Source organism: Polaribacter sp. BAL334, from assembly GCF_015767435.1.
Taxonomy (GTDB): Bacteria; Bacteroidota; Bacteroidia; order Flavobacteriales; family Flavobacteriaceae; genus Polaribacter.
On record NZ_JADWOV010000317.1, the window covers coordinates 57,672 to 173,014 of the forward strand.

A 115,343-nucleotide genomic window follows, 5' to 3' on the forward strand; every position below is an offset into this window, starting at 1 on the left:
ACAATCCAGCAAAATACTAACTAAATGCAGTTTAAAAACCCTGAAATTTTATACCTGTTATGGTTGCTAATTATCCCCATTTTAGTACACTTATTTCAGTTGCAAAAATTCGTAAAAGTACCTTTTACAAATGTTGCTTTTTTACAAAAAATAATTCAGGATTCTAGGAAGAGTTCAAGACTAAAAAAATGGTTGATTTTAGCCACAAGAACACTGTTACTTTTAGCGATACTTTTTGCATTTTCACAACCTTATTTTAATGATCATAAAAACACGAAAAGTGAAAATATCATACTGTATTTAGATAATTCTCTAAGCTCACAAGCAAAAGGAGAGAAGGGTTTTTTACTACAAGTTGCCGCTAAAGAAATCATAGAAAACGCTCCTCAATCAAATAACTATTCCTTGTTGACAAATGATGAATTTTATGATGATATTTCCTTTTCTGAACTAAAAAAAATAGTGTTAGAAGTGAATTATTCTTCAAAAAAGCCCTCTTTACAAAGTACTTTTTTAAAAATAAATTCATTTTCAAAAAATAAAACAAAAACTTCAAATGAAATTATATTAATATCTGATTTTCAGAATATTTACAATAATCAGTTTACAAATGTAACACCTCCTTTTTCAATTATTAAACTGACAGAATCTCAAAAAAATAATATCTCTATTGATAGTGTTTTTACAAGTAATTCTTTGGAAGAAACTGTTTTACATGTGGTCGTAAAAAATCAAGGAGAAACTAAAAAAAACGTTCCAATTGCATTGTATAACGAAAAAGAATTAGCAAGCAAACAATCTTTTTCTATTGAAGAAAACTCAACCAAAACTATCTTGTTTCCTATTCAAAAAAAGGAAGCTTTTATCGGAAAAATAATTATATCTTTTAGCGATACTTTTTCATTTGATAACACTTTTTATTTCCATCTAAAATCACCCAAAAAAATAAACGTTTTAGCTATTGGAAATGAGGTGGATTTTTTATCAAAAATATATACAGAAGACGAGTTTGCTTTTACTCAAAATGCGCCTGAAAATATCAACTATAATTTGTTGCCAAAACAAGAGGTTTTGATACTTTATGAACTCGAAAAAATTTCGGAAATTTTATCCAAAAGTATCCAAGATTTTATTTCAAAAAGTGGCAGTGTTGTCATCGTTCCAAACCCAAATTCAGACATCAATTCTTACAATCAATTTTTGCAAAAATTTTCATCATCAACTTTTTCAAGCAAAAATATTGATTCTCTAAAAATTACAAATATCAACGAAAGTCATCCTTTTTTTAAAAATGTATTTTCAAAAAAAGTAGAAAATTTTCAATATCCAGTTGTCAATCATTTTTATGAAATCAACTCAAAAAATGATTCCAAAATGGTCACTTTTGAAAATACGATTTCATTTTTAAGTGAAATAAATACTCCAAGTGGAGCTTTGTATGTTTTTGCAAGTGCCATCAATAAAAAGAATAGTTCTTTTCAGAATTCTCCTTTAATCGTTCCGATTTTCTACAATTTCGGGAAATTCAGTTTTCAACAATCCCAATTGTATAATTATTTAAACGAGGAAAACAATATTGATGTTGAAGTTCAATTGCAAAAAGATGAAATTTTAGAGATTTCAAATGCAACAAGTACTTTTATTCCGATTCAGCAAACCTTTCAAAACAAAGTAACCATAACAACCCAAGAAAATCCGTCTGAAGCAGGTTTTTTTGATATCAAAAAAAAGGATGAAATCATTGAAAAAATTGCTTTTAACACACCAAAAGAAGAGAGTTTACTCCAATTTTTAGATGTTACTCAACTTAAAAAAACGAATCCAAACATCACAGTTTCTGATGCTGTTTCGAGTGTTTTTAAAAACATCAAGAAAAAAAACGAAGTTCAATCACTTTGGAAATGGTTTTTAGCCTTGGCAATTGTATCTTTGTTTTTAGAAATTTTAATTCTGAAATTCTACAAACCATGAAAACACTTCTTAAAAACGCAACCATTATAGATGTTGAAAGTCAGTTTCACTCTCAAAAAAAAGATGTTTTAATTGCAAATGGTATTATAGAAAAAATTGACACTACTATTGAAGTTTCTTCAGATACAACCATAGTTTCACTGGAAAATTTACATATTTCTTGTGGTTGGTTTGATACAAGTGTTTGTTTTGGAGAACCAGGTTTTGAAGAACGAGAAACCATCAAAAATGGTTTGCAAGTTGCTGCAAAAAGTGGATTTACAGCTGTTGCCGTAAACCCAAATACACATCCTGTAATTGACTCAAAATCGGATGTTGAATTTCTGATCAATAAGGCAGCAAAAAGCGCTACAAAATTAGTTCCAATTGGAGCTTTGACTAAAAATTGTGAAGGAAAAGATTTGGCTGAATTATTTGATATGCAACAATCTGGAGCCATTGCATTTGGAGATTATGCAAAACCAATTTCGAATGACAACTTGATGAAAATTGCATTGTTATACGCTCAAAATTTTGATGGTTTAGTGCTAAGTTTTCCAAAAAACAATTCCATTGCAGCTGAGGGAATTGCGAATGAAGGCATCAATAGTACACAATTGGGTATGAAGGGAATTCCTGCATTGGCAGAGCACCTTCAGATTTCTAGAGATTTATTTTTATTGGAGCATACAGGTGGAAAATTACACATTCCAACAATTTCGACTGCAACCTCTGTTGAATTGATTAAAGAAGCCAAAAAGAAAGGTTTGAAAGTAACTTGTAGTGTAGCTGTTCATCATTTAGTTTTGACAGATGATAAATTGCATGGTTTTGATAGCAATTTTAAAACAACACCACCATTACGAACTTCTGAGGACGTAAAAGCATTGCAAAAAGCGGTAAAATCTGGAATTATTGACATCATTACTTCTGATCACAATCCAATTGATATAGAACATAAAAAAGTTGAATTCAGTGAAGCAAAAAATGGCGTCATTGGTTTAGAAAGTGCTTTTGGAGCGTTAAATAGCGTTTTAGAATTGACAGATTTCATTCCATTATTAACCCATAAACCAAGAGAAATTTTTGGTTTGGAAAAAGTTTCTATCAAAGAAGGAGCTGTCGCTGATTTATCATTATTTAATCCAACAGAAAAAGTTGTTTTTACATCTAAAAATATTTTGTCAGCTTCAAAAAACAGTCCATTTATTGATAAAAATCTTCAAGGAAAAGTATATGGGATATTTGCCAATAACCAACTTGTACTATCATAAAAACAGCTGAAAATCAAATTAATACATTTTACAACTATTTTCTTCTTTCATAAAAAATCATGAGTTTACAATATTTAGTTAGAGCTCCCAAAAAAGCTATTGAAAATCCACCTTTGTTAATTTTATTGCATGGTTATGGAAGCAATAAAGAAGATTTATTTTCATTTGCAAATGAATTACAAGACGAATTTTTAATCGTCAGTGCAGAAGCTCCTCATGAAATGGGTTTTGGTGGATATGCCTGGTATGCCATCAATTTTGATGCAATGAATGGAAAGTTTTCTGATTTGGAACAAGCGTCAAAGTCTATTGATGTGATTGCCAAATTCATTGATGAAATTCAGTTAAAATACAAAACGAATCCTTCAAAAACATTTTTATTGGGTTTTAGTCAAGGGGCCATTTTGAGTTATTCATTGAGCTTTTTTTATCCAAATAAAGTACAGTATGTAATTGCTTTAAGCGGTTATATCAACCAAGAATTGCTGCCAAAAGAAATTTCTAATAAAATTAAAAACAGCATATTATTGTTCACATGGTACTGTTGACCAAGTATTACCTATTGATTGGGCAAGAAAAAGCAGTCCTTTTTTATCAAACTTAGGGTTACAAAATGTGTATTATGAATATCCTGTTGGTCACGGAGTTGCTCCACAAAATTTTTACAGCTTCAAATCTTGGATTCAAGAACGATTGTAATTATTACAATGCGCTAAACTTGAATTTTTAATCCATCAAAAGCTAAAAAAACATTTTTGGGTAAAATTTTAGAAACCTCAGAGTGAAAACCTAAATTATGACTAATGTGAGTGAAATAGGTTTTTTTAGGATTTACTTGTTTCACAAAATCCAACGCTTCTTGCAAATTAAAATGAGTAGGATGAGGATCTATTCGCAATGCATTCACCACCAAAACATCCAAATTTTTTAGTTTATTGATTTCATTTTTTGAGATACTTTTCACATCCGTTAAGTAAGCAAAATCTTGAAACCTAAATCCTGAAACCGTCAAGTTTCCATGTAAAAAATTGATTGGACACACTTCTAATCCTTTCACAACAAAAGGCTGATCATCAAAAATAATTGGGGTAACACTTGGAGCGCCTGGATATCTATTCACTTTCGTGAAAATATATTCAAATCTTTTTTCTAGATTTTTGAGTGTTTGATGATTCAAATAAATAGGCATTTCACCAATTTGATAACAAAAAGGACGTAAATCATCCATTCCAGCAGTGTGATCTGCATGTTCGTGTGTAAAAAAAACACCTTGCAGATTTTGTACATTTTCACGCAACATTTGCTGTCTAAAATCAGGACCACAATCAATCACAAAGTTTGAACCTTCCCAAGATATCAAAATTGAAGAACGTAAACGCATATCTTTAGAATCTTTAGACAAACAAACAGGGTCATTGCTTGCAATCATAGGAATTCCTTGGGAAGTTCCAGTCCCCAGAAAGGTAATGTTTAACAGTTTTTTAGTACTATTCATCAAAACAAAAATAAGATAAATTTGCTGAAAACTCCTTAAAAATAGTATTTTTGTAGGAATCAAAAAGCGTTTTAAAATGGCAATTTCTTTAAAGGGAGATCAAGAAATTAGTAATGTGCTTGATACCAAAAGTAAGGCACTGAGAATCAATTTAAATAAAGACATTTACGGGACTTTTGCAGAAATTGGTGCAGGACAAGAAACTGTTCGTAATTTTTTTAGATCTGGTGGAGCTTCAGGAACAATAGCGAAAGCCATGAGTGCTTATGATAAAGATTTTTCTGATTCCATTTATGGCATGGAAGAAGATGGACGTTACGTTTCTCAATCTCGTTTGCAAAGAATGTTGCGCCATGAAATGGATTTGATTGAAGATAGATTGAGTAGAGAAAAACATCCCAATAAACTATTTTTCAGTTACGCAAATACAGTAACAACGATAGATTTTGCTAGAACATTTAAAGGTCATGGTTGGGTTGGAATTCGTTTTCAATTAGACCCTTTAGAAGGTTATAATGAAATAGTTTTACATCTTCGATTTAAAGAGACTGACGCTCGTTTGCAACAAGAAACGTTGGGTGTTTTAGGCGTAAATTTAATTTATGGCGCTTTTTATTTGAATGATAATCCAAAAGAATTGGTGAAATCTTTTTATGACAATTTAGGAAGTCATCAATTGGAAATTGATATGGTTAATTTTTCAGGACCTCGTTTTATGTATGTTGACAATCGTTTAATGAGTTTGCAATTGCTGAAAAACGGAATGACAAATGCTGTAATGTTTGGTCCTGATGGCAATAATTTATTACCAGCTCAAGTGCTTTATAAGAAAAATATTTTGGCTTTACGTGGAAGTTTCAGACCTGTTACGAAAGTAAATATGGACATGTTTGAAAATTCAAAAAAATTATTTCTTGCAGAGAAAAAAGTAGATAAAGACAAAACGCAAATCATTTTTGAAATCACCTTGAGCAACCTTACAGCTGAAGGAAAAATAAATGAACGGGACTTTTTAGACAGAGCAGAATTATTGTGTTCACTAGGTCAAAATGTAATGATTACCAACTTCCAACAATACTTTAAATTGGTTGAATATTTCAGCGAATTTACCAAAGAAAGAATGGCTTTGGCAATGGGTGTTTACAATCTAATTCAAATTTTTGACGAAAAATATTACCGCGATTTGAGTGGTGGAATTTTGGAAGCTTTTGGAAAACTATTCTTTAGAGATTTGAAAGTATATATGTATCCTTATCACGATCAAGAAACTGACGAATATATCAACAGTGAAAATCTAAAAGTGCACCCAAGAATGAAAGAATTGTATAAATTTTTCAAAAATAATGGACGCCTTGTGGATATCAAAGATTTTGATAAAAACAGTTTAGATATTTTCTCAAGAACCGTTTTAAAAATGATTATGAATGGAGAAAAAGGCTGGGAAGAAATGCTTCCTGAAGGAATTGCAGAAACTATAAAACAAAAACGTTTATTTGGATATTCAAGAGCAAGAAGTAAAAAGTAAAATATTACCACATTTCCGTTAAACCTTTTACTTACCTTTCAGTCTTATAGAAAAATATTTTTTTTGATAAGCGAAATTACTTTAATCGAACAACTAAAAAATGCCTCCTCAAAAAATGAGGCATTTCGAGAATTGGTAAAACAATACAAAGAACGCTTGTATTGGCATATCAGAAAGATTGTAATTTCGCATGATGATGCTGATGATGTACTTCAAAATACTTTCATAAAAATTTTTAAAAACATTGAATCTTTCAACCAAGAAAGCAAATTGTATTCTTGGATGTATCGAATTGCAACGAACGAATCCATTACTTTTATCAACAAAAGAGCCAAAGAAAAAAATATTGATATTGCAGATGTGTATAAAGAATTAGCAGGTTCTTTAGAAAGTGATGATTATTTTTCTGGGGAAGAAATTCAATTGATTTTACAAAAAGCCATTGCAACTTTACCTCAAAAACAACAATTGGTTTTCAATATGAAATATTTTGACGAAATGAAGTATGAAGAAATGTCTGAAATTTTAGAAACCTCAGTTGGTGCCTTAAAAGCGTCTTATTTTCATGCAGTTAAAAAAATTGAACACTTTATAAAATCAAAAACAGATTAAACCTTTTTAGAATTTAATCGTCTAAACAAGTATGAAAAAAGAGTTAAAAAATAGTATTGATTATTTGGACACAAAAACCGCTAAAAATTCAGGTTTTTCAGTTCCAACTAATTATTTTACTGAACTTGAAGAAGCTGTTTTTACTGAAATTTCAACTACTTCTTTTCCCAAAGAAACTGGCTTTGCAACTCCTGATGATTATTTCATTTCACTAGAAAATAGAATTTTAGATAGTATTTCAGTAACAAAAAAAGAAACCACTGTCATTCAATTTAAAAATAGAATTTTTAAATTTATTCCTTATGTAGCTGCAGCATCTATAGCTTTATTCATCACTTTAAATTCATTCTTTTTTAAAGAAACCACTACATTTTCATTAGATTCTGTTTCGCAAAATGATATTGAAAATTGGCTAGATTCAAAAACTTTTACAAATACTGAAATTGCTAATGTATTAGGTGATGAATTTTTAAACCTGAATGATTTTTCATTTGCTGAATTGAAAACCGAAACTTTAGAAGATTATATAACAACTATTGACACTCAAGAATTACTGAACGAAATAGACAATTAAAACCAGATGAAAACAATTATAACATGTCTTTTTTTATGCATCACTATAGGATTTTCCTCCTTTGCACAAGAAAAAAACGAAAGTAGAGAAAAAATAAAAGCTTTAAAAATTGCTTATTTAACAGAGAAACTTGCACTTACAACAAGCGAAGCTGAAAAGTTTTGGCCTATCTATAACTCTTTTGACAAAGAACAACATGAGCTAAGATATAAACAACGCTATGAAATCATGAAAGCAATTAAAGAAAAAGGAGATGTTGATGCCATGGATGAAAAAGAAGCTGAAAAATTAATCAACTTAAAATTAGCTACAGACAAGCAATTGTATGAATCTCAAAAAGAATTCGTTCAGAAAATCAAAAATATAATCTCCTATAAAAAAGTCATGAAACTTCAAATTGCCGAAATGGAATTTAGCAGAAAACTTCTCAGAAAATACCATCAAGGAGATAAAAAAGATTAAAAAAAGGAGCAAATTGCTCCTTTTTTTTATTTGACTAATGTCATACAAATAAATAATTCTGGTTTGTTTGCTGTAAATTGTTTCAGCCAAATTGTCAACTCTTTGATTTCATAAGGCAACAATCTTTGTAGGGCTTTTTCTAATTCCTTGCAAAACAATTCCGAATTAAAACTTACTTTTTGTAAAACCGTTTTTGTGTACTCAAACATTGCTCTAGCCATATTCATATTTAGTTTTAAGTTAATTTCGCAATACTTTCGAAATCGATTTCGATGATACAAATCTAACTAAAAAGACCAACATTTTATAAAATGTTGGTCTTAAATTTCTGTTGAATAAATGTTAATATTACAAACTGTTGATTTTTTCAACCAACCCTTTTGCTTTTGTTTCCAATTCTTGGTTTAACATTTTAAAATGTGCTTTTTTATCTTGAACTTTCTTAGTGTTGATTTTTGCAATTAAATCATCAAAAGTAACGATTGCCTCGTCAATAATTTCATTTCCTTTTTTTGGTTGATTTTTCAAAGCAGCAACATCCAGTGCATATTCAATTACGTCACCTAAAACATAATTGATATCTTTTTTTAAATTTTTAATACTTGCCATAATTTGGTTTTTAACGGATGCAAAGATACTTTATTTCTTTAAAAGAAAGGCAATACTTCTTTGATATTTAATACAGTGTGAAAATTTTTATCAGAAGTATCATTTTCAGAAACTTCTTCGTGAATCCAAGTGGTGTGAAAAGGAATGTGAATGGCTGCTGAACCTATTTCAAGCACAGGTAAAACGTCTGATTTCAATGAGTTTCCAATCATCAAAAATTCGGAAGGTTGAATGTCTAAATGCTTGATTAATTTTTGATAATCTTTCGCTTTTTTATCAGTCATCACTTCAATATGATGAAAATATTGGGATAGATTTGATTTTTCCAACTTACGTTCCTGATCTAATAAATCACCTTTTGTGGCTAAAATGATTTTATATTTTGGATATAAATGTTGCAAAACCTCTTCTACTCCATCTATTAATTCTAAAGGTTTATTGAGCATATCTTTTCCAATATCCAAAATTTTATGAATCACATTTTGATTGATTTTATAATTGGATAATTCCAACGCAGATTCAATCATTGATAACATAAAACCTTTGATTCCATAACCATACAACTCCAAATTTCTGATTTCTGTTTTGAACAATTCTTGATCAATGGTATTTGCAGTTTCATAGGGTGCTAATAATTTCGCAAATTCAAGCTCAGCTTCTCTAAAATAAGTTTCGTTGACCCAAAGCGTGTCATCAGCATCAAAAGCGATTACTTTGATATTTTTATGCATTTTTAAGAAATTCAATTGCTTTTTTCAAATCCTCTTCTGTATCAATTCCAATTGATTCCACATCAGTTTCAATCATTTTAATTTTCTTTCCAACTTCCAAATATCTGATTGCTTCAATTTTTTCAGCAGCTTCCAAGGGTGTCATTTCTCTGTGATAAAAATCGATTAACGCATGTTTTCTAAACGCATAAACACCTTTGTGTTTGTAATATTTCACTTCAATTTCTTGATCTCTATGAAATGGAATCACACTTCTTGAAAAATACATGGCAAATCCAAAATTATCTGTAATTACCTTTACATTATTCGGATTTTCAATATCTTCTTTATTGGAAATTTGAACTTTTAAAGAAGCCAAATCAATTTGATTATGAATATCGATTGTAAACGCATCAATCAATTTTGATAAAGAAACTGCATCAATAAAAGGTTCATCTCCTTGCACATTTACAACGATATCTGCGTCCATAAATTCAACTGCTTCCGCAATTCTGTCAGAACCACATTCGTGTTCTTTTTTACTCATAATTACATTTCCTCCAACGTTTTGAATGGCATTGGCAATGACTTCAGAATCAGTTACTACATACACATTTTTGAACAATTTGGTTTGTAAAGCAGCTTCATAAGTCCATACAATAACAGGCTTTCCTCCCAAATCTTTCATCAATTTTCCCGGAAAACGAGTAGCACTATAACGTGCTGGAATCATTGCAATTACGTTCATTTTATTCAATTATTTTATATAAACCTCTAATAATTCTGACTGGTTTTCAGCAGCAATTTCAATATTTTTGATACTTGCAGGAACCAAAAGCGTTTCTCCCATTTCAAGCGTTTCTGTTTGGTTCCCGTATGTAAAAGTTGTGGCACCTTCCACACACATATAAATCACAAAACTATCTTTATCACTGTGATTTACAGCAATTTTTCCATGTAAAGGAAGCACATTTGTGGTAAAATAGGGACAAGAAACAATTTCTGAAGACTCGTTTTCAACTTTTGAATAACTCGTTTTATAGGATTCTTTTGCAGAATAATCAATGGCATCAATGGCTTCTTCTGTGTGTAAATCTCTAAAAGTTCCATCAGGATTTGCACGATCCCAATCATAAATTCGGTAGGTTATATCTGAAGTTTGCTGAATTTCCGCAAGCATTACTCCTGCTCCAATTGCGTGGACTCTTCCTGTTGGAATAAAATAAACATCGCCTTTTTGAACTTCATCAATATTTAAAATAGCTGTCAACGTTTTGTTTTCAAGATGATGCAAATATTCTTGAGAAGTGACTTCTTTTTGAAAACCCACAATCAAATTGGCTTTTTCATCTGCCTGCATCACATACCACATTTCTGTTTTTCCAAATGAGTTGTGACGTTTTTTTGCCAAATCATCATGAGGATGCAATTGAATACTCAAGGCTTCTTTTGCATCAATATATTTGATTAACAATGGGAATTTTTCTCCAAAATGAGTGTAAATTTTTGTTCCAACCAAATCACTTTTATATTCAGCAATCAATTCTTTTAAGTTTTTTCCTTTTAAAAAACCATTCGCAACTATTGAAGTATCTCCCTTAACATCAGAGATTTCCCAACTTTCGCCAATATCTTTTCTGTCAGAATTTTTGTGTAAAAGTGTTGCTAATTTTTCTCCTCCCCAAATTTTATCTTTTAAAATGGGTGTAAATTTCAGAATGTGTAAATCTTTCATAATTGTATTTTTTCGATGCAAATTTACGGTTATTAAAAGATTTATCAATTAGTAAAAAAAATAATTAACTTTGGAAAACTAACAATTTGAAAATCAGGTATTCACTAAAACTAATTTACTATGGGCATTTTTTGGGATTTAATTCAGCAAAACGAAATTCAAGAACAAGGAGAAAAAGCTAAAAACTTAGAAGAAAAAGTAGCTCTTCTAGAAAAAAAACTAGAAAAAACAAACGAAACTCTTCAAAAAACATTGATAGCACTTGAAAACTATTTAGGAAAAGACATTGATGGTGATGGAAAAATGGGTTCTTTATGATTAAATTCTTCAGGAAAATCAGAAAAAAATTGCTTGAACAATCTAAAATACGAAGTTATTTTGTGTATGCATTTGGTGAAATTGTATTGGTGGTTATTGGAATTTTAATTGCATTGCAAATTAATAATTGGAATGAGGTTAGAAAAGATCAAAAACAGGAAATTAAACTATTAAAACAACTACAAACAGATTTAACTGCAAACGAAGTAGAAATTAATGGATTAATTAAAAGAATCAACATCAATAAGGCTGCTATGGATAGTCTATTGACAAATCTTAAAAACGAAGAATATGTAGCTAAATTCCCAATTTATGTTGCATTAATTCATCGTAAAAGTTTTTTCAATAATTCTAATTCTGGCTATAAACTTATCGGAAATGGCATGGCTAAATTAATAGCGAATGATAGCCTTCTTAATGGTATTCTTCAACTTTACGAAAAAGACTTTGTAAATATTTTGACAAGACAAGATTTGATGAATGATAAGATTGAAAATAAAATGTATCCTCTAACCAATGAACTTTTCAAAATTAACACGAACATATCTTTACAATTAAATGAATTTGATGTTGTTGCATCTGAAATCTATATTCCATTAGACTTTGTGTCGCTTACAAAAAATCAGAACTATATTAACAACCTTATTCAACTCAATAAGACTTTTGAAATACGCCTTTCATACTTAAAATTAACAAAAGAAAAATTAGCTTTAGTACTTCAACTTATTGATAGAGAATTAAAAAAATAAAACATTCAGAAAAATATTAAGATGATTAAATTCTTTAGAAAAATAAGACTAAACCTTATGGAAACAGGAAAAACCGCCAAATATTTTAAATACGCCATTGGTGAAATTATATTAGTTGTTATTGGTATTTTGATTGCATTGCAAATTAACAATTGGAATGAGATCAGAAAAAACAATAAAAAGCATATTGATTATCAGCGCAGTTTAATCAACGACATAAATAAAGATATTGAAAGTATTGATAACATATTAATTTCTTTTGAAGAATCTATAGAACAGCACAATAATTTTACCAAAAGATTAAGCCAACCAAATGCTTCTTATGATACCTTAGTAAAAATAGCCAAATACGAATTTTTAGGCTATTTCAACAATATTGACGCCTTTCATACCGCTACTTTTCAAACGTTACTTTCTACAGGTGATATTGGTTTATTTAATGAAAATATAAGAACACAACTCATAGAGTTAAACAATCAACAACAAATTACACTTGTAGTAACAAAAGAAGCAGTTGATCAATATTTAGACGCACTTGTTTCTTACAAATACCTTAGTAATATTTCTATAAGCACTATAAAATCTGGTAATCTTTATGATGAGTTTTGGAATAATGTTGATAAAAACGAATTGGTAAAAGACTTTTATTTAGTAACCTTAAGGCACAATAATATTAATCGGACTTCAAAAACTGCTTATATAAAATTGCGAAAAGATTTAATTAAAATACTCAATAATTTTAAAGAAAAAGAATGATAAAGTTATTTAGAAATATCCGTCAAAACCTGTTTATGGAAAACCTGTCTGCCGAACAGGCAGGAAAAACATCTAAATATTTTAAATATGCCATTGGCGAAATTGTATTGGTGGTTATTGGGATTTTAATTGCTTTACAGATAAATAATTGGAATGAGCATCAAAAAATTAGGGCTTACGAAATAACAATGTTAAAAGAAGTAAGTGTTGCTTTAGAGACAGATTTGGCACTCTTGGACAGAAATATTCCCTATCTTGAAAATGCTTTGAAAAGTTTTTGTAAGCTAGGAATTATGAAAAATGATGTTACAATTTCACAAGATTCGTTACATTTTCACATAGAAATTATTCACGAATACGGATTTCTCTTAAACCTCAATACAAGTCCTTACGAAGCCATAAAATCGGGTGGAATAGATAAAATAAGCAATCTTAGCATAAGAAATCAGTTGTCTAAATTGTATGGAGATAAAATTCCTTTTGCTCAAACCTGGATTAATGAAATATTTAGAGCTGAACTTTTTAATAAAATGGAACTAATTTCAACCCTATTTTATGTAAAAGCAGTTACGCTAAATGGAAGAATTACCAATGAAACTATCATTGAAAATCCAAATATTATCTATAATAACAAAGATTTTGATAAACTTTTACTCACAAGTTGGCCATTGTCGCAAACTATTATGAGACTAAAATCAATTCGTGATGAAATGTTAGATTTAAAAGAAAATATTGTTCAAGAAATAAAACGTTAAGTATCAATGATAAAATTCTTCAGAAAAATCAGACAAAAACTGTTGGAACAATCTAAAATACGAAGTTATTTTGTGTATGCATTTGGCGAAATTGTATTGGTGGTTATTGGGATTTTGATTGCATTGCAGATAAATAACTGGAATGACAATAGAATTACAAAAACAAATGCGTTGAAAGTTTCAAAAAGACTTTTAAATGAAACAAAAAATAATCAAAAAGAATTAGCTTTATTTATTTTAAGAGTTGATAAATCTAAAGAATGTGCTGTTCAATTATTAAAAAGAATAGGGAAAGACTATCAAAAACAAGATGAGCATTTCATTGACAGTTTGCTTTTAGGAACTTATTCTGTGTATAATTATGATTTTAATACTGCCGTTTTGGATAAGGTTTTATCATCTGGCGAATTATCGAGCATTAAAAATGATAGTATTGAGGTTTTTATGTATCAAATTAAAACCCTACAAAAGGGTTATGAATTATCTGAAAATTTATTAATCCAGCATATAAATGAAAACATTGCTACTTTTTGGAATGATAAAATATCTATGAGAAAAATAGATTTTCAATTTTCAAAAACCGGAAAAGATATTGGAGATAGTCAATTAGAAAAAATTGATAATCGAGCCATTTTAGGCAATCTTATTTTTGAGAACATTATAAATGACAGTTATTATCTATTAACAGGATTACAAAGAAGGTATAATGAATTGAATAATAAGCTATCAAAATTAATACATGCAATAGAACAACAAACAAAAAATCAATGATGATTAAATTCTTCCGGAAAATCAGACAAAAATTAATTGAACAATCTAAAATACGAAGTTATTTTGTGTATGCTTTTGGCGAAATAGTTTTAGTGGTAATTGGTATTTTGATTGCATTGCAGATTAACAATTGGAATCAAGAAAGAATAAGCAAGCAAGAAAATCAAATCATTTTAAATAATTTGAACAAAGAGTTTAAAGAAAATTTAATTGAACTTAATAGTAGCCTTCTTAAAATGACTACTCTAGTAGAAAGTTTGGAAAAACTTTTATTACAACTTAGAATTCAAGAAAACCCAATTACAGAAACTGAATTTGACCAAATGTTAGCAAATACTTTTACAACTCCTTTTTGGGCACCAAGTTCGTTTGTTTTAGTTGAGTTAAAAAATTCTGGAGCACTTACAAAACTTACAGATAACAACTTAAAAACGTTGCTTTTTAAATGGGAAAGAGAATTTGATAAAATGAACACTGCACAAAAAGGTTATAATGAGTATGCGTCTCTTTATATCGAATATTTAACTCTTTTTGGTTCTGTTAGAAATTTAGATGCTTTAGACCCATCTGTGAAAGATTTAAAAAAATCAACCATCGCTAAAAACGATTTAACAATGTTAAAAGATCCTTTATTTGAAAATAGAGTTGATAACTTTTATTTTTTAAGCAAAGCTTTAATAAACAGATACTTAGAACTAAAAATACTAATGACTGAAATTATAAACTCCTCTAAAATGGAAAACCAATGAACAAATTCTTCCGAAAAATAAGACTAAAATCATTAAAAGAAGCCAAAAACATTTCGTATTTAAAATATGCTTTTGGTGAAATTTTATTGGTAGTTATTGGAATTTTACTAGCACTTCAAATCAATAATTGGAATGAAAACCGAAAACAAGAAAATGAACTTAAAAACATTTTAAGAACCATACATGAAGATTTAAAAACCGATACATTGAGTGCTACAATAATTATTGATTATTATATTGAAGTTGAAAATAATAGCGAAAAAATTATCAATAATGAGATTACAAAAGACAATTATGCTGAGTATCCATTTGTAAAATCTTTAGCAAGCAGGTACAGACCTTTTGTGATACAAACGAAAGGTTTTGAAATGGTCAAAGATTTTAGTTCTAAAAACGAAATACAAAACGATTCAGTTTTTATTAGTATTTCACAATTTTATACACCATTTTTGCAACTTTTTGAGGACAGTAATGAGTTTATAAAGAATGAAGTTATAAGAAATATTGAAACTTATAAAAAATACGATTGGTTTATTGATTGGAGCCAAGGAAAATCGAATGATGAAATGATGTTGTATTTTACTGAAAATAAAGAATATAAAATTCAAGTTGCTGCGCATAATTTGTTGGCCGTCAAAAATCATTTAAGATTTGTAACTGGCTATAAAGAAGGCGCCATAGAAATCATGAAACAGATAGAAAACTCAATCTCTAAGAAATAAATAATGGACGGATTTGGAATAGTTTTAACGATAACTATAATTCTATTTGCTAGATTAGGAATTAGATTATTAAAGCAATATTTTAAAAATAAAGAAAAATAATATTTAATAAGTTGCTATTGATTTTAAGTAAATTTTTTAAGAATTATTTAGGCTTGTTAAAATAATACTAATTGAGGTAGTATATTTGCATTTTTAGCTATCTTTCAGCCAATTTTTTTGAATTTTCAGTGGGGAAAAAATTCATACTTTTTGTATTCATAATTGTTTCAAACTTTACTTTTAGTTTGGAAAGGACTTTATATGTAGATAATTTTAATGATATTTTGGGAAGTCCTACCAAAGAAGATAAATTACTTTTATTTGCTCAAAAAAATAATATTAAAATATTGATTTTGTACGATTTAAATAAAGTCAATAAACGAATCACACTTTCTGACCCAAGAAACAATAATATTCTTGCGGAATTTATTCAAAAAGCCAAACAAAAATATCAAATCAAAAAAATTGGAGCATCAGGAGAATCTGCTGATTTTTTTGTGAAAATTATCAATGTTTACAACAATTCACGTCAAAAATCGACTGAAAAATTTGATATTTATAATCTAGAATATGAATATTGGTCAAGCAAAGCATCAGGAATTGATGGTTATTATTGCGTGAATTATTTGGAAGAAAATGGCATTCCTTGTGGCAGAGAAGGTTCGTTTAAATTTTTTATTGACAATCTAAAACAACTGAAAAATCTTTCAAAAGGAAAACCTCACAAAGTTGAAGTTGATGCTTTTGTTGGATATTATACACAAAATGAAATTGTAGAAATTTCTAAAAATTGTGATCGATTAATTATTCAAGCTAATGGAAAAGATCCTAAATTTTGCTTTGCCTCTACTCAAACAAATTTAGAATCTATTCTCAACTCAAACATCAAAACAAAAGCTAGCATTATGTTTTCAACTACGATGAATGATTTGGGCTATTGGCTTAAATTTGAAAGTTTAGACAGAGGTGAATTTTTATTTTTCTTAGAAATGAATGCGAAAAATAATCAGTTAAAAAAGAAATTAAACATTGAAGGATTTACTTATCACACGTATTCTTATCTTGAAAAATCTGTGAGTTATTATTACTATAATAGAAATTAATCAAACTTTTTTTTATGAGCTATATTGAATATATCTCGCAATAAAAAATATTAAATATCTGATATTTAACATTTTACATCAAGTAATAATAAAATTAAAAATCAAAATAATATATTTATATTTGATTCAAATTTTTTCAAAATGAAACTAAAAACTGATTTCTTACTTTTCGTTTTTCTGTTGATGTTTTTCAAGATTTCTGCATCAAGAATCATGTATGTTGATAACTTTATGAATATATTAGGTTCATATACTAATGAAACTAAGTTACTTGACTTTTGTAAGGAGAACAAAATCAATAGTATCATTCTTTATGATTTGAATAAAGTTAATAAGGTTTATAAATTGTCTGATAAAAAGCAAAATGGAATTTTAGCTAAATTCATTTCCAGAGCAAAAACAGAATATGGAATTTATCAAATAGCGGCTTCTGGAGAAACATCTCAATTTTTTATTGATGCAATTGTTCCTTATAATAATTCAAGAAAATCATCCAATGAAAAATTTGATATTTTTAATATTGAGTATGAATATTGGAATATAGAGTCAAACAAAGAAGATGGTTATTATTGTCAAACTTATCTAAAACAAAATAAAATTCCTTGTACTAGAGAGGGAACTTTTTCTTATTTCATTAAATCATTAAAAGAAATGAAATCTCTTGCAAACAAAAGTAAACATAAAGTAAAAGTTGGAGTTTATGTAGCTAATTATAATGAAAAAGAAATTAATGAAATTGAAAAATATGCAGATAGAATTTCAGTTTATGATTACACAACCTATCCTGATAATTTATTTCATTATATAAAAGAAAGGCTAGACATTCTAGTGAACTATAAATCAAAAGCAGATATTTATATTCTTTTTTCATCAGAGATGAATTTTATTGGAAAATATTTATCTCAACACACTTTGGACGATATAGAAAATTTATTTAGAAAAGAATTATTAGCAGAAGAACCTGGATTAAGAGATAAAATAAATTTGAAAGGATTTACATATTATAATTATGGTTATTTAGAAAACAGTTTTAAGCAGCAATTCAATAAAAAATAATGGAACTGATTTTTAAAATCTATCCTTCAAAACTCACAAAATTTCTTGGAGTTTCATAAAGCGTAATTTTCAAATCTAAGTTTGAAGGCAAGTGTTTGCGAAGTTTTTCATACGTTACAACGCAAATATTTTCAGCTGTTGGATTCAATTCCTTGAATTCAGGAACTTCAATATTTAGGTTTTTATGATCAAAACAATCTTCAATTTCTGATTTAATCAAGTCTTTCAAAATCCCTAAATCATACACGTAACCAGTTTCAGGATTGATTTCTCCTTTTAAAGAAACAATCAATTCATAATTATGTCCATGAAAATTAGGATTGCTGCATTTGCTAAAAACTTCGAAGTTTTTTTCATCAGACCAATCTTTTCTATACAATCTATGAGCTGCATTAAAATGCGCTTTTCTATGAACGGTTACTTTTGGCATTTGCTAATTTTTCGTATGATTTATTAAAAATAATTTGAAACCAAGCCGTATAAATGTCAGGATTGTTTTCAATATCTGATTTTACATCTTCTAAAGACATCCATTTATAGCTTTCCACTTCTTCTTTATTGATGTTAGGTTCTCCATCAAAACTGCCAATTAAAACATAATCTAGCTCGTGCTCAGTCAAACCATTATCAAAAGGCGCTTTATAAATAAAAGAGAAAACTTCTTGTAAATTGGTTGAAAAACCCATTTCTTCGAACAATCTTCTTTGCCCCGCTTCAATATTACTCTCTCCTGCTCTTTGATGAGAACAACAGGTATTTGTCCATAAAAGTGGAGAATGATATTTGGTTGCAGCTCTTTGCTGAATCATCAAATCACCATTTTTATTAAAAATAAAAACAGAAAAAGCTCTATGCAAAAGTGCTTTTTCATGCGCTTCCATTTTCGGCATTAACCCAATTTGATTGTCATTTTCGTCTACTAGGATTACTAATTCTTCCATATTTGGCAAAGATAAACCAAACTAATTGCATAAAAAACTTAAAATATCGCTAAAACAATTAGATTTTTCTATTGTTTTATGTTGATGTCTTATCTTTGAAAAACAAATTGATATTTTAGCAAAGGTGAAGGTATTTTATAAATTTTCTGTTTTCATTTTAATTTCTTTTTCAATTCAATGTACTTCTACAACCTCAAAAAATGAATCGAAAAAAACAACTATTGAAAAAGATACAATCCAGCGAAAAACTGAAAAAAAAGTCACAATTGATGCAGATAGTTTGAATAACAAAAACACGGAAACTTTTTTAGAAGCCTATGGGAAAGAGCATCATGAAACAAAAGTGATGATTAAAACAAAATTTGGGAATATCAAAATTCAACTTTTTGATGACGTTCCTGTTCATAAAGCAAATTTTATATTCCTAACAAAAAATAAGTATTTTAACAATACTGTGATTTACAGAGTTGCCAAAAACTTTGTCATTCAAGGAGGAAATTCTGATAATTTATTAACCCAAAAACAGCGAAGTAAATACGGAAATTACTTATTAAAACCCGAATTCAAAAAACACAGAACTCACAAATATGGTGCACTTGCTGCAGCTAGAGAATGGGAAAATAACCCTGAAAAATTATCAAGTCCATTTGAATTTTATATTGTTCAAAAAAAAACTGGCGCACATCATTTGGATGGAGAACACACGGTTTTTGGAGAGGTAATTTCAGGATTTGAAACTATGGAAAAAATCTCAAAAGTGAAAGTTGGCGTTGATGAATGGCCTATAGAAGATATCAAAATTACCATTGAAATTTTAGATTGATAATTGCAAATCTAAACTGTATCTTTGCACCTCAAATTTTGTAAATGAGTTTTTTAGAAGAAATACAACGTAGAAGAACCTTTGGAATTATTTCACATCCAGATGCAGGAAAAACGACTCTAACAGAAAAATTATTACTTTTTGGAGGCGCTATTCAGGAAGCAGGAGCTGTTAAAAATAATAAAATAAAAAAAACAGCCACTTCCGATTTCATGGAAATTGAGCGCCAAAGAGGAATTTCTGTAGCAACTTCTGTATTAGCATTTATTTATAAAGATAAGAAAATCAATATTTTAGACACTCCAGGTCACAAAGATTTTGCGGAAGATACATTCCGAACTTTAACAGCTGTTGATAGTGTCATTGTGGTTATTGATGTTGCAAAAGGAGTAGAACCACAAACAGAAAAATTGGTAGAAGTTTGTAGAATGAGAAGTATTCCAATGCTCGTTTTTATCAACAAATTGGACAGGGAAGGAAAAGATGCGTTTGATTTAATGGATGAAGTTGAGAAAAAATTAGGATTACATGTGACTCCTATGAGTTTTCCAATTGGAATGGGATATGATTTTCAGGGGATTTACAATATTTGGGAAAAAAAATTAAATCTTTTTTCAGAAAAATCAAAGACTTCTATTACTGAAAGCATTGAGTTTACGGATGTTTCCAATCCAGCATTGGAAAAAGAAATTGGCGAAAAAGCAGCAAATACGTTAAGAGAAGAATTGCATTTGATTGAAGAAGTATATCCTCCTTTTTCTCGTGAAGAATATTTGAAAGGCAATTTACAACCTGTGTTTTTTGGTTCTGCTTTGAATAATTTTGGTGTAAAAGAATTGTTGGACGCTTTCATAGAAATTGCTCCTTCACCTCAACCTAAAAAATCAGAAGAGCGTTTGGTAGATTCCAAGGAAGAAAAAATGACAGGATTTGTGTTTAAAATTCATGCAAATATGGATCCAAAACACAGAGATAGATTGGCTTTTGTAAAAATAGTTTCAGGCGTTTTTAGAAGAAATTCTCCATATTTACATGTAAGACATGGAAAAAATCTAAAATTTTCGAGTCCAAATGCCTTTTTTGCGGAAAAGAAAGAAATCGTAGAAGAATCGTATGCAGGAGATATTGTTGGTTTGCACGATACAGGAAATTTCAAAATTGGAGATACGTTAACAGAAGGTGAAATTTTGAATTTTAAAGGAATTCCAAGTTTTTCTCCAGAACATTTTAGATATGTAAACAATGCTGACCCTATGAAATCCAAGCAATTATTCAAAGGTTTGGATCAGTTAATGGATGAGGGAGTTGCGCAATTATTTACGATTGAAATGAATGGTCGAAAAGTAGTTGGTACAGTTGGGGCACTTCAATATGAAGTAATTCAGTATCGTTTAGAGCATGAATATGGTGCAAAATGTACCTATGAAAACTTGCAAGTTCACAAAGCTTGCTGGGTGGAAGCTACCAATCCAAAAAATGAAGAATTCAAAGAATTTTTGAGAGTAAAACAACGTTATCTAGCCAAAGATAAGCAAGGACAATTGGTTTTCTTGGCAGATTCTGAGTTTACGATTCAAATGACTTTAAGCAAATATCCAACTGTAAAATTGCATTTTACAAGTGAATTTAAATAAACTGATTATGAGAAAAGTTATTACTCTATTTTTATTTTTTTTTATTATAAAAAATAGCATTGGCCAAAATTTAGGAATAGACAACATTCAAACAAAAACATTAAAAAATAGCATAAGACTAAACCATATTTTTATCAGTCAACCTGATTATACTTTTAATTATTCTGATGGATCTCAATATACATTAAAACCAAAAATGGGATTAATGGGTTTGAATTATAATATTGGTTTAACAGATTGGTTATACACTGGTGCTGGTTTTCATGCTGCAACTTTTGGAGATCAGGGAGGATTGTTTACTTTAGGTGTAAATTTGGGATTGAATTTACCAATTTATAAAAACTTATTTTTTGATGCAAACGCTCATTTTGGTGGAGGTGGTGGATTCAGGACTCTAGTTGGAGGTGGTGCTATTTTATATACAAATGTTGGACTTCAATATAAATTTAACAATATTTCATTTGGTGTACAATATGGTAACTTAGACTTTTTTACAGGAATTCAAACAGGGGATAATGTTTCGTTTTTTATAGAAATCCCTACAAATATAAGAGCTGGTTCTTATGCGAACGCTCACAAACAATTTACTGTTAACGATAATTTTTTAAATGATTTTTGGAAAAAACCTGCAGTAAAAAGTGTCCAACAACTAAAATTTGATTTTTTCTTTCCCATTGGAAATACCAGAACAGATGGTAACGGTAACTTTAACCAAGCTGAACAAATTAACCACATTTTATATATTGTAGGATTCGAATATCAACGTTACTTAACACATAACTCTTTCTTATACACACATTTAGATACAATGTATAGTGGTTTACGTTCTGGATTTATGGATCTGTTTTTTGGTTATGGAAGAAATTTTATAGAAACTGAATATGTTAATTTTTTTGCCAAATTTGGTTTGGGAGCTGCAGGAGGTAGAATTTATCCTGAAAATGGATTGACCATGTACCCAAGTTTGGGGGTAGATCTTCGTTTTTCTAAAAACTTAGGATTAAGTTTACATGGAGGTTATCACAGATCTATTGGTGCTTCTTTTGAAGCTCTTACAACTGGTGTTAGTTTAAAATATTATAGTCTAAGTGGCGGAACTAAAGACCCTTTTACAAATGAAAAAGGTGATAAAATTATTACTCAAGGTATACAACTTAGTGTTCAAAATCAAACCTATTTTAATGTAGCTAAAACAGATAGTCCTGCAATAGATTTAAATCATATAGCATTAAATGTTAAATATGATTTAAACAAAAGATTTTATTTATTTGGTGAAGCTTCATTTGCCTACGAAGGTAAATCTGGTGGTTATGCCCATGGAATTTTTGGTATTGGAACAATAACAAACAAACTTTTTAAAGATAAAATATCTCTATTCTTAGAGACAGCAGCCGGTGTTGCAGGAGGTGCTGGTGTTGATACTGGTGAAGGCGTAATAATTAGACCAACCGCAGGTATCAATTATCATTTCAATAATAACTTTGCATTTAATATCTCAGCAGGAAAATTAATTGCGCCTCTAGGTAATGTAAATTCATCAAATCTAAACATTGGAATAAATTATGGTTTTTCAATGTTAAATTTAAAAAAATAATATATTAAAATTAAAATATGAACAACGGAATCTACGCAAAATTCACTACTCCAAAAGGTGAAATTTTAGTACAATTAGAACACGAAAAAACACCAGGAACAGTTGGTAATTTTGTAGCTTTAGCTGAAGGAAATCTAGAAAATAAGTCAAAACCTCAAGGAACTCCTTATTATGATGGATTGAAATTTCACAGAGTTATTCCTGATTTTATGATTCAAGGTGGTTGTCCTCTTGGAACTGGAACAGGAAATCCTGGTTATAAATTTGATGATGAATTTCATGCTGAATTGAAACATAATGCCCCAGGAAAATTAGCAATGGCGAATTCTGGACCTGCTACAAATGGAAGTCAATTTTATATTACTCATGTTCCAACTCCTTGGCTTGACGGAAAACATACTGTTTTTGGTTCAGTAATCGAAGGTCAAAATGTGGTTGATGCTGTTGCACAAGGTGACACTATGTCCATTGAAATTATAAGAGTTGGCGCTGAAGCAGAAAACTTTAATGCAGTTGAAGCTTTTAGAAATTTTGAAGGCTCAAGAGCAAAACGTGAAGCTGAAGCTAAAAGAAAACAAAAAGAATTATTAGACTCTGTAGCTGCAGGTTTTGATGAAACTCCAAGTGGATTGCGTTTTCAAATATTACAAAAAGGAAATGGAAAAAAAGCTGAAAAAGGCTCAAAAGTTTCTGTGCATTATAAAGGACAATTATTAGACGGAACTGTTTTTGACTCCTCATACAAACGAAAAGAACCCATAGATTTTACTCTTGGAGTTGGACAAGTAATATCAGGATGGGATGAAGGAATTCAATTATTACAAGTTGGCGACAAAGCACGTTTAGTAATTCCATCAGATTTAGCTTATGGAGAACGTGGTGCTGGTGGCGTAATTCCACCAAACGCAACATTGATTTTTGATGTTGAATTGATGAATGTAAAATAAATTTCAAACATCAAAAAAAAATAAAAACCATCTTTGTAAATCAAGATGGTTTTTTTTGTCAACTGTATTGATAGATTTTGTATTTTTAGAAATGTTTTATAAACATGTAAGATGTCAGATTTTTTACCAAAACGAATTCAACTTGTTTACACACTATCTTTAGTGACAGCATTTTTTGCTTTGGTATATTTTTTTATAGGATTATCATTTAACTTCACAACGCTAGGATATTATCACTTAGCATCTGCTTTCATTTTTATTTTCTGTGCTTATATTGTTAAGAAACGTAAATTAAATACTTCAAGAATTACTTATTTCATTACGTTCAATCTTAGTGTAACTTTAACTGCTTCGTATATAGGAAAACAAGGAAGTATTGAATTTCTATTACTATTTGCTTTTGCACTTCCTTTTTTTATTTTCTCTTTCAGAAGAGAAAAAAACTTTATTGCTATTTTCTCAACATTTGCTTTACTATTATGGTTTTTACTTTATATAACAAAATTCAATTTGTTTACTACTGAAAAATTAGATATTGAAATTGCTTCTAAATTCTTTTATCCTCTTTCTTTAGCTACTACTCTATTTTTAATCACTTTTCAATTGGCATATTTTTCTTACTTAAACAGTGCACATTATAAAAGGATTTATTCAAAAAAACAACGAGCTTTAGAAGCATCATCTGCAAAATCAAAATTTTTAAGCATGATGAGCCATGAAATTAGAACTCCTTTAAATGCAATTGTAGGACTTTCACATATTTTAGCAGATACAAATCCTAGAGAAGATCAAAGAGAAAATATTGAAGGATTAAATTATTCAGGTAAAATTTTATTGAATCTATTGAATAATGTTCTCGATTTCAGTAAAATGCAATCAACAGAAATTAACTTAGAAAACATTCCAACAAATTTATATGATGGTGTAAAACAAATTCAAAAAATACACGAAGCAAATTGTATTAATAAAGGAATCAAATTAAACGTTGAAATTGAAGACAACTTACCAATAGTGTTATTAGACATTGTAAGATTTAATCAAATAATCAATAACTTATTGACAAATTCTATAAAATTTACAGATAAAGGTGGTGTCACTTTAAGAATTCGTAGAGGAAGCCAAACCAATACAACTGTTACTGTAATTACTGAAATTATTGATACAGGAATTGGAATTCCAAAAGAAAAATTGAAGGAAATTTGGGAAGCTTTTTCACAAGCTTCTTCAACAACAAATCGACTTTATGGAGGAACTGGTTTGGGGTTACCAATCGTAAAAAGTATTATTGAAGCAATGGGTTCTGAAGTAAAAATAGACAGTGTTGTAGGCAGAGGAAGTAGGTTTTATTTTAAATTAGTACTAAATAAAGCATTGGATTCTGAATTGAAAAAAGAATCTGTTAAAAATATTTACAATTTTGAAGGTAAAAGAGTGCTTTTGGTAGAGGACAATCTTATCAATGTTATGGTTGGAAAACAAATTCTGGAAAAAGAAAAACTGATTGTAGAAGTTGCAAATAATGGTGAAATTGCTGTGGAAAAAGTGAAAGAAAATACTTACGATGTAATTTTGATGGATATCCAAATGCCAGTTATGGATGGTTATGAGGCTTCCATTGAAATCAGAAAATTCAATAAAGAAATTCCGATTTTAGCTCTTTCAGCATCAATTTTTATGGAAGTTAAAGATAAAATAAATGAATCTGGTATGGATGGCTTTATATTTAAACCATTTGACCCTAAAGAATTATTAAAAGAAATTGATTTTTTTGTCAACAAAAAAACAACCTCTCAATAAAATTTATCATTCAATGAAAGAATTTTCAAAAAGAAGAATCCAATTGGTATTTGCTTTAGCCATTGTAAGCATAGGGCTATCCATTTTTTGTTCTTTCATTGCACATAAATTCAATTTTTATTGGCTAAGAAATTATATAGCTTTTAATATCATTCTTTATGGAACGGTTGCCTATTTGGCAAAAAAAGGAATGCTAACCATTGCAAGACCTTTTTATTTGGTAACCATCAATTTAGGCTTAACAATAATTGCTTCTTATGTTGGAAAACCTGGTGGAGTTGAATTTGTTTTTATATTCACAATTGGATTGCCCTATTTTATATTTTCATTTACTAGAGAGCGATTATTTGTTTTCATTTTTGCCCTTTTTCCAATTTTATTATGGTTTTTGCTATTTATAACAGATTTCAATTTATTTACCAATCAAAAATTTGATGTAAAAGTAGCCGACGAATTTATTTATCCTATAGCAATGATGTGCACAGTTTTATTAGTGCTTTTTCAATTGATTTATTTCTCAGTACTAAATTCACGCTATGCATCAAACGTAAATTCACAACATGATGATGCTTTTGAAGCTTCCAATGCTAAATCAAAATTTTTAAGTACAATGAGTCATGAAATTAGAACTCCCTTAAATGCGGTAATAGGACTCTCTCATATTTTAGCAGACAATAATCCCAGAAAAGACCAACTTGAAAACATAAAAGCATTGAATTATTCTGGGAAAATTTTGATGAATCTACTAAATAACGTGCTAGATTTCAGCAAAATGCAATCAAGTAAAATTGTGTTAGATGAAATTCCAACAGATTTTTATGCAGCCATAAAACAGATAAAAAAAATTCATGAAGCAGCCTGTTTTCGAAAAGGAATTGTCATGAATTTAGAAATAGAAGAAGGCATTCCATTGGTCCTTTTAGATGTTGTTAGATTCAATCAAGTAATTAATAATTTGGTAAGCAATGCCATTAAGTTTACAGAAAAAGGAAGTGTTACATTACGAATAAAAAAAAGCAAAGAAAATGCCAAAACTGTTACGATTTCTACAGAAGTTATTGATACTGGCTTAGGAATCCCTAAAGATAAGCTTTCTGAAATATGGGAAGATTTTACACAAGCATCAACAGCAACAAACAGATTATATGGTGGAACAGGTCTGGGTTTACCTATTGTAAAAAGTATCATAAAAGCAATGGATTCTGATGTGTTTGTTGAAAGTAACATCAATCAGGGAAGTCGTTTTTATTTTAATATAAATTTAAAAAAGGCAACAGAAATTGACTTAAAAAAAGAAGCTGAGCATAGAGAATATGATTTTGATGGAAAGAAAATATTACTTGTTGAAGACAATCAATACAATATTTTAGTTGCAAAACAAATTTTAGAGAAGGAAAAGCTAATTGTAGACGTTGCTGAAAATGGTTTGATTGCCTTAGAAAAAATTAAATATAACCAATATGATGTTATTTTGATGGATATTCAAATGCCAGTGATGGATGGCTATGAAGCAACCAAAGAAATACGAAAGTTTGATAAAAAAATTCCCATTTTAGCTTTATCCGCCTCCGTTTTTACTGAAATTAAAGAGAGTGTTACGAAAAGTGGCATGAATGGATTTATTGTAAAACCATTCAATCCTGATGAATTGCTTTTTGAAATTAATAAAGCAATTGTTAGAATTTAGCAAAAAAAAATGCTCCCAAAATATGAGAGCATTTATTATTGATTTTAGATTATTTAAACATTTGCTGCTAACCAATCACCTACTTCTTTTGTTCCAAATGATTTTCCTCCATCAGATAAATCTTCGGTCACAATGCCATTGGATAATGCTTTTTCAACAACTTCTCTGATTGCTTTTCCTTCTGCCATCAAACCAAAATTTTCAAACATCATTGCTGCAGACAACACTGTAGCCATTGGATTTGCAATATTTTTTCCAGTTGCTTGAGGATAAGAACCGTGAATTGGTTCAAACAAACCAATATCAGACCCTATTGAAGCACTTGGCATTAAACCCATAGAACCTGAAATTACGGATGCTTCATCTGTCAAAATATCTCCAAATAAATTTTCAGTAATCAAAACATCATAACTGTTAGGCCATTGCACCAAACGCATGGCAACTGCGTCTACAAATTCATACGAAACTGTCACTTCTGGATAGTCTTTTTCCATGGCTTGCACAGTTTCTCTCCACAATCTTGAAGTTTCTAACACATTTGCTTTGTCAACACAACATAATTTTTTACTTCTAGTCATCGCCAATTCAAAACCTTTTTTTGCCAAACGTTGCACTTCATGTCTTGAATATACACAATTGTCAAAAGCAGTTTCGCCATTGTCTCTTCTTCCTTTTTCGCCAAAATAAATTCCTCCTGTCAATTCTCTTAAAAAAACCAAATCAGTTCCTTCAATTCGCTCTCTTTTCAAGGGTGATTTATCCAATAATGATGGAAATGTAAATGTTGGGCGCACATTTGCGAACAAACCCAATTTTTTTCTCATTTTAAGCAATCCTTGTTCAGGACGCACTTTTGCAGACGGATCATTGTCATATTTTGGATGTCCAATGGCACCAAATAATACAGCATCAGAAGTGATACAAATCTCATGTGTTTCATCAGGATAAGGTTCTCCAACTGCATCAATGGCTGCAGCTCCAGTCAAAGCTGGTCTCCAAGTTATTTCATGTCCAAATTTTTGTGCAATTGCATCCGAAACTTTTACTGCTTGGTCAATCACTTCAGGACCAATTCCATCTCCTGCTAATAAGGCTATTTTTAATTTCATTTTTTTTAATTTGGCTTTTGGCTCTTTGCTTTTGGCATTTAGCTAATTGCTAAAAGCAAAAAGCTTTTAAATAATATTCAACATTTTTTCAGTGGCTTTGATTGCAGAAACTGTTTGATCCGAATCTAATCCTCTTGTAATAAACTCTTTGGTTTCACTTTTCCAAGTGATAATCGTTTCGCACAACGCATCAGAATTACTTCCTGGCGGAATTCGAACTGCATAATCAATCAAATTTGGAATGACTTTTTTACTATGAGTTTTGTATAATTTTTTCAACGCATTCATAAAAGCGTCAAATTGTCCATCACCTTGCGCATGCGCTTCATACAAAACGCCTTCTACTTTTAACATCAATGTTGTAGAGGGTTTCAATCCTTTTGCATGACCCAACACGTAATTTTCAACAACTACCCTTCTTTCAATTTCTTCACTATCCAACACATCAGAAATAATGTAAGGCAAATCTTCTTGAGAAACGACTTCCTTTTTATCACCCAATTCTATGATTCGTTGGGTCACTTTTTTCAGTTCGTCATCATTCAAACTAATTCCTAAATCTTGTAAATTTTTTTGAATATTTGCTTTTCCCGAAGTTTTTCCAAGCGCATATTTTCGTTTTCTTCCAAAACGTTCAGGCATTAAATCATTAAAATACAAATTGTTTTTATTATCTCCATCTGCATGAATTCCAGCAGTTTGTGTAAAAACATTGGCACCAACAATGGGTTTATTTACAGGAATCCTGAATCCAGAAAAATTCTCAACCAATTTACTTACTTTGTGAAGTGCTGTTTCTTTGACTGTAATTTTTACCTCTTTCAAAAAATCATTGATGACTGCAATTGTACTCGCCATAGGAGCATTTCCTGCACGTTCACCCATTCCATTTACTGTGAGATGTAAACCATTTACACCCGCTTTTACTGCTTCCATAACATTGGCAACTCCCAAATCATAGTCATTATGACCATGAAAATCAAAGTGAATTTTAGGAAATCGTTCACGAACTTCTGATATAAATTGAAAAGTTTCTGATGGAGTTAAAATCCCCAAAGTATCTGGCAATAAAATACGTTCAATAGGTTGTGAAGCTAAAAACGTCAAATATTCAAAAACATATTCCTTTGAATTTCGCATGCCATTTGACCAATCTTCCAAATAAACATTGGTTTTGATGTTGTTTTTTTGAGCTAATTCAATCGTTTTTTTGATGTCTGAAAAATGTTGTTCAGGTGTTTTTTTTAACTGATGTGTCAAGTGATTTAAAGAACCTTTTGTCAATAAATTTTGAACTTTTGCACCAGAAGAAAGCATCCAATCTATTGATTTTCCTTCATCAACAAAGGTTAATACTTCTATTTTTTCAATCAAATTTTGCTGAGTTGCCCATTCAGTGATTTTCTTCACAGCCTGCATTTCGCCATCAGAAACTCTCGCAGAAGCAATTTCAATTCGGTCAACTTTTAATTCTTCTAATAATAATTTGGCAATCGTCAATTTTTCGGATACAGAAAAAGACACTCCAGAGGTTTGTTCTCCATCTCTGAGTGTGGTGTCCATGATTTCAATTTTTCTGGGCTCCATATTCTAAAAAAAATTAAAAAGGTCTTGTTGATGCAAAAGCAGTGATTTCGGTTTCGATGTTTTTTAGATAATCAATATCGTCAAAACCATTCAACATATTTTCTTTTTTATAAGAATTGATTTCAAATTTTTCTGATTCACCTGTTGTTAAAAGTGTTACAGTTTGCGAAGGTAAATCTACTTCAATCTCTGTTTTAGAATCTGCAAAAATGGCGTCAAACAATTTCTCTGCAAATTCAGGAGAAACTTGTACTGGCAAAACACCAATATTCAAACAATTATTTTTGAAAATATCTGCAAAAGCTGATGAAATTACACATCGCAATCCAAAATCATAAATAGCCCAAGCAGCATGTTCTCTAGAAGATCCTGAACCAAAATTTCTTCCTCCCACTAAAATTTTACCTCCGGAATATATTTCTTTATTCAAAGGAAAATCAGATTTTGGAGTTCCATCTGCATTGTATCTCCAATCTCTAAAAAGATTATCACCAAATCCTTCACGCTCAGTCGCTTTTAAAAAACGAGCAGGAATGATTTGGTCTGTATCAACATTTTCAATGGGTAATGGATATGCTGTACTTTTTAATGTTACAAATTTATCGTAAGCCATATTATTTTGAGTATTCAGTTGCCAGTTACAGTTGGCAGTTGTTATATTTTAAATTTTTTATTAAACAGTCTACTGAAAACTGAGACTGTAAACTTTTTTTACCCCACCAACAATGTTCTAGGATCTGTTACAACACCTTCAATTGCTGAAGCTGCTGCTACTAATGGAGAAGCTAACAATGTTCTTGAACCTGGTCCTTGACGTCCTTCAAAATTTCTGTTAGAGGTTGAAACAGCCAATTTTCCTGCAGGAACTTTATCATCATTCATTGCCAAACAAGCTGAACAACCTGGTTCTCTTAACTCAAAACCTGCATCAGTAATTATGGTATCTAAACCCTCTGCTTTGATTTGGTCAACCACTTTATGTGAACCTGGCACCAACCAAGCTATCACATGTTCCGCTTTTCTTCTTCCTTTTACAATCGAACAAAATGCTCTAAAATCTTCAATTCTTCCATTGGTACAAGAACCTAAAAAGACATAATCAATTTTTTTACCCAACATACTTTCACCTTCATTAAAGTGCATGTAACCCAACGATTTTTTATAGGTTTCAACGCCACCTTCCACTTCAGAAGCATTAGGAATTGATTTAGTTACTCCCATTCCCATTCCAGGATTGGTTCCGTACGTAATCATGGGTTCTATTTCGGAAGCATCATAATTGAATTCGATATCAAAAGTGGCATTTTCTTCAGTAAAAAGTGTTTTCCAATACGCCATTGCTTTATTCCAATCATCTCCTTTTGGCGCCAAAGCACGACCTTTGATATACTCAAATGTTTTTTCATCAGGAGCAATCATTCCTCCTCTTGCGCCCATTTCTATGGATAAATTACACACTGTCATTCGTCCTTCCATAGACATATCTCTAAAAACTTGTCCTGCATATTCTACAAAATAACCTGTTGCACCTGAGGTGGTTTGTTTAGAAATAATGAATAAAGCCACATCTTTTGGAGTTACGCCCAAACCTAATTTGCCATTAATATTAATGCGCATTTTTTTAGGTTTTGGTTGCATAATACACTGAGTTGACAAGACCATTTCCACTTCTGATGTTCCAATTCCGAAAGCAATTGCCCCAAAAGCACCATGCGTTGATGTGTGAGAATCTCCACAAACAATAGTCGCTCCAGGCAATGTAATTCCATTTTCAGGACCTACCACATGCACAATTCCGTTATTTTTATCGCCTAAACCCCAATGTGAAATTCCGTGTTTTGCTGCGTTTCTTTCTAAAGCATCCAATTGATTCGCAGAAAGCGGATCTTCAACAGGTAAATGCTGATTGATAGTTGGTGTATTGTGGTCTGCTGTTGCAAAAGTTCTTTCAGGGTATAAAACGCTATTTCCTCTACTTTCCAATCCTAAAAAAGCTACAGGACTTGTCACTTCGTGAATGAAATGACGGTCTATAAAAAATACATCAGGACCTCCTTCAATACTTCTCACTACATGTGAATCCCACACTTTATCAAACAATGTTTTTGCCATATTTTTATAATTTTCTGTTGTAATTGCTACTAGCTTTCAAAAGTAAGGTTAAAAATACTTGAAACAAGTTTACAATGAAATATATCATTATATCCAACGCTTATTCACAATAGTATGTTTTTGATATACAGCTACTTAATTAATTTTCAAATACGATGTCTAATCCTGAAAGCAGCTGGAATATTTTTTCAGAAAAACTCTTTTGGTAGAATAAATAAAAAAGCATCCAAAAAATGGATGCTTTTCAAATATGATACATCGAAATTTATTTACTCAAATACATTTTTCTTCGAGAGTATAAATTGTAAAAATCGTCGTCTTTTAAATTATCAATAAACAAAATACTTTCTCCTGTTGATTTCATTTCTGGCCCTAATTTTTTATTTACATTCGGAAATTTATCAAACGAAAACACAGGTTGTTTAATCGCATATCCTTCTAGTTGAGGATTGAATTTAAAATCGGTAACTTTATTGTGACCCAACATCACTTTTGTGGCATAATTTACATACGGTTCTTTGTATGCTTTTGCGATAAAAGGCACTGTTCTTGAAGCTCTTGGATTGGCTTCAATAATATAAACAACATCATCTTTGATGGCAAATTGAATGTTAATCAATCCCACTGTTTTCAAAGCTCTTGCGATTGTATGAGTGTGATCTATGATTTGTTGCATCACCAAATCACCCAAATTAAAGGCTGGCAACGTAGCATTTGAATCGCCTGAATGAATTCCACAAGGCTCAATATGTTCCATAATTCCAATGATATACACATTTCCATCAGCATCACAAATAGAGTCTGATTCTGCTTCAATGGCTCCGTCTAAATAATGATCTAGCAACAATTTATTATTTGGAATTTTTCGCAATAAATCAACCACATGTTCTACTAATTCCTCTTTATTGATGACAATTTTCATGCCTTGACCACCCAACACATAACTTGGTCTTACTAAAATTGGAAAATCCAATTCGTCAGCCAAAGCCAATGCTTCATCTGCAGTTTCTGCTACACCAAAGTCAGGATAAGGAATATTATTATTCTTTAATAATTCTGAAAAACTTCCTCTATCTTCAGCCAAATCAAGGGCTTCAAAAGAAGTTCCAATGATTTTAATTCCGTATTTAGTTAACTTTTCAGCTAATTTCAACGCTGTTTGTCCACCCAATTGCACAATGACTCCTTCTGGTTTTTCATGACGAATGATGTCATAAATATGTTCCCAAAAAACAGGTTCAAAATACAATTTATCAGCCGTATCAAAATCCGTAGAAACTGTTTCAGGATTACAGTTGATCATGATGGTTTCATAACCACATTCTGCTGCTGCTAAAACTCCGTGAACACAACAATAATCAAACTCAATTCCTTGACCAATTCTGTTAGGCCCTGAACCTAAAACAACGATTTTCTTTTTATCTGTAACAATACTTTCGTTGGCAATGACGATTTCACCATCAGCAGTTTCAATTTCATTTTCAAACGTTGAATAATAATAAGGTGTTTTTGCAGTAAATTCAGCAGCACACGTATCTACTAATTTATAAACACGTTGCACTTTTAGTTCGTCTCTTTTTTTGTAAACTTCACTTTCATAACAATCCAACATGTGTGCAATTTGCCTATCACCATACCCTTTTTGCTTTGCTTCGAGTAATAAATCTCTTGTAATTGTATCAATATTGTATGTTGAAATTTCCTTTTGCAATTGAAATAATTCCTCATATTGCTTTAAATACCACATGTCAATTTTTGTGATATCATAAATTTTGCTCAATGGAATTCCGATAGCAATGGCATCATAAATGGCAAAAACACGATCCCAACTTGCATTGGTCAATTTATCGATAATTTGGTTGTAATCTGTATATCCTTTGCCATCTGCACCTAAGCCATTTCGTTTGATTTCAAGAGATTGCGTTGCTTTGTGCAAGGCTTCTTGAAACGAACGTCCAATTCCCATTACCTCTCCAACTGCTTTCATTTGCAATCCTAAAGTTCTATCTGAACCTTCGAATTTATCAAAATTCCAACGTGGTATTTTTACGATTACATAATCTAATGTGGGTTCAAATAACGCTGAAGTTGATTTGGTAATTCCGTTTTCCAATTCATCTAACGTATAACCAATCGCTAATTTTGTAGCCACTTTTGCAATAGGATAACCTGTTGCTTTGGATGCCAAAGCTGATGAACGAGAAACACGAGGATTGATTTCAATCGCAATAATATCCTCTTTTTCATCAGGAGAAACTGCAAATTGCACATTACAACCTCCTTCAAAATCGCCAATAGAACGCATCATATGGATCGCCATATCACGCATTTTTTGGTAGGTTTTGTCGGACAATGTCATTGCAGGTGCCACAGTAATTGAATCTCCAGTATGAATTCCCATAGGATCCATATTTTCGATAGAACAAATAATCACCACATTGTCATTATGATCTCTCAACAATTCCAATTCATATTCTTTCCAACCCATCATGGCTTTGTCAATCATTACTTCATGAATGGGTGATGCTTCTAAACCTCTTCGTAATAATTCATCAAAATCTTCCGCTTTATATACTATGGAAGCTCCTGCTCCACCCAAAGTATAAGAAGAACGAATTACCAAAGGAAAACCAAATTCTTGAGCAATTTCTTTTCCTTTTAAGAAAGATGTTGCTGTGGCTTGAGGAGCCATTGGAATACCAATTTTCAACATCAAATTTCTAAATTGTTCTCTATCTTCAGTGATATTGATAGCATTGATATCCACACCAATTAATTTCACATTGAAATCTTTCCAAATTCCTTTTGTATCAGCTTCAATACACAAGTTCAATGCTGTTTGACCACCCATTGTTGGCAAAACTGCATCAATTTGAGGATGCTCTTTTAAAATTTTGATGATTGATTTTGTTGTTAAAGGCAACAAATACACATGATCTGCCATAGAAGGATCAGTCATGATGGTTGCAGGATTGGAATTGATTAAAATAGTTTCGATTCCGTCTTCTCTTAAAGAGCGTAAAGATTGTGAGCCAGAATAATCAAATTCGCAAGCTTGTCCAATAACAATAGGTCCAGATCCGATAATTAAAACTGATTTTAGGTCTTCTCTTTTTGGCATGATAAGTAATTGAAATTTATAAGTTTGTAAAAATAAGTAGTGTTTGGATATAAAAAAAGGTGTTACTAAAAAAGTAACACCTTATATATTAACAAATTGTTAATCATTTATTTTTTTGGTCTTGATTCAGATGAAACAGTTAATTTTTTTCTTCCTTTTGCTCTTCTACGTGCCAACACTTTTCTTCCATTAGCAGAAGCCATTCTTTCTCTGAAACCGTGTTTGTTTCTTCTCTTTCTTTTCGATGGCTGGTATGTTCTTTTGCTCATTTCTTTTTATCTTAAATGTCTTCTAAACTAATTTTATTTGCCATAAACGTACCTTGTTTAAAGCGTGGGCAAATATACAACTGTTTTTATTTTTGACAAATAGTATTTGAAAAAAAAATAAAAATATTTTTTTTTAACTAATATCTTCATTTTTTTGAATGTTTTTCAACATTTTTATTTGTGATAAAATCTTTAAATCTTACTTTTGCCCAAACCTAACAAGACCATGCACAATACCAAATACGTTTTTGTCACAGGAGGCGTAACTTCATCACTTGGAAAAGGAATTATAGCTGCTTCATTAGCAAAATTACTGCAAGAAAGAGGCTTTTCTGTAACCATTCAAAAATTAGATCCATATATCAATATTGATCCAGGAACCCTAAATCCTTATGAACATGGGGAATGTTATGTGACAGATGATGGTGCAGAAACTGATCTAGATTTAGGTCATTATGAGCGTTTTTTAAACATTCCAACAAGTCAAGCAAACAACGTAACTACTGGAAGAATTTATCAATCTGTTATCAATAAAGAGCGAAAAGGTGAATTCCTTGGAAAAACGGTACAAGTAATTCCTCATATTACAGATGAAATCAAACATCGAATTCAAATTTTGGGTGAAACTGGTGATTATGATATCGTCATTACTGAAATTGGAGGAACTGTTGGCGATATTGAATCCTTACCTTATGTAGAATCTGTGCGTCAATTGTTGTGGGAAAAAGGCGAAGAAAATGCGATTGTAATTCACTTAACTTTGGTTCCTTATTTGGCTGCAGCTGGTGAATTGAAAACCAAACCAACACAACATTCTGTAAAAATGTTGATGCAAAGTGGAGTAAGTCCTGATATTTTAGTTTGCAGAACTGAACATCATATTTCAGATGATATCAGACGTAAATTGGCACTTTTTTGCAATGTTAAAAAAGAGGATGTCATTCAATCTATTGATGCAAAAACCATTTATGATGTTCCAAATTTGATGTTGGAAGAAGGTTTGGATGAAGTGGTGTTGAGAAAATTGCATTTATCAACTGAAAAAAAACCAGCACTAATTGAGTGGAACGAGTTTTTAAGAAAACACAAAAATCCAACTTCTCATGTAGAAATTGCGTTGATTGGAAAATATATTGAATTGCAAGATTCTTACAAATCCATTTCAGAAGCTTTTATTCATGCAGGTTCTTCTAATGAGACAAAAGTGAACATAAGATGGGTGCATTCTGAAAGTTTAGAAATCGATAATTTTGAAGAAAAATTAAAAGGTGTCAACGGAATTTTAGTAGCTCCAGGTTTTGGAGATCGTGGAATTGAAGGAAAAATCAGCGCTGTAAAATATGCCAGAGAACATAATATTCCTTTTTTCGGAATTTGTTTAGGAATGCAAATGGCTGTGATTGAATTTGCCAGAAATGTCTTGAATTTGCAGGATGCTTTTTCAACAGAAATGAAAAGTGACTGTAAAAATCCTGTGATCAATTTGATGGAAAGTCAGGAAAAAGTTACAGAAAAAGGCGGAACCATGCGTTTGGGAGCTTGGGATTGTCAAATTTCTAAAAACTCAAAAGCGTTTGAAGCATATCAATCTGAAATGATTAAAGAACGTCACAGACACAGATATGAGTTTAATAATGAGTATGTTACAAAATATAAAGACGCAGGAATGATTGCCACAGGAACCAATCCAAAAACAGGTTTGGTTGAAATTATTGAAATTCCAACTCATCCTTGGTTTGTGGGTGTACAATATCATCCAGAATATAAAAGTACCGTTTTAAAACCTCATCCTTTGTTTGTCGATTTTATCAAAGCTGCCTTGAAACAGTCTAAAAAATAATTTCGGAATAGTGTTTGAAAAACTAACAAAATTAAAATATAACAACATAAAACCCTACTAAAACTAGGTTTTTAATTACATTTGTGGCGTTTTTATCAAGAAAATTCTTGATTTGCTGACAAATTGACATTTATACATACACATGGAAGAAAAAAAATTCGACTACAATTCGCTGATTGGAATGATACTTTTAGGAGCGATTATGCTTTGGTATTTCAATACAAATGCACCAGAAATTACTCCAGAATCTACCACAACAAGTGTTGAAAAAGTTTCTAAAAAAAATGCTCCAAAAAAAGAGGTTTTTCCAACAAATACTGCTTCTTTTTCAAACGATTCCATCAAAGAAATTGAATTTAAAAATAAATTGGGCGCATTTGCTATGAGTGCAATGCAAGCGCAAGAAGGTACTACAATCCTAGAAAATGAGTTGGTCAAATTAACGATTGACAATAAAGGTGGACAAATAAAAGAAGTTTTATTAAAAAAATTTAGGCGGTATGATTCATTGCCTTTGTATTTGATTAAAGATAATAATGCTAGTTTCAATATCAATTTTGGAACTACAGACAACAGAATTTTAAATACCAAAGATTTATTTTTTAAACCAAATTTCTCTAAAAACGGTAAAAATCAAGTGTTGACATTGCGTTCAAAAGTATCTGAAACTCAGTTTTTAGAGTACAGATATGAAATGAAATCGAACGAATATATGATTGATTTTTCTATTCGTTCAACTGGTTTGAGTGGCGTTTTTAATACCTCAAATCCAATCAATTTAAGTTGGAATTTGAATGCTTACCGAAATGAAAAAAGTATAAAGACCGAGAATACAATGTATACAGAATTCTACTATAAGGCTGAAGGTGATGTAGATTATTTTAAGGTTGATACAGAAGACAATGTAAATGATGTAGACTGGGTTGCGTATAAACAACAGTTTTTTACGAGTAATTTACTTACGGATACTCCTTTTAATAAAGCAAAACTGTCTACTACTGATTTAGTAAAAGATGAAAAAATTGATACTGTTTTTACAAAAAGATTTCAATTAGTAACACCATTAAGTTTAACTTCTGGTGAATTGAATTATCATATGAAATGGTTTTATGGTCCAAGTGATTATAACCTTTTGAAAGAGTATGAAAATACGGATTTAGCTGAAATTTCTGATTTAGGCTGGGGAATTTTTGGATTTTTAAACCGAGTTGTTTTTTATCCAGTTTTCAACTTTTTGAAAGGATTTTTATCAAACTTCGGATTGATTATCATTTTAATGACGATTGTTGTGCGAATTATCATGTCGCCTTTGGTGTATAAATCGTATTTATCAAGTGCGAAAATGAAAGTAATTCGCCCAGAATTGAATGCGCTTTTAGAAAAATATCCAGGAAAAGAAAACGCCATGAAACGTCAACAAGAAACCATGGCAATTCAGCGAAAAGCGGGCGTTAGCATGTTGTCAGGTTGTATTCCTGCATTGCTACAAATGCCAGTTTTCTTTGCATTATTTAAGTTTTTCCCAACCAATATTTCTTTGAGACAAGAAGGGTTTTTATGGGCTCCAGATTTGTCTTCTTATGATACGATTTTCACCTTACCATTTTCCATTCCTTTTTATGGAGATCACGTAAGTTTGTTTCCTATTTTGGCTTCTGTAGCCATTTTCTTTTACATGCAAATGAACCAAAGTCAGCAAGCAAATATGCAAATGCCACCTCAAGAAGGCATGCCTGATATGGCAAAAATGATGAAAATCATGATTTATTTGTCGCCAATTATGATGCTATTTTTCTTTAATAACTATGCAAGTAGTTTGAGTTTGTATTATTTTGTTTCAAATTTATTGACCATTTTCATCATGTTATTTATCAAACATTTTGTGATTGATGAAGCAAAAATTCACGCTCAAATAGAAGAAAATAAAAAGAAACCTGTAAAAGTCAGCAAGTTTAGACAACGAATTGACGAGGCAATGAAACAAGCGCAAGAACAACAAGCCAAACAACAGAAGAAGAAATAGGTTGTTGGCTTTTAGCTTTTAGGAAATATCAAAAACCCAAAACAAAATTGTTTTGGGTTTTTTGTTTTATAATTTTTCCTTTTGATTTATACGTTTTAAAAAACTAGATTTGTTTAACTCTAAAAGACAATTTAACGTTTGAAAAAATAACAATAATGTTTAAATCAATTGATGATATTTTACCAAGAACACAAAATGATGTAAAATCAGAATTAGAAAAGCTTTCGGCTACTATTGACAATGCTGTTGATTTTGGAACACACTTATTAAAATGGCAAGCAGATAAAATGCAAAGTGGAGATCATCATTTAGTTCCAATCCTATTCTTTAGAAATATTTTAGAGTTAACTGACGCAATTTCAATTCTAATAAAAAACTCTTCAATAGATCCTACTAAAATACTTCTTCGTTCATTACTAGAAAATTCATTTGGATTGGAATACCTTTTAGAAAAAGACCAAGAGAACAGATCTTTGTCTAATAATGTTTGGATAGCTCACAAAGATTTGAAATTCATTGAAAAACTTAATTTAAAAAGTCAAATTGGGAAACAGTTTTCTAATGAAATTAAAAAAGATAAATTCGTTAAAGAAATTATTAGCGATGAGACTTTAATTGAGCTTGACAAAAAAAACTCTATAGAACTACTAGAATTACCTATTTATAAAAAAATTGAGGAAGAATATCAAAGAACAAAAAAAATCATAAAAAACCCCAAATGGTATAGCCTTTTTAATGGTCCAACTGACATAGAGCAACTCGCAAAACGATTAAATCATTATACTCTTTATGAAATTGTTTATAGAAAACTTTCTGATAACGTTCATGCAACTGATTTAATAAAAAATAAGTTAGTTCAAGGAAAAAATGGACAAACTGATATTATACAGATTAGATTCCCAAAAGATGCTCAAGATTTCACAGTATATACTTTAAATATTTTAATTATGACATATTTAAATTTTTACGAAAAAGTATTACCAGAACGAAATGATGAATTTTTAATATGGTATTCACAATTTCAAACAAATTATAAAGAATTAATAGAGAAAAAATTATTCAATATAAATTTATAAAGTTTAGTAGAAAAATCAGTTATTATTAAATAGTTACTCAGAATAACATTTTGATAAAATGTTTTCAAAAAAATATTCTAAATCAGTTTAACTTTACCCCTCCCAAAAAATAAAATATACCCATAACACCCAATTGTCAATACAAATGCGGTTTTAAATCCAAAATGATCTATCAAACTTCCAAAGGCAAAAGGAATAATGGCACCACCCACAATTGCCATACACAACAAACCTGAGGCTTGTGCTTTTAAATCTCCTAAACCTTCTAAACTCAGCGTAAAAATCGTCGGAAACATGATGGAATTGAACAATCCAACAGCTAACATTGACCACATAGACAATAATCCATCCGTATTTATGGAGATTAAAATCATGAAAATTGCAAAAAATGAAAAGATACTCAACACTTTTCCTGGAAGCATGATTTTTGTTAAATACGAACCTACAAATCTTCCAATCATAGCTCCTCCCCAATAAAAAATCACAAAAATTCCCAGCAATGATTTTGGGTCTGCATCTGTAAATGTTTTATTAAACGTGTTTGCAATGGTGTTTGCAATTTGCATCATGAGTTGATTTTCTGAAATGATGGTTGCCAAATTCATCTCAAAAAAATAATTCACTAAAAAACTTCCAATAGCCACTTCTGCGCCAACATACACAAAAATCCCAAAAGCACCCATCAACAATGATTTCTTTTTAAGCAACGTCATATATCCTCCTTTTGGACTTACTTGCATCACTTTTGGTAAGTTGATAAATGCAAAAATAATCGCTAATAAGAAAATAGAAAGCGCAATCAACAAAAACGGAGTTTGAACAGTTGCTGCTTCTGAAATGTAATACTTTTTCCGCTCAACTTCATTGAGTAACGCAATTTCAGAAGATGATTTTACGGAATCACTCAACAAAAATAAGGCTCCAACTATGGGCGCAATTGTGGTTCCTAAAGAGTTAAAAGCTTGTGACAAATTCAAACGGCTTGAAGCGCCATTTTCACTTCCCAACAACGCAACATAAGGATTTGCAGCCACTTGCAACACCGTAATTCCTCCTGCCAAGGTGAAATATCCTATCAGAAAAAAGGAAAAATTTCGATATTCAGCAGCTGGAAAAAATAACAAACAACCCAAAGCCATGGTTAACAATCCAAAAACGATTCCTTTTTTGTACCCAATTTTTGACAAAATAAATCCTGCTGGTAAAGAAAAAACAAAAAAAGCAGTGAAAAATGCAAACTGAACCAACACTGTTTTTGCATACGACATTTCAAAAATATCTTTCAATCTTGGTATTAAACTATCCACTAAAACAGTGATAAATCCCCAAAGAAAAAATAAGGTTGTTAAAAATAGAAAAGCACTTTTGTAGGAATTTTTAGTTGATGAACTCATAATTTATCCTTTATTAAAAAAATCAGATTTGATATTTTTATTCACACCTTCTTTATACAAATTATAGCTAAACCATTCGTGAATGGAATATGCACCAAATTCACCTTGCTTATTTACAGCAATATAGCCCACTTGAAAATTTCTAAAATCACTATTTGGTTTTTTCACAATTCTTGAAATGGCTTCTTCACAAGCTTCTTGTGGTGATTTTCCTTGTCGCATCAATTCCACAATTAAAAAACTTCCTACAGTTTTCAAAACTTCTTCGCCCAAACCAGTTGCTGCTGCGCCTCCAATTTCGTTATCAACAAACAATCCACCTCCAATTATGGGTGAATCTCCTACTCTACCTGCCATTTTATAAGCCAAACCACTTGTAGTGCACGCTCCAGAAATGTTGCCATTGTTATCAATTGCCAACATTCCAATCGTATCATGATTTTCAATATTGATAATTGGTTTGTATTTGGACGTTTCTTTCCATTTTTCCCACGCTTTTTTGGATGCTTCTGTCAATAAATTTTCACGTTCAAATCCTTTAGCAACTGCAAAATCTTCTGCTCCTTGCCCAACCAACATTACATGTGGCGTTTCTTCCATTACTTTTCGAGCCACAGAAGTAACGTGTTTGATATTTTTTACTGCCAAAACCGCTCCATAATTTCCCTTTTCATCCATAATACAGGCATCCAAAGTGACATTTCCATCTCTGTCTGGCAAGCCTCCTTTTCCAACAGTTTGCCCATTTTCATTGGCTTCTTCAATCCTACAACCTTGCTCAACAGCATCCAAAGCAGAACCTCCTTTTTCCAACACTTTTGCAGCAGTTTCAACTGCCAAAGGTGTATCCCAAGTGGCAATGACTAAAGGTTTTATCGGTTTTGAAGGAGAAATCATTGATTTCTTTTCAGATTTTTCTTTAAAACTGAAAAGAGTTGATGAAACAGCAACCAACCCTAAACCTGTTACTGATGCCTTTTTTAAAAAATTTCTACGTTTCATTGTGTACTGAATTTAGTTCAGAATTTTATTTTATTTGAATTTCGTCAACAAACAACCAACTTCTTCCATCATCTTGAAAGCCTAAATGCCATTCTGGAAGTTTGCCAATTTTTTTTGCAATAATTTTTAAAAATCGAGCTTTGCCTAATTTTGAAATTGCTACTTTTTCAATAGCAACTTTTTCTTCATTTTTTGGGTTTGGAAATTGCCAAGTTGTATGTTTAGCATATTTTATCCCATCAATTGAAGTATAAATTTGCATTTCTTTGGGCAAAAATATCCAACTTCGTTGATCTTTCAAGAAAGAAATCTGTAAATTATCAATCATTTTTATTTTTCCAAGGTCAACAATTGCCTCCAAATCCGTATCAAAATATCCTTGCCAAGTGCCTGTTCTAAAATCTTCAGTTCCTAAAATGCCATCAATCAAGGCATTATTTCCTCCTGCATTGTATTGATTAGCGTATTCGGATTTTAATTCGATTTTGATATTTGGGTCTATTTTATAAAAATCGGTTTTTATTATAGCACTTTTTTGAGTTCCTTTTTTACCATAAACACTCAAAGATATTGCTTCTGAAATTGAAAAAGGGTTGCTATATTTTTTAAATTCTCTTCCTAAAGAATAATAAATATCCGCATTTTTATCCACGGATTTTAATGAAATTGTAGTCGAGTTTTTAAAAGCGATTTCTCCCTTTTCAATAAATGGAACAGGAATTATTTGATGTTCTTTAATTTCTGTTGACGGAATAAATGCATCTTTTGTACCCCAATTTGTAGGTTGATGTGTCATTTCAAAAACCAAATTTCCACCATTGATGATGTCTTGATGGTTGATATATGAAAATTCATAATTTTTACCATTCAATTTGATTGATTTGATGTATTTATTTTCTGGAGAATTATTTTTTGCTTGAATCGTAAATGACTTTCCGTTTTCTAAATTGATGGTTGCTTTTTCAAACAACGGACTTCCAATAACATATTGATTTGAACCTGGAGTCACAGGATAAAATCCCAAAGAAGAAAAAATATACCAAGCACTCATTTGTCCACAATCTTCATTTCCTGAGATGCCATCTGGAGTATTTTGATACAATTCTGTCGAAATCTGACGCACTTTTTCCTGCGTTTTGTGAGGTTTATTCACAAAATTATACAAATATGCCATGTGATGACTGGGCTCATTTCCATGCGCATATTGCCCAATCAAACCTGTAATATCTGCTTGGTCTCTTCCTGATGTTTCATTTTTTGCGGTAAATAAGTTGTCTAATTGATTTTCCAATGCTTGTTTTCCACCCAACAAGTTCATAAAACCAGTAATATCTTGAGGAACATAAAAACTGTATTGCCACGAATTTGCCTCAGTATAATTGAAATTCACTTCATAAGGATCAAAAGGTGAAAACCAAGAATTTTTAAAACGACCTCGCATAAATTTCGTTTCTGGATCAAAAACGTTTTTATAATGCTGTGCTCTTTCCATAAAAATTTTGTAGTCATTTTCCTTTTCCAAAGCTTTTGCCATTTGCGCAATTGTCCAATCATCATAAGCATATTCCAAGGTTTTTGACACAGATTCTGATTCTTTTTCCACAGGAATAAAACCGAATTTTTTATAGGATTCTAAGCCTAATTTATCCTGAATAGCAGAATGTTTCATGGCTTGAAATGCTTTTTCGGAATCATAATTTTTGATGCCTTTCAGAAAAGCATCTGCAATTACAGGAACTGCATGATAACCAATCATACAACCTGTGTAATTTGCTGACAAATCCCAAATGGGCATAATACCTCCTTCATCATATTTTGCTAAAAAAGTATTGATAAAATCATTGGTTCTTTTTTGCTCAATAATCGTGTACAAAGGATGTGCAGCTCTATAAGTATCCCACAAAGAAAAAACAGTATAGTACTCAAAATCAGTTGTTTTATGAATTTCTAAATCCATTCCTCTATATCTTCCATCCACATCTTGATATACATTTGGTGCAATCATAGCATGATACATTGCTGTGTAAAAATTCACTTTGTTTTGGTGATTTGCATCTTCAATCACAATTTTTTGAAGCTGATTTTCCCAAGTTTCTTGTGCAATTTTTTTAACTTCTTCAAACGATTTATTCCCAATTTCTTGTTCTAAATTTCGCTTTGCACCTTCAATATCCACAGCTGAAATTCCAATTTTCACAATAATTGGATCATTTTTTGGATTGATGAATTCAATTGCCATTTTTTTCGGGTTGATAGTATCATCTTTTATCAATTCTTTTATAGGATGAGAAAATTTGATTTGATAAAACAATCGTTGATCTGTAGCCCAAGCTTTTGAAAATCGATAACCGCTAATTTCCTTTTCGCCCAAGCTAATTTCATGAGCTATAAGTTCATCTCTATGTGTTAAATCCAAAATAACCACTTGATTTTCTGATGTTGGAAATTGGTATTTTTGAATGCCACTTCTTTTAGAAACTGTCAATTCAACATCAATATTGGTATTTTCTAGAAGCACTTTGTAAAAACCAGGTTCCGCAATTTCATTTTCATGAGAAAACTTCGATTTATAGCCTTCTTTTCCATCTGAACCATTGTTCAAAATTGCTTTATTTGTGGGCATTAACAAAATATCACCATAATCAGAAACACCTGTTCCACTCAAATGAGTGTGTGAAAATCCATAAATTTCATTGTCAGAATAATGATATCCTGAGCAGCCATCCCAACCATCCAAACGTGTATCTGGTGAAAGTTGCATCATCCCAAAAGGCAAAGTTGCTCCTGGAAACGTATGTCCATGACCTCCTGTTCCAATAAATGGATTTACGAACGAAATAAGACGTTTATCTTGAGAATCTTTTTGTAATTTAGTGGATTGTTGGCAACTTAAAATTAAAGATAGTGCAATAAAAAAAGCAGCATTTTTAAGTTTCATTAAAATAGATTGTTAAATTCGTATCAAATATAACAGAAAATGAAAATTCAATCCTATTTTATTCTTTTTTTTCTACTAGGAATGGTAAATTGTCAAAAAAAAGAAGCAAACATCATTCAACCAAACATCATTCCTAAACCTCTTTTTCAGCAACTAAATAATGGCGTTTTTGAATTGAATGAAGCTACTTCTTTGGAGACAATACAGGAATTTGGAAATGTTGCACAGTTTTTAAAATCGTATGTTAAAGAACAATTTCATTTGAAAATTTCATCTAAAAAAAGTGACACTAAAATTCTTTTTATCAAAGATCATTCCATTAAAAATGAGGAAGGATATTTGTTGAAAATCGATAAAAACAAGATAGAAATACGTGCAAATAGCTCAAAAGGAGCGTTTTATGCTGTGCAAAGTTTGATACAATTATTACCCATTGAAAATAAATCAACATCAATTTCGATTCAATGTTTAGAAATTCAAGATGCTCCACAATTTGCATACAGAGGGATGCATTTGGATGTAGCGCGTCATTTTTTCTCAGTAGATTTTATCAAAAAACAATTGGATTTGATGGCACTGTTGAAAATGAATACGTTTCATTGGCATTTAACAGAAGATCAAGGTTGGCGAATTGAAATTAAAAAATATCCCAAATTGCAAGAAATTGCCGCTTTTAGAAATGAAACTTTGATAGGTCATTATTCTGATGAACCACATCAATTTGATGGAAAAAAATATGGCGGATTTTACACGCAAAAAGAAATTAAAGAGATTGTAAAATATGCCTCTGAAAGACAAATTACAGTGATTCCTGAGATAGAAATGCCTGGACATTCTCAAGCTGCCATTGCTGCGTATCCTGAATTGGGTTGCACTGGAAACCAACTAGAAGTTGCTACAAAATGGGGTGTTTTTGAAGATATTTATTGCACAAAAGAAACCACTTTTCAATTTTTAGAAGACGTAATTGATGAAGTTGTTCCATTATTTCCAGGAAAATATATTCATATTGGAGGTGATGAAGCCCCAAAATCTCGTTGGAAAAATTGTGCTCATTGTCAGAAAGTAATCAAAAAAGAAGGTTTGAAAGATGAGCATGAATTGCAAAGTTATTTCATCAAACGAATGGAAAAATACATCAATTCGAAAGGAAAACAAATCATTGGTTGGGACGAAATTTTAGAAGGTGGTTTGGCACCCAATGCAACTGTTATGTCTTGGAGAGGAAATGTGGGCGCAATTGAAGCTGCAAAACAACAACATGATGTGATTTTAACACCAAATTCTCATTGCTATTTTGATTATTATCAGTCTGATAATGAGAACGAACCTTTGGCAATTGGCGGATTTTTACCTTTAGAAAAAGTGTATGATTTCAATCCAATTCCTGAAGAATTGACCAAAGAAGAAGCCAAATTTGTGTTGGGCGCTCAAGGAAATGTTTGGACAGAATATATGTCAACTCCAGAAAAAGTGGAATATATGGTTTTTCCGAGAATCATTGCTTTAGCTGAAGTTGTTTGGAGTGCAAAAGAACATAAAAATTATGATGATTTTATTCGTCGTTTGGAATTTTTCAACAAAAGATTGGACGCAAAAAATGTACAATATGCCAATCATTTGTATGAAGTGAAAGGAGAATTCATTAATAAAAATGAAAAAGTTTTCTATGAATTTGAAACCATCACAAAAGGAAAAGACATTCGTTTTACAACTGATAATTCTGAACCCAATAGCAATTCAAAAATGTATGAAAAACCAATTTTTATTGAAAAATCACAAACCTTAAAAGCGGCTGTTTTTAATAAAGAAGGTACAAAATTGGGAAGTATTTTTGAACAAAAAATCAATTTACACAAAGCTGTTGGCGCAAAAATCACTTTAAATGTTGCTCCTCATAAAGCGTATAATGCTGGAGGAACACAAGCATTGATCAATGGAATTTCAGGAAATAACAAACGTTTTGGAGATAAAGAATGGTTGGGTTTTTCGGGTGATGATGTTGAAATTACAATTGAATTTGATAAACCAACAGAAATAAACTCAATTTTTACAAGATTTCACAATGGAAATGGACAATGGATTTATGCGCCTAAAAAAGTTTTGTTATATCGTGATGATAGCAAATATCCATTTGAAATAAAATTAGAAAAAAATAAAGATTTATTAGTAAGTGTAATAATCATTGGACAACATATGAAAGCCAAAAAAATAAAAATATTTATTCCAAATTACGGAATAATTCCTGAAGGAAAACAAGGTGCAGGAAACAAAGCTTGGACGTTTATTGATGAAATAATTATTGAATAATGCTGTTAGAAATCTGCGCAAACTCTTATGAATCAGCCATAAACGCTCAAAAAGCTGGAGCAGACAGAATAGAAATCTGTTCAGAATTGGCTGTTGGCGGAATTACACCAAGTTATGGAGTATTGCAAAAAATTGCTGAAAACATCTCAATTCCTGTACATGTGTTAATCAGACCAAGAAGTGGTGATTTTTGCTATACTGACTCAGAATTTGAGCAAATGAAAACAGACATTTTGATGTGTAAAAAAATGGGGTTTCAAGGAATTGTTTCCGGAATTTTGAATTCGGACAACACTATAAATATGGAGAGAACAAAAGAATTAATTTCCATTTCAAAACCCTTATCTTTCACATTTCATAGAGCTTTTGATGTGGTTGAAAATCCAAAAAAAACTTTGGAAGAATTAATTCAACTGAAAGTAGATAGAATTTTAACTTCAGGATTGAAAGAAAAAGCGATTGACGGAATGGATCTTTTAATCGAACTGCAAAATATGGCAAAAAACAAGGTGATTCTAATGCCTGGAAGTGGCATCAATAAAGAGAATTGTATACAATTTAAAAATGCTGGATTTACAGAAATTCACACATCTGCTTCAAAAAAAATAAGAGAAAATACCGTTTTTTTTGATAAAACTACACAAACTGTTTCAGACATGAATACCATTCAGGAAATTTTAAAAATCATTAAATGACGCGAAAAATCCTATTTCTTGCAATAATCAGCTTCGTTTTTAGTTGCAAAACAAAAAATAACCTTCCTACAAAAATTACAATTCATGAAAATTGGGAATTTAAAGGAACTGACACTTTAAATTGGAAAAAAGCTACAATTCCCGGAAATATTTTTTCAGATTTGATGGAAAACGAAATTATCGTCAATCCATTCATCAAAACCAATGAAGATAGTGTTCAATGGGTTTCGAAAAAAGATTGGGAATACAAAACCACTTTTTCACTTTCTAAAAAAGAATTAAAGAAAAAGAATATTGAACTTCATTTTGAGGGTTTAGACACGTATGCAACCATTTTTTTGAATGATTCTATCATTCTCAAAGCAGATAACGCTTTTAAAAAATATACCATTGACTTTAAAAAAAGTGCTCAAGAAACAAATAGTCTAAGAGTTGTTTTTAAAAATTTCACTGAAATTGAGTTGGAAAAAGAAGCTGAAATTTGGTATCAATTGCCTGTAAAGGAGAGAGTTTTCACTCGAAAAGCACAATTTCAATATGGCTGGGATTGGGGACCAATATTAAATTCTTATGGAATTTGGAAAGAAGTTTATGTAAAAACTTGGGATGACGTAATCATTACAGATGTGTATATCAAACAAGATACTTTAACATCTAAAAAAGCTTTTTTGTCTGCAGATATCAGTATTGAAAGTGAGGTTGAAAAATTTGTTGAATTAGAAACAATGATTGATTCCGAAAAAATAATTACTGGAATTCATCTCAAAAAAGGCGAAAATAAATTGACAATTCCCATTAAAATTGACAACCCAACACTTTGGTGGACTCACAATTTAGGAAATCCATATCTATATACATTTGATTTTAAATTGTATCGAAAAAACAAATTATTAGATCAAAAAATCATCAAAAAAGGAATTCGAACTATCAAATTAATTGCTCAAAAAGATTCCATTGGACAATCATTTTATTTTGAATTGAATGGAAAACCAGTGTATGCAAAAGGCTCAAATTTAATTCCATTGCATAGTTTTCAAGATAAAGTGACCAATCAACATTATGAAAAATTGCTTTCAGATGTTGTAAAATCTAATATGAATATGTTGCGAGTTTGGGGTGGAGGCATTTATGAAAAAGATATTTTTTATGATTTGTGTGATGAAAAAGGCATTTGGGTTTGGCAAGATTTTATGTTTGCTTGTGCCATGTATCCAGGAGATAATGCATTTTTTAAAAATGTTTCTGAAGAAGCGGAATATCAAGTAAAAAGATTGCGAAATCATACATCAATTGCTTTATGGTGTGGAAATAATGAAAATTCTGAAGCTTGGAAACGTTGGGGATGGCAAGAAAACAGAGGAGAAAAAGAAAAAAAAGAAATTTGGGACAATTACTTGATGCTTTTTGATTCCATTTTACCTTCTATTGTTGCAAAATATAGCAACACAGATTATTGGGAAACTTCCCCAAAATATGGCAGAGGAAATCCAAAATACATTTCAGAAGGTGATGCTCATGATTGGTGGATTTGGCATGATGAATATCCTTTTGAACATTTATTACAAAAAGTTCCAAGATTTATGAGTGAGTTTGGTTTTCAATCGTTTCCAAGTTTTGAAACCATCAAATACATCAATCAAAATGATGATATTGATTTAAAAACGGAAGCTATTACATCACATCAAAAACATGTAAAAGGTTTTGAATTGATGGAAAAATATATGAAACGTGATTACAAAATTCCGACTTCAGAGGAAGATTATGTGTATGTAAGTCAGTTGTTGCAAGCCAAAGGAATTGTGATGGGAATTGAAGCGCAAAGAAGAGCAAAACCTTATAATATGGGCACTTTATACTGGCAACTAAATGATGTTTGGCCAGCAATTTCTTGGTCAGGAATTGATTATTTTGGCAATTGGAAAGCGTTGCAATATAAAGTGAAAAATGCTTTTGAAAATGTGTTGATCTCCTCAATTATTGAAAAAAATAAGGTGAAAACCTTTATTACCAATGATACTTTTCTACCCATTAAAGGAACAATACAACTAAAAATTATTGATTTTTATGGAAATGAAATTTGGTCAGATGCTAAAGAAATTGAGGTATTAGAAAATAGTAGTCAGGAATTTTATCATTTTCCTTTGGATAAAATTGATAAAAAATCGACTGTTTTAATCACTAAATTCGACAATAAAACTTCTTATTTCTATTTTTCAAAACCCAAAGAATTAAAATTACCCAAAAGTGACATTCAGCAAGAAATTGTCAAAACAGATAAGGGTTTTTCAATCACCGTAAAAAGCAATGTTTTATTGAAAGATGTTTTTCTATTCACAGAAGAAAAAGGGCATTTTTCTGATAACTTTTTTGATTTGCTACCAAATCAAACAAAAACAGTTTTCTTTGAGACCAAAACAACCAAGCTAAAAGATTTGAAAATTAAAACGTTGAATGAAATCAATGGTTCTTATTAAAAAAATACGATTCTAAAAACCCCAAACCATAGCCTAAAAATTGTGTAAACGTCGTAATAATACTTAAAAAAGCTACTTTCAAATTTTGATTTTGAATCAAGGAATCCAGGAAAATAAGTGTAAAATAAAGTGCGTAAAATGCAGTTAAATGGGAAATTTCAAAAAATAACAGAATAATTCCAATGCCAAATCCAATTAAAAAAACACTTGGAAACCAATACGTTATTTTTGCGGACTTAGGATATTTTTGATTTAAAAGTGGTCTTGCTTTTCCGAATTTATAAGTTTGAAAGAAAAAATCACGCAATGAACTTCTTCTTTTATGATACACAAAAGCATTGGAAATCAATTGTGTTTTAAAACCATTTTCCCACAAACGAAAAGTCAAATCAATGTCTTCAGCTATTTTCATTTTGGAAAATCCATTGGTTTTTTCAAACGCACTTTTAGAAATTCCCATGTTGAAACTTCTTGGCTGAAACTTACCAACGGCTTGTTTTTTTCCACGAATTCCTCCAGTTGTCAATATAGATGTCATGGAATAATTGATGGCTTTTTGTAAAGAAGTAAAACTTTTATGAGCAGCATCAGGACCACCAAAAGCATCTGTAAAATTACTTTCTAAAGATTTTTTAATAGCTGATAAATAATGACTTGGAAGAATCACATCTGAATCTAAAATGATGAAATAGTTTCCTGAGGCTTGTTTCATTCCAAAATTTCGACTGTCTCCAGCCCCAGAATTCTCTTTCAAAAAATAGGAAAGATTGAATTTTTCTTGGTATTTTCTTATAACCAAATCACTTTTCTCTGTGGAGCCATCTTCAATAATCAAAACTTCAAAATCTTCCTGAAAATCTTGCAGTGTAAGACTTTCTAACAATTCGTCAATTTCATTGGGACGATTAAAAACGGGAATTATTATAGAGAAATTGAGTTGCAAAAGATATTTTTTTTTGAAAATAAAAAAGTTGAAAACCTATTTCTAAACTTTCAACTTTTTAAAATGATAATGATTTATTTTAAATTATTCTCCATCAACAAATCTACTCATCACAGCATCACTCACTCCCATATTTGAGAATCCTCCATCATGAAATAAATTTTGTAAAGTAACTTTCTTCGTTAAATCTGAAAACAACGAAATTGTATAATCTGCACATTCTAAAGCTGTTGCATTTCCAAGTGGACTCATTTGATCAGCATATGCCAAAAATCCGTCAAAACCTTTTACACCACTTCCAGCAGTTGTTGGTGTTGGAGATTGTGAAATTGTGTTGACACGAACTTTGTGATCACGTCCAAAAAAGTAGCCAAAACTACGTGCAATACTCTCTAAAAACGCCTTATTGTCAGCCATATCATTGTAATCAGGAAACACTCTTTGAGCAGCCATATAGGTCAATGCAACAATACTTCCCCAATCATTCATGGCTTTTTTATTGTACAAAACGTTCATGGTTTTGTGGAAAGAAACTGCTGAAACATCCCAACCTTTCGTAGTAAAATCGTAATTTGAATCAGTATAATGTTTGCCTTTACGAACGTTTACAGACATTCCAATAGAATGCAACACAAAATCAATTTTTCCACCTAAAATTTCCATAGATTTTTCAACCAAATTGTTTAAATCTTCCATAGAAGTAGCATCTGCAGGAATAATTTGCGAACCTGTTTTTTCTGCTAAACCATTCAATTCTCCCATTCGCATTGCGATTGGAGCATTTGTCAATACAAATTCTGCGCCTTCTTCATGCGCTCTTTCTGCTACTTTCCATGCGATTGAATGCTCATTTAATGCACCAAATATGATTCCTTTTTTTCCTTTTAATAAATTATACATATTTTTTGTATTTAGTTGTTGATTTTTAGTTTTTGGTTTTTTGAAATTGGATGCTTTATATCACAATTAATAAAAACTTATTTTCTAGATTTTCATAAAATTTCAAAAAACAAAGATAGACATTTTCAATAATCAAAAAGTCCCCTTTGGGGATTTAGGGACTTAATAATTCTTTTGCATGAATAATGGCAGATTCTGAAAGTGCTTTTCCACTTAACATTTCAGCAATTTCAGAAACTCTCTCTTTTACTGTCAATTTCTTTAATTGTGTGGCTGTTTCACCATTGATTTCCTCTTTAAAAACCTTGAAATGATGACTTCCTTTTGCGGCAATTTGAGGCAAATGTGTAATGGTAATCACTTGCATATTTTGACTCATTTGTTGCATGATTGCTGCAATTTTATTAGAAACTTCACCAGAAACCCCTGTATCAATTTCATCAAAAATAATGGTTGGCAGTTGTGTATTTTCTGATAATATTTTTTTGATTGAAAGCATTATTCTCGATAATTCACCTCCAGAAGCTACTTTTTTTAATTCGCCAAAATTGCCTCCTTTGTTTGCAGAAAAAAGGAATTCTAGTTCGTCTTTTCCGTTTGAAAAATAGTTTTTTGTGGGTGTAATTTGAATCGAAAATCGCGCATTTGCCATTCCTAAATCGGACAATAAAACTTCTAATTCGTGTTGCAAACTTGGAATTATTTTCTTTCGAGCATCCGAAATTTTCGAAGCTATTGCATCCAATTCTGAGGCAACTTTTTCAATTTCTTTCTTTTTTTGCTTGATATTTTCATCAGCATTTTCAACTTGACTTACTTTTTCTGATAAATCTTCGAGAACAATTAGCAAATCTCCAATAGAATTTACAGCATGTTTTTTCTGTAAATTATAAATCAATTGCAATCTATCATTGATTTGTGTAGCCTCTAAAGGATCAAATTCTACATGTTCATTCGCTTCTTCCAATTCAGTAATAATATCATCCAACTCAATTTTAAGACTGGTAATTCTGGTTGATAATTCTTGATATTCTTTAGAAAAAGGTGCAATTTTCGACAAGCGATTCTCTAAAATAAATACTAAATTTTGAATTCCAATTTCTTCATTGATAGAAACTGCTAAAGCTTCTGACAAATTGAGTTTGATATCTTCAATATTGTTCAACTTTTCCAATTTTTCTTCCAAATCTTGCTGTTCATCAATTTGCAATTTCGCCTTTTCTAATTCATTGAATAAGAATAAATTATACTCATATTGTTTGATTGCTTCTTGTTGATTTTTTTCTAATTTCTCTAACTCCCTTTTAAGTTTTGAAAGGGATTGCAAGCCTTGTTTATACGATGCAATAATTGTCCCATTTTTAGCCAAAGCATCAATCACCGAAAATTGGAAATCTGCATCCGATAATTGCATGGTTTGGTGCTGTGAATGCACATCAATCAACAAAGATTTCAGGTCATTCAAGGCAGACAAATTCACAGGAGTGTCATTTACAAAAGCCCTAGATTTTCCTGAGGGTAAAATTTCTCTTCTGATGATGGTAAAATCATCATAATCCAATTCTAATTCCTCAAAAACATTTTTTAAATCGTAGTTTGCAATAGACAATTTGGCTTCAACAACACATTTTTTTGAAGTTTCTTTTAGAAAAGATAAATCTGCTCTATTTCCCAAGACCAATCCTAAAGCACCTAATAAAATAGATTTTCCTGCTCCAGTTTCGCCAGTAATAATGGACAATCCTGAGGAAAAATCAATCGTTAATTCGTTGATTAAAGCGTAGTTATTGATGGATAATTGTGTAAGCAAGTTCGCTAATTTTTAGAGTTTAAAATTAAAGAATTCTTTTAATAAAAAGTACGAAAACTTTACTCTAATTTACGCCACTTTGAACTATTATTTGGAGAGATTTTTTTCAAAGATGTTATCAAACGTGCAGCATTTCTTGTTTTTGGTCCATCTGCATAAATATTGACAATTTCGTCAGCTTTTGCATCAAAAAACACTCTGATTAAATAATTTCCAACCGTTTTATTAAATAAATTTTCAATTTTCAAAACACTATCTTCTACAGTTTGCTTTGCAAAATCTTTATTTGTTGCAAAATTATCCAAACCTTTGATATGATACTCATACAAAACGTCTCTAAACGTTGTCAAGTTTGGAGATAATATATCGTCAATCAATAAAAAACGATTTTGTTGACCAACCACATTTTGCCAAGCTGCAATGCCACTTTGTTGAGCTTGTAACATCGCATTTTGAGCTTCTTTCAATTCAAATTCACCTCCATATTTTGAAAAAGAATCTGCATCTACACCAATTATCGTATATACATAAAAAACTATAGTAGAGATTAAATTACTATCAAAAGAATTACGATTATAAATTAAAGGATCAAATTCGTTGTATCTAAAAGTGAAATCATTGTCTTTGATATTCAACAAAGGAGTTGCATAGGTTGACCCAAAAACGGGTCTTGAAGATTGAATTTGCAAAGTGCCTGTAAATGTATTATCTTCTCTTGAGGTGATAATGATATTGAGTGCACAATCAATTCTTTCTTCAGGTTTTACAATTCTATTCGTCCATTTTGTTTGATTGATAAACTCCGTCAAAGCTGTCTTTAAAGTCTGAAAAACTTGTCTGTTAGAACCTCCAATTTGTTCATAATTGATGTTCACCAAACAATTCACTTCTTGCGCTCTACTATGGAATGTAAAGACCAATAAGCCTATAAAGAAAATAAGTTTACGCATCTAATTTTAGTATAATTTCGTTAAGAATATCTATAGAAACAGCTTCTTTTGATTTTAATTCAAATATTTTTTCATTCAAATCTTTATCAATAATAGTAATTTTATTTGTGTTAGTGGCAAAACCAGCACCTTTATCTTGCAAAGAATTTAAAACAATCATATCTAAATTTTTCCGTTGCAATTTACTTTTAGCATTTTCAATTTCATTTTCTGTTTCCAATGCAAAGCCAACTAAAAATTGATTTTCCTTATTTGCTCCTAATGATGCTAAAATATCTTTGGTTGGTTCCAACTCAATAGATAACGTTGCATCTTTCTTTTTTATTTTTTGATTTGAAACATTTTTTGCTTTATAATCTGCAACTGCAGCAGCTAAAATAGCCATTTGAACTTCAGGAAAAAATTGATGTGCAGCTTTATACATTTCATCTGCAGAAACTACATCAATTCTATGAATCAAAGAATGTTTGATTTGTTCCTGTGAAGGTCCAGAAATCAAAAAAACTTCAGCACCTAAATTGGCAGCTGTTTTTGCAATTTCAAAACCCATTTTTCCAGAGGAATGATTTCCTATAAAACGCACAGGATCAATAGCTTCATAAGTTGGACCTGCAGTAATCAATACTTTTTTTCCACGCAAAGGTAGCTTTGATAAAATATCATTTTCAATAAAAGAAACAATATCTTCTGGTTCCGCCATTCTTCCTTCACCAAACAAACCACTTGCCAATTCACCCGAAGTTGCAGGAATTATAATATTTCCAAAATGCTGTAATTTCTCTAAATTTTCTTTAGTTGATGGATGCTTATACATATCTAAATCCATTGCTGGTGCAAAATAAACTGGACATTTTGCAGATAAATAGGTTGCTAAAACCAAATTATCGCAAGTGCCATTTGACATTTTGGACAAGGTATTTGCAGTTGCTGGGGCAATTAAAAAATAATCAGCCCACAACCCCAATTCAACATGATTGTTCCACAATTCATTCTCATTTTCTGTATCATAAAATTGGGAATGTACAGGATTTTTAGAGAGTGTAGAAAGTGTGAGAGGTGTTATAAAATCTTTAGACGCAGGAGTCATGATTACTTTGACTTCTGCGCCTAATTTTATAAATAATCGAACTAAATTTGCTGATTTGTAAGCGGCAATTCCTGCAGTAATGCCTAAAAGAATTTTTTTTCCGCTTAAAACAGACATTATTCCGAATCTGGAGTTCTAAAATATACTTTTCCTTTTAACCATTCTTCAACAGCTAATGCAGTTGGTTTTGGCAAACGCTCATAAAATTTAGAAACTTCAATTTGTTCTTTATTTTCAAAAACTTCTTCTAAACTGTCATTGTAAGTTGCAAATTCATCCAATTTGTCAACCAATTCAATTTTTAAATCAGAATTGATTTGCTCTGCTCTTTTTGCAATGATTGAAATCGCTTGGTAAATATTTTTTGTAGGCGCTTCAATTTCGTTTTTATCATAAGTAATTGTACTTATAGCAGCTTTTGTGTCTTTATAATCCATTTTTTATTTTTATTTTGAATCTTCTAATTCTTTTGATTTTGAAATAAGGTCGTCTATTCTTTCTTTCTCTTTTTGCAATTTTGCAACCATTTTATCCACTTCTACTTTAAACTTCGTTTCAGGATAATTTCTGATTAATTTATCATACGCTTCCATTGCATCTTTGATACGCTCTGGTTTTCTTCTGTCATAACTTTTCAACGTAAAATCATGAGCCGCTTTCAATCGATAATACAATGCCTCTTCTTTGAATTCTGAACCCAAATAATCTTCCAATAAATTATCAAAAGCCTGAATAGCAGCTTTGTAATTTCTCATATCATAGTCAGCAGTTGTGTAATACGTCTTTGCAATTTCGAAATATTTTTTCTGCAACTTATAACGCAATTCTTTGTAATGCTTATTTGCTTCCTCTAATTTATCTGAGGTTGGAAATGCATTGATGAAACTTTGAAAAGCTTCCAACGCTTTGTTGGTATCTGTTGGATCTTTACTAAATTCAGGAGACGCTAATTTATAACTCAACGCAGAGGCAAATGATGCTTCTTCTAATTTAGAACTGCTTGGATAATTTTTTGCAAATCGATCAAAATAATAACCCGCAGTTTGATAATTTTTCTCGTTAAAATTAGACTGAGCCACCATAAACTGGATTCTTTCCATTTGTGGTTTTCCTCTGTATGCAGGCGTTACTTTTTCGAACAAACGAATGGCTTTCCCATACTTTTGAGATTCGTACATTTTCACAGCCATTTTGTATTGGTCTTCAACTGTACCTTTATTCAATACTTTTTGATACTCTCCACAGGAGAATAACAACATACTGACAACCAATAAAAACGCTAAAGTTTTAAATTTTTGCATTCGGCAAAATTAGGAATTAAATATGGATTAGTAAAATGATATTTTGAAGATAAAATTCTCTTACAAAAAGGCTTCTATCTTCAATAATAACGTTAAAAATTACGCTTTATTGGCAGCAGTAATTAATAGTTTGATATCGTTATCAAACAAGTAAAAACCACCTTTATCATCGCCAATTAATTTTATTTTATCTAAAATATTTCTTGCTAATGCTTCTTCTTCAATCTGTTCTGAAACATACCATTGCAAGAAATTGTGAGTCGCATAATCTTTTTCTGTCAAGCAAATGTCAACCAAATCATTAATACTTGCAGAAACTTTCACTTCGTGGTTAAACAATTCTTGAAACATTTCTTTGAAAGAACCAAATTGTGTTGGTGGTGCCTGTAAAGCTGATATTTTAGCATGTCCTCCTCTTTCATTGATGAATTTTACCAATTTTAACATGTGCATTCTTTCTTCATCTGAATGCGCATACATAAATTGTGCAACTCCTTCAAAACCAAGAACTTCTGCCCACGAAGCCATGGCTAAATATATTTGTGATGATTGCGCTTCAACGGTAATTTGACCATTTAAAGCTTCTTCAATAATTGGTGATAACATAATTTGAATTTTGTGATAATTTAAAAAAACAAAAATACAACTTTTCAAAAAGGAAACCTCTTAAAAAAGCTGTAAAATTGAGTTGAATTTGAGTTAAAATGACTCTTTTTTCTTATAAAATACTAAGAAAAAATGTCTTTAAAGAATCAAGAATTTTTAAATTGTGTATCGATTTAAAAATTCGAAATGAAATTCTTGATTTTATGATGTAAATTTTCACTTGCTGATACTAAAGGCAAACGAACTTTGTTTGAACAAATATTGAGTTGCGATAACACTTCTTTGATTCCTGCAGGATTATTTTCTTCAAAAATGTAATTGATAATATCCATCAATTTATAATGAATTTCATAAGCTTCTTTATTTTTGCCTTCCAAACCTAATTGAATCATGTCCGAAAATTCTTTTGGAAACGCTTGCCCAATCACGGAAATCACTCCTGAACCACCAGCTAAAGTCACACCCAAAGCCAAATCATCATCTCCCGAAATAATTAAAAAATCGGCTGGTTTGTCTTTTAAAAGCGTGTAATATTGTTGTTGATTGTTACCTGCTTCTTTCACAGCAACAATGTTTTTAAGATCTTTCGCCAAACGCAAAGTGGTACTTGGCTCCATATTTCTGGCTGTTCTTCCTGGAACGTTGTATAAAATGATTGGTTTTTCAGTGGCTTCTGCAATGGCTTTGTAATGTTGATAAAAACCTTCTTGCGTTGGTTTGCTGTAGTAAGGTGCAACAGATAAAATTCCTTCAAAATGTGATAAATCTCTCGTTTTCAATTCTTTTACCACCTCTAAAGTATTGTTTCCTCCAACACCTAAAATCAATGGCAAACGATTGTTATTTACTTTGACAATTGTATCAATAATTAACTCTTTTTCCTCTTTAGAAATGGTAGCACTTTCTCCAGTTGTACCATTGATAACCAAATAATTAGTACCATTTTCGATATTGAAATTTACCAATCTAGTAAGTGCTTCAACATCCACTGTAAAATCGTTTTTGAAAGGTGTTACCAATGCCACACCCATTCCAATAAATTGTTGCATTATTTTAAAATTTGATAGACAAAATTACGATTTTAAAATGAATGAATTCTTCAAAAAAGAAGTTCCTAAAAAGAATACACAACTTTTACGATGTCGTTTAATTTTTCATTTTCTTTAAAATGACAAGGTACTTTTTTAATTCATTTAAAAAATTGTCAATTTTGCTCGGAATTTCTGCAATTTCCATATCATACAATCGTTGATTTACATCTGAAAAGCCTACTTTAAAAGTTGCTTTTGATTTTAAAACAGCCAATTCCAAAAAAATATTTTTTGTGTCAAAGTAGCCAATCAATAAATCAAATGGTTCATCCAAGAAATCTCTGAAATCTGTTTTTTGGATTTCGCCATTCCAATCAATATCTTTTTCCGTGAAATAGGAATTTATAGTGTGATTTTTTTTATCGTAATCTAAAAAACTAAACACTTTTATATCTTGAAGTTCGAATATCTTTTTTATTTCTGCTTCTATATCTATAAAATTAGATATTTTTTGAGAAGCAATCACACCAACACTAACAATTTCTTTATCAGAAACGATTCGTGAATTTTCTTTGTCAGTGAGAAGTTTATCAAACTTCTTTTTTAAAAAGGCTTTTTTAATGGCTAAAATAACGTTGAATTTTTAAAATTGAGTTTGTAAAAATACTATTTATTTGTTTTCATTTCCAACAAAATCAATTGATTTAATTGTCTTCCAAATGTTTGAAAATTATCATCTGCCACCAAAAGCAATGTTTGATTTCCATTTTTCGATTTTGGTCCAAGTGTAATACCCTCAATGTTATCAATAATTTCGTCTGTTAAAAATTGCTTAACTGTATCAAAATCAAATAATAATCTTTTTTTCATTGGTATAAACGAAGTGCTTTTTAAAGCTGTCATTGACAAAATATCAGTCGTATTTTTTTCTATAAACGCTTCAAAAATACGAATCGTATTTCCATCACTTCCATAATTATTTTGATACGCTCTTTCCACTACTAAAAAATGATTTTTTGCGATTTCTAAAATGGCAGTAACACCATTGATATTTTGATTTCCTTTGTAAGGTTTTGGAATTTTTTCCAATGGATATGCAAACTGTTTCGTTGCAATTTTTGATTTTTTATCAAAATACGTAATTCTGATTGGTGAAGAATTTTTTTCAAAAGTGGGTTCGTCACCATCTACAGAAATTGGCAATTCTACTCCAACCCAAAAACCCTGATTATCAACACTTTTAGAGGAAGCTTCAAAAACGCCATTGTGTTTAAAATTGTCTATTTTCGTTAATGAATTTGGCAATTGGAATTGAGCTAAAAAATTCCCATTGGCATCAATTTTAAAAATCGTAGGAGGCTTATTTTTTCTGATAGAACCTTCACTTACTAAATGAATTTCATTGGTTTTTTCATCCACAAAAATGGATTCTAAATCGAGTTCATTTTCTTTATAAAAAGCAGTATTTGAATCGTTTAAAAGAATGGTATTCGTAAAATCAACGCTTTGAATGCTGTCATTTTTAATGTTGATTGCAGCAGTTACAATTCTGGGATTTTTAGCATCATCAATCACAAAAAAGTATTCATTATTCGCAAAATCTATTCCTGATAAACCTCCAATTGTTTGATGTTGAAATTGTAAAGAATCTGGAATTACGTATTCGTTTAAATAAGAAATTGAAATATCCTTTTTTGAAATACAAGAATTCATCAACAGTAAAATCCCTAAAAAAATTGATTTATTCATCAGTAATAATATTTCTACAAAGGTATTTTTTCTGATTTTAAAAACTAAAATTAAATCAACAAAAAAAGACCTCACAAGTTTTCAAATCCTGTGAGGTCTTTCAATAAATCTCTAAAATCTAAATCTTTATTCGATTATCTTCAGATTGTGTATCAATCAATTTATTGTAAGGATCTACGCCAACTTCTGTTGGTTTTTTATCTACAATGATCCTGATTTTATTGAAAATTTTTGTGATTTTATGTTTCTTCAAATAGAGTTCTTTTGTGGTCTTTTTGCCATTTATAGTTTCTTCCATAAAAATTCCGATATCAATGTAATCTTTCAATGGAACAGATAAAATGGGTTTTTTCATTTTGTCATTTTTATATGTCAACGTATCTCCCACATTTTCTCCATAATAGATTTTACCCTGATCATCATTTCTATATTTTGACACTTCAAACTCAATATCTACTTGGTATTTTCCATTGTCTAATTTTTTTGAAGTAGCTTTTTTAACACTGTTTCTATACAAAGTAATCGTTTCAAACATGTCATGAATTACGTATTGCAAAGAATCTGGAGTGACTTCTTTGATATGATTTACCATGTCAATAGAGGTTGTGTAAGGTGGATTTTGAAACTGTACTTTTTCAACATATTTTTTCAAAGCATTGTTTAGATTTTTCTCTCCAATATAATCGCTCAAAGCATACAAAACCATGGAACCTTTTTGATAATGAATGTATCCTTGACCATCATTATACATCAATGGATTTTCGCGTTTTGTTTCAAATGTTCTTGACAATAAATAATCATCCAAGGCTTTCTTTAAAAATGTGCGCATCTTTTCTTTTCCTTGTTGATGTTCCAACACTTTTAAAGAAACATATTCTGACATACTTTCGGACATCATTGTTGCACCCAAAACATCTGCACCAATGACTTGATGTGCCCACCATTGATGAGCTACTTCATGCACTGTTACTGCAAAAGGATAATCAACTCCTTCATCGTTTTTATCATCAACTGCTGCAATAAATCCAATTCCTTCCGAAAATGGAATGGTGTTTGGAAATGACTGAGCAAAAGTTCCTGCTGTTTTTGGAAACTCAATAATTCTGGCTTGTTTGTGTTGATATGGACTGAAATTTTTCGAATTATAATCCAAAGAAGCTTTCATTCCTTTCATCATTCTATCCAAATTAAAGGTATGTGGTTTGTGATAATAAATTTCCAAACTGATGCCTTTATACATCTCTTTTTTCACTTCATATCTCGCTGAATTGAATGCATAAAAATTCAAGATTTTTGAATCCATTTTATAATGAAAAAATCGTCTGTCACCTTCTATCCATTCATTTTGTAAATATCCTGGAGCAATGGCAATTTGGTCTTTGGATGTTGAAACTGTAGCTTCAAAATCAATCCAATCAGCATCTTTTGAAATATAGGTATTTCCTAAAGCAGTGGAATCTGAGGGATGAGGACGCAAATCATTTTTGGGCAAACCGTATTTTTTTCGAGTTTGATTGTCCGTTAATTCGCCATTTGAAGAATATCCTAAAGAAGGAAAAATCGAAAAATTATTGATAAAAGTTCCGTTTTCTATTACTGGAGATTTTCGTCTATAAGTGGTATTTCTATCACTTTTTACGGTAACTATCAAATTCAAACTATCTCCAGGCATGATTTTATTTTCGAACAAATAAATATCAAAATTATGAATGGTGTCTTCAGAAACTAGGGTATTTGGCTTGTTAAAAACGAAGGTACTTTTTAATGAATTGTGATTTAAAAATACACTATCAATAGGTTTATCAGTTTTATTGACCATCGTAAAAATGGCTGTTGCATCAAAAAATCGTTCTTTGGGATAGATATTCATTTTTGTTTTTACACTAACAATTCTTGGTTGTGCGTAATTTTCATATTTCTTATATTTTTTCTCCCATTCAACGCTTCTCATTTCAAATTCTTTGGAAGAAGTTCTCTTGTTTTTTGTTCCTGTTTCTTGATAAATGGAATAACCTAAGCCTAAAAAAGCACTGAAAAAAATGACAAAACCTACTACATAAACTCCTTTAAATCTGTAGTTTGCAATTTGAATTCTTTCTTTGAATGAATTTGGAATTCCTCTAACCCAGAACAATGCTGAAAGAATTAACAAGGTCAATCCACATAAAACCCAATACAATTTATAGACTAAAAATGGTGTTAAAAATCCGTATTTATTCATATCAGAATAATCATATCCTGGACCTTCATTGTATTTAAAAATTTCTTGTTCAATGCCTGCCAATGATAAAAACGGAATTCCAATAGAAAGTACCAATAATAAAAACAAGCCCAAATAAGGATTTCCAATCAACGTTTGAATGAAAATTGCGAGCATAGCCCAAATAAAATAATTGAGAAATTCTAACAAAAATAATTCTACAATATAGTGTCCAAATTCAAAATTATAATAACCATGATACACTTGAAAGAGAATTCCAGAAATCATAATTACTGCCAACAAAACCAATTGCATTTTTACCAAAGCAATCACTTTTGAGAATAATAAAGTCCAATCAGGAATTGGGGTTGCATCAACCAAATGATTCAAATTGGAAATTTTTGCTCTTTGCACCAACATTCCTGCGTATAAAAAAGTACATATTATGATAGATAATGAAAAAACTCCTCCGTCCTCCAACATTTTCCAAGTGACTGGTAATGTGGGTGTTCCAAAAATATCACCAATTCTTGATAAACCAACTATTATAAAAATCAAGCCTACTAATACAATTGAAATAAAAGGCCAACTTTTGATAATGTATTTAAAATCAATATTTGATAATTTCCACATTGTTTTTAAATTTTGAAAAAATGAAAAATCGTAGGAAACTTTTGGTAATGAAATTCTTGTGATTCCACTAAAATTCGTTTTTGTAACTCTTTCCGCTTTTGGTTTTCTAAATGAAAAAGAAAATGCTTCTTGACTGAAAGCAAAAAAGCGATACACCAATCCAAAAACCAAACTCGCAATTGCCAACCACAACAAACGATTGTAAATAATCATTTCTTTGATAGGAATTTGCATTTCATTTTGTTCAGATGGTGTCCAATATTTTGTGTAATAATCAACAGATCCATCTCCAAAAGGATCTACTAAAGCTAGTAAAAATTTTTGTTCAGGGTCATCAAGTACACTAAAGATTATTAATTGTCCAAATACTAAAATAACTGCCACAATAAAACCTGCTGCAATATTTCTAGAAAATGTGACAATAGCAAAAATAATAGCTCCAAAAAAAATAATATTGGGTAAAATAAAAATCAAATAGGTTATTAAATACGTTGTAAAATTAAAAGTAGTTACAATTTCAGGGTTTGTTCCTGGAAAACGATAACCTATTATCATTCCTATCCCAATAGTCATAACAATCATAGTTACTATAGATACTCCACTTAAAAATTTGGCAAATAAATAGTTGGATTTGGTAAAAGGATAAGAATATAAAATGGTGTGCATTTCACTTTTAAAATCTCTGTTTATTGTCACTCCTATAATTGCAGGATATAAAAATAATATAAAAGTGGATAAACCACTAAATAAACCTCTAATTCCAGTTGGAGAATTCACAATTCTTGAGGAACCAGTAGTAGCTGTATTTGAATCAAAAAAACCAGCAGAAGATGTTGCTATAAAGAATGATAATAAGAAAAAAATGACCAAATAAATATAAAATGCGGGTTTATTAAACCAGTATTTTATTTCTTGTTTGAATATTGTTGAAAACATACGTTTAGATATTAGAAGTTAGATTTTAGAAGTTAGAAGTGAAACTTTGAACTTTAAATTTCGAACTTTAAACTGTTTGTGGTTCATCCTTTTTTAGCGCAATAAAATACACATCATCCAATTGAGGAGTAACCTCAACAAAATCTTCAGAAGGTTTTTCTGAAGTATGAACTCTGATATTCAATGTATTATCTTGATTATAACTAGAAGACAAAATATCAAACAATTGTTGATTTTCTTCCAATTCTTCTCTATTGATTATTTTTTTCCAAATTTTTCCTTCCAAAGCTTTGGTTGCTTCTTGTGGAGTGGTGTGATTTAGAATAGTTCCTCCATTCAAAATTGCCATTTCATTGCACAATTCTTTCACATCATCCACAATATGTGTAGAAAAAATAACAGTGCAATTCGTACCAACTTCACGCAACACATTCAAAAAACGATGTCTTTCTGCTGGGTCTAAACCTGCAGTTGGTTCATCAACAATAATCAATTTTGGATTGTTCAACAACAATTGTGCAATACCAAAACGCTGTTTCATTCCACCAGAATAACCAGCCACATATTTTTTACGAACATCATATAAATTGGTAATTTCCAACACTTCTTTTACCAAAGCTTCTCGTTCTTTTTTATCAGAAACACCTTTTAAAGTAGCAAAATAATCCAACAAATCTAGGGCAGACATTTTTGGATACACTCCAAAAGATTGTGGCAAATAGCCCAACACTTTTCTCAATGCCATTTTGTCTTCCAAAACATTGATATCACCAAAATGAATTGAACCTGAATCAGGACTTTGCAACGTAGCAATTGTTCTCATTAAAGAAGATTTTCCAGCGCCATTTGGCCCTAACAAACCAAACATTCCAGTTCCTATTTCGATGCTCAAATTATCAATCGCTTTTACGCCATTTGAGTAGGTTTTTGTTAAATTTTTGATGACTAATTTCATTATGATGGATTTATAAATTTTTAAAATTTAGTTATTTGTGTAAAAATAGAGACTTTTGTTACAATTTTTAGAAATTATTTTCATGAATATGCTAGAAAATCGTTTTATTTTTACACAAAATTTAAAATAACTTATGTCAAATACATCAATACTCACTGAAAATTCAATCCAATTTTTAGAAAAATATCTAAACAACGCTGCTCCAACAGGTTATGAATGGGAAGGTCAAAAAATTTGGATGGAATACTTGAAACCTTATGTAGATACTTTTATGACGGATACTTATGGAACTGCAGTTGGAATTATCAATCCAGAAGCAACATACAAAGTGGTCATTGAAGGTCATGCAGATGAAATTTCTTGGTATGTAAATTATATTTCTGATAAAGGACTGATTTATGTGGTTAGAAATGGTGGCAGTGATCACCAAATTGCACCAAGTAAAATAGTAGATATTCACACAAAAAACGGCATTGTAAAAGGCGTTTTTGGTTGGCCAGCCATTCATACAAGAGATAAAACCACTGAAGAAACTCCAAAACCTGAAAATATTTTTATTGATTGTGGTTGTGCTACCAAAGAAGAAGTCGAAAAATTAGGTGTTCATGTAGGTTGTGTCATTACGTATCCAGATACATTCCACGTTTTAAATGGTAATAAATTCGTGTGCAGAGCTTTGGATAACAGAATGGGAGGATTTATGATTGCTGAAGTGGCGCGTTTATTGAAAGAAAATAACATTACATTGCCTTTTGGATTGTATGTAACCAATTCTGTTCAAGAAGAAATTGGTTTGCGAGGTGCAGAAATGATTACACAAACCATCAAACCAAATGTAGCAATTGTTACGGATGTAACGCATGATACTACTACTCCAATGATTGACGTGAAAAAAACGGGTCATCAAGAATTGGGAAAAGGTCCTGTAATTGCGTATGCACCTGCAGTTCAACAAAAATTGCGTGATTTAATCACACAAACTGCTGAAGAAAATAACATTCCGTATCAAAGAAATGCGTTGTCAAGAGCCACAGGAACTGACACAGATGCTTTTGCTTATAGCAATGGTGGTGTGGCATCCGCATTGATTTCTTTGCCTTTGCGTTATATGCATACTACTGTTGAAATGGTTCATAGAGAAGATGTTGAAAACGTCATCAAAATGATTTATCAAACGTTGTTAAAAATCAAAGGAGGAGAAACTTTTTCTTATTTTGAATAACTAAAAAGGACACGAATTTCACAGATTTCTCAAATAAATTATTTGTGGAATTCGTGAAATTAGTGTCTAAAACAATATGGACGAAATCATAGACATTTTAACTCCTGATGGAAAACCAACTGGAAAAATTGCTTTAAAATCGGAAGCACACAAAAACGGTTGGTTTCATGCCACTGTGCATATTTGGTTGTACACAAAAGAGGATAAAATTTTGTTGCAAAAAAGAGCCATGACCAAAAAAGTTTTTCCTGGTTTGTGGGATATTTCTGTTGCAGGACATATTGCTGCTGGCGAAAGTATTTTAGATGCTGCCCTCAGAGAAGTTCATGAAGAATTAGGATTGGAAATCAAAAGTGAAGATTTGCTAAAAATTGGCACACGAATTCACCAAGTTTCTCATGCAAATGGCATTCAAGACAATGAACATCATCATGTTTTTATTGCTGAATTAAAAGTTCCAATAGAAAATTTATCCATTCAAAAAGAGGAAGTTGACGACGTTCAATTGTTTGATTTGGCTGTTTTGAAAAATACTAAAAACATCGAAAATGTATTGCTTCCTAGGTTTCATGAATATTATTGTATGGTTTATGATACTATTATTGAGAGAGCACCTAATTTAGCAAGTACAAATCAAAGTGAAATTCGAGAGGATTTTCTTAAGTAGGGTAAAAGCTAGCAATAAATCATACATTTTTTTAGATGCAGTTTATTGTTTTTTCGTTCATATTATTCAAATCGAGTATTATTATTTTTTTAAATAAATTTGATTTAGAAACTTCTTGTTTCAAAATTTCTAATTCTTGATTCCTTATATTTGTTGAAATATGGTTAATTAATATAAGCCACCATTCTTCAAATTCATTAAAATACTCAGCTATTTTTTCTTCTTTTTCCTTTAAAGCAAGATTAATGTTATTTTTTAAGTCATTAATTACAACTCCACCTTTATTGTGGTCAACCCATAACATAACTTCAAAATCACTTTCAAATCTTTCATTACATTCTGAAATACTCATTACAAAGTTTTCAGAAATGTTGTATTCAAAATTATAATTTATATTTTCAGTAAAGTGATTTAAAGAATTTTCAATTTTTTTCTTGATTTTACTAAACTTTAATGGTCTTGAATAACGGATACAAACTGAATGTGTCATTTCAAAAGTTTTAATAGATTTGAAATTCAAAATAAAATTTTCAATTTTTCTAATTTCTCCAAATTCTATTTTTTCAAGGGGCTCTCCATTAAAATATTTATTTAATCTTCTAACTTCGATTCCAATTTTTTCATTCACTGTAAAGTCAGGTGGAATATTTCCATTTGGTTCAAATTCTAATTTTTGAAATCCTAAACTCTTTAAATAATCGAATGCTATTTTCTCGTCATTATTCACATTTTTCTCTTATTGAGTTTAACGTATTTATTTATAAAAGTTGCGTTTTTAACAATTAGGAATTTCCAACTGAAATTCTGAAGTTGGCAAAGAAGCAACCGACTTTGATAAAGCTAAAAGTAGTAATTTTTTATACACGGCTTTTTGAGCGATGTTTTTATATTCTCCAATTATTTTTTATAGTTTCTAATTTCGGGATTACACATGATTTTGTTTCATCATTTTCAGAAACAAAAAGTTTTATTTTGTCTTCTGCTTTTTTCTCGATCATTATTGAAAAATCAGTTGTTTTTGATTTTCCAAATATCTTTTGTCCGTTTTTTGCTGAATAATAATAGTTGATTAAAATACTTTGCCCAAAATTTGTGAATGGCAATCCTGAATTTAGAGTTAATGAAATAATAATTCCTTCTTTTACAACTCCATTTTTATATAAATTGTAATCTCTCCAAACAGGAATTAGCCCAATTGATGAAAATACAGAACCAGTTATAAAAAATATAATTGGAAGAAAATAGAAAAGATAAAATGGGAAAGAAAAAGGTTCTAAATTTTGAATTTTTGATTCATTTTCAAAAGCTTTAATTTTAATTTCATTACCTATTTTCATTTCATTAATTTTTTCAAAATCCATAGTTTGGAAGTTATCAGATTTAGTTGAACCATTTAATGAATATTCATAACTAATTTTTAAAGGGTTTTCTCCATTTATTGATACGTTATTTATTGATTTTAAGTTAGTAATTTTTGCATTTAGTTCAGTACCATTTTGTTCAATTCTTTCAAAATTATATTTTTGATAAGGCTCTAAAAATGAGTTAGATAAAACAAATACAATTGAAAGTAAAATAAAAACTGATGAGAAAACAAAAATAATTCCAAGAATTGAAAATGGTATTCTACTTTTTATAAGTGTAATTATATTTGAAAAAGTTACTTCTCTTTTATTCATTTTAATTTTAGTTTAATTTTTAAGTTTTTTTTCAAAAAATATTGCCAACTAGTAAAAATACGCAAGTTTAAATCAATTTTTCATGCAAATTACTATATCCTAAATATACCCAAAAACCCCACTCAACCCCAAAAAAAATCAAAAAAAGGATAAAAAAGAAAGCTACATAGTATCATAGCATACGTTTATATTGTGAATAATTGAATCATCGCCAAGAGGACATTGTGAAAAATCCTTTAAAACAAATCTGAATAAATATTTTATTTTAATAATATATTAATGTAAATTTCAGCAGTTTATGCTTCTAAAAAATGAACACAATTACCTACAGAATTAAGGATTTTTTAAAAGAAAATCACCCGTTTTCATTCTTAACTTCTGATGAACAATTTTTGATTGCCAAAAATATAACGATTCGTTATTATGAAGTGAATGAACTTATTTTTGAAATTGAAAAACCTGTAAATACTCATTTTTATTTGGTCAAAGAAGGTGCAGTTGGTTTGTATGCTCAAAATAACCAACTCACTGAACAATGTGATGAAGGAGATTTATTTGGTTTACGAGCCATCATCAGAAAAGACAATTACAAACTTACTGCAAAGGCTCTTGAAGAATGTATTTTATACACAATTCCATTTGAAATGTATGATGAAATTCTGAGTATAAATACAGAAGTGACTCAATTCATTATCAGCAATTTTGCTTCAAATTTAATTGCTTATGAAAAGCATTCTGATTCGCAAAAAACCATCATTTCAGAAGAAGAACTTACTGCAAAATATTCTAAAAATCCGGTAACATGCGTTAAAGAAACTACCATTAAAGAAGCTGCACTTTTAATGACCGAAAGAAAAGTGGGTTCTATTATTATTCAGGAAAATAATTTCCCAATTGGCATTATAACTGACAAAGATTTTAGAACAAAAATCGCAACTGGAAAAGTAGAAATTTCTTCAGTTGTCAATGAAATTATGTCATCACCTGTAATTTGTGTTTCAGAAAAAATCACAGTGGCTGAAGCGCAAATTGTGATGCTAAAAAATAAAATCACACATCTTTGCATCACAAAATCTGGCAAAAACAAAGAGGAAATAAAAGGGGTTTTATCTGAATATGATATTATTTTGATTCGAGAAAACAATCCTTCAGTGCTCATCAAACAAATCAAAAGATCACATTCAACTGAAGAATTAAAAAAAATACGAATTCAGGCTTCAGAATTATTGAAAAGATACTTGTTTCAAGAGTTGGATATTGATTTTATCTGCAAAATTATTTCAGAAATCAATCAAGTAATTACGGCAAGAATTATAGAGATGGCAATTGAAAAATTGAACCAAAAACCTCCAGTTTTATTTTCATGGATTTCTTTGGGAAGTCAAGGAAGAAAAGAGCAATTGCTATTAACAGACCAAGACAATGCCATCATTTTTGAAGATTCGAAAAACAATGATGAAAACAGATGGTATTTTTTAAGATTGGCTGAAATAGTGACACAAAATCTCCACGAAATAGGCTTTGAATATTGTCCAGCAAACATGATGGCTTCCAATAAAGAATGGTGTTTGAGCACGAATGAATGGAAAGAAAAATACCATTCCTGGATTTCAAAACCGATTCCGGAAAACATACTATTTTGCACCATTTTTTTTGATATAGAAACCATTTTTGGAGACGGAAAATTAGAAAAAGAAGTACAAAATTCAATTGAAAAATACCTTCAAGTATATCCTATTTTTACGAATTTTTTAGCATTGAACAGCACACAAAATCCACCTCCATTAGGATTTTTTAGACAGTTTTTATTGGAAGAATCAGGAGAACAAAAAGAACAATTTGACATCAAATCAAGAGCCATGATGCCTTTGGTGGATGCAGCTAGATTGTTGAGTATCCATCTTCAAATTAACGAAAAAAATACATTGGCCAGATTTAGAGCTTTGATTATGAAAGAACCTCAAAACGAAGAAGTATATTCCATGTGTTTTGAGGCTTTCAAAACCTTGTTAAAATACCGCACAAAATATGGATTGCTAAAAAATAATTCAGGAAGATTTATTGATTTGAATGCGCTTAATAAATCAGAAAAACTACAATTAAAAGTCTGTTTTAAAGCCGTTAAAGAAATTCAAAGTGTAGTGGTAAATAGATTTAAATTGGCAAATTTCATGTAAAATGAACTTATTTTTCAGAAAAAAATATCCCGAATTTTGGCAAAAATATGCTGCAACATTTAAAGAAAAAATCCCTTCTTTATACCAAGAAATTCGGTTTGTGATTTTTGATACAGAAACAACAGGTTTGGATTTCAAAAAAGATAAAATACTTTCTATGGGTGCTGTTGCTGTTTTAAACAGCTCAATTTGGGTTGCTGATAGTTTTGAATGCTTTGTTCATCAAACCACATTTGACAGAAAAACGGTTGAAATTCACGGAATTAGAAAAGAAGGAATTCATAAAATTTCGGAAGAAAAAGCCATTCAAGAATTCTTAGATTTTATAAAAAATGCTGTTTTGGTTGGTCATCACATCGATTTTGATGTTCAAATGATGAATATTGCTCTGAAAAATTTGGGTTTGCCAACTCTAAAAAACACGACTTTAGACACAGGAAATCTCCATAAAAAAACAATGATTGATGCAACTGATGCTCATTTTTCTTTGGATGAACTTCTCGAAATTTACAACATTGCACCTCATGACCGTCATAATTCTTTGGGTGATGCCTTTTTAACTGCGCAATTATTTTTAAAAATAATCAAGAAATTGTCAAAAAACAATACGCTTAGCATTGCTTATTTAAAAAGACCTGCTAAGCGTATTGGATTGATTTAAAAATACTTACAAAACGTTATCAATAATATCTTGAACAACTTCTGGATTCAAAAGTGTACTTGTATCTCCTAAATTGGAAGTGTCTTTACTTGCAATTTTTCGTAAAATTCTTCGCATAATTTTTCCAGAACGCGTTTTTGGAAGTGCATCAGTGAATTGAATTTTATCCAATTTTGCAATTGGGCCAATCTGTTCTGTGATAATTTGATTGATTTCTTTTCTCAAATTATCATGATCTCTAGATTCTCCAGTTTCTTTCAAAGTTACATAACCATACAAGGCATTTCCTTTGATATCGTGAGGAAAACCAACAATTGCTGATTCTGAAACTGCAGGATGTTCGTTGATAGCATCTTCAATGGGTGCTGTTCCTAAATTGTGTCCAGAAACAATAATCACATCATCTACTCTACCTGTAATTCTGTAATATCCAACCTCATCACGCAAAGCTCCATCACCTGTAAAATACATGTTTTTAAAAGTAGAGAAATAGGTTTCTTTAAAACGTTGATGATCACCCCAAATAGTTCGTGCAATAGAAGGCCAAGGATATTTGATACACAATTTTCCATCTACTTGATTTCCAGTAATTTCATTTCCAGCATCATCCATCAAAACTGGTTGAATTCCTAAAAAAGGAAGTGTTGCATACGTTGGTTTTGTAGGCGTAGAAAATGGAATTGGCGTAATCATCACTCCACCAGTTTCTGTTTGCCACCAAGTATCCACAATGGGTGCTTTCTTTTTTCCAATATTATCATCATACCAGTGCCAAGCTTCTTCGTTAATTGGTTCTCCAACAGTTCCTAGAATTTTGATGCTTGATAAATCATAATGATCTACAAATTCAACCCCTTCTTTTGCCAAAGCTCTAATGGCAGTTGGCGCAGTGTAAAATTGATTGACTTTATGTTTTTCTACAATTTCCCAAAATCTTCCATAATTTGGATAATTGGGAACACCTTCAAATAAAACTGTAGTTGCGCCATTGGCTAAAGGACCATACACAATGTAACTGTGACCTGTAATCCAACCAATATCAGCTGTGCACCAATACACTTCGCCTTTTCTATATTGAAAAACATTCTTAAAAGTATACGCTGTATATACCATATAACCAGCAGTTGTGTGCACCATTCCTTTTGGTTTTCCTGTTGAACCTGAAGTATATAAAATAAATAAAGGATCTTCAGCATCCATAATTTCTGGTTCACATTCTTTGGAAGCAGCTTCTAATAAAGGGGCTATCAAAAAATCTCTTCCCGATTTTAATGTAATTGGTGTGTTTGTTCTTTCAACAACCAAAACTGTTTCAACACAAGGACAACTTTCTAAAGCTTCATCAACGATACTTTTCAATTCGATTGATTTTGCGCCTCGAAAAGAACCATCAGAAGTGATGACCATTTTACAATCGCTGTCATTGATTCTTGTTAACAAAGCTGTTGATGAAAAACCTGCAAAAACCACAGAGTGAATAGCACCAATTCTTGCACATGCCAACAACGAAACTGCCAATTCAGGAATCATTGGTAAATAAATACAAACTCTATCACCTTTTTTTATTCCCTTTGATTTCAGCACGTTAGCCATTTTATTGACACGCTCATGCAATTCATTATAACTGATATGAAGTGCGCCTTCATCAGGATTGTTGGGTTCAAAAATGATGGCAGTTTTGTCTCCATTTGTGTATAAATGACGATCGATACAATTTTCTGTGATGTTCAATTTTGCACCTTCATACCATTTTATTTCAGGAATTGAAAAATCCCAACTCACTACTTTGTTCCATTTTTGTCTCCAAAGAAAATGTTCTTCTGCAATTTCCTCCCAAAACAATTCAGGATTTCTTACTGAATTTCGATACACATGGAAATATTCTGGAAAATTTTTGATGTGATAATTACTCATGATGTTATTATTTTAATGAATTTTAAATGATGTTATTCTTGAAGCAGTAGATTAATTTCTGCAATTATTTTTTTGGTTGAAAATGGTTTTGTAAAATATTGGTCAACACCTAATGAAAAGCCTTTTTCAATATCTTCTTTTTTACTTTTTGCTGTTAAAAAAACCACTTTTACGTCTTTTAATTTTTCATTTTGCTTGATGATTTGCAGTGTTTGATACCCATCAACTTTGGGCATCATAATATCTAAAAGTATGACATTAGGAAGTTCTTTTTTCAAAATTTCTATAGCCTCACTTCCATCTCTAGCAATATAAACTTCAAAATCTTGTTTTTTAAAAGCATATTCTAATGCCATTAAAATATTTGGTTCATCATCAACTATCAATATTTTTTTCATTTAATTCAGAGGCATTTTTATGTGAAACTTTGCACCATTTGTATAGGAATTGTCTAACCAAATAGTGCCCTGATGTTTGTCTATAATTTGTTTGCAAATCGCCAATCCCAATCCAGTTCCAATAGGTTTTATCGTATTTTGATTTTTAGACTGAAAAAACTTGTCGAAAATAAATTCCTGATCTTGTTCAGAAATGCCTTTTCCATTATCTGTAACACTTATTTTTAGCTGTTTATCTTCAAAAAGATACTCTATAGAAATCAATCCTTCATTTGGTTCAACAAACTTTATAGCATTGGCAATCAAGTTCGTAAATACTTGAATCATTCTATCTTCGTCATAATTAATTGTTACAGAATACGTTGATTTTTGTAAGATAGTACAATTTTTTTTGGCAGCCATTGTTTGTAAAGAAGCAATAGATTTAGCAATGGTTTTTGAAATATCATTGGTTGTTTTGATAAGTTGATGATGTTCACTTGATAGTTTTTCAAAATCTAAAATGGTGTGAATCAATCTTGACAATCTTTCAGAATCTTGCAGCATATTGTTCAGAAACTGTTCTTTCATTGGTGTTGGCATTTCAGCATCATCCAATAATAACTCTGTAGTTGCTCTAATTCCTGTCAAAGGAGTTTTTAGTTCATGAGCAACAGTATCTAAAAATTCATCTTTTTGTTTGTCTTTTTCAACAAGTTTTAGATTTGCTTCTTTTAACTGATTTGCCAAATTAGACAATTCCAAAGATTTTTCTTTAAAAGCTTTACTTTTTGCAATTGCTTCCTTTGATTCCTCCAAAATCCGAAGAACTTCAACCAAACTAATTTCTTCCTCTTTGACAACACTTTGAATCAAAATTTTTGAGGAAGCTGAACCAATAGAACCTGTGAGTAATTGTTCGGAAAAATGAATCAATTTAGCATCAGCAAACTGGGTATTTTTGGGCAAATTGTATTTTGCAAAAAAGATATTCAGTGCTCTTGTCGCTTTTTCTTGTCCTAAAAAACGCATTAACACTTCTTTGATATCGCTCACATAAGCTTCGCCTTTCCACACAAAAGCACTATCCTGCAAATCAGTAAAATTTTTACTATCTACAAACATTTCAGCATAATTTCGTTCTCTGTAATTTCCTTTAGAACTCAATGAAAAATAAACATAACAGAAAGTGTTTACAGAAAAACTCCAAAAAAAAGCATGTGTTGGAGGCGTTAAAAAATCAATTCCCAACAAAGCATGAGGTTTAAAAGCAGGTATCGAAAATAATCCTTCTTTTAAAAACGCTGGATCTAAAGAATTTGCTTCTAATAAAAAAGGAACTAAAAGTGTGAAAAAAGTAATCAATAATCCCGAAAAAATACCAATAATTGCCCCTTTTGAAGAACCTCTATTCCAAAATAATCCAATAAAAAATGAGGGTGCCAATTGCGCAATAATTACAAATGCAATCAATCCAATTGAATACAAAGACATTTTTGCAGAAAAACTATAAAACAATGAATATGAAACTATTATGATAAAGAAAATAGCAAATCTTCGAATATTCTTTATAAATTTTTCATTTTTTTCTGGTTCATTTTTGACAAATTTTGATAAAAATCCATAAGGAATAATCAAATTGTTGCTAATCATTATAGAAAGCGCTAATGAAGAAACAATGACCATAGAAATTACAGCCGATAATCCACCTAAAAAAACCAATATTGCTAAAAAAATATTGCCTTCAGAAAGTGGTAATAACAAGGAAAAATATTCCGCATTTACTTCATTTCCAAGACGAATTTTTCCTGCCCAAGCAATAAAAACAACAAAAATATTGAAAAGCAATAAATACAAAGGAAAAAGCCAAATTGCCGTTTTCAAGTGTTTTTCTCTATTGTTTTCTAAAACCGCCACTTGAAATTGTCTTGGCAATAAAAAAATAGCAATGAATGATAACATGATGGTAAAAAACCAGTTAAATCCACCTTCAAAACCTCCTAAAGTCACTAAACTTTCAAAGTTTGGTTGGCTTTTAAATTGATGGACAATATCTGTGGTGCCATCAAATAAATAATAGGTACAATAAATTCCGATAATGATAAAAAAGAGCCATTTAATCAATGATTCAAAAGCTACTGAAAAAATAATTCCTCTTCTCTTTTGGGAGGCATCTGTGGTTTGTGTACCAAATATTGCTGCAAAAATTGCTAAAATTAGAGCGATATAAAAAGTAGAATCTGTAAAAATTGAATTCGATTTCATCAAACTCTTTTGAGTCATAATTTCAAACGTTTCTGAAACAGATTTTAGTTGTAAAGAAGTGTAAGGAACTATTGCCATCAAACAAACAATGGTAACTAGCGCTCCTAAAAAACGATTTTTTCCATAACGCAGAGAGATGAAATCTGCCAATGATGATATTTTGTGTTGTTTTGAAATCCGAATTACTTTTCTTAACAAAATAATCCATAATGGTGCTGCAATGATTGGTCCTATGTAAATGGCTAAAAAACGAACTCCTTGTTCAGCAGCTTCTCCAATACTTCCATAATATGTCCAAGCTGAGCAATACACACCAAAAGAAAGTGTGTAAATGATAGGATTATTTACCCATTTACTTCGTTTGTTTTTTTCAGCAAAAAATGCTATCAAAAATAACAACGCTAGATAGAGAATAATAATGGCAAATAAAACAAAACTACTCATAGAATCTTTTTAAAATCACAAAAGAAATAATGACAGAAATAAGACAAATCACTCCAATTGAAATATAAAAAACAGGAATACCAAGAATCAAACTTGGAGAATTGAACAAGAAAACAAAGGGCATATTTAGAATAAAAAATAGCCCTATTGCTTGTAAAATGAGTTTTTGTTCGTGCCTTTTTTTCAAAATGAAAATTTCTATTTGATGAGGCAACTTTAAAAAAGTTGCCTCAATTACTATTTATTTTAATGAGACGTTGCTTCTCCAGCTCCAGAAGGAATTCTAATATTTTCAACAATTTCAACAACATATTTTGGAGGAGCTTTGGTAAATCTTGATACCACAAACGAAACTACTACGTTACAGATCATTGCAATTGTACCAAAACCTTCTGGTGAGGTTCCAAACCACCATTCGCTGCTAGGCAAAGGCTCCATTACACCAATCAATCCAGTTTTGAAACGAATCATGTAAAATAACATCAACGTTATCCCAACAATCATCCCAGAAACGGCGCCTTCTTTATTCATTCTTTTGTCAAAAATTCCTAAAATAATGGCAGGAAAAAAGGAAGCTGCAGCCAATCCAAAAGCCAATGCAACAACAGCTGCCACAAAACCTGGAGGATAAATTCCAAATAAACCTGCTATGACAATTGCCACAAAAATGGAAATCCTTGCCCACATCAATTCTGCTTTATCAGAAATATCTGGTTTTAATTGTTTTTTAATTAAATCATGAGAAATAGAGGTTGAAATTACTAATAATAATCCTGCAGCAGTTGACAGTGCTGCTGCTAAACCTCCAGCAGCAACTAAAGCAATTACCCAATCAGGAAGCCCTGCAATTTCTGGATTTGCCAATACCATAATATCATTATCAACATACAATTCATTGGCTTCTGTGCTTGGATTCGAAATTAATCGTTCACCAGAATTTCCTCTATTTTCTTGATAAATAGGTTTTTTCCCATCCAAAGCATTCCCTTTTACATATTGAATTTTACCATCATTATTCTTATCTGTCCAAGAAATTAATCCCGTATTTTCCCAATTTTTAAACCACTGAGGGATTTCGGTATATTGTTTTTCACTTACAGTTTCTATCAAATTAGTTCTAGAAAAAACTGAAATTGCAGGAGCAGTTGTATATAAAATTGCAATAAATAGCAATGCTAAACCAGCAGATTTTCGAGCATCTTTCACTTTAGGTACTGTAAAAAAACGAACAATCACATGAGGCAATCCTGCTGTACCAACCATTAATGCAAGTGTTATTGCAAAAACATCCCAAGTGGATTTTGTTCCAGAAGTATATTCTTTAAACCCTAATTGTGTATGCAATGAATCTAATTTATCTAATAAATAAACCCCATCTTGACCTGTGCTACCCATTCCAATTTGTGGAATAATATTGCCTGTCATTTGAAAAGAAATGAAAATTGCGGGTACCATAAAAGCAAAAATCAATACACAATATTGGGCAACTTGAGTGTACGTAATTCCTTTCATTCCGCCTAAAAAGGCGAAAACTAGTACAATAACCATTCCTATAATCACACCATAAACGATGTCTATTTGCAAAAATTGAGAGAAAACAATTCCAACTCCTCGCATTTGTCCAGCCACATAAGTAAAAGAAACAATCAAAGCGCAAATGACAGCAACTGTTCTTGCGCCATTTGAATAATATCGATCTCCAATAAAATCTGGTACTGTAAATTTTCCAAATTTTCGTAAATAGGGTGCTAAAAGTAATGCTAATAACACATAACCTCCAGTCCAGCCCATCAAATACACTGACCCATCATACCCAGCAAAAGATATAATTCCAGCCATTGAAATGAATGAAGCTGCACTCATCCAATCAGCAGCAGTTGCCATCCCATTTGCTAATGGAGAAACTCCTCCACCTGCAACATAAAATTCTTTTGTAGAACCTGCTCTGGCCCATATAGCAATTCCAAAATAAAGTGCGAACGTAATTCCGACGATAATCCAAGTCCAAGTTTGAACATTCATAATTGTTAGTTTTTAAAAGTTGATATTGATTACTTTTCGTCGTAACCGTATTTTTTGTCTAGTTTATTCATCAATCGTACATATACAAATATGAGAATGACAAATACATAAATTGAACCTTGCTGAGCAAACCAAAAACCAAGTTTAAAGCCTCCCAATCTAAATTGATTTAGTTCTTCTCGGAATAAAATTCCACATCCATAAGATACTAAAAACCAGATTGTTAATAGTATTATTAAATATCGTATGTTTTCTTTCCAATATTTTTTTGCGTTGTTTGTAGTTGACATAGGTATAAATTTAAAGATAAATCATTGCTTGAAGAGTTACTGTGTTGAGTGATGAAAAACCAAATTTTTGATGTTGGTATTCTAAAGTTAATTTTGAATTATGCCCATTGAAATAGGCATTTGCACCAAGACCAAAAATATTTCTATTATCTTGTGTAGTATCGTATGAATTATTTGCAAAAGAAATGTAAGGTTGAAATCTTGTTTTTGATAAATCACCAGCAAACGTATATCCAACATGAGAATACATCATAGATCCTGTGCCATAAGCATTGAATAGATAATTTTTTCCATAATTATTATGTTGATAAACTGCATAAGCTGTAATTGAACTATGATCATCAGAAAGTGGTGCATCATAAAAAGCATCCAATCCAAAAATGGAAACATTTTCACCAGAAATATTTCCTTGATTATCAGCAATTACAGCTCCATTGGGATGTGAAAAAAATCCAAAACCAAGATTGAATATTCTTTTTTCACCCAAATAACTCCCAACTTTAAAGGGTAAAAAGTTAGATTCTTGATCTAAAAAGTTATAATCAAAATATCCTGCAAAGGTTTTTCCAGCCTTTTTTGTACCTAATAATCTTGCACCTGCATAAACAGCATCAGCGTTATTAACAGGATTTCTGGCATCTAATCCATTTATTACAGCATCGTTTATAGCCATTCTATATTGAAGCTTTCCGAAATTTCCTTTAAAAAAAATTCCAACATGCCTCACAAATTGATCTGACAAACCTAATGTTGACCAAGATTGTCTATTGTTATCAAGAGTTAAAAAATTGAGAGTACTTTGATTATTAAGTCTAGAAATTCCATTAAAATAATGCAAACCTGCTCCAACTGTATGGTTTTTTGCGATTTGATACTGTACCCAAACATCATGAAAAAAAAGTTGAGAAGCTTCACCTTTTCCAATTGGAGACAAGTTAGAGGCGTTCAAACTATTCAATCCGAAGTGAGTCAGTATTAAAAATTTGCTATCGAGTTGTGCATACATTAAAATTCTTGCACGCCTTACATTAAAACTGGTATTTGATGCATTCTCAGCGACTTGATCAGTGTAAGTTGCTTGCACTTGAGCCCAAGAAATAATTCTTATATATTTTTTACCATTTTCATTTAAGGATACTTTAATTCCACCATCATAATTTGGTGAACCCTGAGAAAATGCTTTAAAAGAAAGAATTAATAAAAAAGCAACCAGGATGTTACGAAGATTTCTCATAAGTTTTTGATTGATAAATTGGTTATTGGTTGATTAAACTTTCAACGAATGTCAACAAAAAGGGATTTGAAAAAAAATTATATATAGTTTATTGTTAATTTAACATATCTATTCTTTAAATCGTTCCCATTTTATGAGCATGAATTTATCTCCAAGTTCAGTAACTACAACACCTGCACCTTTTAAATTCTCCGTTTTCTGAAAGTACGTTGACAATTCTAAAGCGTTCAAAATCTTATATGTTGGATGATAATTTTTATTTATTGGCCTTTTGACTCCATATCTTTTTACCCAATTCAAAATACTTACATGCGAAATCCCCAAGATTCTTTCAATCTCTCTATAACTTAAACCTTCTAAATATAATTGCAATGCTTTATTAACAAAATAATCATCTATCTTTTTACCAAGCTTATTTACAGTAAAATTATAATTGCATTTTTTACATTTATAGCGCTGACGATCGTTTACTACACCGCTTTTTACATATTCTTCTGACAAACAATTGGGGCAAGTATTTAATTTCATATATATTTTTTTAGCATAGATATATTAATTAAGCAATAATATTAAAAAAAATAGAATTAACACGAAAAAAATATAATTTGTATGGTATATTGTTATTATTTTCATTTTAGTGATGTTAGAGATTTTTATTGATAATTGGTATTTAGTAATTTTATTTTTCAGTGTGGCATTGCTTTATGCTTCAGTTGGTTTTGGGGGTGGCTCAAGTTATTTGGCTATTTTAGCGTTGTCATCGATTGCTTTTACAGAAATGAGAGCAATTGCGCTTTTTTGTAATATTGTTGTTGTTACTGGAAACGTTTTTTTATTTTACAAACAAAAAATAATTGATTTCAAAAAAATAATTCCTCTTGTAATCTTCAGTATTCCAATGGCTTATGTTGGTGGATATGTAAAAATCACAGAACAACTTTTTTTTATTCTATTAGGATTTACATTGTTATTTGCTGCAATTACGATGTGGATTTCCAAAAAAATATCTTCAGAAAAAGAGATGACAAACAACTCAAATTTTCTAAAAAATTCAGGTTTTGGAGGTTTGATTGGTTTCATTTCTGGAATGGTTGGAATTGGTGGAGGAATTTTTTTATCCCCACTTTTGCATCTAACAAATTGGGATACTCCCAAAAAAATTGCTGCTACTTCAAGTGTTTTTATTTTAGTGAATTCATTAGCAGGTATAGGTGGTCAACTATCAAATCCAAACTTTACTGTAAATTGGCATCTAACATCAATTCTTTTAACAGCAGTTTTTATTGGAGGACAAATTGGAAATAGATTGAGCTCAAAATTTCTAACTCCTATCTTACTAAAAAAAGCAACTGCTGTTCTAATCGCATTTGTAAGTATTCGAATTTTGATAAAATATATAATTTAACTTTTGTTTAATTATTTTAACTTTTAATTAAACATTTTTAGTTTGATTAAGTTCTAAATTTGTATCGAACTTAAAATTGAAATCATGTTTATTAAAAAAATTATTCCATTCGCATTAGTTGCAATTATTACTTTATCAACAGCAGCAAACAACACAAATCCTAACAAGGATAAAAAACAATCTACAACACAAAATTCAACGCAAGAAACAATTGTGGGAGTTGCAGTTGGAAATGAAAATTTTTCAACATTGGTTGCAGCAGTAAAAGCAGCAGGGTTAGTTGATGTTTTGAATAGTGATGGTCCATTTACAGTATTTGCTCCTACAAATGCTGCATTCAGCAAGTTGCCAGAAGGAACAATTGCTACTTTATTAAAGCCAGAAAATAAAGAATTATTGACTGCAATCTTAACGTATCATGTTGTTAAAGGTAAATTTTTAGCAGCTGAAGTATTGAAAGCAATCAAAGATAACAAAGGTAAGTTTGAGATTAAAACTGTACAAGGAAACACGCTAACTGCATCTTTAAAAGGCGGAAAAGTAATTTTGACAGATGCTAAAGGAAACGTTTCAACAGTGGTAATGACAGACGTAGCTGCATCCAATGGAGTTATTCATGCAATTGACACGGTAGTAATGCCAAAATAATTAAACTGTTTTATTTTTTTAACATTTTGTTAAACAAATAATTTGTATCTTTACAGTGTAATTCAGTAAAATATTATAAAGTAAACACTTCTCATAGTTATTTTGCATTTTGTGCGAAAATTTTAAAGAAGTTTTTTGGTTGATTGATTGAAACCACTACTTAGGTAGTGGTTTTGTCATTTTAGATACGTATCTAGAATTCTTTGAATTGTAATCTGAATAATTCGCTTATGAAATTCTGAACTATTCTTTACATATACTTCAAATTCTTCAGATGAAAAATGACCAATGAAGATTCCTAAAACTAAGTGTTTGAAATTGATATCTTTTTCAAAAATATTTTGAATGATATCTCTTTTTTTTTGATCATCAATTATTGCAAATTGAATTTTTCTTTTTGTAACATAGTTTTGAAATAATGCTAAAATCAATTCATGTTGCATTTTAATGATTGGTCGCAAAGTAGCATTCTGAAATGTTTCAATTTCTAATGTTTTTTCTGAAACGATATGATTTAAAATAGGTCTTTCTTTAGGCATGTGTGATGTTATCAAGTTCAATTTGAAAATCATATTGCAAATCTTCATGCAATTTTTCAATGGCTTTTGTAGCCATTTTTAGTTGAGATTCATATACATTTTCCAAACGTTGACTTTGATGAATGGAAGGTTTCATCATTTTCAGGTTTTTGCAAAAATGTAATAAAAGGGAAGCTTCTGTCTCCTTATTTTTGGAATAACGAATGTATTTTTTGGTCTGAGTTAGAATTTTACGAACAGTTTTTCTGATAAAAAAATAGTTTTTTGTATTAATTTCAGAAAATTGTTCGTCCATTTGAGCTTTTACAGACGTTATGTATGCTTCTTCGTTTTGAGATTCAAACAACAAATAGGTCAATAATTCTTTATTTTCTTTTTTAAATCTTGACAAATGCAAACACAACTCTTTCAATTCATTGTTCGATTTATAAGAAAGTTCGTCTTTGAGTTGTTTGAGGGTTACTGATTTCATTTTGAAAGAAAATCCATCACATTTTTTTCAATCCTTCCCAATACATTCAATGTATCCGCTTTCACGAAATGATCTCCTGTGATTTGTTCATACAATTCGATGTATCTATTGGAAATTTCAATGATTTTTTCGTCAGACATTTCAGGAATTTGTTGACCATCTTTTCCTTGAAATCCATTTTCTATCAACCATTGACGCACAAATTCTTTCGATAATTGTTTTTGAGCTTCTCCCCTATTTTGTCTTTCTTGATAACCATCTGCATAAAAATAACGAGAAGAATCTGGTGTGTGAATTTCATCAATCAACACAATTTTTCCATCTTTTGTTTTTCCAAATTCGTATTTTGTATCCACCAAAATCAAACCTCTTTTTGCAGCAATTTCTGTTCCTCTTTGGAATAATTTTCGGGTATAATCCTCTAAAATTAAGTAATCTTCTTCAGCAACAATTCCTTTTGCTAAAATATCTTCTCTTGAAATGTCCTCATCATGTTCGCCATTATCCGCTTTTGTTGAAGGTGTAATCATAGGTCCCGAAATTTCGGGAGAAAATTTGTCATTTTCTTTCATTCCATCAGGCATTTTCACGCCACAAAGCATTCTTTTTCCGGCTTTATATTCACGAGCTGCATGACCAGACAAATACCCACGAATGACCATTTCAACTTTAAAAGGTGAGCATAAATGACCAATAGCTACATTTTCATCAGGAGTTGCTATCAACCAATTAGGAACAATATCAGCAGTTTCATTCATCATTTTTGTTGCTATCTGATTCAAAATCTGACCTTTAAATGGAATTTGGCGTGGCATAATAACATCAAAAGCTGATAATCTATCTGTTGCAATCATCACCAAAAGTTCGTCATTGATATTATATACTTCTCTTACTTTTCCTTTATAAACAGATTTTAAATTCGGAAATTGAAAGTTGGTTTCGTTAATTGTATTCATGAAATGCTTGTTATTTTGGCAAAAATAAGGTTAATTTTTATGAAATCATTTTCTTAGTAACGAAAAATTACCAGTAAATATTTGTCCTGAATCTGTCACTACTTTGAACCAATAATTTGCAGAAGGAGCAGGATTTCCGTTAAAAGAACCATCCCAAAAAACAGTATTACTTGGGATTTCTTTGATAATATTCCCAAAACGATTGTATATAAAAATAGTATATTTTTCAAAAGGAAAATTTTTCAACCTCCAAAAATCATTTTCTCCATCATTATTGGGAGTAAAATACGTTGGATACGTTTTTACAAATACTTTTTCAGTATAAAATTCACAACCATCAACACCTCTTACATACACAGTTTGCTCTCCTCCAGATACATTATTAAAAACATTATTTAATTGATATTGAACACCATCCAAAGAATATTCATAGATTCTTGTACTATACACAAATACCTGAATTTGGTTATTAGTAGCTGAAAAATCATTGACTTTCACAGTCACATTTGTTAAAGGATTGTCTTTTAAAACAACAACCTCTAAAGTTGCTTTATCAATTCCACAAATACCATTATCAACAGTGTACGTAAAAATAGTTGAAGAATCTGTTGATGGATTGAAAATTCCATTGGGTAAATTTGGTGACCATGTTCCATTTGTATCTGGATTTCCTGAAAGGAATTCAAACAAATTTATACTTGGAGAAAATTCACAAATTTCGATTTTTGTCCCAATTCCTGCATTTGGTTTTGAGCTTTTTTTAATCGAAATTTTTGATGAAATTCTTCCACAAAATTCATCCACAACCGTATATGTATATATTCCTTCAACATCAATTGTAGGATCAAAAATAGTTGTTTTACTTGCTAACTCAGGAATCCAAGAACCTCCTGGAGATGGATTTCCTCTTAACAAATCAAATAAATTTATCAATTTATTTTCTTCACAAAATGTAATTTCAGTGTCTAAACCCGCATTTAAAGTTGACGGAATTTCAACTAAAACTTGAGCAGTTCTCTCCCCACAATTTAAGGTTTCATTTGTGTGAGTATAGGTATAAATTCCAGCACTGTCAACAAATGGATTGAAAATTCCAGTGCCACTTTGTAAAGCTGGTGTCCAAAAACCACCTGCATCAGGATTTCCATTCAAACCTGAAATTAGATCAATTTGTGGTGAATTCAAACAAATTTCAATAATCCCATTTTTTCCTGCGTTTAAAGTACTTTCTTCTTGAAAATCAAAAATTCCATTAGAATTTACATCTAATGGAGTTGTATAGCCAGATGAAACACCAGTAACTTTCCCATTAAAATCAACAATTGTTGGCAATTCACCTAAAATCCCATCATTATTTCCATCTTCAAAACCCGCCTCTAAAACATCAAAGCAAGCGTCATTATCACTATCTAAATCCATAGAATCAGGAAAACCATCACCATCAGAATCAATCAATCCATTTCCTTCATCAACATCTAAAATTCCATCATTATCATCATCTAAATCAATCACATTTGCAATGCTGTCATTGTCAAAATCATCTTTACAGTTTTCTATTGCTTTTACAGCATTTAAACAACTTCCTAAATTATTTTGAATCACTAAATTACCTGTAATTTTCCCATTATTAAGCAAATTACATAGCCAAGAACAATCGTTTAATTGAGGATTATTTTTAACTTCCAAAAAACCATCTACAAAAACAAATCTTCCAAAACCACGAACATCATCTAAAATTGAATTATTGGAAAGAATAAACCAGTCTTCTAAAAAAAAATCAACGCCAGTTTTTAACAGGCTATTGAATCCATTTATACTTTTTATACTAGTATTTTCGATTCTAAAACCTGCTCCAATTTTTTCAAGATTATTAAAACTTGGTATTTTTTGAACTGTATTTCCTCGAATATCAAAAAAACGATTTATGAATTTTAATTTTGTAAAACCTTGAATATCAGTAATTGAATCTATATTCAAATCATTCCCAATTAAAATTAATTCTTCAAAACCATTGATTGATGATAGTGCAGGATTTGAAGTCAAATTCAAGTCATTTGATATTTCTTTAAGTTGTAAAAAAGAAGGGATTTTAGTTAACAATTCATTATCACTAATATTCAATTCATCTTTTATAAATTGGATATTCTCGAACGCACTTATCTCTAAAAGATTGTCATTATTACCAATGTACAATCTACCTTCAGTTGACTCTAGTTTTCCAAAACCTTGTATGATTTTTAATTCAATGTTATTTGAAATATCAATATCTTCAACAAAAATCAAATTATTAAAGCCAATTATTTTTTGAAGCACAGAAGAGCTTGTAATTTCTAAATTACCTCTGATACTAGTCAGATTATTAAATCCTATTATTTCTGGTGAATTTACGGTAATTTCAAAATTACCATTGATGTTTTTTAAGAAATCTAACCCTGACAAATTTGTAATTTCAGATGCTATAGGATCATTTGTATTTACACTTGTTAGTTTAGAAAGTATTATTAAATTTCCTGAAATACCCTCACAATTTCCTCTATAACTCGCAACAAATTGATCAACTTCTTCTTGTGAAGAAAGCACAATTTCTCCTGGAGGTGGACATTGTGAAAAGCCCAAAATATTTGATAAAAGAAAAAGTATTAGAAAAAAATGTTTCATCTAACACAAAAATAGGGAATGATTTTTAGAAAAATTAATGATTTTATGTTAATAAGAAACAAAAAAATAATTCTACTTCATTCAGTCTCAATACTTTTATAAGCATGAATAATTTTTTTCACCAAACGATGTCTTACAACATCTTTATCATCTAAATAAACATGAGCAATTCCTTCAATATCTTTCAATGCCAATAAGGCTTCTTTAAGCCCTGAAACTTGTTTTCTTGGCAAATCTATCTGACCAGGATCTCCAGTAATGATGAATTTGGCATGCATTCCCATTCTCGTTAAAAACATTTTCATTTGATTATGCGTTGTGTTTTGAGCTTCATCCAAAATCACAAAAGCATTATCCAGCGTTCTTCCTCTCATAAAAGCTAAAGGAGCAATTTGAATTGTTCCGTTTTCAATATAAGCTTCTAACTTTTCATGTGGAATCATATCGCGCAAAGCATCATATAAAGGCTGCATATAAGGATCTAATTTTTCTTTTAAATCTCCTGGCAAAAAACCTAAATTTTCTCCTGCTTCAACTGCTGGTCTTGTCAAAATAATTCTCCTTACTTCCTTTTCTTTCAATGCTTTTACAGCCAATGCAACTGCAGTATATGTTTTTCCAGTACCTGCAGGACCTACTGCAAAAAGCATGTCATTTTGATGCATCAACGTAACCATTTTTCGTTGATTTTCAGTTTGTGGCTTTATCAATTTTCCACTAACACCATGCAACAAAACATCTTTCATATTCTGAGTTGCAACAGCTTTTGCTTCTTCTCCATCAGATGTTAAAATTCGCTCAATGCTATTTTCATCTAATTTATTATAGCGATTGAAATATTTTATCAAGCGTTCTAAACGAGTTTCAAATTCGTCTAAAATTTCAGGTTCTCCATAAATTTTCAGCTTTGGACCTCTTGCAACAATTTTAATTTTTGGAAAGTACTTTTTTAATTGCTCAATAGTACTGTTTTGTGCGCCAAAAAAATCTTTTGGACTTATTTCTGTTAGCTCTATGATTCTCTCGTTCAAATGATTTGATTTAAGATTATAATGATTGGAATTTATATTCTAAAAATAGTAATAAAAAGTACTTAATTTAGTAGATTTGCGTTAAATAGTTAACAACTTTTACACAATTAATTAACAACAAAAAAAGCATGTCTTTTATTACATTAACAACTGATTTTGGAACAAAAGACCACTTTGTTGGCGCTGTAAAAGGTGCTATTTTATCACAACTTCCTGACGCAAAAATCATTGATATTTCTCATCAAATTTCGCCTTTTAACATTGCTGAGACTGCTTATATTTTAAAAAATTCTTACAAAAGTTTTCCTAAAGGAACTATTCACATTGTAGGCGTTGATTCTGAATTAAGTGAGGATAATAAACACATTGCCTTAGAAATTGACAATCACTTTTTTGTATGTCCTGATAATGGTTCTATTTCAATGATTGTCTCAGAAATTCAACCAACAAAAATGGTAGAAATCAATATTCATGATCGCATTGAAAGTAGTTTTCCTGTGTTGGATGTTTTTGTAAATGTGGCATGTTTTATTGCAAGAGGAGGAAACTTGACAGTTATTGGGAAGGAAATCAAAGCAATTAAAATCAATACTGAAATAAAACCAAAAGTAAATTTTGAGCAAAATCAAATTGTTGGTGGTGTTTTGTATATTGATAATTTTGGAAATTTAATTACCAATATTAGCCGAAAAATGTTTCAAGAAATTGGCAAAAACAGACGTTTTATTGTTAGCGCTTCCAAACATAAATTCACTAAAATTTTTAATAAATACAATGAAATTACAGGTGCTGAAGGCACAAATTCTAAGCTATTTGATGGGGATAAACTAGCATTATTCAATTCAGCAGATTATCTAGAATTGGCTATTTTTAGAAGTAATTTAAAAACAGTGGGTGGTGCTTCAACACTTTTAGGATTGGATTACAGAGACCGAGTTTCCATCGAATTCTTTTCAGAAAATGAACCAGAATTTTCAATTTTATCATAAAATATGTTTGTCCGAATTGTAAAAATGAGTTTTCACTCAAAATTTATTCCTGATTTTTTGAAAATGTTTGATGAAAAAAAATCATTTATAAAAAAATCTGAAGGATGTCTATTATTAGAATTATATCAAGACAAATCAAATCCTGAGACATTTTTCACTTATTCTCATTGGGAAAATGAACATGATTTAGAAAATTATCGAAATTCTGAATTATTCATTGAAACTTGGAAACAAACCAAAACGTATTTCAATGACAAACCTCAAGCTTGGAGCGTTAATAAATTATGAGTGGTAAATTTTGAATTTTCTTTTTTAAAAACGATAGATTTTTTCTCAAACAAAAAAAACAACAGAAACAATAGAAACAATAGAAACCTATTAATCAAAACCAATGAAAGCTATTCTGATTAAAGAAATCAATTCATTTTTCACATCGCCAATTGCCTATTTAGTCATTGGTTTTTTCTTACTCATCAATGGATTGTTTTTATGGTTTTTTGATGATGATTTCAACATTTTAAATGCTGGTTTTGCGGATGTAACTCCCTTTTTTTACCTTTCACCTTGGGTGTTGCTTTTTCTAATTCCTGCAATCACCATGAAAAGTTTTGCTGACGAAAACAACAACAAAACCATAGAGCTTTTAAAAACAAAACCCATTTCTGATTGGCAAATTGTTTTTGGCAAATTTTGGGCATCTTTATTACTCACTGTGATTGCAATTATCCCAACATTGACATACGTTTACACGGTTTATAAATTAGGAAATCCGATTGGAAATATCGATTTTGGAAGCACATTTGGCTCTTATATTGGTATCCTTTTTTTAGCATCAACGTATACCTCCATTGGATTGTTTACTTCTACCATTTCCAAAAATCAAATTGTAGCTTTTATTTTGGCAGTTTTCATCACATTTTTACTTTTTTATGGTTTTGATGCTGTTTCAAATTCATTCGGAAATGACTCTCTATTGTTTCAAAAATTAGGTATCAATGAGCATTTCAAAAGTATTTCAAGAGGTGTCATTGACACACGAGATTTGGTTTATTTTATCAGTGTCACAGGTTTCTTTTTATTCATCACTAAAATGCGTTTAGAAAATGATTAAAAAAATTCATAAAATAGGCGTTTTTTTCGGAATTATTTTAGCAATCAATATCGCAAATCAATACGTTTACAAGCGTTTTGATGTAACCTCTGACAAACGTTTTACACTGTCTGAAACTACAAAAAATATACTTTCTAACATCAAAAAACCGTTATACATCACCATTTATTTAGAAGGCGATTTTCCATCAGAATTCAAACGTTTACAAACAGAAACCAGGCAATTTTTAGAAGAACTTTCCGCAGAAAATTCGAACATAAAAATCCATTTTGAAAATCCTGATGAACAACGAGAAGAATTGATCAAAAAAGGAATGATGCCAAGTCAATTAACGGTTCAAGAAGAAGGAAAATTTTCTGAAGCGATTATCTTTCCTTGGGCTGAAATCAATTTTGAAGACAAAACTACGCTTGTTTCTTTGCTTCCAAATGCCATTGCCACTTCGCAAGAGCAGCAATTAGAAAAAGCCATTGAAAATTTGAGTTATAGTTTTAGCAATGCAATTCATTCCATTTCTCAAAAAAAATCTAAAAATGTAGCCATCATTGTTGGAAATGGTGAATTGCAAGACATTTATCAATATAGTTATTTGAGCGAAGTTGCCAAAAAATACAAATTAGCCAAATTTACGTTGGATTCTGTCGCTTCAAATCCTTCTCAAACTTTGGAAGATTTGTCCACTTTTGATTTGGCAATAATTGCAAAACCAACAGAACAATTTACTGAAAAAGAGAAATTTACGTTAGATCAATTCATCACAAATGGTGGAAAAACTTTGTGGATGATAGACAATGTGCAAGCAGAACAAGACAGTTTGATGAATGGTGGAAAAATGTTGGCATATCCTAGAGATTTGAATTTGACTGATTTGTTATTTTCATACGGAATTCGAATTAACACCTATTTAATTAAAGATTTATATGCTGCAAAAATTTCATTAGCAACTGGAAATATTGGCAATCAACCTCAATTTCAAAATTTTGATTGGTTTTTTCACCCTTTAGTTTTAGGAAATCCAACTCACGCAATTACAAAAAACATGCTTCCTGTTCGTTTACAGTTTGCAAATCAGATAGATATCTTAAAAAATAATCTTAAAAAAACAGTGTTACTACAAAGTTCTGTTTTGACAAAAAAAGTAGGAACTCCCTCCATTATTGAATTACAATCCATTGCAGAAGAACCAAAAGAAGAGGATTATAAAGATGGAAATCAGTTGTTTGCCATTTTATTAGAAGGAGAATTTACTTCTGCTTATAAAAACCGTATCAAACCTTTTGAAACATCACTTTTTAAAGGAAATTCAAATGAGAATAAAATGATTGTGATTGCTGATGGTGATGTTGGGAAAAATCAAATTTTGAAAGGAAATCCTTATGATTTATCTAGAGATAAATGGACCAATGAAACCTTTGGAAATAAGGATTTTCTTCTAAATTCTATAGATTATTTATTGGATGATGTTGGCTTGATGCAATTGCGAAATAAAACCATAAAAATTGCACAATTAGACCAACAAAAAGCCTACAAAGAGCGTTCTTTTTGGCAGTTTTTAAATGTGATTTTACCTTTGGTGCTATTGTTTACGTTCGGAATTGTTTTCAATTATTTGAGAAAACGAAAATATTCTTAAAAATAAATCGTAAAGAATTAAAAATAAGGTTTTAAAATTGTTAGATTTCTAGCAAATTATCATGAATAAATTGATAATTCAAAACTTTTTGCAATTTTTCTGATGAAATAATTTTCCAGTTTAAAACTTCGTTTTCCTCAAAAATGGGTGGTTCAAAACCCTTGTATTTTTTGGCAGATTCATAAAAATCTTTTCTAGTTGGATGATGATTTGAACAGGCATTAAACGTTTCTCCAAAACAATTTTGATGAATAATTTCCTCAATAATGGCAATACAATCGTCTAAATGAATCATGTTCACAAATCCATTGGGTTGTGGAATTTTTCGTCCGTTTTGAAACCAATTTGCAGGATGTCTTTCATTTCCAAATAATCCTGAAAAACGAATGATTGTCGTTTTAAAATGAGTATTTTTTCTAAATAAATTTTCGATACTTACTAAAGGATGTTCTTGGGTTTCATCAATTTCAGTCATCACTTTATTCAAACTTGGATACACAGAAGTTGAACTGATAAAAATGACTTTTTTGATTGATGATTTTTCAATTTCAGCAATTAATTTTGTAAAATCTTCTTCACTTTTTGAGGTAATGGCAATAATTAACACCTCTGAATTTAAAAAATCTTTGTTAATTTCCTCTTGAGAAATGTCAATCAAAAAAGGGATGATATTGTCTGATGATAATACTTTCAATTTTTCATCAGAAGTTGTTGAACCTTTTACCAAAAATCCTCTGGAAATAAGCGAAATTGCTAAAGGTTTTCCTAACCACCCACATCCTAAAATACTTATTGTTTTCATCAAAAAAACTGTTGATTTATGACAAAGATACAATCCTTTTTTTATGTTTTTATTAACAATTGGTATCTAATGAAATCGTAATTTTGAATAACCTATAAATAACTAACATCATGAAAAAAATTATTTTAACTTTATTAGTTGCCTTTGTTGGATTCAACGCAAATGCACAAATCAAAACGCCTCAACCAAGTACATCTCAAAAAATTGAGCAAGCAGTTGGTTTATCAAACATCACTTTAGAATATTCAAGACCAAATATGAATGGAAGAACCATTTTTGGGGATTTAGTTCCTTTTGGAAAAGTTTGGAGAACTGGAGCAAATGCCAACACAAAAATTACTTTTTCAACCGATGTTACTATTGATGGGAAAAGTTTAAAAAAAGGAACTTATGCCATTTTTACAAAACCAAATGAGAGTTCTTGGGAAGTAATTTTCTATTCAGATGCAACAAATTGGGGAGCTCCAAGAACTTGGGACGAAACAAAAGTAGCATTACAAACATCCGTAAATGTGCAAGAAATGCCTATGAATATTGAAACTTTTACAATGACTTTTGATGATATTACTAACAATTCAGCTGTAATTGGAATTTTATGGGAAAAAGTATATGTGGGAATAAAATTTGAAACTCCTACAGATATGATGGTAAGTTCACAAATTGAAAAAATGATGGCAGGACCTTCTGCTGATGATTTTTATGCTTCAGCAGTGTATTATTTACAAGCAAATAAAGACATCAAACAAGCGCAAGATTGGATTGACAAAGCTGTAGAAATGACCAAAGACAAACCAAGATATTGGTTTTTGCGTCAACAATCCTTAATTCATGCAAAAGCAGGTAACAAAAAAGGGGCAATTGCAGCTGCAAAAGCATCTTTAAAATATGCTGAAGAAGGTAAAAATGAGGATTATATCAAAATGAACAAAGATTCTTTGAAAGAATGGGGAGCCATGTAATTTGACTCTTTTAAATATAAAAATCCCAATTGAAAAATTGGGATTTTTTTTGTTCAATTTTCTAATACTCCAAACCAATAATTGCTCGAACTTTATCTAAAGTTGCCATCAAGTTTTTTGAAAACTCAAAAGTCATCAAATGACTTTCTTTTGAATTTGAATTCAATAGTTGATTAAAATGTTCAATTTCAAAATTATAGCCATGAGTAGAGCACTCAAAATCAACTGTTTCTTGATGACCATTTTGTGAAATTGTAAGATTACTTGGACCGTGAAATGGCCTATTGATTGTCAAAATTGCTTCCTCGAAATGAAAAATTGCAGTAATTGGAGTATTCTCTAAAAGCGTACTTTTTAAATGCGCTTTGGCACCATTATAATGAAAAATCATATCGCAAGAAGAATCAACTCCATTTTCAAAAAAAGTGGCTTTTGCTTCCATATTTTCAGGAATTCCTAAAATTGAAAGCGCTGCAAAAATGGGATAAATACCAATATCCAACAAGCTTCCTCCTCCAACTTCTTTTCTGAAAAGTCTATTTTGCAAATCATAAGGCGCATAAAATCCGAAATCTGCTTCTAATTTTTGAATTTTTCCAAATTTTTCGTTTTTCACAATATCAATAACATATTGATAATGAGGTAAAAATCGCGTCCAAAGTGCTTCCATCAATAAAACATTATTTTCATTTGCAACTTGAATCATTTCAGAAACTTCTTCTGAATTCATAGCAAATGCTTTTTCGCACAATACTGCTTTTTTATGTTTTAAACAAAGTATGGAATATTCTTTGTGAGAACTATGTGGAGTCGCAATATAAATGGCATCAATTTCAGGATCTTTGACTAATTTTTCGTAGGAATCATAGGCTTTTTTTGAGCCATATTGTTGTGCAAAATCATCTGCTTTTTCTTGATTTCTAGAGGCAACTGCATGCAATTCACATCCTGAAACTGTTTTTAAATCTGTCGCAAATTTATGAGCGATTTTTCCCAATCCTAAAATTCCCCATTTAATCGTTTTAGTTGTTTGCATATACTGTTTTTAAGTTATTAAAAAATTGAAGAAATACAGCTATCAACATCACCAAAACGCAACCCAATAAATTGAGCCATAAATAAGGTAAATAGTCTAAATACCAAACAATTATAATCAAAATTTGTGTGATAATTGCTGCTATAAAAACCGCATTTCCTCTCACATATTTGATGAAAAATGCCAACAGAAAAATTCCTAAGACATTACCATAAAAAATAGAACCGATGATGTTTACCAACTGAATTAAATTATCAAACAAATTGGCAATACAAGCCACAGAAATCGCAATAATTCCCCACAAAAGTGTAAACCATTTGGATGCTTTTACATAATGCAATTCACTTTTTTCAATTTTGTTGCTTCTTTTATACAAATCCATGGCAGTTGTACTCGCTAAAGCATTCAATTCTGAGGCAGTTGAAGACATGGCAGCTGACAAAATTACTGCCAATAATAATCCAATCAAACCTTTTGGTAAGTTATTCAAAATGAAATGAATAAATACATAATCTTTGTCATTAGATTCAATTTTTTCGAGCGGATTTTCTACGTTAATTTTATCAATAATGGCTTTGGAAGCTTCTTTTAAAATAGCGTCTTTTTCGTTTAAAGATTGAATTTCTGCTACTTCATGTTTCTGAATTCCATCAGCTAATAATTGTTTTTTGGAAGTTTCGATATCAATATGTTTTGCTTGAAGTTCTTGAAAATCAGAAGCATATTTTGAATTTTGAACTACTTCAGTTGCTTTTGGATTGAAATTCAAAGGAGAGGCATTGAATTGATAAAACACAAAAACCATCACACCAACTAACAAAATAAAAAATTGCATGGGCACTTTTAGCAAGCCATTAAAAATCATTCCCAACTGACTTTCTCTAACAGATTTTCCTGATAAATAACGCTGCACTTGACTTTGGTCAGTTCCAAAATAGGAAAGCATCAAAAAAGTTCCACCAATAAAACCTGTCCAAACTGTGTACCTATTATTTAAATCAAAAGAAAAATCTAGGATTTCCATTTTGCCAGAAGCACCTGCAATTTCGAGTGCTTTTGTAAAAGTAATTTCATTGGGAAGTTGATTGACTATCATCCAAAATGCGATAAACATTCCTAAAAAAATGATAATCATTTGCTGTTTCTGAGTCACATTTACTGCTTTTGTTCCGCCAGAAACTGTATAAATAATGACTAAAAAACCGATAATAATATTCAATGAAAATAAATCCCAACCCAATACTGCGCTCAAAATAATTGCGGGAGCAAAAATGGTAATTCCTGCAGATAATCCTCTTTGAATCAAAAATAAAATTGCGGTTAAACTTCTTGTTTTTACATCAAACCTTCCTTCCAAAAACTCGTAAGCTGTGTATACTTTTAATCTGTGATACATTGGAATAAAAACCAAACAAATGATAATCATGGCTATTGGCAATCCAAAATAAAATTGGACAAAACCCATTCCGCTATGAAAAGCTTGACCTGGAGTGGATAAAAAAGTAATGGCACTTGCCTGAGTTGCCATCACAGAAAGCCCAATTGTCCACCATTTTGTATCATTTCCTCCTTTGATATAATCCTGAACATTGGTGTTTTTTCGGGTAACATAGGTACCATAAACAACAATAAAAATGAGTGTAATTGAGAGAATAATCCAATCTACCAATGCTAATTTACTTTGTATTTCCATAAATTAGAAGGCAAAATAGTTCATTAAAAAATAAAAAATAAGAATATACACCAAATTGGCAATCAGTACAATTGTATATTCTTTAGTCCATTTTTTGTTGGTTTGATTCATTTCTTAACGGTTCAATAACTAGTTTTTTTCTTCTATTTTCTCTTCAATTTTTTCTTCCAAGTTTTTGGGAAGTGATAACATATTTGCAAACAACTTGTAGGCTCCTGAAACTCCTGCAGGCAATTCTCTAAAAAAACTCAAACCTGTGTAAACGTAATTGCCTTTTCCATATTTTGCCACTAATAAACTTCCATCTTTAGGTGATTCTCCTTTGTCTTTCATTGATAAAATAGCTTTGTATTCTTGACTCCAAGAATTTGGAAAATACAAACCTCTTTCTTGAGTCCAACCTTTAAAATCTTCTTGTGTAATTTTATTTGGAAAGTTCAAAATCGGATGCGTTTCATCCAACAAAACAACTTCAGAAAGCTCGTCTGTAACTCTGTTACTAGATAATTGTAACGAAAAAGGCGCACCCACATCAACACCTCTATTGGTGTTGTATTGAACGATTAAATTCCCTCCTTTTTCAACATATTCTAATAAATATTTCTGTTTAAATTTCAATTCATCAATCACATTATATGCTCTGATTCCCAGTATGATAGCATTATATTTTTCAAGTGATACTTCATTTATTTCTGAGGGAATAATTTCTTCTACTTGGTACCCTATTTGACGTAAACTTTCAGGAATTGCATCTCCTGCACCTTTGATATATCCTATAAAATTGCCTGATTTTTCAATATTTAAACGCACAATTTTTGCTTCGGAATTCAATAAAACAGTTTGTTTAGGAATATGGTTATAATTGATTTCAATCAACTCTTTATCAAATTGTTCTTCATTAATTGTTGCAAGAACTTTAAGCATTCCTTCTTCTTGATTTTTCGGAGGAAAAACTAAAAATTCAACAACTTGTTTGTCGTTTTTTTGCTGAATATCAAAATGATGATTTTGTGGTTCAATTTTCCAATTTTGTGGAACTTGTAAAGAAACATTCCCATTGATATAATTAGTTCCTGAACGAATTTCAAGGGCTACTTTTTTAGGAATACTATCAGAAAAAATAAGCACTTTTTCAGTTAATTTTGTAGTTACTTTTGGTAGAATTTCAAAAGGTTCATAAATTTCGCCTTTGTCACTTTCTGCATATCTTCTTACAACATTTTTGGTAATGGTAATTGAGGTATAATTTATAACCAAATTAAACTCAAAAGAAACTTCTGAAGGAGTTGTTGGATTTCCTATGATTTGCTGATTATCAACATGATACATTCCAATACTTGGTGTATCTTTCAGCCAATATGGAGCACTATACTTGTTCGTTTTTAAAATGATGACCTCTTTAAAATTGATTTTTTCATTGTTTGGCAACTCAATTCCTTTATAAATAGGAGATGAGTCAAAAGAACTTTTGATGGCTGTCAATTGAACAGGAAAATTGCTTCTGTTAATCAATTCAAAATTCACGGTTATTTTTTCATTTGGATTTCCACTAGCACTTTCTGCGGAAACCTCCAAATACAACCCTAAACAAGCTTCAATGATTTCTAAAAGCTGTTTTTCTTTAATTTTTCTCCAATGTTCATCCTCCAAAAGTTGTACTTTTTGATACGCTTCTAACAATTTAGGCAAATGTTTTGACGGATTTACAAAATCAAATTTATGTTCAATTTCGTATAAAATTTTCCCAATTTCTTCTCCATCTTTAACACGACTCCATGTGGTATTGATGCCTGAAAAAACATCGTTTTTTACTTTTAAGGAATCGCCTTTTAAAAATTCTAAATATTCATTTTCACTGCCTCTTGTGCTTAATCTTCCAAATCCTTGACACAAATGTTGGCTACTTGCAATTGCTGCAATTTCGTTATTAGAAAGTCCTTTTAATGGATAATAAATACCAACATCCAACTTTGAAAGCTCTTTTGTGGCGTTTTCAAAATCGTCAGAATTTCTATAAAACCAAGAGGATGTGTTGAAAAACAATCTTTTTGGTTGCCATGTTTCTGTAAATTGTAATTGATCTTTAAATTGATTTTCATCAGCAGCCAATTCAAAAGCTTCCACACTCAACATGGCAGAAGTTGTATGATGACCATGAGTTGAACCAGGCGTTTTATGATTAAATCTATTGATAATTACATCAGGTTTAAAAGTTCTAATTGCCCAAACTACATCACTTAAGACCTTTTCTTTATCCCAAATTTGCAAAGTTTCATCAGGATGTTTTGAATATCCAAAGTCATTCGCTCTTGTGAAAAATTGTTCTCCACCATCAATATTTCTTGCAGCCAAAAGCTCTTGAGTTCTGATAACGCCCAGTAATTCTCTGATTTCTGGGCCAATTAAATTTTGACCTCCATCACCTCTTGTGATGGATAAATAACCAGTTCTTGCTTTTACGTGATTTGCTAAATATGAAATTAAACGCGTGTTTTCATCATCTGGATGCGCTGCAATGTATAAAGCAGTTCCCAGAAAATTGAGTTTCTGAATTTTTTCATATAGCTGATTTGAAGAAAGTTTAGCTGGCTTTTGAGCGAAAAAAAATCCTGAAATCAAAAAAAATGAAAGCGTAAAAAGAAAAGATTTATTCATTGAGTGTACATTTCAAAACGAACAAAAATAGCTTTTTTATCTTCTTATGGAACTTCATTAACATAAAAATAACTTAAAATCGTTAACAAAATAGCAAAACCTGTTGATAAATTAATTTTTTAAATACCATATTTAGAATATATTTGTAAAATAAACTAAGAAGAAAATTTAATGAAATTTATTGTATCTAGTTCTCAATTATTAAAGCAATTACAAGTATTAGGAGGCGTTATTAATAGTAACAACACGTTGCCTATTTTAGATAATTTTTTATTCGAATTGTCTGAAAATCAACTAAAAATATCTGCATCAGATTTAGAAACTACAATGAGTTCTGTGGTTGAAGTGGAAAGTGATAGTTCAGGTTCCATTGCAGTTTCTGCCCGTTTATTAACAGATACTTTAAAAACGTTTCCTGATCAACCATTGACATTCAAAACGGATGGAAATAGTAAAATTGAAATTATTTCAGATCAAGGAAATTATGATATGGCCTATTTTGCAGGTGATGAATTTCCAAAAGCGGTAAATTTACCTTCTCCAAGCAAAACAGTTGTTCCTGCTCATATCCTTGGAACTGCTATTTCAAAAACCATTTTTGCAGCTGGTAATGATGATTTAAGACCCGTAATGAGTGGCGTTTTCTTTCAATTTAGTTCACAAAGTTTGACATTTGTGGCTACAGATGCTCATAAATTAGTGAAATACTCTAGAACAGACGTTACTTCAGATAAAACTGCAGAATTTATCATGCCAAAAAAACCTTTGAATTTATTGAAAGGAATTTTAAGTAGTTCTGATAGTGAAGTGATTATTGAATATAATGACTCAAATGCAAAATTTACTTTCGATAATGTAGTATTAGTTTGTCGTTTAATTGATGGAAAATATCCAAATTACGAAGCTGTAATTCCGAAAGAAAATCCAAATAAGTTAACTGTTGACAGAGCTTCTTTCTTAAATTCTGTAAAACGTGTTTCTATTTTTTCAAGCAAAACAACTCACCAAATTCGATTGAAAATGGCAGGAACAGAATTGAATATTTCTGCTGAAGATATCGATTTTTCAAACAAAGCTGACGAACGTTTAAGCTGTGATTATCAAGGTGATGACATGAAAATTGGTTTCAATTCGCGTTTTTTAAGTGAAATGTTGAGCAACTTAAGTTCTAACGAAGTTTTGATAGAAATGTCATTGCCAAATAGAGCTGGAATTTTAACTCCTATTGACGGAACTGAAGAAGGAGAACAAATTACCATGTTAGTAATGCCAGTGATGTTGAATAATTAGAAATATAAAATCACAAAAATATAAAACCACAATGGTTCTGTTTTACATCAGAAATCATTGTGGTTTTTTTGTTACTTTTATCAAATGAATTTCCTAGCGCATATCTATTTATCTGACAATAATAAAAATATCATGATTGGTAATTTTATTGCTGACCATATCAAAGGAAATCAATTCAAACATTATCATGAAGAAATTCAAAAAGGCATTTTTTTACATCGTGAAATTGATACTTTTACAGATGCACACGAAATTGTAAGAAAAAGCAAACGCAGATTGCATGAGCGTTATAGGCATTATGATGGTGTAATTATTGATATTTTTTACGATCATTTTTTGGCTAAAAATTGGAATTCGTATTCCACAATTCCTTTACAAATTTTCGCAAATAATGTTTATGAAATTTTGCAAGAAAACAGTGAAATATTACCAATTAAATCTATTAATTTTATAAAATATATGATTGAGCATAATATTTTATACAATTATCAATTCGAAAATGGCATTGAAATTGTTTTAAAAGGAATGAATCAGAGAACCAAAGGAAAATCTCAAATGGATTTAGCCATTGAAGATTTGAAACTATTTCACCAAGATTTTGAAAATGACTTTTTGATTTTTTTCGAAGATTTACAAAATCACTCTATAAAATTTCTAAAAAACTATTCAATTTCATAAATTTACTAAAAAAATAAGAACCCTTTTTATATGATCCAACCATTTCACATCGCAATTCCAGTTCAAAATTTAGAAAAATGTCGTGCTTTTTACAGAGATGTTTTAGAATGTAAAGAAGGCAGAAGTGACACACATTGGGTTGATTTTGATTTTTTCGGACATCAATTAGTGATTCATCAAAAAGATGATTTTGTTGCTCAAAAAATTTCAAATCCTGTGGATGGTCATGATGTTCCTGTTCCGCATTTTGGGGTAGTTTTAACTTGGGAAGATTGGCATGTATTAGCTGAAAAACTAAAAGCGGCCAATACAAAATTTGTCATAGAACCTGGTATTCGTTTTCAAGGAAAAGTGGGTGAACAAGCTACCCTATTTTTTAATGACCCAGAAAATAACGCTCTTGAATTCAAAGCTTTTAAAGACATCAGTCAACTGTTTGCTAAATAATTACTATCAACTTTTTTTTATTAATTCAACTTTTCCAAATAATTACCTAACTTAGCTTCCGATTTTTTATATCACAAAAATGAAGAAGCTTTTTAAGTTTATTGGAATTACCCTTTTACTCTTTATTGGGGCAATTGCTATTTATTATTTCGTAAATAATGAGTCACTTCCTGAGGGAGAAAAAGGAGAAAAAGCAGATTTACTTGCCCAAAAAATGTTGGTTGCTATTGACCATGAAAATTTTAAAAATGCAGAAATTTTAGAATGGAATTTCAGAGGAAATCATTTCTACAAATGGCATAAACAAGAGCATATTGTGGAAGTTTCTTGGGATAAGAATAAGATAATTCTTCACTTAAAAGACACTCAAAAATCCAAAGTATATATTGAAAATCAACTTGTTGAAAATCAAGAAATGATTCAAAAAGCAACAGATTTTTTCAATAATGATTCCTTCTGGTTCATAGCTCCCCACAAAATTTTTGATAAAGGAACAGAAAGAAGCATCGTTAATTATGAAGGAAAAGACGCATTATTAATAACCTATTCTTCTGGAGGAACAACTCCTGGAGATTCGTATTTGTGGATTTTGGACGAAAATTTTATGCCAATTGCCTATAAAATGTGGGTGAAAATAATTCCAATTGGTGGAGTGTCTGCCACTTGGAATGATTGGAAAAAAACAGAAGCAGGATTTAAAATCCCTACAAAACATACCCTATCACTTTTTGGATTGGAAATAAAAATTGGTGATGGAAAAGCTTACAACAAAAAAGCCAATGAATTGGCTGATAAGATATTAGAAGCAATCAATCACAAAGCATACCAAAATACTCAATTTATAGAGTGGAGTTTTAGAGAAAAACGCTTTTTTAAATGGGATAAAAAACAGCATATTGTAGATGTTTCTTGGGATTCAATTCGCGTGAATTTGCATCCAAATACAATTGAAAAAAGCACTGTTTATTTCAATGAAAAAATACAGCAAAATCCTGATGAAAAAGTGATTCAACGTGCTGTAGATATTTTTAATAACGACTCTTTTTGGTTGGTTGCACCTCATAAATTATATGATGATGGTGTTATCAGAACTATTCAAAAAATAGAAAATAAAGATGCTTTGCATGTAAAATATACCACTGGAGGTTCCACTCCTGGAGATTCTTATACTTGGATTTTGGACGAAAATTACGTCCCAAAAAGCTTTAAAATGTATGTTCCTAGCATGAATATGATAGGTTTAGAAGCAACTTGGGAAGATTGGATTACAACTCAAAGTGGAACATTGTTACCAAAAAATCATATCGTTGCAGGTAAAACTCCCTTACCTATGGGAAATGTAAAAGGATATAATTGATGGAATCAAAAATCATTTCAAAAGGAATTTTAAGAGCAGTTGCCATTCTTGTTGGCATTTCATTGTTGCTCTATTTTTTATATGCAATTCAATCAGTAATTGTATACATTATAATTGCTGGTGTTTTATCATTAATAGGTCGCCCTATAATTTTCTTTTTACGAAGAAAATTTAAGTTCCCAAATACTTTGGCAGTAATTTCAACAATGTTACTAATGATTGGTTTTATTATTGGACTTGTTATTTTGTTTATTCCTTTGATTTTAGAACAAGGAAAAAGTTTATCCCTTTTAGAAATTGAGCAATTAGAAAAAAATATTCAACAAATTTATACTCAAATAATTAACTATTTTTCATCAAGAGGAATTGATGTTTTAAGTCAAGTTGATGATATAGATTTTGCAACTCATTTTCAAGTTATTCCTACTCTATTAAATGGTTTTGTTGGTGGTTTAGGTACTTTTAGTGCTGGTTTATTTTCTGTACTTTTTATCTCATTTTTCTTCATGAAAGATCGTAGATTACTGAAAAACAGCATCATAACGCTTTTGCCTGATAATACTGAAGAAAGATTTTCAAATTCACTTGAACAAATTAATGCTTTGCTCTCTAAATATTTTATTGGTTTAGTTTTACAAATTTCAATTTTATTTGTTCTAAACACTTTTATTTTAGTGTCTTTCGGAATTTCAAACGCAATAGTGATTGCATTTTTATGTGCGCTATTCAATTTATTACCTTACATAGGTCCTTTAATTGGAGGAGCATTAATGTTTTTCTTATCAATGATAAGCAATATAGGTATGGATTTTCAGACCGAAATTTTACCAACATCTTTATGGATTCTATTTTGTTTTTTAATTACTCAATTACTAGACCAATTGATCAGCGAACCAATAATTTTTTCAAAAGCAACAAAATCTCATCCACTTGAAATATTTTTAGTAATCATTATTTGTGGAATTTTATTTGGCGTAATTGGAATGATGGTTGCAATTCCAAGTTACACCACGTTAAAAGTAATTTTGAAAGAATTTTTATCAGATAATAAAATTGTAAAATCGTTAACTAAAAGTCTTTAATTTTCTTGAATTCAGCAATTTTACTTGAAGAATCGCAGCAGTTTATAAATGTTCATTTGAATGATGATTTGACAAAAATCATATTTAAAGGAAGTCCTTTTAAAAACATTTCTATTCAAGAATTGGCAAACCAAATTGCTGCAAAAAAAAAATCAGAAACAAAATTACCAACTTGGTTTCATCTGAAAAAATGCTATTTTCCTGACAAAATAAGTATTGAACAAACCTCTTCAGAAACAACTGCAAAGTACAAATCAAAACTTATTTCTGGAGAAAAATTAATTGATATTACTGGTGGATTTGGAGTAGATAGCTTTTACTTTTCAAAACAAGTTTCGAAGGTAATTCACTGTGAAATCAATCAAGACTTATCAACAATTGTTGCGCACAATTATCAACATTTACAAATAGAAAATATTGATACAATTTCAGGAGATGGAATTGACTATTTGCAGAAAACAACTGATTTTTTTGATTGGATTTACATTGATCCTTCAAGAAGAAATGACCATAAAGAAAAAGTATTTTTATTAAAAGATTGTTTGCCTGATGTTCCAAAATATTTGGATTTTCTGTTTACAAAAACCAATCAAATTCTCATTAAAGTTTCTCCAATTTTAGATATTTCAAGCACTATAAATGAATTGAAATTTGTTTCAGAAATTCATATTATAGCTGTTCAAAACGAGGTCAAAGAATTGCTTTTTTTAGTGAACAAAAACTCAGATAAAGAAATTAAAATACTTACTATCAATATTTTAAATCAAGAGAATCAGAAATTTGATTTTTTCATCAACCAGCAATCAACTGCGAATTATGAGTTACCTCTCTCCTATTTATACGAACCAAATGCTGCCATTTTAAAATCAGGAGGATTTGATGAAGTCGCAAATCAATTAGGAATTTATAAATTACACAAACATTCACATTTATACACTTCAGCTTCTTTGATTGATTTTCCAGGAAGACGTTTTAAAATTGAAAGTATCTGTAAATATGATAAAAAAGTTTTAAAAAAATTGATTCCTGAAAACAAAGCAAATATTACCACTAGAAATTTCCCGAAAACGGTTGCACAAATTCGAAAAGAAACAAACATAAAAGATGGAGGAAATTTGTATCTCTTTTTCACAACTGACATTAACGAAAAGCTAATTTGTTTATTAACAAAAAAATGTTGATAAATTAACTTATTTAAATTATATTTTTTAAGCAAAAACTCTTTTAATAAAAAAAAAGCCCTATATTTGTATCACTTTATGTGTTTTATTTTTAGGGGTATAAAACACTAAAAAAATAGTCTCGACTTCATGTTGGGACTTTTTTTTTCGCCCAGTCTTTTTTTACGAAGTCTGTATATGAAGCCTTCATATTTCTGTAAAAATCAATAATTATTAAAACCTTAGTTTGATTGTATTAAAATTATAAAACTATTTATTATTACATTTTTTTTAGAATCAAATGTTTTAGTACCTTTAAACAGTGTATTAAATATCAGTAATCATCTAACATATAAAACTCTTTTTAAAATTTATGAAAAAAATAATTTTAGTATTCACAACATTAATTTTGACGCAATTCATAGTTTCTCAGGAAAAAGAAGTTCCAGAAATGAAGTTTCAAAAAGGATTTGCAAAAATGGATTTTCTATCCATAAATATGCCAAATAATGAGGTAGATATGGGATTTACTGGAATTCATTACAACATTTTTTTGAATGATTATGCCTATGCAGGATTAGGAATTTATGGAGCAGTTTCAGGAATAAGAGGAGGTTTTTTTACATTAGGCGCAAATGCAGGAATTAAAAAATTTATTTCAGAAAATCTTTATACTGACTTTGGATTTCATTACGGTGGTGGTGGTGGAGCAGCAGCCCCTGATGGAGGTGGTGTTTTTATAAAACCTCACGTAAATCTTGGATATCAATTCAAAAATTTTGGTATCAATGCAGGTTGGAGTTATGTCAACTTTTTTGATGGAGGAGAAATCAAAAGTCATCAACTAAATGTGGGTGTAGAAATTCCACTAAATTATAATTATTCCGATTTCAAATCTTATGAAAATGAATATGCCTTTGAAACTCTAAAATCATCTAGCTGGAATATCCCCTCTTTAAAAACTTCTTTATTACTACATTTCAACAATTTAGCCATAAAAGGAAGTGATCAAAACCGAAATGTGCAATTATTAGGAAGAAATACAATTCGTTTAGCAGGATTCGAATTAGCCAACTATTTCTCTAAAAATTGGTTTGGATTTGTAAAAGTTGATGGTGCTTATGATGGCATAAAAGCGGGTTATATGGACGTGTTTTTAGGCGCAGGTTATCATTATGCTTTCAATAAAAATCGCACAAACATATTAGCAAAATTTGGAGTTGGAGCTGGTGGTGGTGGTGGTGTTGATAGCAAAGGAGGATTCTTACTTTATCCAGATATTTCTATTGAACAACGATTATTTAAAGACACATTTATTGCAATTAATAAAGGATATGTGATGTCACCAGACCAACATTTTTATACTTCTTCTTTTGGATTTGGTTTAAAATATTATTTAGAAAGAAATGGTATTATTGATGATGAAAAAACATTTTCCTCTGGAAAATTCAAAGGATTAGAAGTTATAACCAAACATGATATTTATTTTGATGCAAAAAGAGATGGGCAACCAACTGAAGATTTACATCAAATTTCATTACAAATTAATTTAAATCTAAATAAAAATATTTATGTTGCTGGGCAAACATCCTTTGCTATTTATGGAAATGCTGGAGCTTATGCTGAGGGAATTGTTGGTTTAGGAGTAAAAACAAATCCTTTTTTCAATAATAAAACAACCGTTTTCTTGCAAGGTTTAGCAGGTGCAGCAGGTGGTGGAGATATTAGCACAGGAGAAGGCTTGATTATAAAACCAAGTATTGGATTTAATTATGAGTTATCAAAAACATTAAATTTCAGAACTGCAGCAGGTTATGTAAAAGCTAAAGGAGGAAGCTTAAGTAGTCCTCTTTTCAATTTTGGAATCAGTTATAATATTTCATTTTTAAAAATGAATTAATAAAATCCTTTCATGAAATTAAAATATTCCTCCATTTTCATCTTTCTTTTATTTGTAAACATTTTGAATTTGCTTTCTCAAAACGATGTAATCATACCAAAACCAAATGAAATTTCTTTCAGAAAAGAAACTTTTCAAATTGATGAAAATAGTGTCATTTTTTCAGATAAAAAAAGTCATAAATCAGCAGTTTTATTGCAGAAATATTTTGAAAATTCTTTTGATATTTCATTAAAAATTATTGAAAAATCAATTGATAAAAAAAATAGTATTCAATTTCTTATTGATGAAAAAATTGCTGAAGAAGGTTATACATTAACAATTTCTAATGGAATTATACATATTGAAGCATCAACAGAAAAAGGTTGGTTTTATGGTATTCAAACTCTGATACAAATTTGTGATTACAATGCATTTTACACGAAAGAATCAAAATCTTTAAAACTAAAAGAAGTTACCATAAATGATGCTCCAAGATTCAAATGGCGCGCATTTATGTTAGATGAAGCTCGCTATTTTAAGGGAACAGCACAAGTAAAATTATTGTTAGATGAAATGGCACATTTAAAAATGAATGTATTCCATTGGCATTTGACAGATGATCAAGGTTGGAGAATTGAAATAAAAAAATACCCACTTTTAACTCAAATTGGTTCCAAAAGAAAAAGTACACAAATTGGCCCTTTGCAGTGGGATAGCCCCATTCAATCTGGCGAAATCCATGAAGGTTTTTACACCCAAGAAGATATTAAAGAAATTATTGAGTATGCAAATGAGAGACACATCACTATTGTTCCAGAAATTGAAATGCCAGGTCATTCTTCTGCTGCAATTGCTTCTTATACTTGGCTAGGAACCTCAAAAAATGAGATTGAAGTCCCTACTAAATTTGGAGTTGGAACAGATGTTTACGATGTTTCAGACCCAAAAGTTTACCAATTTTTGACAGATGTTTTAGAGGAAATTATGGCACTTTTTCCATCAAATGTCATTCATATTGGTGGAGATGAAGTGAAATACAATCATTGGAAATCTTCTAAATCAGTGAATGATTATATGAAGAAAAACAATCTTAAAACTCCAGCTGATTTACAAGTTTATTTTACGAATAGCATTTCAAATTTCATTAAAAGTAAAAATAAAAGAATGATGGGTTGGAATGAAATTTTAGGACATAATTTGCATTATTATCAACATAAAAATGACACAAAAACAACTCAATTACTTGCAAAGGAAAGTATCATTCATTTTTGGAAAGGAGATATTGAACTAGCAACAGCTGCTGCAAGTAATGGTTATGAGATTGTAAATTCATTGCACAATTTCACTTACCTTGATTATAATTATAAAAATTTATCTTTATCAAAAGCATACAGTTTTGATCCCATTCCTGATGATTTAGAGGAGAAATATCATGAAAAAATAATAGGATTGGGTTGTCAAATGTGGGGGGAATGGATTCCTACATTTGGAGAAATGCATTTTCATGTTTTTCCAAGAATTGCTGCGTATGCTGAAATTGGTTGGACAAAAAAAGAAGTAAAAGATTTTAATAACTTCAAATCGAACTTAATTTCTTTAGAAAAAAGATGGTCAGAAAAAGGCATTTTTTTTGCTCCAAATGCTGTTGTTGAAAAAAATTAATATGAATATCATTGGATAAAATTCTATCAATTGCACCCGGAAGAACTTGTTTATTCGGAGATCATCAAGATTATTTGGGGTTGCCAATCATTGCTTGCGCTATAAATAAACACATTACTTTACAAGCAACCAAAAACAATTTGGACTACTTTTTTCTGGATAAGCCTGATGTGAATATCAAAAGAAAAATCTATTTTAAAGATGAAATCATTCTTCCAAAAAATCCAGATTTTTTTCTATCAACTTTACAGGTATTAAAAAGATATGGTTGTATTCCAAATTGTGGTTATGACATAAAAATTACAGGAACAATTCCTATAAATGCGGGCACTTCTAGCTCCTCAGCTATTGTGGTTGCTTGGGTGCAGTTTTTGTTGAAAGCTTTTGGCCCACAAGAACTTTTAACACCCAAAAAAATAGCACAAATTGCATTTGAATCCGAAGTGTTAGAATATAATTTCCCTGGTGGAAAAATGGATCAATTCAGTATTTCTTTGGGAAATATTATCTATTTAGAAACTGGAAAAAATTTTCTAGTTGATGTGATAAATTTACCTTTAGAAGGATTAATTATTGCTGAATCTGGAGTTAAAAAAGATACCATTGGTTTGTTAAAAGAATTAAAAGGAAATTCTTGGAAAGCCATCCAAGAAGTAGAAAATAAAATTCCAAATTTCACAATGAAAACTGCCAAAATGGAAAATCTAACTTCTTATTTAGATTGTTTGACTGATGATTTGAAACCTTATTTTGAGGCTGCTTTAGGAAATTATCATGTTACAAAAATGGCTTTTCAAGAGTTTAAAAGTGGACATATAAACCTCGAAAAAATAGGAAGTTTGATGAATCTTCATCATCATTATTTAAAAAATCTGCTAAAAATTACAGTTCCAAAAATAGATGACATGATTGATGCAGCTCTCAATTCAGGGGCTTTAGGAGCAAAAATAGTTGGTTCTGGTGGTGGTGGAAGTATTGTCGTTTTATCTAACAAAGAAAATGAACAACAAATTTTAGACGCCATTTTAGCAGTTGGCGCAAAAGATGCTTATGCTGTGAATGTTGAAAAAGGCGCAAATGTTCATTTTGTAACTCATTTTTATAATTGATGTATGCACGATAATTTAATTATTTTAGCGGGAGGAATGTCCTCTCGAATGAAGAAAAATTCAACTTCAAATTCTTTATCAAAAGAGGAAGAATCGCAAGCCAATGAACGAAGCAAAAGTTTGATAAGTGTTGGAAATGATGACAGACCCTTGTTAGATTATTTATTATATAATGCCAAAAAAGCGGGTTATAAAAATATTTATATTGTCATCAATGAAAAAGGAACTTTGTTTTACGAATTATATGGTCAAAAAAAAGCGAATAATGAATTTCATGGATTGAATATTTCGTTTGCCATTCAATATATCCCTGAAAATAGAGTAAAGCCATTTGGAACTGCAGATGCTGTTTATCAAGCAATTGAACAGTTTCCTGAGCTAAATAACAAACAATATACCATTTGTAACAGTGATAATTTGTACTCAGAAAATGCACTGAAATTATTGAGAGAAACTAAGAATCAAAATGCATTTATATCTTATGACAGAGATGCTTTGGATTTTTCAACTGAAAAAATTCTAGGTTTTGCAATCATGAATTTGGATTCTGAAAATTATCTAAAAACAATCATTGAAAAACCATCTGAAGCAGTTGCAAACAAGCATAAAGATATGGAAGGAAAAATTCGTGTGAGCATGAATATTTTTAAATTTGATGGGAAAAGTATGTTTCTATATTTAAAAAATTGTCCTGTAAATCCTGATAGAAATGAAAAAGAAATCCCAACAGTTGTTTTGAATAGCGTAAAAGAGAATGCAAAAGCTTTTTTAGGAATCCCAATTTCTGAGCATGTTCCTGATTTGACTTCTAAAGAAGATATCAGTTTACTTAAAGAATATTTACAAAATCATTTTCCAGAAAATTTGAAATGGTAAAATTGAAAACAACAAACATTTTTTTGAACTATTATAGCTTATGATTTCACTCAATACTTTTGATTACTTTCTGATAATCACATTTTTTGCAGCCACTTTATTTATTGGAATTTATGTTTCAAAAAAATCAGGAAAAGATTCTACAGAATATTTTTTATCAGGCAGAAATATGCCTTGGTGGTTGTTAGGTGTTTCCATGGTTGCAACAACTTTTTCCACTGATACTCCAAATTTTGTGACAGATATTGTAAGAAAAGACGGCGTTTCTGCAAACTGGATGTGGTGGGCTTTTTTAATTACGGGATTATTAACTGTATTTGTGTATGCAAAATTGTGGAGAAAATCTGACTTAAAAACAGATATTGAATTTTATGAATTGCGTTATGGAGGAAAACCAGCTAAATTTTTAAGAGCATTTAGAGCATTGTACTTGGGATTTTTGTTCAATATTTTTGCCATGGCTGGAGTTACTTTGGCTGCAATTAAAATTGGTGGAATCATGCTGGGTTTAGAACCTTGGGAAACCATTATTTATGCAGGAAGTGTCACTGTAATATTTAGTACTTTAGGAGGTTTTAAAGGTGTTGTTTACACAGACTTTATTTTATTTTTTACAGCTATGGCTGGCGCAATTGGTGCTGCATTTTATTTGGTCAATATTCCTGAAGTTGGCGGAATTCAAGCATTATTAACTCATGAAAATGTAATTGATAAATTATCTATTCTACCAGATTTTTCAGATAAAGAAGCAATCATTACACTATTAATCATTCCACTTACTGTTCAGTGGTGGAGTTCTTGGTATCCTGGAGCTGAGCCTGGAGGTGGTGGTTATATTGCTCAAAGAATGTTGGCTGCAAAAAACGAAAATCATGCTATTGGCGCAACATTTTTCTTTAATATCATGCATTATGCATTAAGACCTTGGCCTTGGATTTTGGTAGCTTTAGCATCTTTAGTTGTTTTTCCTGATGTTGCAAGTATTCAAGAAGCATTTCCAAATATTGCTGAAAATAAACTAGGTCATGATCTGGCATATTCAGCCATGTTAACAAAATTACCAAATGGTTTGCTGGGTTTAGTATTAGCCTCATTAATTGCGGCTTATATGTCAACCATTTCAACGCACTTAAATTGGGGATCTTCCTATATTGTGAATGATTTTTACAAACAACATTTCAATAAAAAAGCCTCTGAAAAAGAATTGGTTTCCGTTGGAAAAATTTCAACCATTTTACTGATGATTTTCAGTGCCATATTTGCACTTTACCTACAAAATGCCAAACAGCTTTTTGACCTCATTATTATGTTTGGTGCTGGTACAGGATTGATTTTCATATTGCGTTGGTTTTGGTGGAGAATAAATGCATGGAGTGAAATTTCTGCTATGATTGTTTCTGGAGTGATCTCTCTAATTTTCACTTCAGAAACTGTTGATACTATGTTTTTTGGAGTAGAAGGATTTTTTCCAAATTATTTAAAATTTCCATTAACTGTTTTTATTACAACGATTATTTGGATTGGAATTACTTTCTTGACAAAACCTGAAAGCGACGAAACACTTATTAATTTTTACAAAAAAATCATTCCAGGAGGCCCAGGTTGGAAGTATTATCTGAGATTAAAGGGAATTGAAAAATTGGATAGTATCAATCTGGATAAAAAATGGAATGTCCCAACAGGAATTTTAGCGATGTTATTAGGATGTCTTTTGATATATTCCATCATTTTTGCAACAGGAAATTGGATTTATGGAAATATAAAAATTGCAATAGCCATTTCAGTATTATCATTAGTTACAATGTATGTATTACTAAAAATTTGGAAAAAGCTTAGAAACAACTTTCTATAATTTTTAAAAAAATGAAAATTTATTTTGATATGTAAAAAATATTTGTATTTTTGGCGCAGTTATAAACCCCTTATACCCCTAGAGAATGGATAAAGATACCATGAAACAAGTATTCATGCTTGTTGTTACCTCAGTGCTTTTGTATTTTTGTGGTTCTTATTTAACCACAATTGGAGAATTAAAAAACTTATTTGACGGATTAGTAGTAATGATTTTTTTCTTTTCATTATTTCCGTTTTTAAGTCTTTTTACAATTTTCATTATTAGATTCCTAAAATCATTATTAAGTTTTAGAAACTTTTAATATTTAGGGCTGAAGTATTAAATTATATTTTGTTGCGAAGACAAAATAAAAAAACTTGAGAAGAAATTTCTCAAGTTTTTTTGTTTTAAATTGATAACAAAAGTTATTAAAAACAAAAAAGAACTGAAATCAAAGATTACCAGTTCTTTATGTGAACCACATAGACCTGACTTCAAATCAAACACTTGAGTTTTTTGAAAAGATAAACTTGAAAATTCTTGTGTAAAAAATAAAACCTTCAACTTTTTGGGCTGAAGGTTCGATTAATATAAAGTTTTTAGGGTATTAATAATATTGAATATAAGATACTCAAAAAATCATGAATTTCAATAGTGTAATTAGTACTTGAAAACTAAAAAACTTAATTCTTATTTATTACACCTCTTATTTATTACACCTCTTATTTAATTCCAAAAAGCTGCGTACAATGCTACCAATATTAAAATTATTGCAAACGCACCAATATTAAACAACGGACTTGTTTTGAACAATTCTTTGGTGATGTCAATTCCTTTTTCATCGTCAGCACCTTTGTGTTGAATAAAACTCACCAATGCAATTACAATCATCGTTAAAACAACGGTATATCCCATTTGATCCATAAACGGAACATCCACAAACAGTGCACTTGTTGACCATCCTTTGGGGGCTACTTTAAAATACATTGCAATTGGAATAGAGGCTAATGCTCCTATAATGGCCCCTTTGTTCGTGGTTTTTTTCCAGAACAAGCCTAATAAAAATACGGCTAAGATTCCCGGACTTACCACTCCTGTATATTCTTGAATGAATTGGAATGCTTGGTCTAAATTCCCTAATAATGGCGCCATAATACACGCAATAATCAAGGCAACAAATGCCGAAATTCTACCCATATTTACGGTAGCTCTATCAGAAGCGTTTTTGTTGATGTATTGTTTGTAAATATCCATTGTAAAAATGGTAGATGTTGAGTTTAACATCGAAGCTAAAGACGATACAATCGCTGCTGCTAAAGCTGCAAATGCCACTCCTTTTAATCCTGTTGGTAAAAATTGTAGTAACCAAGGATAGGCTTTGTCTGCTTGTGCTGCTGTTGGTAAGTTTTCTAAACCTGCTGCGCCTAAACGTGCCATGATTGCAGGGTCGTTCACCATTACATAGGCTGCAATTCCAGGAATTACCACGATTAATGGAATTACCAATTTTAATCCTGCTGCAAATAAAATTCCTTTTTGTGCTTCTTTCAATGATTTTGCTGCCAAGGTTCTTTGTATGATGTATTGATTAAAACCCCAATAATACAAGTTCGCAACCCACATTCCTCCTACCAATACTGCAATTCCGGGTAAGTTTTTATACTCAGGATTTGTTTCGTCTAAAATCATTGCAAATCGTTCAGGAACTGCTTCGTAAATGGTGGTTAATCCTGCAAACATTCCTTGTCCGTCTGAAACGGTATTTAAGGCTAAATAGGTGGTTACCAAACCTCCTACAACTAAAAATACTACTTGAATTACATCTGTCCAAGCTACTGCAGAAAGTCCGCCATATAATGAATAGGCTGCTGCAAAAAGTGCTAAACCAAATACTCCATACATCATTGGTATTCCCATTATGGTTTCTAATGCCAAAGAACCCAAGTACAACACTGTGGTTAAGTTTACAAAAACATATAAGGCAAT

99 protein-coding genes and 1 pseudogene (2 of these 100 cut by a window edge) are annotated in these 115,343 nt (G+C 30.6%); 51 read left to right on the forward strand and 49 right to left on the reverse strand.

The window, feature by feature from the left end:
- From IU405_RS12215 to IU405_RS12230, 4 genes and pseudogenes are all read left to right on the forward strand, one after another.
- A protein-coding gene (locus IU405_RS12215; protein WP_197438894.1) for a S10 family peptidase crosses the window boundary here: on the forward strand, positions 1-20 show its 3' portion. 1,462 nt of this gene lie to the left of the window's left edge; the window shows 20 of its 1,482 coding nt (coding positions 1,463-1,482); its start codon lies off the left edge, out of view; the stop codon is at positions 18-20.
- A 4-nt stretch (positions 21-24) separates the two neighbouring features.
- Positions 25-1,971, forward strand: a complete 1,947-nt coding sequence (locus tag IU405_RS12220; RefSeq protein ID WP_197438895.1) for a BatA domain-containing protein — start codon at positions 25-27, stop codon at positions 1,969-1,971.
- Positions 1,968-3,224 carry a dihydroorotase gene (locus IU405_RS12225; protein WP_197438896.1) on the forward strand — a complete coding sequence of 419 codons (1,257 nt, stop codon included), beginning with the start codon at positions 1,968-1,970 and terminating at the stop codon, positions 3,222-3,224. The genes IU405_RS12220 and IU405_RS12225 overlap by 4 nt, the downstream gene beginning before the upstream one ends.
- A 59-nt stretch (positions 3,225-3,283) precedes the next feature.
- Positions 3,284-3,923 (forward strand): annotated as a pseudogene (locus tag IU405_RS12230) (alpha/beta hydrolase).
- Between the two features lie 13 nt (positions 3,924-3,936).
- Here the strand turns inward: IU405_RS12230 and IU405_RS12235 are convergent.
- Positions 3,937-4,719 carry an MBL fold metallo-hydrolase gene (locus IU405_RS12235; protein ID WP_197438897.1) on the reverse strand — a complete coding sequence of 261 codons (783 nt, stop codon included), beginning with the start codon at positions 4,717-4,719 and terminating at the stop codon, positions 3,937-3,939.
- Between the two features lie 76 nt (positions 4,720-4,795).
- Between IU405_RS12235 and IU405_RS12240 the strand changes: the two genes are divergently transcribed.
- The 4 genes from IU405_RS12240 to IU405_RS12255 all read left to right on the forward strand — a co-directional run bounded on the left by IU405_RS12240 (position 4,796) and on the right by IU405_RS12255 (position 7,892).
- Positions 4,796-6,244 (forward strand): TonB-dependent receptor, encoded by a 1,449-nt coding sequence (locus IU405_RS12240; protein ID WP_197438898.1) that lies wholly within the window; start codon positions 4,796-4,798, stop codon positions 6,242-6,244.
- A gap of 63 nt (positions 6,245-6,307) precedes the next feature.
- Positions 6,308-6,856: an RNA polymerase sigma factor gene (locus IU405_RS12245; RefSeq protein ID WP_197438899.1), complete on the forward strand. Its 549-nt coding sequence runs from the start codon at positions 6,308-6,310 to the stop codon at positions 6,854-6,856.
- A 31-nt stretch (positions 6,857-6,887) separates the two neighbouring features.
- Positions 6,888-7,430: a hypothetical protein gene (locus IU405_RS12250; RefSeq protein WP_197438900.1), complete on the forward strand. Its 543-nt coding sequence runs from the start codon at positions 6,888-6,890 to the stop codon at positions 7,428-7,430.
- 6 nt (positions 7,431-7,436) lie between these two features.
- The gene (locus IU405_RS12255) at positions 7,437-7,892 is read left to right on the forward strand and encodes a sensor of ECF-type sigma factor (RefSeq protein ID WP_197438901.1); all 456 of its coding nucleotides are present in this window, start codon (positions 7,437-7,439) and stop codon (positions 7,890-7,892) included.
- Between the two features lie 26 nt (positions 7,893-7,918).
- Here IU405_RS12255 and IU405_RS12260 read toward each other — a convergent pair whose 3' ends face one another.
- The 5 genes from IU405_RS12260 to IU405_RS12280 form a co-directional block, all read right to left on the reverse strand.
- Positions 7,919-8,113, reverse strand: a complete 195-nt coding sequence (locus IU405_RS12260) for a hypothetical protein (RefSeq protein ID WP_197438902.1) — start codon at positions 8,111-8,113, stop codon at positions 7,919-7,921.
- A 127-nt stretch (positions 8,114-8,240) separates the two neighbouring features.
- A complete protein-coding gene (locus IU405_RS12265; protein ID WP_197438903.1) occupies positions 8,241-8,501 on the reverse strand; it encodes a hypothetical protein in 261 nt (86 codons plus the stop codon).
- Positions 8,502-8,539: 38 nt separating this feature from the next.
- Positions 8,540-9,232, reverse strand: coding sequence for an HAD family hydrolase (locus tag IU405_RS12270; RefSeq protein ID WP_197438904.1), 693 nt, complete (start codon positions 9,230-9,232; stop codon positions 8,540-8,542).
- Positions 9,225-9,959 carry a 3-deoxy-manno-octulosonate cytidylyltransferase gene (gene kdsB, locus IU405_RS12275; protein ID WP_197438905.1) on the reverse strand — a complete coding sequence of 245 codons (735 nt, stop codon included), beginning with the start codon at positions 9,957-9,959 and terminating at the stop codon, positions 9,225-9,227. The genes IU405_RS12270 and kdsB overlap by 8 nt, the downstream gene beginning before the upstream one ends.
- Before the next feature lie 9 nt (positions 9,960-9,968).
- On the reverse strand, positions 9,969-10,946 hold the full coding sequence (locus IU405_RS12280; RefSeq protein ID WP_197438906.1) for a type I phosphomannose isomerase catalytic subunit: 978 nt from the start codon (positions 10,944-10,946) through the stop codon (positions 9,969-9,971).
- 120 nt (positions 10,947-11,066) lie between these two features.
- Here IU405_RS12280 and IU405_RS12285 point away from each other — a divergent pair, with 120 nt between their 5' ends.
- From IU405_RS12285 to IU405_RS12325, 9 genes are all read left to right on the forward strand, one after another.
- Positions 11,067-11,264, forward strand: coding sequence for a hypothetical protein (locus IU405_RS12285; protein ID WP_197438907.1), 198 nt, complete (start codon positions 11,067-11,069; stop codon positions 11,262-11,264).
- Positions 11,261-12,013, forward strand: a complete 753-nt coding sequence (locus IU405_RS12290) for a DUF6090 family protein (RefSeq protein WP_197438908.1) — start codon at positions 11,261-11,263, stop codon at positions 12,011-12,013. Before IU405_RS12285 ends, IU405_RS12290 begins: the two co-directional genes overlap by 4 nt.
- Positions 12,014-12,070: 57 nt before the next feature.
- On the forward strand, positions 12,071-12,769 hold the full coding sequence (locus IU405_RS12295) for a DUF6090 family protein (RefSeq protein WP_197438909.1): 699 nt from the start codon (positions 12,071-12,073) through the stop codon (positions 12,767-12,769).
- A gap of 35 nt (positions 12,770-12,804) precedes the next feature.
- Complete coding sequence (locus tag IU405_RS12300) at positions 12,805-13,524, forward strand: DUF6090 family protein (RefSeq protein WP_197438910.1); 720 nt, start codon at positions 12,805-12,807, stop codon at positions 13,522-13,524.
- A gap of 6 nt (positions 13,525-13,530) precedes the next feature.
- Positions 13,531-14,295, forward strand: a complete 765-nt coding sequence (locus IU405_RS12305; RefSeq protein ID WP_197438911.1) for a DUF6090 family protein — start codon at positions 13,531-13,533, stop codon at positions 14,293-14,295.
- On the forward strand, positions 14,295-15,044 hold the full coding sequence (locus IU405_RS12310; RefSeq protein ID WP_197438912.1) for a DUF6090 family protein: 750 nt from the start codon (positions 14,295-14,297) through the stop codon (positions 15,042-15,044). The genes IU405_RS12305 and IU405_RS12310 overlap by 1 nt, the downstream gene beginning before the upstream one ends.
- Positions 15,041-15,766, forward strand: a complete 726-nt coding sequence (locus IU405_RS12315) for a DUF6090 family protein (RefSeq protein ID WP_197438913.1) — start codon at positions 15,041-15,043, stop codon at positions 15,764-15,766. Before IU405_RS12310 ends, IU405_RS12315 begins: the two co-directional genes overlap by 4 nt.
- A 287-nt stretch (positions 15,767-16,053) precedes the next feature.
- Positions 16,054-16,911, forward strand: coding sequence for a hypothetical protein (locus IU405_RS12320; RefSeq protein ID WP_197438914.1), 858 nt, complete (start codon positions 16,054-16,056; stop codon positions 16,909-16,911).
- 141 nt (positions 16,912-17,052) lie between these two features.
- Positions 17,053-17,967, forward strand: a complete 915-nt coding sequence (locus tag IU405_RS12325) for a hypothetical protein (protein ID WP_197438915.1) — start codon at positions 17,053-17,055, stop codon at positions 17,965-17,967.
- 19 nt (positions 17,968-17,986) lie between these two features.
- On the opposite strand, the gene IU405_RS12330 is transcribed toward IU405_RS12325, so the two are convergent.
- Entirely contained in the window at positions 17,987-18,397 is a 411-nt protein-coding gene (locus tag IU405_RS12330; RefSeq protein ID WP_197438916.1) for a 6-pyruvoyl trahydropterin synthase family protein, read from the reverse strand.
- Entirely contained in the window at positions 18,375-18,908 is a 534-nt protein-coding gene (idi, locus tag IU405_RS12335) for an isopentenyl-diphosphate Delta-isomerase (protein ID WP_197438917.1), read from the reverse strand. The genes IU405_RS12330 and idi overlap by 23 nt, the downstream gene beginning before the upstream one ends.
- Before the next feature lie 124 nt (positions 18,909-19,032).
- Between idi and IU405_RS12340 the strand changes: the two genes are divergently transcribed.
- The 6 genes from IU405_RS12340 to IU405_RS12365 all read left to right on the forward strand — a co-directional run bounded on the left by IU405_RS12340 (position 19,033) and on the right by IU405_RS12365 (position 27,390).
- The gene (locus IU405_RS12340; RefSeq protein WP_317193372.1) at positions 19,033-19,731 is read left to right on the forward strand and encodes a peptidylprolyl isomerase; all 699 of its coding nucleotides are present in this window, start codon (positions 19,033-19,035) and stop codon (positions 19,729-19,731) included.
- A gap of 44 nt (positions 19,732-19,775) precedes the next feature.
- Positions 19,776-21,365: a peptide chain release factor 3 gene (locus IU405_RS12345; RefSeq protein WP_197438918.1), complete on the forward strand. Its 1,590-nt coding sequence runs from the start codon at positions 19,776-19,778 to the stop codon at positions 21,363-21,365.
- A 7-nt stretch (positions 21,366-21,372) separates the two neighbouring features.
- Positions 21,373-22,959, forward strand: coding sequence for a hypothetical protein (locus IU405_RS12350; RefSeq protein WP_197438919.1), 1,587 nt, complete (start codon positions 21,373-21,375; stop codon positions 22,957-22,959).
- Between the two features lie 17 nt (positions 22,960-22,976).
- Complete coding sequence (locus IU405_RS12355; protein WP_197438920.1) at positions 22,977-23,906, forward strand: peptidylprolyl isomerase; 930 nt, start codon at positions 22,977-22,979, stop codon at positions 23,904-23,906.
- Positions 23,907-24,017: 111 nt separating this feature from the next.
- Positions 24,018-25,703 (forward strand): response regulator, encoded by a 1,686-nt coding sequence (locus tag IU405_RS12360; RefSeq protein WP_197438921.1) that lies wholly within the window; start codon positions 24,018-24,020, stop codon positions 25,701-25,703.
- 13 nt (positions 25,704-25,716) lie between these two features.
- Positions 25,717-27,390, forward strand: coding sequence for a response regulator (locus IU405_RS12365; protein WP_197438922.1), 1,674 nt, complete (start codon positions 25,717-25,719; stop codon positions 27,388-27,390).
- Between the two features lie 53 nt (positions 27,391-27,443).
- Here the strand turns inward: IU405_RS12365 and leuB are convergent, their stop codons facing one another.
- The 6 genes from leuB to rpmH all read right to left on the reverse strand — a co-directional run bounded on the left by leuB (position 27,444) and on the right by rpmH (position 35,588).
- Positions 27,444-28,499, reverse strand: coding sequence for a 3-isopropylmalate dehydrogenase (leuB, locus tag IU405_RS12370; RefSeq protein ID WP_197438923.1), 1,056 nt, complete (start codon positions 28,497-28,499; stop codon positions 27,444-27,446).
- A gap of 66 nt (positions 28,500-28,565) precedes the next feature.
- The gene (locus IU405_RS12375; RefSeq protein WP_197438924.1) at positions 28,566-30,086 is read right to left on the reverse strand and encodes an alpha-isopropylmalate synthase regulatory domain-containing protein; all 1,521 of its coding nucleotides are present in this window, start codon (positions 30,084-30,086) and stop codon (positions 28,566-28,568) included.
- Between the two features lie 13 nt (positions 30,087-30,099).
- Positions 30,100-30,699 carry a 3-isopropylmalate dehydratase small subunit gene (gene leuD, locus IU405_RS12380; RefSeq protein WP_197438925.1) on the reverse strand — a complete coding sequence of 200 codons (600 nt, stop codon included), beginning with the start codon at positions 30,697-30,699 and terminating at the stop codon, positions 30,100-30,102.
- 98 nt (positions 30,700-30,797) lie between these two features.
- The gene (gene leuC, locus IU405_RS12385) at positions 30,798-32,198 is read right to left on the reverse strand and encodes a 3-isopropylmalate dehydratase large subunit (protein WP_197438926.1); all 1,401 of its coding nucleotides are present in this window, start codon (positions 32,196-32,198) and stop codon (positions 30,798-30,800) included.
- Between the two features lie 265 nt (positions 32,199-32,463).
- Complete coding sequence (gene carB, locus IU405_RS12390; protein ID WP_197438927.1) at positions 32,464-35,319, reverse strand: carbamoyl-phosphate synthase large subunit; 2,856 nt, start codon at positions 35,317-35,319, stop codon at positions 32,464-32,466.
- A 107-nt stretch (positions 35,320-35,426) separates the two neighbouring features.
- Positions 35,427-35,588: a 50S ribosomal protein L34 gene (rpmH, locus tag IU405_RS12395; protein ID WP_075342879.1), complete on the reverse strand. Its 162-nt coding sequence runs from the start codon at positions 35,586-35,588 to the stop codon at positions 35,427-35,429.
- 226 nt (positions 35,589-35,814) lie between these two features.
- Between rpmH and IU405_RS12400 the strand changes: the two genes are divergently transcribed.
- The 3 genes from IU405_RS12400 (at position 35,815) to IU405_RS12410 (ending at position 40,527) form a co-directional block, all read left to right on the forward strand.
- The gene (locus IU405_RS12400) at positions 35,815-37,428 is read left to right on the forward strand and encodes a CTP synthase (protein ID WP_197438928.1); all 1,614 of its coding nucleotides are present in this window, start codon (positions 35,815-35,817) and stop codon (positions 37,426-37,428) included.
- A gap of 142 nt (positions 37,429-37,570) precedes the next feature.
- A complete protein-coding gene (gene yidC, locus IU405_RS12405) occupies positions 37,571-39,451 on the forward strand; it encodes a membrane protein insertase YidC (RefSeq protein ID WP_197438929.1) in 1,881 nt (626 codons plus the stop codon).
- 155 nt (positions 39,452-39,606) lie between these two features.
- Positions 39,607-40,527: a DUF5677 domain-containing protein gene (locus tag IU405_RS12410; RefSeq protein ID WP_197438930.1), complete on the forward strand. Its 921-nt coding sequence runs from the start codon at positions 39,607-39,609 to the stop codon at positions 40,525-40,527.
- 77 nt (positions 40,528-40,604) lie between these two features.
- Here the strand turns inward: IU405_RS12410 and IU405_RS12415 are convergent, their stop codons facing one another.
- The 3 genes from IU405_RS12415 to IU405_RS12425 are packed head-to-tail and all read right to left on the reverse strand — an operon-like array spanning position 40,605 to position 45,861.
- Positions 40,605-41,921, reverse strand: a complete 1,317-nt coding sequence (locus IU405_RS12415) for a sugar MFS transporter (protein ID WP_197438931.1) — start codon at positions 41,919-41,921, stop codon at positions 40,605-40,607.
- 3 nt (positions 41,922-41,924) lie between these two features.
- A complete protein-coding gene (locus IU405_RS12420; protein WP_197438932.1) occupies positions 41,925-42,923 on the reverse strand; it encodes a N(4)-(beta-N-acetylglucosaminyl)-L-asparaginase in 999 nt (332 codons plus the stop codon).
- A gap of 25 nt (positions 42,924-42,948) precedes the next feature.
- On the reverse strand, positions 42,949-45,861 hold the full coding sequence (locus IU405_RS12425) for a GH92 family glycosyl hydrolase (protein ID WP_197438933.1): 2,913 nt from the start codon (positions 45,859-45,861) through the stop codon (positions 42,949-42,951).
- Positions 45,862-45,900: 39 nt separating this feature from the next.
- On the opposite strand from IU405_RS12425, the gene IU405_RS12430 reads away from it, so the two are divergent.
- Genes IU405_RS12430 through IU405_RS12440 form a run of 3 tightly spaced genes read left to right on the forward strand, consistent with a single transcriptional unit; the run spans position 45,901 to position 51,340 of the window.
- On the forward strand, positions 45,901-48,171 hold the full coding sequence (locus IU405_RS12430; protein ID WP_197438934.1) for a beta-N-acetylhexosaminidase: 2,271 nt from the start codon (positions 45,901-45,903) through the stop codon (positions 48,169-48,171).
- Positions 48,171-48,866, forward strand: a complete 696-nt coding sequence (locus tag IU405_RS12435) for a copper homeostasis protein CutC (RefSeq protein WP_197438935.1) — start codon at positions 48,171-48,173, stop codon at positions 48,864-48,866. The genes IU405_RS12430 and IU405_RS12435 overlap by 1 nt, the downstream gene beginning before the upstream one ends.
- Positions 48,863-51,340, forward strand: a complete 2,478-nt coding sequence (locus IU405_RS12440) for a beta-mannosidase (RefSeq protein ID WP_197438936.1) — start codon at positions 48,863-48,865, stop codon at positions 51,338-51,340. Before IU405_RS12435 ends, IU405_RS12440 begins: the two co-directional genes overlap by 4 nt.
- Here the strand turns inward: IU405_RS12440 and IU405_RS12445 are convergent.
- From IU405_RS12445 to IU405_RS12505, 13 genes are all read right to left on the reverse strand, one after another.
- Entirely contained in the window at positions 51,324-52,283 is a 960-nt protein-coding gene (locus tag IU405_RS12445; RefSeq protein WP_197438937.1) for a glycosyltransferase, read from the reverse strand. The two genes, IU405_RS12440 and IU405_RS12445, sit on opposite strands and share 17 nt — an antisense overlap.
- A gap of 84 nt (positions 52,284-52,367) precedes the next feature.
- Positions 52,368-53,183, reverse strand: a complete 816-nt coding sequence (locus tag IU405_RS12450; RefSeq protein WP_197438938.1) for an enoyl-ACP reductase — start codon at positions 53,181-53,183, stop codon at positions 52,368-52,370.
- Positions 53,184-53,337: 154 nt separating this feature from the next.
- On the reverse strand, positions 53,338-54,993 hold the full coding sequence (recN, locus tag IU405_RS12455; protein ID WP_197438939.1) for a DNA repair protein RecN: 1,656 nt from the start codon (positions 54,991-54,993) through the stop codon (positions 53,338-53,340).
- Between the two features lie 59 nt (positions 54,994-55,052).
- A complete protein-coding gene (locus IU405_RS12460; protein ID WP_197438940.1) occupies positions 55,053-55,943 on the reverse strand; it encodes a DUF4835 family protein in 891 nt (296 codons plus the stop codon).
- Positions 55,936-57,147 carry a bifunctional phosphopantothenoylcysteine decarboxylase/phosphopantothenate--cysteine ligase CoaBC gene (coaBC, locus tag IU405_RS12465; RefSeq protein WP_197438941.1) on the reverse strand — a complete coding sequence of 404 codons (1,212 nt, stop codon included), beginning with the start codon at positions 57,145-57,147 and terminating at the stop codon, positions 55,936-55,938. Before coaBC ends, IU405_RS12460 begins: the two co-directional genes overlap by 8 nt.
- Entirely contained in the window at positions 57,147-57,467 is a 321-nt protein-coding gene (locus IU405_RS12470) for a DNA-directed RNA polymerase subunit omega (RefSeq protein WP_197438942.1), read from the reverse strand. The genes coaBC and IU405_RS12470 overlap by 1 nt, the downstream gene beginning before the upstream one ends.
- A gap of 9 nt (positions 57,468-57,476) precedes the next feature.
- The gene (locus IU405_RS12475; protein ID WP_197438943.1) at positions 57,477-58,331 is read right to left on the reverse strand and encodes an outer membrane protein assembly factor BamD; all 855 of its coding nucleotides are present in this window, start codon (positions 58,329-58,331) and stop codon (positions 57,477-57,479) included.
- A 99-nt stretch (positions 58,332-58,430) separates the two neighbouring features.
- Positions 58,431-58,937: a ferritin gene (locus IU405_RS12480; protein ID WP_197438944.1), complete on the reverse strand. Its 507-nt coding sequence runs from the start codon at positions 58,935-58,937 to the stop codon at positions 58,431-58,433.
- A gap of 173 nt (positions 58,938-59,110) precedes the next feature.
- Positions 59,111-59,986 (reverse strand): 4-hydroxy-tetrahydrodipicolinate synthase, encoded by an 876-nt coding sequence (dapA, locus tag IU405_RS12485; RefSeq protein ID WP_197438945.1) that lies wholly within the window; start codon positions 59,984-59,986, stop codon positions 59,111-59,113.
- Between the two features lie 97 nt (positions 59,987-60,083).
- On the reverse strand, positions 60,084-60,599 hold the full coding sequence (locus IU405_RS15940) for a DUF6913 domain-containing protein (protein WP_410896752.1): 516 nt from the start codon (positions 60,597-60,599) through the stop codon (positions 60,084-60,086).
- A gap of 35 nt (positions 60,600-60,634) precedes the next feature.
- On the reverse strand, positions 60,635-61,717 hold the full coding sequence (locus IU405_RS12495) for an esterase-like activity of phytase family protein (RefSeq protein WP_197438947.1): 1,083 nt from the start codon (positions 61,715-61,717) through the stop codon (positions 60,635-60,637).
- A 118-nt stretch (positions 61,718-61,835) separates the two neighbouring features.
- The gene (locus IU405_RS12500) at positions 61,836-65,486 is read right to left on the reverse strand and encodes an ABC transporter permease/M1 family aminopeptidase (protein ID WP_197438948.1); all 3,651 of its coding nucleotides are present in this window, start codon (positions 65,484-65,486) and stop codon (positions 61,836-61,838) included.
- A 67-nt stretch (positions 65,487-65,553) separates the two neighbouring features.
- Entirely contained in the window at positions 65,554-66,441 is an 888-nt protein-coding gene (locus tag IU405_RS12505) for an ABC transporter ATP-binding protein (protein ID WP_197438949.1), read from the reverse strand.
- A 133-nt stretch (positions 66,442-66,574) separates the two neighbouring features.
- On the opposite strand from IU405_RS12505, the gene IU405_RS12510 reads away from it, so the two are divergent.
- Positions 66,575-67,663 carry a M42 family metallopeptidase gene (locus tag IU405_RS12510; protein WP_197438950.1) on the forward strand — a complete coding sequence of 363 codons (1,089 nt, stop codon included), beginning with the start codon at positions 66,575-66,577 and terminating at the stop codon, positions 67,661-67,663.
- Between the two features lie 76 nt (positions 67,664-67,739).
- A complete protein-coding gene (locus IU405_RS12515; protein ID WP_197438951.1) occupies positions 67,740-68,330 on the forward strand; it encodes an NUDIX hydrolase in 591 nt (196 codons plus the stop codon).
- A 31-nt stretch (positions 68,331-68,361) separates the two neighbouring features.
- On the opposite strand, the gene IU405_RS12520 is transcribed toward IU405_RS12515, so the two are convergent.
- Positions 68,362-69,057 (reverse strand): hypothetical protein, encoded by a 696-nt coding sequence (locus tag IU405_RS12520; protein WP_197438952.1) that lies wholly within the window; start codon positions 69,055-69,057, stop codon positions 68,362-68,364.
- Positions 69,058-69,214: 157 nt separating this feature from the next.
- On the reverse strand, positions 69,215-70,009 hold the full coding sequence (locus IU405_RS12525) for a hypothetical protein (RefSeq protein WP_197438953.1): 795 nt from the start codon (positions 70,007-70,009) through the stop codon (positions 69,215-69,217).
- A gap of 311 nt (positions 70,010-70,320) precedes the next feature.
- Between IU405_RS12525 and IU405_RS12530 the strand changes: the two genes are divergently transcribed.
- Positions 70,321-72,186: a DUF294 nucleotidyltransferase-like domain-containing protein gene (locus IU405_RS12530; protein ID WP_197438954.1), complete on the forward strand. Its 1,866-nt coding sequence runs from the start codon at positions 70,321-70,323 to the stop codon at positions 72,184-72,186.
- A 1-nt stretch (position 72,187) separates the two neighbouring features.
- Complete coding sequence (locus IU405_RS12535; RefSeq protein WP_197438955.1) at positions 72,188-72,847, forward strand: PolC-type DNA polymerase III; 660 nt, start codon at positions 72,188-72,190, stop codon at positions 72,845-72,847.
- Positions 72,848-72,853: 6 nt separating this feature from the next.
- On the opposite strand, the gene acs is transcribed toward IU405_RS12535, so the two are convergent.
- The 7 genes from acs to IU405_RS12570 form a co-directional block, all read right to left on the reverse strand.
- A complete protein-coding gene (gene acs / locus IU405_RS12540; RefSeq protein ID WP_197438956.1) occupies positions 72,854-74,761 on the reverse strand; it encodes an acetate--CoA ligase in 1,908 nt (635 codons plus the stop codon).
- A 32-nt stretch (positions 74,762-74,793) separates the two neighbouring features.
- Positions 74,794-75,159, reverse strand: coding sequence for a response regulator transcription factor (locus tag IU405_RS12545; protein ID WP_197438957.1), 366 nt, complete (start codon positions 75,157-75,159; stop codon positions 74,794-74,796).
- Positions 75,160-77,847 carry an ATP-binding protein gene (locus IU405_RS12550; protein WP_197438958.1) on the reverse strand — a complete coding sequence of 896 codons (2,688 nt, stop codon included), beginning with the start codon at positions 77,845-77,847 and terminating at the stop codon, positions 75,160-75,162.
- 246 nt (positions 77,848-78,093) lie between these two features.
- Entirely contained in the window at positions 78,094-79,869 is a 1,776-nt protein-coding gene (locus IU405_RS12555) for a sodium:solute symporter family protein (protein ID WP_197438959.1), read from the reverse strand.
- Between the two features lie 29 nt (positions 79,870-79,898).
- On the reverse strand, positions 79,899-80,159 hold the full coding sequence (locus IU405_RS12560; protein WP_197438960.1) for a DUF4212 domain-containing protein: 261 nt from the start codon (positions 80,157-80,159) through the stop codon (positions 79,899-79,901).
- A 10-nt stretch (positions 80,160-80,169) separates the two neighbouring features.
- Positions 80,170-81,393, reverse strand: coding sequence for a hypothetical protein (locus IU405_RS12565; protein ID WP_197438961.1), 1,224 nt, complete (start codon positions 81,391-81,393; stop codon positions 80,170-80,172).
- Between the two features lie 108 nt (positions 81,394-81,501).
- Complete coding sequence (locus IU405_RS12570; RefSeq protein WP_197438962.1) at positions 81,502-81,921, reverse strand: terminase gpP N-terminus-related DNA-binding protein; 420 nt, start codon at positions 81,919-81,921, stop codon at positions 81,502-81,504.
- A 112-nt stretch (positions 81,922-82,033) separates the two neighbouring features.
- Here IU405_RS12570 and IU405_RS12575 point away from each other — a divergent pair, with 112 nt between their 5' ends.
- Positions 82,034-82,798 (forward strand): sulfite exporter TauE/SafE family protein, encoded by a 765-nt coding sequence (locus tag IU405_RS12575; protein ID WP_231749717.1) that lies wholly within the window; start codon positions 82,034-82,036, stop codon positions 82,796-82,798.
- Positions 82,799-82,888: 90 nt separating this feature from the next.
- Positions 82,889-83,446 carry a fasciclin domain-containing protein gene (locus IU405_RS12580; protein WP_410896753.1) on the forward strand — a complete coding sequence of 186 codons (558 nt, stop codon included), beginning with the start codon at positions 82,889-82,891 and terminating at the stop codon, positions 83,444-83,446.
- A 176-nt stretch (positions 83,447-83,622) separates the two neighbouring features.
- Here IU405_RS12580 and IU405_RS12585 read toward each other — a convergent pair whose 3' ends face one another.
- From IU405_RS12585 to IU405_RS12605, 5 genes are all read right to left on the reverse strand, one after another.
- On the reverse strand, positions 83,623-83,985 hold the full coding sequence (locus tag IU405_RS12585; protein WP_197438964.1) for a glyoxalase: 363 nt from the start codon (positions 83,983-83,985) through the stop codon (positions 83,623-83,625).
- Positions 83,978-84,457: a hypothetical protein gene (locus tag IU405_RS12590; protein WP_197438965.1), complete on the reverse strand. Its 480-nt coding sequence runs from the start codon at positions 84,455-84,457 to the stop codon at positions 83,978-83,980. Before IU405_RS12590 ends, IU405_RS12585 begins: the two co-directional genes overlap by 8 nt.
- A complete protein-coding gene (locus IU405_RS12595; RefSeq protein WP_197438966.1) occupies positions 84,454-85,413 on the reverse strand; it encodes a phosphoribosylaminoimidazolesuccinocarboxamide synthase in 960 nt (319 codons plus the stop codon). The genes IU405_RS12590 and IU405_RS12595 overlap by 4 nt, the downstream gene beginning before the upstream one ends.
- Before the next feature lie 45 nt (positions 85,414-85,458).
- Positions 85,459-88,071 (reverse strand): T9SS type B sorting domain-containing protein, encoded by a 2,613-nt coding sequence (locus IU405_RS12600; protein WP_197438967.1) that lies wholly within the window; start codon positions 88,069-88,071, stop codon positions 85,459-85,461.
- 77 nt (positions 88,072-88,148) lie between these two features.
- Complete coding sequence (locus IU405_RS12605; RefSeq protein ID WP_197438968.1) at positions 88,149-89,102, reverse strand: PhoH family protein; 954 nt, start codon at positions 89,100-89,102, stop codon at positions 88,149-88,151.
- A 128-nt stretch (positions 89,103-89,230) separates the two neighbouring features.
- Here IU405_RS12605 and IU405_RS12610 point away from each other — a divergent pair, with 128 nt between their 5' ends.
- From IU405_RS12610 to gldG, 4 genes are all read left to right on the forward strand, one after another.
- Positions 89,231-90,091, forward strand: a complete 861-nt coding sequence (locus IU405_RS12610) for an S-adenosyl-l-methionine hydroxide adenosyltransferase family protein (RefSeq protein WP_197438969.1) — start codon at positions 89,231-89,233, stop codon at positions 90,089-90,091.
- A 3-nt stretch (positions 90,092-90,094) separates the two neighbouring features.
- Positions 90,095-90,379, forward strand: a complete 285-nt coding sequence (locus IU405_RS12615) for a putative quinol monooxygenase (protein ID WP_197438970.1) — start codon at positions 90,095-90,097, stop codon at positions 90,377-90,379.
- Between the two features lie 103 nt (positions 90,380-90,482).
- Positions 90,483-91,202 carry a gliding motility-associated ABC transporter permease subunit GldF gene (gene gldF, locus IU405_RS12620; protein ID WP_197438971.1) on the forward strand — a complete coding sequence of 240 codons (720 nt, stop codon included), beginning with the start codon at positions 90,483-90,485 and terminating at the stop codon, positions 91,200-91,202.
- On the forward strand, positions 91,195-92,835 hold the full coding sequence (gene gldG, locus IU405_RS12625) for a gliding motility-associated ABC transporter substrate-binding protein GldG (RefSeq protein ID WP_197438972.1): 1,641 nt from the start codon (positions 91,195-91,197) through the stop codon (positions 92,833-92,835). The genes gldF and gldG overlap by 8 nt, the downstream gene beginning before the upstream one ends.
- A gap of 40 nt (positions 92,836-92,875) precedes the next feature.
- Here gldG and IU405_RS12630 read toward each other — a convergent pair whose 3' ends face one another.
- Positions 92,876-93,637, reverse strand: coding sequence for a dTDP-glucose 4,6-dehydratase (locus tag IU405_RS12630; RefSeq protein WP_197438973.1), 762 nt, complete (start codon positions 93,635-93,637; stop codon positions 92,876-92,878).
- Between the two features lie 110 nt (positions 93,638-93,747).
- Here IU405_RS12630 and IU405_RS12635 point away from each other — a divergent pair, with 110 nt between their 5' ends.
- Positions 93,748-94,596: a DUF2911 domain-containing protein gene (locus tag IU405_RS12635; protein ID WP_197438974.1), complete on the forward strand. Its 849-nt coding sequence runs from the start codon at positions 93,748-93,750 to the stop codon at positions 94,594-94,596.
- A gap of 61 nt (positions 94,597-94,657) precedes the next feature.
- Here IU405_RS12635 and IU405_RS12640 read toward each other — a convergent pair whose 3' ends face one another.
- The 3 genes from IU405_RS12640 to IU405_RS12650 all read right to left on the reverse strand — a co-directional run bounded on the left by IU405_RS12640 (position 94,658) and on the right by IU405_RS12650 (position 99,980).
- Positions 94,658-95,632, reverse strand: coding sequence for a Gfo/Idh/MocA family protein (locus IU405_RS12640; RefSeq protein ID WP_197438975.1), 975 nt, complete (start codon positions 95,630-95,632; stop codon positions 94,658-94,660).
- Positions 95,619-97,325, reverse strand: coding sequence for a sodium:solute symporter (locus IU405_RS12645; RefSeq protein WP_197438976.1), 1,707 nt, complete (start codon positions 97,323-97,325; stop codon positions 95,619-95,621). The genes IU405_RS12640 and IU405_RS12645 overlap by 14 nt, the downstream gene beginning before the upstream one ends.
- A 129-nt stretch (positions 97,326-97,454) precedes the next feature.
- The gene (locus IU405_RS12650; protein ID WP_197438977.1) at positions 97,455-99,980 is read right to left on the reverse strand and encodes a PIG-L family deacetylase; all 2,526 of its coding nucleotides are present in this window, start codon (positions 99,978-99,980) and stop codon (positions 97,455-97,457) included.
- Positions 99,981-100,151: 171 nt separating this feature from the next.
- Here IU405_RS12650 and dnaN point away from each other — a divergent pair, with 171 nt between their 5' ends.
- The 11 genes from dnaN (at position 100,152) to IU405_RS12705 (ending at position 113,375) form a co-directional block, all read left to right on the forward strand.
- A complete protein-coding gene (gene dnaN, locus IU405_RS12655; protein WP_197438978.1) occupies positions 100,152-101,270 on the forward strand; it encodes a DNA polymerase III subunit beta in 1,119 nt (372 codons plus the stop codon).
- An 84-nt stretch (positions 101,271-101,354) separates the two neighbouring features.
- Positions 101,355-101,948 carry an ACP phosphodiesterase gene (locus IU405_RS12660; RefSeq protein WP_231749719.1) on the forward strand — a complete coding sequence of 198 codons (594 nt, stop codon included), beginning with the start codon at positions 101,355-101,357 and terminating at the stop codon, positions 101,946-101,948.
- A gap of 30 nt (positions 101,949-101,978) precedes the next feature.
- Positions 101,979-102,395 carry a VOC family protein gene (locus IU405_RS12665; protein ID WP_197438979.1) on the forward strand — a complete coding sequence of 139 codons (417 nt, stop codon included), beginning with the start codon at positions 101,979-101,981 and terminating at the stop codon, positions 102,393-102,395.
- A gap of 79 nt (positions 102,396-102,474) precedes the next feature.
- Entirely contained in the window at positions 102,475-103,752 is a 1,278-nt protein-coding gene (locus IU405_RS12670; RefSeq protein WP_197438980.1) for a hypothetical protein, read from the forward strand.
- On the forward strand, positions 103,752-104,834 hold the full coding sequence (locus IU405_RS12675) for an AI-2E family transporter (protein ID WP_197438981.1): 1,083 nt from the start codon (positions 103,752-103,754) through the stop codon (positions 104,832-104,834). The genes IU405_RS12670 and IU405_RS12675 overlap by 1 nt, the downstream gene beginning before the upstream one ends.
- 5 nt (positions 104,835-104,839) lie before the next feature.
- Complete coding sequence (locus IU405_RS12680) at positions 104,840-106,015, forward strand: THUMP-like domain-containing protein (protein WP_197438982.1); 1,176 nt, start codon at positions 104,840-104,842, stop codon at positions 106,013-106,015.
- A 352-nt stretch (positions 106,016-106,367) separates the two neighbouring features.
- Positions 106,368-107,894 (forward strand): hypothetical protein, encoded by a 1,527-nt coding sequence (locus IU405_RS12685; protein ID WP_197438983.1) that lies wholly within the window; start codon positions 106,368-106,370, stop codon positions 107,892-107,894.
- A 12-nt stretch (positions 107,895-107,906) separates the two neighbouring features.
- On the forward strand, positions 107,907-109,538 hold the full coding sequence (locus IU405_RS12690; protein ID WP_197438984.1) for a beta-N-acetylhexosaminidase: 1,632 nt from the start codon (positions 107,907-107,909) through the stop codon (positions 109,536-109,538).
- Positions 109,539-109,549: 11 nt separating this feature from the next.
- Positions 109,550-110,647, forward strand: coding sequence for a mevalonate kinase (locus tag IU405_RS12695; protein WP_197438985.1), 1,098 nt, complete (start codon positions 109,550-109,552; stop codon positions 110,645-110,647).
- Between the two features lie 3 nt (positions 110,648-110,650).
- Positions 110,651-111,523 carry a sugar phosphate nucleotidyltransferase gene (locus IU405_RS12700; RefSeq protein ID WP_197438986.1) on the forward strand — a complete coding sequence of 291 codons (873 nt, stop codon included), beginning with the start codon at positions 110,651-110,653 and terminating at the stop codon, positions 111,521-111,523.
- A gap of 40 nt (positions 111,524-111,563) precedes the next feature.
- Positions 111,564-113,375 carry a sodium:solute symporter family protein gene (locus tag IU405_RS12705; protein WP_197438987.1) on the forward strand — a complete coding sequence of 604 codons (1,812 nt, stop codon included), beginning with the start codon at positions 111,564-111,566 and terminating at the stop codon, positions 113,373-113,375.
- Positions 113,376-114,083: 708 nt separating this feature from the next.
- Here IU405_RS12705 and IU405_RS12710 read toward each other — a convergent pair.
- On the reverse strand, positions 114,084-115,343 hold the 3' portion of the coding sequence (locus tag IU405_RS12710) for a sodium/sugar symporter (protein WP_197438988.1). It continues 393 nt past the right edge of the window; the window shows 1,260 of its 1,653 coding nt (coding positions 394-1,653); the start codon falls outside the window, past its right edge — the gene reads right to left on this strand; its stop codon occupies positions 114,084-114,086.

Excerpts from the sequence above, each read along its gene's own strand:
- IU405_RS12220 (WP_197438895.1), top strand. The coding sequence starts at position 25 with ATGCAGTTTAAAAACCCTGAAATTTTATACCTGTTATGGTTGCTAATT.
- IU405_RS12225 (WP_197438896.1), top strand. The coding sequence starts at position 1,968 with ATGAAAACACTTCTTAAAAACGCAACCATTATAGATGTTGAAAGTCAG.
- IU405_RS12235 (WP_197438897.1), bottom strand. The coding sequence starts at position 4,719 with ATGAATAGTACTAAAAAACTGTTAAACATTACCTTTCTGGGGACTGGA.
- IU405_RS12240 (WP_197438898.1), top strand. The coding sequence starts at position 4,796 with ATGGCAATTTCTTTAAAGGGAGATCAAGAAATTAGTAATGTGCTTGAT.
- IU405_RS12250 (WP_197438900.1), top strand. The coding sequence starts at position 6,888 with ATGAAAAAAGAGTTAAAAAATAGTATTGATTATTTGGACACAAAAACC.
- IU405_RS12255 (WP_197438901.1), top strand. The coding sequence starts at position 7,437 with ATGAAAACAATTATAACATGTCTTTTTTTATGCATCACTATAGGATTT.
- IU405_RS12260 (WP_197438902.1), bottom strand. The coding sequence starts at position 8,113 with ATGGCTAGAGCAATGTTTGAGTACACAAAAACGGTTTTACAAAAAGTA.
- IU405_RS12265 (WP_197438903.1), bottom strand. The coding sequence starts at position 8,501 with ATGGCAAGTATTAAAAATTTAAAAAAAGATATCAATTATGTTTTAGGT.
- IU405_RS12270 (WP_197438904.1), bottom strand. The coding sequence starts at position 9,232 with ATGCATAAAAATATCAAAGTAATCGCTTTTGATGCTGATGACACGCTT.
- kdsB (WP_197438905.1), bottom strand. The coding sequence starts at position 9,959 with ATGAACGTAATTGCAATGATTCCAGCACGTTATAGTGCTACTCGTTTT.
- IU405_RS12280 (WP_197438906.1), bottom strand. The coding sequence starts at position 10,946 with ATGAAAGATTTACACATTCTGAAATTTACACCCATTTTAAAAGATAAA.
- IU405_RS12285 (WP_197438907.1), top strand. The coding sequence starts at position 11,067 with ATGGGCATTTTTTGGGATTTAATTCAGCAAAACGAAATTCAAGAACAA.
- IU405_RS12290 (WP_197438908.1), top strand. The coding sequence starts at position 11,261 with ATGATTAAATTCTTCAGGAAAATCAGAAAAAAATTGCTTGAACAATCT.
- IU405_RS12295 (WP_197438909.1), top strand. The coding sequence starts at position 12,071 with ATGGAAACAGGAAAAACCGCCAAATATTTTAAATACGCCATTGGTGAA.
- IU405_RS12300 (WP_197438910.1), top strand. The coding sequence starts at position 12,805 with ATGGAAAACCTGTCTGCCGAACAGGCAGGAAAAACATCTAAATATTTT.
- IU405_RS12305 (WP_197438911.1), top strand. The coding sequence starts at position 13,531 with ATGATAAAATTCTTCAGAAAAATCAGACAAAAACTGTTGGAACAATCT.
- IU405_RS12310 (WP_197438912.1), top strand. The coding sequence starts at position 14,295 with ATGATTAAATTCTTCCGGAAAATCAGACAAAAATTAATTGAACAATCT.
- IU405_RS12315 (WP_197438913.1), top strand. The coding sequence starts at position 15,041 with ATGAACAAATTCTTCCGAAAAATAAGACTAAAATCATTAAAAGAAGCC.
- IU405_RS12325 (WP_197438915.1), top strand. The coding sequence starts at position 17,053 with ATGAAACTAAAAACTGATTTCTTACTTTTCGTTTTTCTGTTGATGTTT.
- IU405_RS12330 (WP_197438916.1), bottom strand. The coding sequence starts at position 18,397 with ATGCCAAAAGTAACCGTTCATAGAAAAGCGCATTTTAATGCAGCTCAT.
- idi (WP_197438917.1), bottom strand. The coding sequence starts at position 18,908 with ATGGAAGAATTAGTAATCCTAGTAGACGAAAATGACAATCAAATTGGG.
- IU405_RS12345 (WP_197438918.1), top strand. The coding sequence starts at position 19,776 with ATGAGTTTTTTAGAAGAAATACAACGTAGAAGAACCTTTGGAATTATT.
- IU405_RS12350 (WP_197438919.1), top strand. The coding sequence starts at position 21,373 with ATGAGAAAAGTTATTACTCTATTTTTATTTTTTTTTATTATAAAAAAT.
- IU405_RS12355 (WP_197438920.1), top strand. The coding sequence starts at position 22,977 with ATGAACAACGGAATCTACGCAAAATTCACTACTCCAAAAGGTGAAATT.
- IU405_RS12360 (WP_197438921.1), top strand. The coding sequence starts at position 24,018 with ATGTCAGATTTTTTACCAAAACGAATTCAACTTGTTTACACACTATCT.
- IU405_RS12365 (WP_197438922.1), top strand. The coding sequence starts at position 25,717 with ATGAAAGAATTTTCAAAAAGAAGAATCCAATTGGTATTTGCTTTAGCC.
- leuB (WP_197438923.1), bottom strand. The coding sequence starts at position 28,499 with ATGAAATTAAAAATAGCCTTATTAGCAGGAGATGGAATTGGTCCTGAA.
- IU405_RS12375 (WP_197438924.1), bottom strand. The coding sequence starts at position 30,086 with ATGGAGCCCAGAAAAATTGAAATCATGGACACCACACTCAGAGATGGA.
- leuD (WP_197438925.1), bottom strand. The coding sequence starts at position 30,699 with ATGGCTTACGATAAATTTGTAACATTAAAAAGTACAGCATATCCATTA.
- leuC (WP_197438926.1), bottom strand. The coding sequence starts at position 32,198 with ATGGCAAAAACATTGTTTGATAAAGTGTGGGATTCACATGTAGTGAGA.
- carB (WP_197438927.1), bottom strand. The coding sequence starts at position 35,319 with ATGCCAAAAAGAGAAGACCTAAAATCAGTTTTAATTATCGGATCTGGA.
- rpmH (WP_075342879.1), bottom strand. The coding sequence starts at position 35,588 with ATGAGCAAAAGAACATACCAGCCATCGAAAAGAAAGAGAAGAAACAAA.
- IU405_RS12400 (WP_197438928.1), top strand. The coding sequence starts at position 35,815 with ATGCACAATACCAAATACGTTTTTGTCACAGGAGGCGTAACTTCATCA.
- yidC (WP_197438929.1), top strand. The coding sequence starts at position 37,571 with ATGGAAGAAAAAAAATTCGACTACAATTCGCTGATTGGAATGATACTT.
- IU405_RS12410 (WP_197438930.1), top strand. The coding sequence starts at position 39,607 with ATGTTTAAATCAATTGATGATATTTTACCAAGAACACAAAATGATGTA.
- IU405_RS12415 (WP_197438931.1), bottom strand. The coding sequence starts at position 41,921 with ATGAGTTCATCAACTAAAAATTCCTACAAAAGTGCTTTTCTATTTTTA.
- IU405_RS12420 (WP_197438932.1), bottom strand. The coding sequence starts at position 42,923 with ATGAAACGTAGAAATTTTTTAAAAAAGGCATCAGTAACAGGTTTAGGG.
- IU405_RS12425 (WP_197438933.1), bottom strand. The coding sequence starts at position 45,861 with ATGAAACTTAAAAATGCTGCTTTTTTTATTGCACTATCTTTAATTTTA.
- IU405_RS12430 (WP_197438934.1), top strand. The coding sequence starts at position 45,901 with ATGAAAATTCAATCCTATTTTATTCTTTTTTTTCTACTAGGAATGGTA.
- IU405_RS12435 (WP_197438935.1), top strand. The coding sequence starts at position 48,171 with ATGCTGTTAGAAATCTGCGCAAACTCTTATGAATCAGCCATAAACGCT.
- IU405_RS12440 (WP_197438936.1), top strand. The coding sequence starts at position 48,863 with ATGACGCGAAAAATCCTATTTCTTGCAATAATCAGCTTCGTTTTTAGT.
- IU405_RS12450 (WP_197438938.1), bottom strand. The coding sequence starts at position 53,183 with ATGTATAATTTATTAAAAGGAAAAAAAGGAATCATATTTGGTGCATTA.
- IU405_RS12460 (WP_197438940.1), bottom strand. The coding sequence starts at position 55,943 with ATGCGTAAACTTATTTTCTTTATAGGCTTATTGGTCTTTACATTCCAT.
- coaBC (WP_197438941.1), bottom strand. The coding sequence starts at position 57,147 with ATGTCTGTTTTAAGCGGAAAAAAAATTCTTTTAGGCATTACTGCAGGA.
- IU405_RS12470 (WP_197438942.1), bottom strand. The coding sequence starts at position 57,467 with ATGGATTATAAAGACACAAAAGCTGCTATAAGTACAATTACTTATGAT.
- IU405_RS12475 (WP_197438943.1), bottom strand. The coding sequence starts at position 58,331 with ATGCAAAAATTTAAAACTTTAGCGTTTTTATTGGTTGTCAGTATGTTG.
- IU405_RS12480 (WP_197438944.1), bottom strand. The coding sequence starts at position 58,937 with ATGTTATCACCAATTATTGAAGAAGCTTTAAATGGTCAAATTACCGTT.
- dapA (WP_197438945.1), bottom strand. The coding sequence starts at position 59,986 with ATGCAACAATTTATTGGAATGGGTGTGGCATTGGTAACACCTTTCAAA.
- IU405_RS12495 (WP_197438947.1), bottom strand. The coding sequence starts at position 61,717 with ATGAATAAATCAATTTTTTTAGGGATTTTACTGTTGATGAATTCTTGT.
- IU405_RS12500 (WP_197438948.1), bottom strand. The coding sequence starts at position 65,486 with ATGTTTTCAACAATATTCAAACAAGAAATAAAATACTGGTTTAATAAA.
- IU405_RS12505 (WP_197438949.1), bottom strand. The coding sequence starts at position 66,441 with ATGAAATTAGTCATCAAAAATTTAACAAAAACCTACTCAAATGGCGTA.
- IU405_RS12510 (WP_197438950.1), top strand. The coding sequence starts at position 66,575 with ATGTCAAATACATCAATACTCACTGAAAATTCAATCCAATTTTTAGAA.
- IU405_RS12515 (WP_197438951.1), top strand. The coding sequence starts at position 67,740 with ATGGACGAAATCATAGACATTTTAACTCCTGATGGAAAACCAACTGGA.
- IU405_RS12525 (WP_197438953.1), bottom strand. The coding sequence starts at position 70,009 with ATGAATAAAAGAGAAGTAACTTTTTCAAATATAATTACACTTATAAAA.
- IU405_RS12530 (WP_197438954.1), top strand. The coding sequence starts at position 70,321 with ATGAACACAATTACCTACAGAATTAAGGATTTTTTAAAAGAAAATCAC.
- IU405_RS12535 (WP_197438955.1), top strand. The coding sequence starts at position 72,188 with ATGAACTTATTTTTCAGAAAAAAATATCCCGAATTTTGGCAAAAATAT.
- acs (WP_197438956.1), bottom strand. The coding sequence starts at position 74,761 with ATGAGTAATTATCACATCAAAAATTTTCCAGAATATTTCCATGTGTAT.
- IU405_RS12545 (WP_197438957.1), bottom strand. The coding sequence starts at position 75,159 with ATGAAAAAAATATTGATAGTTGATGATGAACCAAATATTTTAATGGCA.
- IU405_RS12550 (WP_197438958.1), bottom strand. The coding sequence starts at position 77,847 with ATGAGTAGTTTTGTTTTATTTGCCATTATTATTCTCTATCTAGCGTTG.
- IU405_RS12555 (WP_197438959.1), bottom strand. The coding sequence starts at position 79,869 with ATGAATGTTCAAACTTGGACTTGGATTATCGTCGGAATTACGTTCGCA.
- IU405_RS12560 (WP_197438960.1), bottom strand. The coding sequence starts at position 80,159 with ATGTCAACTACAAACAACGCAAAAAAATATTGGAAAGAAAACATACGA.
- IU405_RS12565 (WP_197438961.1), bottom strand. The coding sequence starts at position 81,393 with ATGAGAAATCTTCGTAACATCCTGGTTGCTTTTTTATTAATTCTTTCT.
- IU405_RS12570 (WP_197438962.1), bottom strand. The coding sequence starts at position 81,921 with ATGAAATTAAATACTTGCCCCAATTGTTTGTCAGAAGAATATGTAAAA.
- IU405_RS12575 (WP_231749717.1), top strand. The coding sequence starts at position 82,034 with ATGTTAGAGATTTTTATTGATAATTGGTATTTAGTAATTTTATTTTTC.
- IU405_RS12585 (WP_197438964.1), bottom strand. The coding sequence starts at position 83,985 with ATGCCTAAAGAAAGACCTATTTTAAATCATATCGTTTCAGAAAAAACA.
- IU405_RS12590 (WP_197438965.1), bottom strand. The coding sequence starts at position 84,457 with ATGAAATCAGTAACCCTCAAACAACTCAAAGACGAACTTTCTTATAAA.
- IU405_RS12595 (WP_197438966.1), bottom strand. The coding sequence starts at position 85,413 with ATGAATACAATTAACGAAACCAACTTTCAATTTCCGAATTTAAAATCT.
- IU405_RS12600 (WP_197438967.1), bottom strand. The coding sequence starts at position 88,071 with ATGAAACATTTTTTTCTAATACTTTTTCTTTTATCAAATATTTTGGGC.
- IU405_RS12610 (WP_197438969.1), top strand. The coding sequence starts at position 89,231 with ATGTCTTTTATTACATTAACAACTGATTTTGGAACAAAAGACCACTTT.
- IU405_RS12615 (WP_197438970.1), top strand. The coding sequence starts at position 90,095 with ATGTTTGTCCGAATTGTAAAAATGAGTTTTCACTCAAAATTTATTCCT.
- gldF (WP_197438971.1), top strand. The coding sequence starts at position 90,483 with ATGAAAGCTATTCTGATTAAAGAAATCAATTCATTTTTCACATCGCCA.
- gldG (WP_197438972.1), top strand. The coding sequence starts at position 91,195 with ATGATTAAAAAAATTCATAAAATAGGCGTTTTTTTCGGAATTATTTTA.
- IU405_RS12630 (WP_197438973.1), bottom strand. The coding sequence starts at position 93,637 with ATGAAAACAATAAGTATTTTAGGATGTGGGTGGTTAGGAAAACCTTTA.
- IU405_RS12635 (WP_197438974.1), top strand. The coding sequence starts at position 93,748 with ATGAAAAAAATTATTTTAACTTTATTAGTTGCCTTTGTTGGATTCAAC.
- IU405_RS12640 (WP_197438975.1), bottom strand. The coding sequence starts at position 95,632 with ATGCAAACAACTAAAACGATTAAATGGGGAATTTTAGGATTGGGAAAA.
- IU405_RS12645 (WP_197438976.1), bottom strand. The coding sequence starts at position 97,325 with ATGGAAATACAAAGTAAATTAGCATTGGTAGATTGGATTATTCTCTCA.
- IU405_RS12650 (WP_197438977.1), bottom strand. The coding sequence starts at position 99,980 with ATGAATAAATCTTTTCTTTTTACGCTTTCATTTTTTTTGATTTCAGGA.
- dnaN (WP_197438978.1), top strand. The coding sequence starts at position 100,152 with ATGAAATTTATTGTATCTAGTTCTCAATTATTAAAGCAATTACAAGTA.
- IU405_RS12660 (WP_231749719.1), top strand. The coding sequence starts at position 101,355 with ATGAATTTCCTAGCGCATATCTATTTATCTGACAATAATAAAAATATC.
- IU405_RS12665 (WP_197438979.1), top strand. The coding sequence starts at position 101,979 with ATGATCCAACCATTTCACATCGCAATTCCAGTTCAAAATTTAGAAAAA.
- IU405_RS12670 (WP_197438980.1), top strand. The coding sequence starts at position 102,475 with ATGAAGAAGCTTTTTAAGTTTATTGGAATTACCCTTTTACTCTTTATT.
- IU405_RS12675 (WP_197438981.1), top strand. The coding sequence starts at position 103,752 with ATGGAATCAAAAATCATTTCAAAAGGAATTTTAAGAGCAGTTGCCATT.
- IU405_RS12685 (WP_197438983.1), top strand. The coding sequence starts at position 106,368 with ATGAAAAAAATAATTTTAGTATTCACAACATTAATTTTGACGCAATTC.
- IU405_RS12690 (WP_197438984.1), top strand. The coding sequence starts at position 107,907 with ATGAAATTAAAATATTCCTCCATTTTCATCTTTCTTTTATTTGTAAAC.
- IU405_RS12700 (WP_197438986.1), top strand. The coding sequence starts at position 110,651 with ATGCACGATAATTTAATTATTTTAGCGGGAGGAATGTCCTCTCGAATG.
- IU405_RS12705 (WP_197438987.1), top strand. The coding sequence starts at position 111,564 with ATGATTTCACTCAATACTTTTGATTACTTTCTGATAATCACATTTTTT.